Origin of the sequence: Streptomyces atratus, assembly GCF_900119365.1 — a bacterium.
Taxonomy (GTDB): domain Bacteria; phylum Actinomycetota; class Actinomycetes; order Streptomycetales; family Streptomycetaceae; genus Streptomyces; species Streptomyces atratus_B.
The window spans coordinates 1-104,974 of the sequence record NZ_FPJO01000024.1 but is presented as its reverse complement, the minus strand read 5'-3'; the positions used below and the strand labels follow the sequence as shown (position 1 = coordinate 104,974).

General features: G+C 70.5%; 84 protein-coding genes, 1 tRNA gene, 2 rRNA genes and 3 pseudogenes. 28 read left to right on the top strand and 62 right to left on the bottom strand.

Annotated features, from left to right (window positions below; genetic code table 11):
• The 4 genes from BT364_RS30385 to BT364_RS42340 all read left to right on the top strand — a co-directional run.
• Window positions 1-663, top strand: a 663-nt coding sequence (locus BT364_RS30385) for a phosphopantetheine-binding protein (protein WP_256260277.1), incomplete at its 5' end; no start/stop codon positions are given.
• A gap of 45 nt (window positions 664-708) precedes the next feature.
• Window positions 709-1,497, top strand: a complete 789-nt coding sequence (locus BT364_RS30380) for a thioesterase II family protein (RefSeq protein WP_177328289.1) — start codon at window positions 709-711, stop codon at window positions 1,495-1,497.
• 17 nt (window positions 1,498-1,514) lie between these two features.
• Window positions 1,515-1,898: a nuclear transport factor 2 family protein gene (locus tag BT364_RS30375; RefSeq protein WP_072488449.1), complete on the top strand. Its 384-nt coding sequence runs from the start codon at window positions 1,515-1,517 to the stop codon at window positions 1,896-1,898.
• A 16-nt stretch (window positions 1,899-1,914) separates the two neighbouring features.
• Entirely contained in the window at window positions 1,915-3,810 is a 1,896-nt protein-coding gene (locus BT364_RS42340) for a branched-chain amino acid aminotransferase (RefSeq protein ID WP_218172463.1), read from the top strand.
• Window positions 3,811-3,874: 64 nt separating this feature from the next.
• Here the strand turns inward: BT364_RS42340 and BT364_RS40435 are convergent.
• The 4 genes and pseudogenes from BT364_RS40435 to BT364_RS30350 all read right to left on the bottom strand — a co-directional run.
• A pseudogene (locus BT364_RS40435) lies at window positions 3,875-3,961 on the bottom strand (IS5/IS1182 family transposase); the annotation flags it as partial.
• 36 nt (window positions 3,962-3,997) lie between these two features.
• Window positions 3,998-5,139: pseudogene (locus BT364_RS30360) on the bottom strand (sensor histidine kinase); the annotation flags it as partial.
• Window positions 5,136-5,450 (bottom strand): hypothetical protein, encoded by a 315-nt coding sequence (locus BT364_RS30355; RefSeq protein WP_256260276.1) that lies wholly within the window; start codon window positions 5,448-5,450, stop codon window positions 5,136-5,138. The pseudogene BT364_RS30360 and the gene BT364_RS30355, both read right to left, overlap by 4 nt.
• 256 nt (window positions 5,451-5,706) lie before the next feature.
• Window positions 5,707-7,827, bottom strand: coding sequence for a DNA gyrase/topoisomerase IV subunit B (locus BT364_RS30350; RefSeq protein ID WP_072488437.1), 2,121 nt, complete (start codon window positions 7,825-7,827; stop codon window positions 5,707-5,709).
• 435 nt (window positions 7,828-8,262) lie between these two features.
• Between BT364_RS30350 and BT364_RS30345 the strand changes: the two genes are divergently transcribed.
• Entirely contained in the window at window positions 8,263-8,496 is a 234-nt protein-coding gene (locus BT364_RS30345) for a DUF7455 domain-containing protein (RefSeq protein WP_024489001.1), read from the top strand.
• 102 nt (window positions 8,497-8,598) lie between these two features.
• Here BT364_RS30345 and BT364_RS30340 read toward each other — a convergent pair whose 3' ends face one another.
• The 7 genes from BT364_RS30340 to BT364_RS30310 form a co-directional block, all read right to left on the bottom strand.
• On the bottom strand, window positions 8,599-9,429 hold the full coding sequence (locus BT364_RS30340) for a S1 family peptidase (protein WP_072488436.1): 831 nt from the start codon (window positions 9,427-9,429) through the stop codon (window positions 8,599-8,601).
• A 133-nt stretch (window positions 9,430-9,562) separates the two neighbouring features.
• Window positions 9,563-11,110, bottom strand: coding sequence for an RNA polymerase sigma factor (locus tag BT364_RS30335; RefSeq protein WP_072488447.1), 1,548 nt, complete (start codon window positions 11,108-11,110; stop codon window positions 9,563-9,565).
• A gap of 324 nt (window positions 11,111-11,434) precedes the next feature.
• Window positions 11,435-12,322: a FadR/GntR family transcriptional regulator gene (locus BT364_RS30330; protein ID WP_177328288.1), complete on the bottom strand. Its 888-nt coding sequence runs from the start codon at window positions 12,320-12,322 to the stop codon at window positions 11,435-11,437.
• A gap of 124 nt (window positions 12,323-12,446) precedes the next feature.
• A complete protein-coding gene (locus tag BT364_RS30325; protein WP_072488434.1) occupies window positions 12,447-14,297 on the bottom strand; it encodes an ABC transporter ATP-binding protein in 1,851 nt (616 codons plus the stop codon).
• 112 nt (window positions 14,298-14,409) lie between these two features.
• Window positions 14,410-15,174 carry an NUDIX hydrolase gene (locus BT364_RS30320; RefSeq protein ID WP_072488433.1) on the bottom strand — a complete coding sequence of 255 codons (765 nt, stop codon included), beginning with the start codon at window positions 15,172-15,174 and terminating at the stop codon, window positions 14,410-14,412.
• A 120-nt stretch (window positions 15,175-15,294) separates the two neighbouring features.
• A complete protein-coding gene (locus tag BT364_RS30315) occupies window positions 15,295-16,593 on the bottom strand; it encodes a DUF4192 domain-containing protein (RefSeq protein WP_072488432.1) in 1,299 nt (432 codons plus the stop codon).
• Window positions 16,594-16,807: 214 nt separating this feature from the next.
• A complete protein-coding gene (locus BT364_RS30310; protein WP_072488431.1) occupies window positions 16,808-18,967 on the bottom strand; it encodes a RecQ family ATP-dependent DNA helicase in 2,160 nt (719 codons plus the stop codon).
• A gap of 369 nt (window positions 18,968-19,336) precedes the next feature.
• Here BT364_RS30310 and BT364_RS30305 point away from each other — a divergent pair, with 369 nt between their 5' ends.
• On the top strand, window positions 19,337-19,966 hold the full coding sequence (locus BT364_RS30305) for a hypothetical protein (RefSeq protein WP_072488430.1): 630 nt from the start codon (window positions 19,337-19,339) through the stop codon (window positions 19,964-19,966).
• Between the two features lie 64 nt (window positions 19,967-20,030).
• On the opposite strand, the gene BT364_RS30300 is transcribed toward BT364_RS30305, so the two are convergent.
• The 8 genes from BT364_RS30300 to BT364_RS30270 all read right to left on the bottom strand — a co-directional run bounded on the left by BT364_RS30300 (window position 20,031) and on the right by BT364_RS30270 (window position 26,744).
• Window positions 20,031-20,645: a hypothetical protein gene (locus BT364_RS30300; RefSeq protein WP_072488429.1), complete on the bottom strand. Its 615-nt coding sequence runs from the start codon at window positions 20,643-20,645 to the stop codon at window positions 20,031-20,033.
• A 60-nt stretch (window positions 20,646-20,705) separates the two neighbouring features.
• The gene (locus BT364_RS30295; protein WP_072488428.1) at window positions 20,706-21,416 is read right to left on the bottom strand and encodes a ribonuclease HII; all 711 of its coding nucleotides are present in this window, start codon (window positions 21,414-21,416) and stop codon (window positions 20,706-20,708) included.
• Between the two features lie 110 nt (window positions 21,417-21,526).
• Window positions 21,527-23,263, bottom strand: coding sequence for a DUF4153 domain-containing protein (locus BT364_RS30290; RefSeq protein WP_177328287.1), 1,737 nt, complete (start codon window positions 23,261-23,263; stop codon window positions 21,527-21,529).
• A gap of 217 nt (window positions 23,264-23,480) precedes the next feature.
• The gene (locus tag BT364_RS30285) at window positions 23,481-24,383 is read right to left on the bottom strand and encodes an ADP-ribosylglycohydrolase family protein (protein WP_072488427.1); all 903 of its coding nucleotides are present in this window, start codon (window positions 24,381-24,383) and stop codon (window positions 23,481-23,483) included.
• A gap of 12 nt (window positions 24,384-24,395) precedes the next feature.
• Window positions 24,396-25,055, bottom strand: coding sequence for a histidine phosphatase family protein (locus BT364_RS30280; protein ID WP_072488426.1), 660 nt, complete (start codon window positions 25,053-25,055; stop codon window positions 24,396-24,398).
• Window positions 25,056-25,089: 34 nt separating this feature from the next.
• The gene (locus BT364_RS44390; protein WP_371268665.1) at window positions 25,090-25,533 is read right to left on the bottom strand and encodes an ATP-binding cassette domain-containing protein; all 444 of its coding nucleotides are present in this window, start codon (window positions 25,531-25,533) and stop codon (window positions 25,090-25,092) included.
• Between the two features lie 44 nt (window positions 25,534-25,577).
• The gene (locus tag BT364_RS44385) at window positions 25,578-26,057 is read right to left on the bottom strand and encodes an ATP-binding cassette domain-containing protein (protein WP_371268664.1); all 480 of its coding nucleotides are present in this window, start codon (window positions 26,055-26,057) and stop codon (window positions 25,578-25,580) included.
• An 81-nt stretch (window positions 26,058-26,138) separates the two neighbouring features.
• Window positions 26,139-26,744, bottom strand: a complete 606-nt coding sequence (locus BT364_RS30270; protein ID WP_072488425.1) for a YdbC family protein — start codon at window positions 26,742-26,744, stop codon at window positions 26,139-26,141.
• Between the two features lie 89 nt (window positions 26,745-26,833).
• Here BT364_RS30270 and BT364_RS30265 point away from each other — a divergent pair.
• Together BT364_RS30265 and BT364_RS30260 are read left to right on the top strand one after the other, a co-directional pair.
• Window positions 26,834-27,586, top strand: a pseudogene (locus BT364_RS30265) (DUF1152 domain-containing protein).
• A 146-nt stretch (window positions 27,587-27,732) separates the two neighbouring features.
• Window positions 27,733-28,269 carry a TerD family protein gene (locus BT364_RS30260; protein ID WP_072488424.1) on the top strand — a complete coding sequence of 179 codons (537 nt, stop codon included), beginning with the start codon at window positions 27,733-27,735 and terminating at the stop codon, window positions 28,267-28,269.
• Between the two features lie 94 nt (window positions 28,270-28,363).
• Here BT364_RS30260 and BT364_RS30255 read toward each other — a convergent pair whose 3' ends face one another.
• The 5 genes from BT364_RS30255 to nrdR form a co-directional block, all read right to left on the bottom strand.
• Window positions 28,364-30,760 carry an ATP-binding cassette domain-containing protein gene (locus tag BT364_RS30255; RefSeq protein ID WP_072488423.1) on the bottom strand — a complete coding sequence of 799 codons (2,397 nt, stop codon included), beginning with the start codon at window positions 30,758-30,760 and terminating at the stop codon, window positions 28,364-28,366.
• 132 nt (window positions 30,761-30,892) lie between these two features.
• Window positions 30,893-31,303: a VOC family protein gene (locus BT364_RS30250; RefSeq protein ID WP_072488445.1), complete on the bottom strand. Its 411-nt coding sequence runs from the start codon at window positions 31,301-31,303 to the stop codon at window positions 30,893-30,895.
• Between the two features lie 5 nt (window positions 31,304-31,308).
• Window positions 31,309-31,758: a helix-turn-helix transcriptional regulator gene (locus BT364_RS30245; RefSeq protein ID WP_072488444.1), complete on the bottom strand. Its 450-nt coding sequence runs from the start codon at window positions 31,756-31,758 to the stop codon at window positions 31,309-31,311.
• Window positions 31,759-31,925: 167 nt separating this feature from the next.
• Window positions 31,926-34,814 (bottom strand): vitamin B12-dependent ribonucleotide reductase, encoded by a 2,889-nt coding sequence (locus BT364_RS30240; protein ID WP_072488443.1) that lies wholly within the window; start codon window positions 34,812-34,814, stop codon window positions 31,926-31,928.
• Between the two features lie 160 nt (window positions 34,815-34,974).
• Complete coding sequence (nrdR, locus tag BT364_RS30235; RefSeq protein WP_072488422.1) at window positions 34,975-35,487, bottom strand: transcriptional regulator NrdR; 513 nt, start codon at window positions 35,485-35,487, stop codon at window positions 34,975-34,977.
• Window positions 35,488-36,009: 522 nt separating this feature from the next.
• Here nrdR and lexA point away from each other — a divergent pair.
• Window positions 36,010-36,804 (top strand): transcriptional repressor LexA, encoded by a 795-nt coding sequence (gene lexA / locus BT364_RS30230; RefSeq protein ID WP_072488421.1) that lies wholly within the window; start codon window positions 36,010-36,012, stop codon window positions 36,802-36,804.
• An 80-nt stretch (window positions 36,805-36,884) separates the two neighbouring features.
• Here lexA and BT364_RS30225 read toward each other — a convergent pair whose 3' ends face one another.
• From BT364_RS30225 to BT364_RS30205, 5 genes are read right to left on the bottom strand one after another with little or no spacing between them, the layout of a single operon-like run.
• On the bottom strand, window positions 36,885-38,855 hold the full coding sequence (locus BT364_RS30225) for an ATP-dependent DNA helicase (protein WP_072488420.1): 1,971 nt from the start codon (window positions 38,853-38,855) through the stop codon (window positions 36,885-36,887).
• A 38-nt stretch (window positions 38,856-38,893) separates the two neighbouring features.
• Window positions 38,894-40,792: an IucA/IucC family protein gene (locus tag BT364_RS30220; RefSeq protein WP_072488419.1), complete on the bottom strand. Its 1,899-nt coding sequence runs from the start codon at window positions 40,790-40,792 to the stop codon at window positions 38,894-38,896.
• A gap of 60 nt (window positions 40,793-40,852) precedes the next feature.
• Window positions 40,853-41,617 carry a GNAT family N-acetyltransferase gene (locus BT364_RS30215; protein WP_072488418.1) on the bottom strand — a complete coding sequence of 255 codons (765 nt, stop codon included), beginning with the start codon at window positions 41,615-41,617 and terminating at the stop codon, window positions 40,853-40,855.
• Window positions 41,618-41,661: 44 nt separating this feature from the next.
• Entirely contained in the window at window positions 41,662-43,536 is a 1,875-nt protein-coding gene (locus BT364_RS30210) for an IucA/IucC family protein (protein ID WP_072488417.1), read from the bottom strand.
• A gap of 29 nt (window positions 43,537-43,565) precedes the next feature.
• The gene (locus BT364_RS30205; RefSeq protein WP_072488416.1) at window positions 43,566-44,945 is read right to left on the bottom strand and encodes a diaminobutyrate--2-oxoglutarate transaminase family protein; all 1,380 of its coding nucleotides are present in this window, start codon (window positions 44,943-44,945) and stop codon (window positions 43,566-43,568) included.
• A 328-nt stretch (window positions 44,946-45,273) separates the two neighbouring features.
• Between BT364_RS30205 and BT364_RS30200 the strand changes: the two genes are divergently transcribed.
• Complete coding sequence (locus BT364_RS30200) at window positions 45,274-46,494, top strand: trypsin-like serine peptidase (protein WP_072488415.1); 1,221 nt, start codon at window positions 45,274-45,276, stop codon at window positions 46,492-46,494.
• Window positions 46,495-46,739: 245 nt separating this feature from the next.
• The gene (locus BT364_RS30195) at window positions 46,740-47,909 is read left to right on the top strand and encodes a trypsin-like serine peptidase (protein ID WP_072488414.1); all 1,170 of its coding nucleotides are present in this window, start codon (window positions 46,740-46,742) and stop codon (window positions 47,907-47,909) included.
• Between the two features lie 88 nt (window positions 47,910-47,997).
• On the opposite strand, the gene hflX is transcribed toward BT364_RS30195, so the two are convergent.
• The 6 genes from hflX to miaA form a co-directional block, all read right to left on the bottom strand.
• A complete protein-coding gene (hflX, locus tag BT364_RS30190) occupies window positions 47,998-49,518 on the bottom strand; it encodes a GTPase HflX (protein ID WP_072488413.1) in 1,521 nt (506 codons plus the stop codon).
• Window positions 49,519-49,661: 143 nt separating this feature from the next.
• Complete coding sequence (locus BT364_RS30185; RefSeq protein ID WP_072488412.1) at window positions 49,662-51,116, bottom strand: M1 family metallopeptidase; 1,455 nt, start codon at window positions 51,114-51,116, stop codon at window positions 49,662-49,664.
• A gap of 96 nt (window positions 51,117-51,212) precedes the next feature.
• On the bottom strand, window positions 51,213-53,381 hold the full coding sequence (locus BT364_RS30180) for a RelA/SpoT family protein (RefSeq protein WP_072488411.1): 2,169 nt from the start codon (window positions 53,379-53,381) through the stop codon (window positions 51,213-51,215).
• A 141-nt stretch (window positions 53,382-53,522) separates the two neighbouring features.
• Window positions 53,523-54,395, bottom strand: coding sequence for a diaminopimelate epimerase (gene dapF / locus BT364_RS30175; protein WP_072488410.1), 873 nt, complete (start codon window positions 54,393-54,395; stop codon window positions 53,523-53,525).
• A gap of 78 nt (window positions 54,396-54,473) precedes the next feature.
• Entirely contained in the window at window positions 54,474-54,911 is a 438-nt protein-coding gene (locus BT364_RS30170; RefSeq protein WP_072488409.1) for a hypothetical protein, read from the bottom strand.
• A gap of 107 nt (window positions 54,912-55,018) precedes the next feature.
• Window positions 55,019-55,957: a tRNA (adenosine(37)-N6)-dimethylallyltransferase MiaA gene (gene miaA, locus BT364_RS30165; RefSeq protein WP_072488442.1), complete on the bottom strand. Its 939-nt coding sequence runs from the start codon at window positions 55,955-55,957 to the stop codon at window positions 55,019-55,021.
• Between the two features lie 181 nt (window positions 55,958-56,138).
• Here miaA and BT364_RS30160 point away from each other — a divergent pair, with 181 nt between their 5' ends.
• Window positions 56,139-56,375, top strand: a complete 237-nt coding sequence (locus tag BT364_RS30160) for an antitoxin (RefSeq protein ID WP_072488408.1) — start codon at window positions 56,139-56,141, stop codon at window positions 56,373-56,375.
• An 84-nt stretch (window positions 56,376-56,459) separates the two neighbouring features.
• On the opposite strand, the gene BT364_RS30155 is transcribed toward BT364_RS30160, so the two are convergent.
• Both BT364_RS30155 and miaB read right to left on the bottom strand, forming a co-directional pair.
• Window positions 56,460-57,173, bottom strand: coding sequence for a class III extradiol dioxygenase subunit B-like domain-containing protein (locus tag BT364_RS30155; RefSeq protein ID WP_072488407.1), 714 nt, complete (start codon window positions 57,171-57,173; stop codon window positions 56,460-56,462).
• A gap of 59 nt (window positions 57,174-57,232) precedes the next feature.
• Window positions 57,233-58,762, bottom strand: coding sequence for a tRNA (N6-isopentenyl adenosine(37)-C2)-methylthiotransferase MiaB (gene miaB / locus BT364_RS30150; RefSeq protein ID WP_072488406.1), 1,530 nt, complete (start codon window positions 58,760-58,762; stop codon window positions 57,233-57,235).
• Between the two features lie 124 nt (window positions 58,763-58,886).
• Between miaB and BT364_RS30145 the strand changes: the two genes are divergently transcribed.
• The gene (locus BT364_RS30145; protein WP_072488405.1) at window positions 58,887-59,885 is read left to right on the top strand and encodes a TAXI family TRAP transporter solute-binding subunit; all 999 of its coding nucleotides are present in this window, start codon (window positions 58,887-58,889) and stop codon (window positions 59,883-59,885) included.
• A 24-nt stretch (window positions 59,886-59,909) separates the two neighbouring features.
• Here the strand turns inward: BT364_RS30145 and BT364_RS30140 are convergent, their stop codons facing one another.
• Window positions 59,910-61,304 carry a sensor histidine kinase gene (locus tag BT364_RS30140; protein ID WP_072488404.1) on the bottom strand — a complete coding sequence of 465 codons (1,395 nt, stop codon included), beginning with the start codon at window positions 61,302-61,304 and terminating at the stop codon, window positions 59,910-59,912.
• A gap of 15 nt (window positions 61,305-61,319) precedes the next feature.
• The gene (locus BT364_RS30135; RefSeq protein ID WP_072488403.1) at window positions 61,320-62,012 is read right to left on the bottom strand and encodes a response regulator transcription factor; all 693 of its coding nucleotides are present in this window, start codon (window positions 62,010-62,012) and stop codon (window positions 61,320-61,322) included.
• 357 nt (window positions 62,013-62,369) lie between these two features.
• Here BT364_RS30135 and BT364_RS30130 point away from each other — a divergent pair, with 357 nt between their 5' ends.
• The 8 genes from BT364_RS30130 to BT364_RS30100 all read left to right on the top strand — a co-directional run bounded on the left by BT364_RS30130 (window position 62,370) and on the right by BT364_RS30100 (window position 68,735).
• Window positions 62,370-63,155 (top strand): amino acid ABC transporter ATP-binding protein, encoded by a 786-nt coding sequence (locus BT364_RS30130; RefSeq protein ID WP_072488441.1) that lies wholly within the window; start codon window positions 62,370-62,372, stop codon window positions 63,153-63,155.
• A gap of 69 nt (window positions 63,156-63,224) precedes the next feature.
• Window positions 63,225-64,061, top strand: coding sequence for a glutamate ABC transporter substrate-binding protein (locus BT364_RS30125; RefSeq protein ID WP_072488402.1), 837 nt, complete (start codon window positions 63,225-63,227; stop codon window positions 64,059-64,061).
• A 75-nt stretch (window positions 64,062-64,136) separates the two neighbouring features.
• A complete protein-coding gene (locus tag BT364_RS30120) occupies window positions 64,137-64,802 on the top strand; it encodes an amino acid ABC transporter permease (RefSeq protein WP_072488401.1) in 666 nt (221 codons plus the stop codon).
• Complete coding sequence (locus tag BT364_RS30115; RefSeq protein WP_072488400.1) at window positions 64,799-65,698, top strand: amino acid ABC transporter permease; 900 nt, start codon at window positions 64,799-64,801, stop codon at window positions 65,696-65,698. Before BT364_RS30120 ends, BT364_RS30115 begins: the two co-directional genes overlap by 4 nt.
• Window positions 65,699-65,943: 245 nt before the next feature.
• Window positions 65,944-67,557 (top strand): FAD-dependent monooxygenase, encoded by a 1,614-nt coding sequence (locus BT364_RS30110; RefSeq protein WP_072488399.1) that lies wholly within the window; start codon window positions 65,944-65,946, stop codon window positions 67,555-67,557.
• Between the two features lie 32 nt (window positions 67,558-67,589).
• Window positions 67,590-67,676, top strand: coding sequence for a putative leader peptide (locus BT364_RS44380; protein ID WP_311605579.1), 87 nt, complete (start codon window positions 67,590-67,592; stop codon window positions 67,674-67,676).
• A gap of 73 nt (window positions 67,677-67,749) precedes the next feature.
• Window positions 67,750-68,331, top strand: a complete 582-nt coding sequence (locus tag BT364_RS30105; protein ID WP_072488398.1) for a cupin domain-containing protein — start codon at window positions 67,750-67,752, stop codon at window positions 68,329-68,331.
• Window positions 68,328-68,735, top strand: coding sequence for a rhodanese-like domain-containing protein (locus tag BT364_RS30100; RefSeq protein ID WP_072488397.1), 408 nt, complete (start codon window positions 68,328-68,330; stop codon window positions 68,733-68,735). The genes BT364_RS30105 and BT364_RS30100 overlap by 4 nt, the downstream gene beginning before the upstream one ends.
• A 95-nt stretch (window positions 68,736-68,830) precedes the next feature.
• Here BT364_RS30100 and BT364_RS30095 read toward each other — a convergent pair whose 3' ends face one another.
• Window positions 68,831-71,371, bottom strand: coding sequence for an FtsX-like permease family protein (locus BT364_RS30095; protein WP_072488396.1), 2,541 nt, complete (start codon window positions 71,369-71,371; stop codon window positions 68,831-68,833).
• 302 nt (window positions 71,372-71,673) lie between these two features.
• Here BT364_RS30095 and BT364_RS30090 point away from each other — a divergent pair, with 302 nt between their 5' ends.
• On the top strand, window positions 71,674-72,336 hold the full coding sequence (locus tag BT364_RS30090; RefSeq protein ID WP_072488395.1) for a DUF6197 family protein: 663 nt from the start codon (window positions 71,674-71,676) through the stop codon (window positions 72,334-72,336).
• A 173-nt stretch (window positions 72,337-72,509) separates the two neighbouring features.
• Here BT364_RS30090 and recX read toward each other — a convergent pair whose 3' ends face one another.
• From recX to BT364_RS30070, 4 genes are all read right to left on the bottom strand, one after another.
• Window positions 72,510-73,241, bottom strand: a complete 732-nt coding sequence (gene recX, locus BT364_RS30085; protein WP_072488394.1) for a recombination regulator RecX — start codon at window positions 73,239-73,241, stop codon at window positions 72,510-72,512.
• Between the two features lie 3 nt (window positions 73,242-73,244).
• Complete coding sequence (gene recA / locus BT364_RS30080) at window positions 73,245-74,372, bottom strand: recombinase RecA (RefSeq protein ID WP_072488393.1); 1,128 nt, start codon at window positions 74,370-74,372, stop codon at window positions 73,245-73,247.
• Between the two features lie 286 nt (window positions 74,373-74,658).
• Complete coding sequence (locus tag BT364_RS30075; RefSeq protein WP_072488392.1) at window positions 74,659-75,831, bottom strand: AI-2E family transporter; 1,173 nt, start codon at window positions 75,829-75,831, stop codon at window positions 74,659-74,661.
• Window positions 75,832-76,045: 214 nt separating this feature from the next.
• Window positions 76,046-76,240, bottom strand: a complete 195-nt coding sequence (locus BT364_RS30070; protein WP_072488391.1) for a DUF3046 domain-containing protein — start codon at window positions 76,238-76,240, stop codon at window positions 76,046-76,048.
• 79 nt (window positions 76,241-76,319) lie between these two features.
• On the opposite strand from BT364_RS30070, the gene BT364_RS30065 reads away from it, so the two are divergent.
• Window positions 76,320-77,234: a hypothetical protein gene (locus tag BT364_RS30065; RefSeq protein ID WP_072488390.1), complete on the top strand. Its 915-nt coding sequence runs from the start codon at window positions 76,320-76,322 to the stop codon at window positions 77,232-77,234.
• A gap of 27 nt (window positions 77,235-77,261) precedes the next feature.
• Here the strand turns inward: BT364_RS30065 and BT364_RS43435 are convergent, their stop codons facing one another.
• The gene (locus BT364_RS43435) at window positions 77,262-77,414 is read right to left on the bottom strand and encodes a helix-turn-helix domain-containing protein (protein ID WP_256260279.1); all 153 of its coding nucleotides are present in this window, start codon (window positions 77,412-77,414) and stop codon (window positions 77,262-77,264) included.
• Window positions 77,366-77,635 carry a hypothetical protein gene (locus tag BT364_RS39425; protein ID WP_256260280.1) on the bottom strand — a complete coding sequence of 90 codons (270 nt, stop codon included), beginning with the start codon at window positions 77,633-77,635 and terminating at the stop codon, window positions 77,366-77,368. Before BT364_RS39425 ends, BT364_RS43435 begins: the two co-directional genes overlap by 49 nt.
• Here BT364_RS39425 and BT364_RS30055 point away from each other — a divergent pair.
• A complete protein-coding gene (locus BT364_RS30055; RefSeq protein ID WP_072488389.1) occupies window positions 77,517-78,263 on the top strand; it encodes an MFS transporter in 747 nt (248 codons plus the stop codon). The genes BT364_RS39425 and BT364_RS30055 overlap by 119 nt on opposite strands.
• Before the next feature lie 13 nt (window positions 78,264-78,276).
• Here BT364_RS30055 and BT364_RS30050 read toward each other — a convergent pair whose 3' ends face one another.
• Genes BT364_RS30050 through BT364_RS30040 form a run of 3 tightly spaced genes read right to left on the bottom strand, consistent with a single transcriptional unit; the run spans window position 78,277 to window position 80,304 of the window.
• Complete coding sequence (locus BT364_RS30050) at window positions 78,277-78,582, bottom strand: AzlD domain-containing protein (protein ID WP_072488388.1); 306 nt, start codon at window positions 78,580-78,582, stop codon at window positions 78,277-78,279.
• Entirely contained in the window at window positions 78,579-79,424 is an 846-nt protein-coding gene (locus BT364_RS30045) for an AzlC family ABC transporter permease (RefSeq protein WP_371268663.1), read from the bottom strand. Before BT364_RS30045 ends, BT364_RS30050 begins: the two co-directional genes overlap by 4 nt.
• A gap of 10 nt (window positions 79,425-79,434) precedes the next feature.
• On the bottom strand, window positions 79,435-80,304 hold the full coding sequence (locus BT364_RS30040; protein ID WP_072488386.1) for an AraC family transcriptional regulator: 870 nt from the start codon (window positions 80,302-80,304) through the stop codon (window positions 79,435-79,437).
• Between the two features lie 81 nt (window positions 80,305-80,385).
• On the opposite strand from BT364_RS30040, the gene BT364_RS30035 reads away from it, so the two are divergent.
• The 3 genes from BT364_RS30035 to BT364_RS30025 all read left to right on the top strand — a co-directional run bounded on the left by BT364_RS30035 (window position 80,386) and on the right by BT364_RS30025 (window position 86,727).
• Entirely contained in the window at window positions 80,386-85,053 is a 4,668-nt protein-coding gene (locus BT364_RS30035; RefSeq protein ID WP_072488385.1) for a DEAD/DEAH box helicase, read from the top strand.
• 69 nt (window positions 85,054-85,122) lie between these two features.
• Window positions 85,123-85,926, top strand: coding sequence for a DNA-formamidopyrimidine glycosylase family protein (locus tag BT364_RS30030; protein ID WP_072488384.1), 804 nt, complete (start codon window positions 85,123-85,125; stop codon window positions 85,924-85,926).
• Between the two features lie 36 nt (window positions 85,927-85,962).
• Complete coding sequence (locus BT364_RS30025; RefSeq protein ID WP_072488440.1) at window positions 85,963-86,727, top strand: SDR family NAD(P)-dependent oxidoreductase; 765 nt, start codon at window positions 85,963-85,965, stop codon at window positions 86,725-86,727.
• On the opposite strand, the gene BT364_RS43430 is transcribed toward BT364_RS30025, so the two are convergent.
• The 10 genes from BT364_RS43430 to BT364_RS29975 all read right to left on the bottom strand — a co-directional run bounded on the left by BT364_RS43430 (window position 86,675) and on the right by BT364_RS29975 (window position 101,278).
• Complete coding sequence (locus tag BT364_RS43430; protein ID WP_072488383.1) at window positions 86,675-86,953, bottom strand: hypothetical protein; 279 nt, start codon at window positions 86,951-86,953, stop codon at window positions 86,675-86,677. The two genes, BT364_RS30025 and BT364_RS43430, sit on opposite strands and share 53 nt — an antisense overlap.
• A 220-nt stretch (window positions 86,954-87,173) precedes the next feature.
• The gene (locus tag BT364_RS30015) at window positions 87,174-87,365 is read right to left on the bottom strand and encodes a CsbD family protein (RefSeq protein ID WP_072488382.1); all 192 of its coding nucleotides are present in this window, start codon (window positions 87,363-87,365) and stop codon (window positions 87,174-87,176) included.
• 203 nt (window positions 87,366-87,568) lie between these two features.
• Entirely contained in the window at window positions 87,569-87,952 is a 384-nt protein-coding gene (locus BT364_RS30010; protein WP_018105285.1) for a helix-turn-helix domain-containing protein, read from the bottom strand.
• A gap of 109 nt (window positions 87,953-88,061) precedes the next feature.
• Window positions 88,062-88,571: a CinA family protein gene (locus BT364_RS30005; protein ID WP_072488381.1), complete on the bottom strand. Its 510-nt coding sequence runs from the start codon at window positions 88,569-88,571 to the stop codon at window positions 88,062-88,064.
• On the bottom strand, window positions 88,568-89,263 hold the full coding sequence (pgsA, locus tag BT364_RS30000; protein ID WP_072488380.1) for a CDP-diacylglycerol--glycerol-3-phosphate 3-phosphatidyltransferase: 696 nt from the start codon (window positions 89,261-89,263) through the stop codon (window positions 88,568-88,570). Before pgsA ends, BT364_RS30005 begins: the two co-directional genes overlap by 4 nt.
• Window positions 89,260-90,735: a 30S ribosomal protein S12 methylthiotransferase RimO gene (gene rimO / locus BT364_RS29995; protein WP_072488379.1), complete on the bottom strand. Its 1,476-nt coding sequence runs from the start codon at window positions 90,733-90,735 to the stop codon at window positions 89,260-89,262. Before rimO ends, pgsA begins: the two co-directional genes overlap by 4 nt.
• Before the next feature lie 147 nt (window positions 90,736-90,882).
• Window positions 90,883-91,683, bottom strand: a complete 801-nt coding sequence (locus BT364_RS29990) for a helix-turn-helix domain-containing protein (protein WP_072488378.1) — start codon at window positions 91,681-91,683, stop codon at window positions 90,883-90,885.
• Between the two features lie 213 nt (window positions 91,684-91,896).
• Window positions 91,897-94,671: a DNA translocase FtsK gene (locus tag BT364_RS29985; RefSeq protein ID WP_072488439.1), complete on the bottom strand. Its 2,775-nt coding sequence runs from the start codon at window positions 94,669-94,671 to the stop codon at window positions 91,897-91,899.
• A gap of 258 nt (window positions 94,672-94,929) precedes the next feature.
• A complete protein-coding gene (locus tag BT364_RS29980; RefSeq protein ID WP_072488377.1) occupies window positions 94,930-95,604 on the bottom strand; it encodes a response regulator in 675 nt (224 codons plus the stop codon).
• 244 nt (window positions 95,605-95,848) lie between these two features.
• Window positions 95,849-101,278: a HAMP domain-containing protein gene (locus tag BT364_RS29975; protein ID WP_072488376.1), complete on the bottom strand. Its 5,430-nt coding sequence runs from the start codon at window positions 101,276-101,278 to the stop codon at window positions 95,849-95,851.
• Window positions 101,279-101,690: 412 nt separating this feature from the next.
• Here BT364_RS29975 and BT364_RS29970 point away from each other — a divergent pair, with 412 nt between their 5' ends.
• Entirely contained in the window at window positions 101,691-104,324 is a 2,634-nt protein-coding gene (locus tag BT364_RS29970; RefSeq protein WP_072488375.1) for a SpoIIE family protein phosphatase, read from the top strand.
• 60 nt (window positions 104,325-104,384) lie between these two features.
• On the opposite strand, the gene BT364_RS29965 is transcribed toward BT364_RS29970, so the two are convergent.
• The 3 genes from BT364_RS29965 to BT364_RS29955 all read right to left on the bottom strand — a co-directional run.
• Window positions 104,385-104,457: transfer RNA gene (locus BT364_RS29965), tRNA-Thr, on the bottom strand.
• Between the two features lie 241 nt (window positions 104,458-104,698).
• A 5S ribosomal RNA gene (rrf, locus tag BT364_RS29960) occupies window positions 104,699-104,815 on the bottom strand.
• Window positions 104,816-104,891: 76 nt separating this feature from the next.
• A 23S ribosomal RNA gene (locus tag BT364_RS29955) occupies window positions 104,892-104,974 on the bottom strand; the annotation flags it as partial.

The following is a 104,974-nucleotide window of genomic DNA, read 5'->3' as shown; positions in this document are numbered from 1 at the left end:
GATCACCAGGTGAAGATCCGTGGTCAGCGTATCGAGCTGGGTGAGGTCGAGGCGGCGCTGCGCGGTGTCGACGGTGTGTCGGATGCGGTGGTGGTGGCCGTGCCGGATCATCTGGGTCAGACGCGTCTTGCCGGGTATGTCGCGGGCGGGGTGGACGCGATGGATGTTCGTACTGCCGTGGCTTCCGCTCTGCCGGATGCGATGGTCCCGTCGGCTGTCGTGGTCCTGGACGCGCTTCCGCTGACGCCGAACGGCAAGGTCGACCGGGCGGCGCTGCCGGCACCGGAGTTCGCGGACCATTCGGCATACATCGCGCCGGAGAGCGGGACGCAGCGGCAGGTCGCCGCGGTGTTCGCTGAGGTGTTGGGCGTTGAGCGGGTGGGTCTGGAGGACGATTTCTTCGCGCTTGGTGGGCATTCGCTGCTCGCCACCCAGCTCATGGCGCGTATCCGCGAGCACTTCCGCATCGACCTGCCGCTGCGCGCGCTGTTCGAGCACTCGGGGCTCCGTGATCTCGCCGCCGTGGTCGCCCGGGCCGAGGCCGAGCAGGCGACCGATTCCGACGTCTCGGAACTGGAGCAGCTGCTCTACGAGATCGAGGGGCTGTCGGATGTGGAGATCGAGGAGCGGCTGGCGCGCGGCGACGGCCCTCTCACGGCATGACGGACCACGCATGACGGATCACGTACGACATAGATGGGAGAGCACGTGGAACCCCAGTCTCAGTCCAAGCCACAGCTCGCGGCCGACCGCTGGTTCGCGACGGAGGCGACGGCACCGGACGCGGTGGCGCAGCTGTTCTGTCTGCCCCACGCTGGGGCGGGCGCCTCGACGTACCGGGACTGGCAGGCCCTGATCGGGGCGGACGTCGAGGTCGTTCCGGTGCAGCTGCCCGGCAGGGAGGCCAGGTTTGCCGAGCCGTTGGTCACCTCGGCCGCCGAGCTCGTCGGCGCGCTCGCCGGGCCGCTGCTGGAGCGGGCGGACAAGCCTTTCGCGCTGTTCGGCCACAGCATGGGGGCGCTGCTGGCCTACGAGCTGGCGCACGAACTGGTCCGCCTCGGACGACCGCCCGTGCACCTCGTAGTATCCGGGTACGTGGCGCCCCAGCTGCCGCGCCACCCCCTGGCCGGGCTGGTGCACAAGCTGCCGGACGACCGGGTCGTGCGGCACATCGAGGCCCTTCAGGGCACGGCTGGTGAGGTGCTGGAACACCCGGACCTGCTGCAGCTGCTGTTGCCAGTGATCAGGGCGGACTACGAACTGTGCGAGACACACCGATTCGTTGAGCGTCCGCCGCTGCCCGTACCCGTCACCGCGCTCGGCGGTACAGACGACCCGGGCGTGGGCGACGCGGCCCTGCAGGGGTGGCGGGAGCTGACGGCGGCCGACTTCGGTGCCGAGAGCTTCCCCGGGGGCCATTTCTTCCTGCACGAACAGCTCGACGAGGTCACTGGCATCGTCCGCGGTGTGACGTTGTCGGAGTCGTCACGTACATGACGAGGAGGACGAGGGACATGACGGTTTCTGACGGCGCGCCGAGCACCGGCGCGAGGGAACAGCGGATCCACCGCTACTACGAACTGGTGGACGCGGGTGACGTGTCCGGGCTCGTGGCGCTCTTCGACCCGGAGGCCGTCTACCGTCGCCCTGGTTACGACGCGCTGGTCGGTGCTGCTGAGTTGGAGCGCTTCTACCGGGAGCAGCGTGTTATCAGGGAGGGCCGGCACACGCTGTCCACGGCGCTGGTGCAGTGGGACGGCGCGGCCGTGCACGGCACGTTCGAAGGGGTGCTGCACGACGGGCGCGAGGTGTCGTTGCGCTTCGCGGACTTCTTCACCTTCTCCGACAGCGGGGCGTTCCGGAGCCGTGACACCTTCTTCTTCGCCCCATTGGTCTGAACGAGAAGAGTTGACCATGGCACAGAGCAGGAGCACCGCCGCCGGGCCGGCCAAGGTCGGTTTCGGTGAGCGGTTCACGGACCACATGGTCACACTCACGTGGAGTGCGGATGGTGGCTGGGCCGACCGGCCGGAGGTCCTGCCGTACGGTGATCTGTCGTTCAACCCGGCGATGGCCGGGCTGCACTACGGCCAGGTGGTGTTCGAGGGACTGAAGGCGCACCGGCAGCGGGACGGGGCGCTCGGTACGTTCCGGCCCGACGCCCATGCGCGCCGCTTCCAGCAGTCCGCACGGCGCCTGGCCATGCCCGAGCTGCCCGAGGGCCTGTTCCTGGAGGCCGTGGACGCGCTCGTGGCTGCGGACGGTGGGCTGCTGCCGGCCGACGACCCCCATCTGAGCCTGTACCTGCGGCCGGTGCTGTTCGCCACGGAGCCGTGCCTGGCGCTGCGTCCGGCGCGAGAGTACATGTTCCTGCTGATCGCCTTCGTGACGGGTGGTTTCTTCTCCGACCAGCCGGACCCGGTGTCGGTGCTGATCAGCCGGGACTTCTCGCGGGCCGCGCCGGGCGGTACGGGCCAGGCCAAGTGCGCCGGGAACTACGCGGGCGCGTTCCTCGCCCAGCAGGCGGCAGCCGAGGCGGGGTGTCAGCAGGTCGTGTGGCTCGACCCGGTGGAGCGGTGCTGGATCGAGGAGATGGGCGGGATGAACCTCTTCTTCGTGCGCGGTTCGGGTCCGTCGGCCGAAGTGGTGACTCCCCCGCTCACCGGGACGCTCCTCCCGGGTGTCACCCGGGATTCCTTGCTCACCCTCATGGCCGAAAACGGCCACGCCGTCCGCGAGGAGCGGGTTTCCGTGGAACAGTGGCGGGCGCAGAGCGATGCGGGTGTCATCACCGAGACATTCGCGTGCGGTACCGCGGCGCTGGTGACACCCGTCGGCGAGGTGCGCGATGGCCAGGAGGGCTGGGTGATCGGTGGCGGAAAGCCGGGCAGGGTGACCATGGCGGTACGTGAGGCGCTCACAGCCCTCCACCACGACCATACGCGTGACACGCACGGGTGGGTGCGCCGCCACGGAACCTCCCCGCGCCGTCCCACGTTTGTCGCTCACTATCCGATGTACCCGAACCGGCAGAAGGAAGGTAAAGCGCACATGGTGCTGCTCTCTCATGACATGGCGGGGACCGGTGACACGGTCGTCCTGCTGCACTCCTCGGCGTGCGACCGGCGCATGTGGGACCCGCAGTGGCAGACGCTGCTGGACGCGGGGTACCGCGTGGTGCGCTGTGACTTCCGGGGTTATGGGGAGACGCCCGTGCCGGACCGGCCGAACAACGACGCGGACGACGTACGCGAGCTGCTGGACGCGCTGGGCATCGAGCGGGCGGCCGTCGTCGGCTCCTCCTATGGCGGCCGGGTGGCCCTGGAGTTCGCGGCCCGCTGGCCGGGCCGGGTGAGCGCGCTGGCCCTGCTGTCTGCGGGCTCGCCTCACCATGAGCCCACCGAGGAGCTCGACGCGTTCGACGCGGAGGAAGAGGCTCTGGTCGACGCGGACGACCTGGACGGCGCGGTCGAACTCAACGTACGAACGTGGCTGGGACCGGAGGCCGACGACGAGGTGCGCGAGAAGGTACGGACCATGCAGCGCCGCGCCTATGAGGTACAGCTCGCCGCGGAGGAGGAGTTCGACCAGCTGGAGGCGGACTGCGAGCTGTCGGCGATCGAGGCGCGGACCCTGATCGTGGCGGGCAAGAACGACTTGGACTACTTCCAGCAGGTTGCCACCGACCTGGCCGATCGCCTCGCCGACGCCCGGCTCGTACAGCTGCCGTGGGGCGGGCACCTGCCGAGTCTGGAGCGGCCCGACGAGACCGCCGCGCTCCTCAAGGATTTCCTGGACGCGTCCTCCTGACCGCGCGCTGAGCCGTCGGTCCTGCCCGCCCTCTGAGGAGGGCGGGCAGGAGCTTCAGCGTTTGGCGTTCGATGGTCCAGCGGTGCCGGCCCAGGCGTTGGCTGGAGTCCCTGCCCTTGCGTGCGATCCGGGGCGTGATGCCACGGCCGCGTCGGGACCGGATCGGCGGTATGCCCTGCACCAGTGGGATGAGGCCCTCAAGGCTGCCGGGGCCGGCCTCCAGCGTCCCGCCCATCAGCTCGGCCCGTTCCCTCATCCCCAGCAGACCGTATCCGGAGCCGCTGCCGGACAGCTCGCCCTCGGGTCTGCGTCCCCCCGAGTCGCTGACCTCCAGGGCGACTTCGTCCGGCAGATACTCCAGCCGCACCAGAACCCTGGCCCCCGGTGCGTGCTTGCGCACATTGGTCAGGGCCTCCTGCGCCACCCTCCGACCGTCTGCGAAGCCTCTGCGGTCAGCGTCCGCCGCTCCCCCGCCACACTGACCTGCGTCGGCTCCGCGGCCATCAGCTGCCGCAGGAAGTCCTCCACCTGGGAGACCTCGCCCCGGAGCGCGGAAAGTGCCTGGCGGGTCTCCGCGAGCCCCTCACGCGCCATGGAACGCGCGGCCACGACCCGCTCCAGCACCTGGTCCCTGAACTCCCCCGCGGGCTCCCGCTCGATGAGGAGCCGCGCCGCCTCCAGATGCACCAGCTGGGCGGAGAGGCTGTGGGCGAGCACATCGTGTATCTCCCGCGCGATCCTGGCCCGCTCGTTCAGGGCGGCCGTCTCGGCCTCCGCCGCGCGGGCCGCCCGCTCCTGCGCGAGGAGCCGCTGGGCGTTGCCCCTCGCCTCGGCATCCAGCCGGAGCACATAGCCGGCCAACGAGAGACCCGCTGTGGACATGGCGGTGGAGAACCAGCCGTCGGTGTTGACGGCGGCGTACGCGCCGAGTGCGACGGCTGTGGCCGGGAGGCCCGCCGTGAGCGGCAACCGCTCCGGTGCGGCGACCGCGCTGCCGCACCACAGGATCAGCGCGGGCAGATCGGCACCGGCCTGTTGCGCCCCGAACGCCGCCAGCATCAGCAGGGCCAGCAGTCCGAGCGACGGCCACAGCCGGTGCTCCAGGCTGGTCCGGAAGAAGGCCCATGCGGCGAACGCACAGCCCAGTACGCCCACCAGCCCGAGCACGATCTCCCAGGGCCCGAACCGGCCGCCGCTGAATGTGCCCCAGAGCATGGCGGTGAGCAGCGCCGCCCGGACGGACCAGGTGATCACCCTTCGCGGACGGGTGCGGCTGGTCCCCGACAGGGCTTCCCGGGACGGCCAGCTGGTCCAGGTCGTACGCGTCACACGCGGTCCTTCCACGCCGGCCGCGGCATCATCCCGCCGACGGAGCCACCGTACGCCGGGTCCATCCGCCCGGCCCGCCACATCAGCACGCCGCCGCACGCCGCCAGCGTCACCGCAAGGACCGACAGAAGGGCAGCGCTGCCCTGGTCCATGCCCATCAGCGCGGCAGCCCCGTAGAGGGCGGCTCGCAGCACCAGTCCCCCTGCCCAGACGAAGACGGTGGCCTTGGTGCCCTTGCCCCGCAGCGAGCCGTCCGCCTCGCGCCACAGCCGGGTGGTCCAGCCCCAGCCTGCGCCCGTCACGAGTCCCACCGCCGGCTCCGCGCCCAGGACCGCCGTGGACAGCGTCTGTCGTCCGAGATCTGCCGTGCCGAGCACTGGCGGACGACAACGCCAGTGATCACTGCGCCGAGCACCAGGACGTTGACGAGTCCTGACATGGCTGCCTCCGATGTGCGGGAAGGTTGAACGCCTTCGACGCTACGGAAACGGCCTTGTCAGGACATCGGCTCACGGGTTGATCGCGGGTGGAGAAGCCGTCTCCACCCGCGGGTGGAGACGGCTTCGCTCAGACGTCGATGCGCGAGCGGTCCAGGGTGGCGGCAGAGCTGGTGATGAACTCCTTGCGCGGCGCCACCTCGTTGCCCATCAGCAGATCGAAGACCTGCTCGGACGCTTCCAGGTCGCCGATGTTGATCCTTCGCAGGGTGCGGTGGCGCGGATCCATCGTGGTTTCCGCCAGTTGGTCGGCGTCCATCTCGCCCAGGCCCTTGTAGCGCTGGATCGAGTCCTTGTACCGGATGTTCTTCCGCTGGAGCTCCAGCAGCCGCTGACGCAGCTCGTTGTCCGAGTACGTGTAGATGTACTTGTCCTGGCCCTTCTTCGGCTGGACCAGCTCGATCCGGTGGAGCGGGGGCACCGCGGCGAAGACCCGGCCCGCCTCGACCATGGGCCGCATGTACCGCTGGAAGAGCGTCAGCAGCAGAACGCGGATGTGCGCGCCGTCGACATCGGCGTCCACCAGCAGGACGATCTTCCCGTAGCGGGCGGCGTCGATGTCGAAGGTCCGCCCGGACCCGGCTCCTATGACCTGGATGATCGCGCCGCACTCGGCGTTCTTCAGCATGTCCGAGACGGATGCCTTCTGGACGTTGAGGATCTTGCCCCGGATCGGCAGCAGCGCCTGGAACTCGCTGTTCCGGGCGAGCTTCGCCGTACCGAGCGCGGAGTCGCCCTCGACGATGAAGAGTTCGCTGCGGTCCACGTCGTCGCTGCGGCAGTCGGCGAGCTTCGCCGGCAGCGAGGAGGACTCCAGCGCCGTCTTGCGGCGCTGCGCGTCCTTGTGCTGGCGGGCCGCGATGCGGGTCCGCGCGGCCGCGACGGCCTTGTCCAGGACCGCCCTGGCCTGGGCCTTCGCGTCACGCTTCGTCGAGGTCAGGAACGCCTTGAGTTCCTTGGCCACGACGTTGGCGACGATCCGGTTGGCCGCCGAGGTGCCGAGCACCTCCTTGGTCTGGCCCTCGAACTGCGGCTCAGCCAGTCGCACGGTGACCACCGCGGTGAGGCCCTCCAGCGCGTCGTCCTTGACGATGTCGTCCTCGGCGACGCGGAGCAGCTTGGCGGAACGCAGCGCCTCGTTGACCGTCTTGGTCACGGAGCGCTCGAATCCGGTCACGTGCGTGCCGCCCTTGGGGGTGGCGATGATGTTGACGAAGGACTTCAGATTGGTGTCGTATCCCGTGCCCCAGCGCAGGGCGATGTCGACCGCGAGCTCACGCGTGACCTCGGTCGCCGTCATGTGACCGCGCTCGTCCAGGACCGGCACGGTCTCCTTGAAGGTGCCCTGGCCGGTCAGGCGCAGGACGTCGCAGACCGCCTTGTCCTGAGCGAGGTACTCGCAGAATTCACTGATCCCGCCGTCGAAGTGGAAGGTCTCCTCGGTCTTGCCCTCTCCGTCGAGCCCGCGTTCGTCACGGACGACGATCGTGAGGCCGGGAACGAGGAAGGCGGTCTGGCGCGCCCGCTGATGGAGCGTCTCCAGGTTGAGCTTGGCGTCCTTGAGGAAGATCTGCCGGTCCGCCCAGTAACGCACCCTGGTGCCGGTGCGCGTCTTGGGTACCCGCTTGCCCTTGAGCAGGCCGTTGGCCGGGTCGAACGGGCTGTCCGGCCCCTGCTCGGTGAAGATCCCCGGGACTCCGCGCCGGAAGCTGATCGAGTGCGTCGCACTGCTGCGGTCGACCTCGACGTCGAGCCGGGCGGAGAGCGCGTTGACGACGGAGGCGCCCACGCCGTGCAGGCCGCCCGACGCGGCGTACGAGCCGCCGCCGAACTTTCCGCCGGCGTGCAGCTTGGTCATCACGACCTCGACGCCGGACAGGCCCGTCTTGGGCTCGACATCGACGGGGATGCCTCGCCCGTTGTCCCGGACCTCCACGGAGTTGTCGTCGTGGAGGATGACCTCGATGTGATCGCAGTAACCGCCCAGAGCCTCGTCGACGGAGTTGTCGATGATCTCCCAGAGGCAGTGCATGAGGCCACGGCTGTCGGTGGACCCGATGTACATCCCGGGGCGCTTGCGAACCGCTTCGAGCCCCTCGAGTACGAGCAGATGCCGCGCGGTGTAGTTGGAGCCGTCTCGGTCTGCTCCGGTCAGCAGCGCAGTGGACGGCACGGACGTATCGGCGGTCACGCGGTTCGCTCCTCGCTGAATTTCATTTGGGGCCCGGTGGGTAACGGGCTCGGCTTCGGTCGCCGCTGAGAGGGTACCGAGGCCTGGTAGAGCGGTTGTAACGCCACCCTTCAACAACCCTCACACTAGTCCAGCCTCGCATACACGTTCGATCCCTCGTAGGAGTGACGCGAACATCACGTTCCCTTCCAGGCATGAACCATTTAGGCTCCGGGCACGTCCTCATGAACAAACCGGCAAGCCAGCCGGGAGGATCCCACCAAGACAAGCAATGCGAAACCGTAGCGCTACGCAATACGGCACATTCGCCGCCAACCGGCAACAGACAGCCATCTCGAGAAGAAGTTTCGAAGAAAAGCCACGAGCGGGAACGTTTTCGGCCTGGTTGGATGTTGACCCTGGTACGACAGCTCGTCGAGCTAGAGAAGAGGCGACGTGACTACTGTTCTGACCCCCGCGAGCCCGCTGACCGCAGCAGACCGCTGCGACCGTTGCGGCGCCCAGGCATATCTGCGCGTCGTCCTGATCAGCGGCGGTGAACTGCTCTTCTGCGCCCACCACGGTCGCAAGTTCGAGCCGGAACTCAAGAAGATCGCCGCGGAAATACAGGATGAGACGGACCGGCTCACGGCTGTGCAGGCCCAAGCCGCCGAAGAGGAACAACACTGACACCTCGCGTCCACGACGAGCAGGGGCCAGGTCCCGGACCGGCCGACGGGCGGCTCCCCAGAGGGGGAGCCGCCCGTTCTCGTACCTGCGCGGTGATGCCGTTCAGCCGACTTCCGGCATCCAGCCGATCGCGGCGGAGATCCGCGTGTACACCCCGGGGCTGCCTGCCTTGGCGCAGCCATTCCCCCAGGAGACCAGCCCGATGAGGCGCCCACGGGCCACCAGCGGCCCGCCGCTGTCGCCTTGGCATGCGTCGTACCCGCCCAGCAGTTCGCCCGCGCAGAGCATCGCTGCGGCGTCGTACGTGCCGTTTCTGCCACCTGGGTAGGCCTGCGCGCACGCGGCGTCCGGCAGAACGCTCACTTTCGCGGACCGCAGCGACGACGCGTAGTCGTTGTTGCCCGTCGTGTCACCCCACCCATAGACGACTGCGTCGGTGCCCGGTGCGTACGCCGCGTCGCCGGATTCGGCCATCGGGATCGCGCTCTTCTCGGGGAGCGCTTCGGCGAGAGTGAGCACGGCCAGGTCCCCCGCGTTCGTGATGGGGTCGAACCCCGGATTGGTCCACGTCCCCCGTACCGCGATCTCCTTCCCCCCGGTCCCGAGCAGGGCGTCGCGGCCCGTGATGACGCGCAGATCGCGCACGCTGCCGACATCGACGCCGAGCGCCGCCCTGCTCAGGCAGTGCGCAGCGGTCAGCACCTTCTTCGGCTCCACCACGACTCCGCCACAGAACTGGCCGGCGCGGGATCCTCCGAACCGGTCACGGCTGGACAGTGCCACAACCCAGGGGCTGTCCTTGACGTGTGCGGGCTGACCGCCGATGACGACGCCGTCCTCGGCCGCCCGGGCGGGAGATCCGAGCGGTATCAGGGCTGTGGCGGCAACCAGGGCCAGCGCCCCGGTCACGGCGCGGAAGACGGTACGGGACATGCGCGCTCCTGACTCTGTGGTGAACCATTCCCACCCAGAGTCATCCCGCCGGTCGCCGACCGCACGCGTTGATAGGCCGAGGGCCCGGCTCCCCCATGGGGATCCGGGCCCTCGGTCCGCTTACTCCTGCGACCTAGTCGAGGTAGTCGCGCAGCACCTGCGAACGCGACGGGTGGCGCAGCTTCGACATGGTCTTCGACTCGATCTGACGAATGCGCTCACGCGTCACGCCGTAGACCTTGCCGATCTCGTCCAGGGTCTTCGGCTGGCCGTCGGTGAGGCCGAAGCGCATCGAGACCACGCCCGCCTCACGCTCGGAGAGCGTGTCGAGCACCGAGTGCAGCTGCTCCTGGAGGAGCGTGAAGCTGACCGCGTCGGCCGGGACGACCGCCTCGGAGTCCTCGATCAGGTCACCGAACTCGCTGTCCCCGTCCTCACCCAGCGGGGTGTGGAGGGAGATCGGCTCACGACCGTACTTCTGGACCTCGATGACCTTCTCGGGGGTCATGTCGAGTTCCTTGGCCAGCTCCTCCGGCGTGGGCTCACGGCCCAGGTCCTGGAGCATCTGGCGCTGCACGCGCGCGAGCTTGTTGATGACCTCGACCATGTGCACCGGGATACGGATGGTGCGGGCCTGGTCGGCCATGGCGCGGGTGATCGCCTGACGAATCCACCAGGTGGCGTACGTGGAGAACTTGTAGCCCTTGGTGTAGTCGAACTTCTCGACCGCACGGATCAGACCGAGGTTGCCCTCCTGGATGAGGTCCAGGAAGAGCATGCCGCGGCCGGTGTAGCGCTTGGCCAGCGACACCACCAGACGGAGGTTGGCCTCCAGCAGGTGGTTCTTGGCGCGGCGGCCGTCCTCGGCGATGATCTCCAGCTCGCGCTTGAGCTTCGGGGCGAGCTTGTCGGAGTTCGCCAGCTTGTCCTCGGCGAACAGACCGGCCTCGATCCGCTTGGCGAGCTCGACCTCCTGCTCGGCGTTGAGAAGGGGAACCTTGCCGATCTGCTTCAGGTAGTCCTTGACCGGGTCGGCGGTGGCGCCGGCGACGGCGACCTGCTGCGCAGGTGCGTCGTCCTCGTCGTCGTCGGAGAGGACGAAGCCCTTGTTCTCGCCCTCGCCCTCCTCTTCCTCGCCCTTGCCGGCCTTGACTTCCTCGACCGCCTCGTCGCCGTCGAGGAGCTCGTCGTCCTGCTTTCCGGACTTCTTCGTTGCTGTCTTCTTGGCCGCCGTCTTCTTCACGGCGGTCTTCTTGGCAGCCGTCTTCTTGGCTGCTGCCTTCTTCGCCGGGCCGGCCGTGGCAGCATCGTCAGCCACCACGCCCACGGTCTCTGCCGACGGGGCGGCAGTGGCCGCGACCGTCCTGGTCACGGTTGTCTTGGCCGCGACAGTCTTGGTGGCGGTGCGCTTGACCGGGCTCTTCGCTGCGACGCTCTTGCGGGCACGTTTGGACGGCTCCGCGGCACTGACCATCAGCGTCACACCCTCTTCCTCGAGGATCTGGTTGAGGCTGCGCAGAACATTCTTCCACTGGGTTGGCGGAATCTGGTCAGCCTCGAAGGCCCGACGCACGTCATCGCCGGCGATCTGCCCATCAGCCTTTCCCCGCTCGATGAGCGCCATCACAGACTCGGACTCGGCGATCTCCGGCGGGAGCGTACGGGATGTGCTGGCCGACACGAACAACCTCTCGGAACGATGGAAACGGCTTCCGGCCCGGCCCCGGAAAGGGGTTGAGCCGACGACCGCCGGTCTGGGAATGTACCGACGGCGCGGGTGTCGCCTCAGAACTGCACAGCGCACTCAATGGCTGCTGTATTCCTTCCGCGGCGGTCACCTCTTAAGTCATCGCACTGTTTCGAGGAGTGTTACGCCCAATCCGCGTGGCCCGAGTCACACCTCATTTGCGACGAACATGACCAAGGGTACAGAAGCCCCGCAACCGTGCCGCCGGACCGTGACGGCCCGGCGGCACACGGTTCGCACACCGTGGCCGTGCTGTGCTCAGTGCTCGCGGGGCGCGGGCACCACATGCTCCACCTCGGGGTGGACGACGAGCAGTTGACGCATGGCCGCCTCGGCACCCGCCGCGTCGCCGGACGCAAGGGCATCGACGATCCGGGCGTGATGGCCGAGGGATGCCTCACTGGGGCGGTCACAGCCCGTGACCGGGCCGCCCGAGACCTGAAGGGCCGCGGAAACGATGCCGGAGAGGTGCTCCAGCATGCGGTTGCCGGCCGCCTGGATGAGCAGGGAGTGGAACTCCGCATCGGCCCGGGAGCAGGTGATCGTGTCCCCCTGCCCGACCGCGTGCCCCATGATCTCCACCATGTCGCCGAGGCGCTGCTGAATGTCCTCACGACCGTGGCCTGCGGCGAGACGCGCAGCAAGGGGCTCGATCGTCCACCGGAGCTCTCCGAGCTCGCGACGCTGGTCCTCGCGCTGAGGACCGAAGGCGCGCCATTCGATGATGTCTGGATCCAGCAGGTTCCAGTCACTGACGGGGCGGACCCGGGTACCCACGTTGGGCCGGGCGCTGACCAGGCCTTTGGCCTCAAGAACACGCAGCGATTCGCGTACGACGGTGCGGGAGACCTCGAAACGCTGACCGATCTCTTCCGGCACGAGGGGACGGTCGGCGCCCAGGTCGCCCGAAACGATCATCTGACCCAGCTGCTGAACGAGTTGGCCGTGGAGGCCGCGGCCCCTACTGGCCGAGCCCCGCCGGCTCACCCGGCCGAGGTCGACGTCGGAGCCCTCCCAGGAGCGAAGAGCGGCACGCTCGCCGGCCGGCGCCTCCGCATACGGGTAGCGATCGAGTTCACCCGGGCCGGCGAGGCCGGAATCGGCGGAGCGGGCGGCGGTCATCATGGTGTGCGCAAGGGTACTCACGCATCCTTTGTCGGCGCGGCTCACTCGGCTCTTGAGGTCTTTGGTGAAAAGCACACGAAAGGGTGATCGGCGTCAGCCCCCCAATTGACGCTTTACTGGTATAAACCAGGCATTTTCAAAGAGATTACATGGCCTGTCCCGATCCGGCGGCCCTCCGAGGCCACCAACGGGGCCTGCCGAGAAGGCCGGTGAACAGATAGGCGATGACCAGGACCGAGAGCGACAACACCAACGCGGCCCCCACCGGATGCGCCACGACGCCCACGGCGAGCGCCACCCATCGGTCCGTCTCGTGCGGCCAGCGCGGCCACATCAGCTCGCGGAGCCTGGCCGGAAAGCCGGTGACCGGACGGGAGCCCGGTGCCGTCAGCACCAGCTGGACGAGCGGTACGACGAGTACGGGAACGGCAAGCACCGCGGCGACACCGGCCGTCGTCACCCTGAAGACTCCGGCGGCCAGGAGGCCCGCCCAGGCGCAGCCCACGGTCAGCGCCACCCAACTCACACCCAGGGAAACCAGGTTCGGCGGGACATGCATCCAGTCGTGGCCGTACACGAGGCGAAGGGTTCCGGCAGAGGCCAGCACGACGGCCGGAGCGAGCACCGCGGCGACACCCGCGGATACCACCAGCTTGGCCAGAAGCAGCCCCAGACGGCGGGGAACGGTGCCTCGGCCCGCGGCAAGGGCGGGATAGCGGAATTCGTCACCGAACGACAGGGCGCCGAGCAGCCCGGCCCCGACCGCCGCGGGCGGCAGCGGCAGCAGCGACGGCCAGGCCGCCAGTACCTTCGGCAACGAAGCATGACCGGTGCGGGCGAGGAGCACAGAGAGTCCGACGGAGACGACCAGAACAGCGGCCATGATCAAGGTTGTTGTTCTGACGCCGAGCAGGCGGCGCAGTTCGTACCGCAGCGGATGAAGCGGGCCGGGGGCCGGGTGGCGGCGGATGGGCGGTGCCGGTTCCGGGACCGACGCCCGCGCGACCGGTCGCGGATCGCACGATCCCGTGTGGCCGTCAGGCCCTGCGGGATCTGGAAGGCGCGGGGAATTTGCCGGGCCTCCGGGCTCCGTGGGGTCCGTGCTTTCTCCGGGTGCGGTGGAGCCGGTGTCGCCGACCTCGTCGGCCAGTTGGTGCACCGGGAGCCCGTGCCGGAACGCGATGTCACCGATCTCCGCGCAGGTGGAGCCGTACACGGCGAGGCGGCCACCGGTCTCGGCGACCACCTCGACCGAGCGCCGGGCCGCTCGGGCCTCGCGGCTGACTACTGCCGCGAGGCGAGCCGCGTGCGGGGTCCGGACCGCGACCCGGGGGCGGAGGCGGGTCCGCGAGAAGTCACCGGCGTCCTGGTCCGCGACCAGGCGACCGCCGTCGATGGTGACCACACGGTCGGCGGCGCGCGCGGCCTCCTTGGGGTCCGCAGTGGTGTACAGAACGGTCCCGCCCCGGGCCGCATGGGCCCGCAGCAGCCCGTGCAGCCAACCACCCTCGCGCGGCGCGAGGCCTTCTGCCGGATCGTCGAGGACGAGCGTGTGGGGATCACCGAGCAGCGCCGAGGCAAGGGCGAGCCGCCGGTCCATGCCGAGCGAGAGTGCGCCGATGCGCTGGTCCCCGAGCCCGGCGAGACCAACGAGCTCGAGCAGTTCATCAGCCCGCGCCGAGGGTACGCCCGCGGCGGCGCCGAGCATCCGGAGCTGACCGCGAGCGGTACGGGCGGGGTGCCCCGGTACGTCTCCGAGCAGCACACCCACCTCACGCGCGGGGTGCGGGATCCGGTGTATCGGTCTGCCCCGGAAGTAGGCGACCCCCCGCCCCGGGTCCAGTTCGAGCATGAGGCGGAGGGCTGCGGTCTTGCCCGAGCCGGAGTCACCCAGCAGTGCGGTGACCTGGCCGGGCCGGGCTTCGAAGGTGAGATCGTCCACGGCGGCCGGAAGACCGCGGCGGGGGGCGCTGGTGAGTCCGATGGCCTGGAGCATCGCTTCTCTCGCGGAAGGTATGACCGCTCGGCGGCAGGGTAGGTACCGCAGAAAGATAACGTGACATATCCGACTTTTTGCGCAGCATCGACCCCTTGGGCGTTCCGCGAGGTCAGACTTCCGGCCTCAGCATCGGAGGGTTGAGCACGGTGGCCGCACCGGCCCGGAAGAGCTGGGCCGGGCGTCCGCCCTGGCGGGTGGTCGTGCCGCCGGTGGGCACCAGGAAGCCGGGGGTGCCGGTGACCTTGCGATGGAAGTTCCGCGGGTCGAGAACCACTCCCCACACTGCCTCGTACACCCTCCGGAGCTCGCCGACCGTGAACGCCGGCGGACAGAAGGCAGTGGCCAGGGAGGAGTATTCGATTTTGGAACGGGCACGTTCGACACCGTCGGCGAGGATCTGCGCATGGTCGAAGGCCAGTGGGGCCTGGTCCTCACCATCGTGGCCGAAGCTCCCCTCCGCCCCGAGCAGATCGTCGACGGGCGCCCATCGCGCGCTGTTCGCATCGCCGCCCGCACGTGGGGCCGGCAGATCGGGCGCCAGGGCGAGATGGGCGACGCTGACGACCCGCATCCGCGGGTCACGACCGGGATCGCCGTAGGTGGCGAGCTGTTCGAGATGGGCGCCGTTCCCGATCGCCGGGGCCGCCGGGTCCTGGGCGCACAGGCCGGTCTCCTCGACCAGCTCGCGCGCTGCTGCGGCTCCGAGGTCCTCATCGGCTTTGACGAACCCGCCGGGCAGCGCCCATCGCCCCTGGAACGGTGGCTCACCACGGCGTACCACCAGCGCGCAGAGCGCATGGCGGCGCACCGTGAGCACGACCAGGTCGACGGTGACAGCGAAGGGCGGGAAGGTCGACGGGTCGTAGGGCGGCATGCGGTGATCATAGTCGTCTGCCTGACGATAAACACTCCCTTCGCCATGCTCTTCCAGGAGCCGTTCGCCGCCTTTTCGCTTGTCGTGTCTCCCGCCCTCCGTAGCGACGGGGCATGCGGGTCATCCCTCGCCACCTGATGCACGCCGGCCGGGGGCGGCCTGCCCGGACCGACGCCGGCTGGCCGACGATTCGGGACGAGCGCGGCCGGACGGGGCCTTCTTCCGGCGGGTGGCGGTCGGCCGCGCCGTGCGGGGTCGCGTGCTGCGGTCCGGCCGGTGGCCGCGCCGCCCCGTTCGTGCGCTGCGCTCCCCGCGCAGGCAGCGGCGCAGGGTCTCCGGGTCGAGGCCCTGGTTGCACGCCTCGTGAAGAAGCTGGGCAAAGGTGTAGTCGGGATCCGCCCGCAGAGCGAGGCCCAGGGCAACCCGTGCGCCCGGTTCATCGCCCGTCGACCACGAGACCCATCCGGCCAGGGTCAGTGGCGCCGCAGCATGCTCCTCGTACGGTGCCACGCAACGACGGGACAGTGCGCGCCAGAGTCGCAACGCCGAATCGGCTTCCGGGCCTTCCATCCATTCCGCGGCCCGGTCGCGGGTCTCCCGGTCCTGGAGGCCGAGGATCACAGCTGCTGCCTCGTCATGGCTGATCAGCCGGTCGTCATTGATGTCCGAGATGGAGGGCGCCCCCGTCGGCGCCTCCCTGAGGCGTTTCATGAGCCGCCGGGCGAGGTCCAAGGTCTCTCGGGCCACATCCTCTCGTCCCTCTTCGTCGAGGAGCCTGGGCAGCAACTCGGCACCCGCCGAGTCGAGTGCGCGTTGCTGGCCTGTCGTCGCCGAGGTCTTCAGCGGTGCGAGCCTCGCCTCCATCTCCCGCAGCGATCCGCGTACTTGGATGCCCGCGTACGCGGCGGCGGCCGCCATCACCGAAGTGCCGGGCATGGCCATCCGGTTCCCCTCCGCCGGGCAGCAGCGCCCGTCCGGGCAGCAGTAGGACCAGTACCGGCCGTCAGAGATGCAGAGCGCTTCGAGCACCGGTACGTCCAGGGCGCCGCAGGCCGTACGCAGACGCTGGGCGAACGGCCGCAGCCGCTCCATGATCTGACTGCCGGATTCGCCCTCGGCGGGATCCTGGCAGAGGAAGATGACGATCGCGTCAGGACGCTCCCCACGCCGCTCGCTCCCCTTGATCAGGCACTCGGCGAGCTGCTCGGCGACGGGCGCCCATTCCTGCGGCGCCTGCGGGATGCCGAGCCTGAGCCGGCCGCCGAAGCGCCCCCTGCCGCCGTGCAGGGCGACCATGATCACGCTGTCGTTCGGGTGGAACCCCATCAGATACGGGAGGGCATCGGCGAGTTCGGCAGGGCCTCGCAGGGTGATCTGCTGCTCGTCGGCCGGACCGGTGGATTCGTGGTGCTGGTTCATGGCATGACCGTCCCGCGGGCGGCCGGATTCCGCGACCCCTGTGGATAACTTTGTCCACAGGGGCGCGGGATCGTTGGCGCTCCGCCGTGACCATCGGGTTGCATGGAGGCATGTCCGTCGTCGACGGGCGCCGGGCCCGGATCGGCGACCGTGGTGCGGTCCGCTCACGGGTGCTCGGCGCGAGCCGGCCGTCGCGGCACGGGCACGAACGATCTCAGCCTGCTGCGGCGAGGACCAGCGGAAGAACCTGTTCGCTGCCTGCCTGCCGGAGCAGGCGGGCGGCGACGGCGAGGGTCCAGCCGGAATCGGTGCAGTCGTCCACGAGCAGAACGGGGCCAGGGGTGTCGGCCAGGGCGCCGGCCAGGTCCTCGGGGACGGCGAACGCTCCGGAGAGCGCCCTGAGGCGTTGGGCGGAGTTGCTGCGCCGGGCCGCGTGCGCACCGCTCGGCCCGGTGTACGTCAGGGTGCCGAGGAAGGGGAGGCGGCCGACGGTCGCGATTCCCTGGGCGAGGGAGCCGACCAGTTGCGGGCGGGTCAGGGACGGTACGGCGACGACTCCTACCGGCCGGGCGGAGGCGTCCGGGGCATTCGGTGCCCAGCCGCCCGGGGAGCGCGCCCAGTCGGCGAGGACCGCCACCGCGGCCCGCAGGACATCGTCCGGTACCGGACCGTCGGGTGCGTTGTCGGCCAGCAGCGGGCGCAGTCGGTTGCCCCAGCCGATGTCCGAGAGCCGCCCCAGGGCACGCCCGGTGGAGCACTGCTCCTTGGCCGGGATACGGCCCTTGAGGTCGATGCCCAGTGCGGGCATCCCCGTCGGCCACATGCGGCGCGGCTCGACCTCCACCCCGGGCCGGTCCAGTTCCTTCGTCGCGCCCGTCAGCGTCTCGGCGGAAACGGCCGTGTCGGCCCAGGCCCCCGCACAGTTGTCACAGCGGCCGCACGGGGCCGCCCCCTCGTCGTCCAGCTGCCGGCGCAGGAACTCCATCCGGCACTGGGCCGTGCTCGCGTAGTCCCGCATGGCCTGCTGCTCGGCTGCCCGCTGCCGCGCGACCCACGCGTAGCGTTCGGCGTCGTACGCCCACTCGGCGCCCGTGGCCGTCCAGCCGCCCTTGACCCGCTTGACCGCGCCGTCGACGTCCAGCACCTTCAGCATCGACTCCAGACGGGTGCGCCGAAGGTCCACCGCCGCCTCCAGAGCCGGCACGGACAGCGGCCGTCCCGCACTCGCGAGGGCGGAGAGGGTCTGCCGGACCTGTGCCTCGGGCGGGAAGGCAGTATCGGCGAAGTAGCGCCAGATGGCCTCGTCCTCCTTGCCCGGCAGCAGCAGCACATCGGCGTGCGCCACCCCGCGCCCCGCGCGCCCCACCTGCTGGTAGTAGGCGATCGGCGAGGACGGCGAGCCGAGGTGGACCACGAAGCCCAGGTCCGGCTTGTCGAAGCCCATGCCCAGAGCCGAGGTCGCGACCAGTGCCTTGACCCGGTTCTCCTGCAGGTCGACCTCGGCCTGCAGCCGGTCGGCGTTCTCCGTCCTTCCGGTGTACGAGGCGACGCGGAAGCCGCGCTGCCGCAGGAAGGCTGTGGCCTCCTCCGCCGCGGCGACGGTGAGGGTGTAGATGATCCCGGAGCCCGGCAGCTCGTCCAGGTGCTCGGCGAGCCAGGCCAGCCGGTGCGGGGCGTCCGGCAGCCGGACGACGCCCAGCCGCAGGCTCTCCCGCTCCAGCGGACCGCGCAGCACCAGGGCCTCGCCGGCACCGGTGCCCAGCTGATCGGCCACGTCCGCGGTGACCCGCGCGTTCGCCGTCGCGGTGGTGGCCAGCACCGGCACGCCGGGGGCGAGCTCGGCGAGCATCGCCCGCAACCGGCGGTAGTCGGGCCGGAAGTCATGCCCCCAGTCGGAGATGCAGTGCGCCTCGTCCACCACCAGCAGACCCGTGGTGGCCGCGAGCTTGGGCAGCACCTGATCGCGGAAGTCCACGGAGTTGAGACGCTCCGGACTCACGAGGAGGACATCGGTCTCGCCGCGCTCGACCTCCTCGTAGATGGTCTCCCACTCCTCCGGGTTGGCCGAGTTGATGGTGCGCGCCCGGATACCGGCCCGCGCCGCCGACTCGACCTGGTTACGCATCAGCGCCAGTAGCGGCGAAACGATCACCGTGGGCCCTGAGCCACGCCGACGCAGCAGAGCGGTGGCGACGAAGTACACCGCCGACTTGCCCCAGCCCGTGCGCTGCACCACCAGCGCCCGTCGACGCTCCTCCACCAGGGCCGCCACCGCCTGCCACTGGTCCTCCCGGAGCCGCGCCGAACCTCCCGGGCCGCCGACGAGCTCGGCGAGGATGGCATCGGCTTCGGCGCGGAGCTCCAGGTTGTCCATGCCTCCATGCAACCCGATGGCACTGACAATCGGCGAATCCACTTCACAGGACACACGCGCGTCGGCCGGGCGCCGGGCGGTGGCAGCGGGCCTGAAGCGGCCGACCGGGGCGGACGGGGTGTTTTCGCTGGTCCTCGTCGTTCGGGCGGGGCAGGAGGCGTCGTCCGGGCATGGCGTGGGCAGGGATATCAGAGTCATTCCGGCTGATTCCCGTCAGCCGCGCCAATTGCTCGTTGCCGCCCGCCGATACGCCAGGAAGAATTGGACTCGCTCCCCGCACAGTCCCTTTCGCGGCCCGGAAGGACTGTGCCCCGGTGCGCCCTCACTCGGCCCTGCCCGCACCATGGGCGCGTATGCGAAGGGAGGATCGTGACCTTCGGATTCGCTCCGTCCACAGCCACTTCGATATCTACGTCCGCCGACTCGGCCAACCGTCTCGCCAGGATGCTCGAACCGGCCGAGTGGGCCGAAGCGGGCATACCGTTGCTGCGCAGCCCCCGCGAGGTCGTCAGCGGCCTGCACGCACGGCACAGGCCGACCCCGTCGACCGCTGTGGTCGCCGTGCTCGACCATGAGGAGCGCCTCACGGCCAGCGCCTCGTTCGCCCGCCGCTCCACGGCCGCGGACGGCTGGGAGTTCCGCAACGCGCTGCTGGCGCACCTGCGCCGGGTCATCCCGCACGATCTCCGCCGCCGCACGCCGGTCCGTACCGCGGTGCTTCTCTACTGCCGTGAGGGCGACGAGCGTTGGACGGAGGAGGACGGAGCGTGGATGTGGGGCCTGCGGGACGCATGCACACTGCACGGCCTGCGGTGCGGCGCGTACATCACGCTGACCCGGGGCGGTTGGCAGGTGCTGGGCGAGGGCCGGGGCGGTCGGCGTCCCAGCTCCACGTCACGGCCGTCCGCCCTCGCCGACACCTCGCTCGGCCCGGATCCGGCTCCGTTGCGCTCCGGCGGCGGCGCGGCGCAGCCGCTGCGGCGCACCGCGGCCCGCTGACCGTGGCCACGGACCCGGCCGCCCTGTCGGGCAGCCGGGCCGTCACGGTGCTGTGTCCTGCGGGTCAGACGCCGGCACCGAGCACCGCGTTGATCCGCTGCGGGTCCCCGCACACGATCAGCAGTGCTCCGGCGCGTTCCCGCGCCCCGGTCAGCGCGTCGGCGACGGCCTCACCACCGTTGACGGCGACGATCACCACCGGACGGGCGTTCACCCGGTCCGCGGCCGCGGCACCGGCGAAGAAGACATCGTCGCCGGACTCGTGCTGCGCCCAGTAGGCGGCCTCTCCGAAGGAGAGTTCGTGCGCGGCCCACGGGTGCTGCTCGCCGGTGGTGAGCACCAGGATGTCGCCCGGTGCGCGGCCGGAGTCGAGCAGCAGGTCCACAGCTTCGTCGGCGGCGTCGAGTGCGCCGGCTGCCGAGGCGGGGATCAGCTGGATCTGCGGTGCGGAACGATTCTCCGGCCGGTCCGTCCGGGGACGGTCAGAGGCGGGGTGCGGGCGCTGCGCCGGGGGCGCGGGCCTCGCGGGGCCGGGCCCGGGGCGACCGGGACGCGGCGTGGCCGCTGAACGCGGACCGGGTACAGGACGGGGGGTCGGCGCGGTGCGGCCTGCGGCCGGAGTGACGCGGGGACCCTGGGCGCTCTCGTGAATCTGAGGCTCCTCGGGGATGAGAGGCATGGGTGGTTGTCTATCAAACGCCGGCGCTCGGGGCGTCGGCGGGTGGGTACTTGTGCGCGATCAGAAGTCGAAGCCGAGCTGGCCCCCGCTTTCCAGTGCAGCCGCCTCGGCGGAGATGCGGACCTTCTTGAGGTGCTGCCACTTGGGCAGCGCGTCGAGATAGGACCACGAAAGCCGGTGGTGGGGTGTCGGCCCCCACTCCTCCAGCGCGGCCCTGTGTACGGGCGACGGGTAACCGGCGTTGGCCCCGAAGGCGAAATCGGCGTACTTCCCGGAATCCGCGCCCAGTTCGGCCATCATCGTGTCCCGGTGGACCTTCGCGATCACCGAGGCGGCCGCGACCGGGATACAGGACTGATCGCCCTTGATCACCGTACGGACCTGCCAGGGACGGCCCAGGTAGTCGTGCTTGCCGTCGAGGATCACCGCGTCCGGCCGGACCGGCAGGGCTTCGAGGGCGCGGACGGCGGCGAGGCGCAGCGCGGCCGTCATCCCCAGCTCGTCGATCTCCTGCGCGGAGGCGTCGCCGAGACCGAACGCGGTGACCCAGCGCTCCAGCAACGGCGCGAGCTCCGCGCGGCGTTTGGGGCTGATCAGCTTGGAGTCGGTGAGTCCGGCGGGAGGTCTGCGGAGGCCGGTGACGGCCGCGCACACGGTGACCGGTCCCGCCCACGCTCCGCGTCCGACCTCATCGACACCGGCGACGGTCTTGGCACCGGTGGTAGCGCGCAGTGAGCGCTCGACGGTGTGCGTGGGTGGTTCGTACGGCATGGCGCCTGTCAGCGTACGCCGATGGGGGCGCCCGCGACACCCCGGGGCGCCCGTCGGCCGTCCCGGACCCGTTCATGCCCCACCGGCCGCACGCGCGCGGCCCGGACCGGTCAGTACGGGTCGTACGGATCGCTCTCGTCACCGTCACGAGAGCTGCCCCCGACACCCGTGCGCGACGACCGCGCACAGGACTGCGCCGCGTCCTCCGGACTCCGTTTCCGCAGAATGTCCCGGGCCCGCGCCTCGCCCCAGCTGGTGGCGTACCAGGGGGCGTCGTCGGAGCGCAGTGACCGTTCGATGTCCCTGAGGGTGCAGGAACGCAGCGGCTCGGGCAGCGTGTCCAGGGCCGGTACGGCGTCGGCGGAGAGGCCCCGGAGGTAGTCGATGTCGATCGACTGGTTGTCGCGGTACCGCTGCACGTTCTGCTCCGCGATCAGCCCGTCGGGCGAGGCCAGTCCGAACGCGAGGACGCCGACGGCCGCGCTCGCGGCCACGGCCCGCGGCAGCAGGCGGGCACCGAACACTCCGGCGGCCATGATCAGGACAAGCACCACGCCCAGCCAGAGTTCCACCGCGGCCACGGATATCCGCAGCCGCGTCAGACCGTACGCGTCGACGTAGAGGTCCATCCGCCTCAGCGCGGAGGCCACGACGATCAGGGTGAGCAGGCACAGCACGCCGAGCACGGTCCGAACGAGGGTGCGGTCGCTCCCTCGCCCGCGCGGGGCCCAGCGCAGGGCGAGCGCGATCACCAGCAGCGTGAGGAGTGTGGCCCAGAGAAGCTGCCAGAAACCCTGCCGGGCGTATGCGGAGTAGCTGAGATCGGTCTCGGCCATCACCTTGTCGTAGCCACCGAGCAGCACAGTGAGCTGGACGGCGATGAAGACGGCGAACAGCAGGTTCAGCACGACGAGCGGAAGGGCCCACTCCAGTCGCCCGCGGGGCTTTCCCCGGCGAACGGTGAGGCCGTCCCAGCGCACCGGAGCGGCCGCGGCGTACGCGGCGGCGAGCGCGCCGACCAGGCCGGTCAGGAAGAGGAGGAATCGCCACGGGCTGCCGCTGACCGACACATCGGGCATCAGGCTGCCGAGCACGTCGGCGAAAGCGGCATCGGCGCTCGCGAACAGCGCCCCGAACACGATCAGCAGGACGACCGCCACCGCGGCGCTGCGGAGAACACCACCCAGCCGGCCGCGGGACCCCGACATCCGCGCGCGCACGCCCCGTCCGCCCCAGGCAAGACCGTCGGCGATGGCGCTGAACAGACCCAGCGAACCCAGGAACACCCCGAGCCAGCTGCGGCTGCCGTGCAGGGCGAGCGAGCCCAGCGCGACCGCCGACACGACGGCCAGGAAGACGGGCCACCCTGCGTCCCGGAGGGCCGGGACGGCGAGGAGCGCCAGTCCGCCGACCGCCCAGAAGGCCGTCCACGGGCGGAGGCGGCGACCGGTGGTCCGCGCGGCGAAAAAGGCCCCGAGCGTCGCGGGTGCCGCGACGATCAGCGCGTTCAGGCCGAGACCGTCGCCCAGCAACAGGCCGCTCAGTATCGCCGTGACGATGACGCAGCAGAGCGTCGCACCAGGGATGGCGGCCGGCGCAGCTGCCGGGCGCAGCGTCGACAGTGCGGAGGCCTGGGGACTGCTCCGCCTCCAAGGATCGGCCGGCTGCCGGTGCCCACCCCGTTGTGCGTATCCCGGCACTTTCGGCGGCTCGGGAACGGTGCCCCCGGGCTCCGGCGGCGGAGCCTTCGACAGTGCGGGCTGCTCGGGCGTTCCAGCCTGCCCCGACGGCTCGGACGGCTCGGGAGCATCGGCCGGCCGGGGCGTTTCTGACGTGTGATCGGACATGGGACCCCTCCCCCACCGAGGGCCGCGCACACCGCCCGCAGGGCAGCGGCTGAAGAACCCCGGCGTCTCATTTTCGGCGCACGCCCGTCTGGATGATCATCGGCGGCGGCGTGGCCGAAAGATTAGCTTCCGCTCGCTGGTGCGGGCTGTGCGAGGAGGAGCTGTGGCAGTACCGTGACAGTCGGGCAGCCCCTGGCAGGCGTTCCGTGGCGCCGCCCTACCGCGGGAGCCAGTCCGGCAGCTCCTCCGTCCGTGCCGTCCAGTCGGCAGGCGGCGCGCCCGCACGGCTCGCCGCGACGACCCCGCCGGCGATCGCGCAGGTCGTGTCGACGTCCCCGCCGGCCTGGGCGGTCACCCAGAAGGCCTGCTCGAAATCGCCGAGGCTCCGCGCCGCCGACCAGAGGGCGAACGGAACGGTGTCGTGTGCGCTGGTACGCCGGCCGTTGCCGAGGACCGCCGCGACCGTTCCGGCGTCGCCGTAGTCGAGCATGTCGCGTGCCCGTCGCAGTCCGGCACCGACGGCGCTGCGCGGTACGAGCGCGATGACGCCGTCGAGCAGGTCCGCCGGGGTGGGCGGCCCAGCCGGCGCCGCCGCGAGTGCGGCAGCTGCCGCGACGGCCATCGCGCCCACGACCGCCTCCCGATGCTGGTGCGTGGTGTACGAGGAGATCTCGGCCTGGTGCGTGGCCTGCTCCGGGTCGTCCGCGTACCAGGCGCCGAGCGGGGCGATGCGCATCGCCGAGCCGTTGCCCCAGGAGCCCTGGCCGTCGAAGAGTGCGGACGCCAGCTCCCGCCAGTCACCGCCTTCCCGGACCAGCCTGAGCAGCCGGTTCACGGCGGGGCCGTACCCCCGGTCGAAGTCGTGGTGGCCGGCGAAGGAATGGGCGAGCGCGTCCTGGTCGATCCGCTCGTGCTCCACCAGCACGGCCAGCACCGAACACGCCATCTCGGTGTCGTCCGTCCACTGCCAGGAACCTGGTGGAAGTTCGCGTTGCTTCAGCAGCGGATAGTTGACGGGCACAAAGAACTGGGAGCCCAGTGCGTCTCCCACGGAGAGCCCGCGCAGGCTGGCAAGGGCACGTTCGAAACGTTGGCCGGAGGCAGAGTCAGCGGTTGTCATCGCCCCTCCACTCTATCCGGTGATGCCGTACGGCTCAGGGGTACGCCAGCGCTCGAACGGCCGGTCAAGGGTGTAGCGCCCGTCCTCTCCGAGTATCAGCGTCCGGGTCTCTCCGTTGCCCGGGTTGGACAGTGACTCGAACTCGGCGACCGACCAGTGGAACCAGCGCATGCAGAACAAACGCATGGTCAGTCCGTGTGTGACCAGCAGAACGTTCGGCGGATGGTCGGGGGCCTCGAAGCTCCGGTGCAGGCTCTCCAGAAAGGCCCCGACCCTGTCGTACACATCGGCTCCGGACTCCCCCTGCGCGAAGCGGTAGAAGAAGTGGCCGTACGCGTCCCGGTAGGCCTTCTGCAGCCGTACGTCGTCGCGGTCCTGCCAGTTCCCCCAGTCCTGCTCGCGCAGGCGCGGTTCCTCCCGTACCCGTACCCGCTCAAGGTCCAGGCCGAGGGACCTGAAGGTCTCGTGGGTGCGGCGGTAGGGCGAGATGTACACGCTGACCCGCTCGCCGTCGAACAGGTCGCGCAGCCGTGCTCCCGTCTCCCTGGCCTGCCTCAGCCCCGTCGCGGTGAGCCTCAGCGCATGGTCCGGCTCGCGCTCGTACACCGTGTCGTCGGCGTTTCCCTCGGACTCCCCGTGCCTGACTAGGACAATGCGTTGCGGTCGTGCCATGTACCGACCCTAGGGCCTCTCGAACGGCAGCGGCTCATTCGAGCAGTCGGCCGGACTCCATCCGTCGGATGTCGCCGGTGAGGCGGCGGCGCAGCAGCCGGTCGTACGAGACCACGACCAGTGCGCCCGGCCAGTGGGCCAGCGCTTCCTCCAGGTCCTGTACGAGCCCGAGTGCCAGGTGGTTCGCCGGTTCGTCGAGCAGCAGCAGATCCGCGGGCCGGGCCAGGAGACGGGCGAGGGCGAGCCGCCTGCGCTGCCCCGCCGAGAGTGATCCGACCGGCACCCGCAGGTCCCGGGGACGGAACAGCCCGTACGAGAGCAGCAGTTCCGCCTGCTCGTCATCGGTGAGCGGCAGTCCTCGGCCGAAAGTGGTGAGCACGGACTCCGCCGGACGGTGCACCGGTATCTCCTGCGCGAGGTAGCCGATCCCGCCCCGCCGGACCACACGGCCCTCGTCCGGTTCGAGCACGCCCGCCATCACTCTGAGCAGGGTGGACTTCCCCGCGCCGTTGCCTCCGTGGATCAGCAGTCTCCGGCCGCCTCCACGGAGAGCCGGTCGACCGCGATTCTGTCGCCGACCCGTATGTCCGTCAGGGAGACCAGCTCTCCCTCGGCCGCGCCGGCCGTGGGCAGGGCGGCGAAACGCAGCGGGTCCGGGGGTCTGGGGACGGGCTGTGACCTCAGCCGCTCCAGGCGCTTGTGCGCGTTGCGGACGCGGCCGGACACCGAGGCCTGGAGCCGGCCCGCTGCCCGGTCGTACGCCACTTTGTTGTTGTCCTTGATGGCGCGGCCGGCGGCGACGCCATGGGCGGTGGTCGTCGCGTACTCCTCCAGTTGCGCGGTTTCCTCGCGCCACTGGTCCCAGCGCTGCCGTGCGGCGCGCTGCTCGGCACGGAATCCCTCGTAGCCACCGCCGTAGCGCACGACCGTACGCCGGTCGGCGTCGACCTCCAGCACCGCGGTGGCGACCTGCTCCAGGAAGATCCGGTCGTGGGTCTTCAACTCCCCTGCCGAATCGGCCTGATGGGCCGCCCGGAGCGCCCCCGGTTCATCGTCCCGGCCGTTCCGCTCCGGCCGGGCCGGTCACACCGTCCACGACGGCTCCAGTTGCACGACGTCCCCCGCCAGCTCCGCCACGTCCTCCTCGGTCTGCGCCCGTTGCGAAAGCCGCTCGATGCTCCCCGCCCGGTACTTGCCGCGCTCGGCGCTCGACTGCCACATCGACAGCACGAGGAACTCCTGCCCCGGCGCCTCCCCGAACACCCCGCGCAGCATGCCGGGCGAGCCGGCCATCGCCGGATTCCACACCTTCTCCTGCATCAACGCGAAGTGTTCCACCCGGTCCTCGCGCACCTTGCTGTGCGCCACCCGGACCACATCCGCGTCGGTGAAGCGCGGCTCGAAGCCGGTCTTCACATCGAAGCGGTACTCGAAGAGCTTGACCTGGATGCCGCTGTACGTGCCGGACTGCACGGCGGCCAGGTCGTCGTGCGCGCGTGCCATGAACGAGTCGTAGAAGACGCGGTTCTCCCAGAAGGCGAAGATGTGCGCCACATCCGGACGCCCCCGGCTCCACCCGCCGCCCTGTCCCCTGAATCCGGGCTCGCCGAGCAGCCCCGCCCACTCCCGCTGCCCCCGTTCAAAACCTCGACGGTCCACCACGGTGCAACGAATCCACTTGACCAGCACCGCGCCATCGTACGGTGCCGGGCGTGGCACGGGTCACGCCCGGACGGAGCAGTCCCGAGGTGACCGCCGTGAAACGCAGAATGATCTCCATGGTCTCGTTGCACACCAACCCCCTGTTCGCCCGGCTCGAATCCGCGGAACGTGTCCTCGTCACAGGGGCCGGCGGCGGCTTCGACATCTACGCCGGACTGCCCATCGCGCTCTCCCTGTTCCACCAGGGCAAGCACGTACAGCTCGCCAATCTGTCGTTCAGCGCTCTCGAAGGGCTGCCCCTCGAATCCCGGCTTGCGCCGGACGTCGCCGCCATCACCCCCGAAACGGCCCTCCACCAGGCGTACTTCCCGGAGCGGACGCTCGCCCAGTGGCTCGGCCTGCACGGCTACCCGAGCACGGTCCACGCCTTCTCCCGGGTGGGCGTGCAACCGCTGCGTGCCGCCTACCGGGCGTTGATCGAGAAGTACGACATCGATGCGGTCGTCCTGGTCGACGGCGGTACGGACATCCTGATGCGCGGCGACGAGTCCGGCCTCGGCACACCCGAGGAGGACCTGACCAGCGTCGCCGCGCTCGCCGCGATCGACGTGCCGGAACGCCTCGTCGTCTCCATCGGCTTCGGCATCGACGCGTACCACGGGGTGAGCCACGGCCTCGTACTGGAGGCGAGCTGTTCATCAACCCGCTGATGACGCTCTGTTTCGCCTTCGAGCTCGACGGGAGTGGCCCGCAACTGCCTCTATCTCGACCGCATCGAGGACACCCAGCTCATCCGTCAGGTCAGCAGTGCCATCGAGATCTTCCGGGACGAGGTCCGGCAGCGACCGCCGCGCCGCATACCTCACTGACCCGGAGCGGCCGCGCGGGCATGAGCCATCGATGGCCCGATTCCATCGCCGCGAACCAAGCCGGTTGGATCCACGGCCGGTTACGGACATGATCGGGCGATGTGAACGGCCCGACAGCCCAGCGGAAAGCCAGGGAGGCAACTCCGATGAGCACGCCCAACAAGGACATCGACAAGATCGAGGTCAGACTCAAATGGGACCCCAGCCCTTCGGGTGCACCGGTCCACGACCTCGACATCATCGCGGCGACCTACCTCGCCGAAGCGCCGTACGGCAGCCCCGCGTACCTGGTGCACTTCGACAGCCGCTCGCCGGACGGCACCATCACCCTCAACCGCGACAGCAGGACCGGCCAGGGCCTCGGCTTCGACGAGGTGATGACGCTGGAACTGGAGCGGTTGTCGGCCGCGTACAGCCGGGTCGTCGTCGGGGTCGCCATCCAGCAGCGCGACGGCCGCAGGACGTTCGCCGAGATAGCGAACACCGGTGTCCAGGTCCGGGAGGGCTATACGAACCTGGCGGAGGACGACTTCTCCGCGGTCGGCGCGACCACCGCGGCGACCGTGGCCGAGTTCGTCCGGAGCGCCTCCGGGGCCTGGGAGTTCCACGGCACGGTCCGGGGCTTCGACGGAGACCCCGAATCGTTCGCCGCGACGATGGGAAGCCGTACGCCCGGCGCCTGACACGTCGCAGTGTGCGGACCCGTACAAGCATCGCGGGAGCGCGGCCTTCGGGGCCTCGCGCGGTCGTGTCGTACGCCCGCGCGAGGCCCTTCGGTCATGCCCCGACGTACTGCGCGAGGTGCTCACCGGTAAGGGTGGGGCGGGCGGCGACGAGGTCGGCGGGGGTGCCCTCGAAGACGATCCGGCCGCCGTCGTGACCCGCGCCGGGCCCCAGGTCGATGATCCAGTCGGCGTGCGCCATGACCGCCTGGTGATGCTCGACGACGATGACCGACTTGCCGGAGTCGACGAGCCGGTCGAGCAGGCCGAGCAGCTGCTCGACGTCCGCTAGGTGGAGGCCGGTGGTCGGCTCGTCGAGGACGTACACCCCACCCTTCTCGGCCATGTGGGTCGCCAGCTTCAGCCGCTGCCGCTCGCCGCCGGACAGCGTGGTGAGCGGCTGGCCGAGGCTGAGGTAGCCGAGCCCGACGTCGGCGAGCCGCTCCAGGATCCTGTGCGCGGCCGGGGTGCGCGCCTCGCCGGCGCCGAAGAACTTCTCCGCCCCGGTCACCGACATCGCGAGCACCTCGCTGATGTCGCGGCCGCCGAGGCGGTAGTCGAGCACCGATGCCTCGAACCGCTTGCCCTCGCACTCCTCGCAGGTGGTGGCGACGCCCGCCATCATCGCCAGGTCGGTGTAGACGACCCCGGCGCCGTTGCAGGTCGGGCAGGCGCCCTCGGAGTTGGAGCTGAACAGCGCCGGCTTCACACCGTTGGCCTTCGCGAACGCCTTGCGGATCGGGTCGAGCAGTCCGGTGTACGTCGCCGGGTTGCTCCGCCGCGAACCTCGGATGGCCCCCTGGTCGACCGAGACCACGTCCGCGCCCGCCGGGATCGACCCGTGCACGAGCGAGCTCTTGCCGGAGCCCGCGACGCCGGTGACGACGGTCAGCACGCCGAGCGGGATGTCGACGTCGACGCCCTGGAGGTTGTGTGCGGTCGCGCCACGGATCTCCAGCGCCCCGGTGGGCTCGCGCACCGTCTCCTTGACGACCGCCCGGTCGTCGAGATGACGGCCGGTGATGGTGTCGCCGGCCCGCAGCCCCTCGACGGTGCCCTCGAAACAGACGGTGCCGCCCGCCGTACCCGCGCCGGGGCCGAGGTCGACGACATGGTCGGCGACGGCGATCGTCTGCGGCTTGTGCTCCACGACGAGCACAGTGTTTCCCTTGTCCCGCAGCCGCAGCAGCAGGTCGTTCATCCGCTGGATGTCATGGGGGTGCAGACCGATGGTGGGCTCGTCGAAGACATAGGTGACATCGGTGAGCGAGGAGCCGAGGTGACGGATCATCTTCACGCGCTGCGCCTCGCCGCCCGACAGCGTGCCCGACGGCCGGTCGAGCGAGAGGTAGCCGAGGCCGATCTCCACGAACGAGTCGAGGGTCCGCTGGAGCGCGGCGAGCAGCGGGGCCACCGACGGGTCGTCGAGGCCGCGCACCCACTCCGCCAGGTCGTTGATCTGCATCGCGCAGGCATCGGCGATGCTCAGCTTCCTGATCTTCGACGAGCGGGCTTCCTCGCTGAGCCGGCTGCCGTCGCACTCGGGGCAGGTGGTGAAGGTGACCGCCCGCTCCACGAATTCCCGGATGTGCGGCTGCAACGCCTCCTTGTCCTTGGACAGGAAGGACTTCTGGATCTTGGGGATCAGCCCCTCGTAGGTGAGGTTGACGCCCTCGACCTTCACCTTGGTCGGCTCCCGGTAGAGGAAGTCCTGCATCTCCTTCTTGGTGAACCTGCGGATCGGCTTGTCCGGGTCGAGGAGGCCCGACTCGGCGTAGACCCGCACGGTCCAGAAGCTGTCCGACTTCCAGCCGGGGATGGTGAACGCGCCCTCGGCGATCGACTTGGAGTCGTCGTAGAGCTGGGTGAGGTCGATGTCGGAGACCGTGCCGCGGCCTTCGCAGCGGGTGCACATGCCGCCGGTGCGGGTGAAGGTCCGCTTGACGGTCTTGGTCCGGTCGGCGCCGCGGTCGACCTTGAACGCACCGCTCGCCTGGACCGAGGCGACGTTGAAGGAGAACGCCTGGGGCGAGCCGATGTGCGGCTTGCCGAGCCGGCTGAAGAGGATGCGCAGCATCGCGTTGGCGTCGGTGGCGGTGCCGACCGTGGAGCGGGGGTCGGCGCCGAGGCGCTGCTGGTCGACGGTGATCACGGTCGTCAGTCCGTCGAGCACGTCGACCTCGGGCCGCGCGAGGGTCGGCATGAAGCCCTGTACGAAGGCGCTGTACGTCTCGTTGATCAGCCGCTGCGACTCGGCGGCGATGGTGCCGAACACCAGTGAGCTCTTGCCCGAACCGGAGACGCCGGTGAACACCGTCAGCCGGCGCTTCGGGATCTCGATGCTGACGTCCTTGAGGTTGTTCACGCGCGCGCCGTGCACGCGGATCAGATCGTGGCTGTCGGCGGCGTGCGGCGCAGGCGACTGCGTGTCCGTCCTCTTGGCCATGCTCATCGTTTCTCCATCTGTCGGGCGGAGCCGCCTCGCGGTCTCCGTCTGCGTCGCCTGGCTCGGCGTCCTGGGCGTCGAGCGGTACGTCCGGTTCTGCTTCGTCCGTGCGGCTCGTGGCCGCGATCGCCGGACGGTTCAGCGCACCTCGTTGATGCGGATGAGGTTTCCGGCGGGATCGCGGAAGGCGCAGTCGCGGATCCCGTACGGCTGCTCGGTCGGCTCCTGGACGACCTCGGCTCCGCCGGCCTGGAGCCGGTCGAAGGTGGCGTCGAGATCGGTGGTGGCCAGGGTGATGATCGCGTAGGTGCCCTTGGCCATCATCTCGGCGATGGTGCGCCGCTCCTCCTCCGTGACACCCGGATCCGCGGCCGGTGGATGCAGGACGACGGACGTGCCGGGCTGACCGGCGGGGCCGACCGTGATCCAGCGCATCCCGCCGAACCCGACGTCCTTACGGATCTCGAAGCCCAGGATGTCGCGGTAGAAGGCGACGGAGGCGTCCGGGTCCTCGTGCGGAAGGAAGCTGGAGTGAATCGTGGTGTCCATGGACGTCACGCTAGATCGCGGCCCGGAGGCCGCGCTTCTCGATTCCTGATCGGTCTGGTGACCTGCTTCGCCACACAGGACGGCATCCCCACCGTCGAACGCGCCGCCTCGCGCCGGTAGACGCTGGGCGGCATGCCCACCAGCTCCGTGAAGCGCGTGCTGAAGGTGCCCAGCGACGAGCAGCCGACCATGAAACAGACCTCGGTGACGCTGAGATCGCCGCGCCGCAGCAGTGCCATCGCCCGCTCGATGCGCCGCGTCATCAGATATCCGTACGGCGATTCGCCGTACGCCTGCCGGAACGCGCGGCTCAGGTGCCCCGCCGACATGTGCACGCCACGGGCGAGCGCCTCGATGTCCAGCGGTTGCGCGAACTCCCGGTCGATCCGGTCACGGACACGGCGCAACCGCGCAAGGTCGCGCAGGCGCTGCGCCTCATCGGGTCTGCTGGTCACCTGCGAGATCGTGCCACACCGCGGGGACCGCCGCGCGCCGGCCCGGGAACGCGCCACCGCGAAGGGCGCCGACCGGAGGTCGGCGCCCTTCTTGAGCTGCGGTTCAGCTACCCGGACAGATCACGCGGAATGTCGCGTCCCGCGCCGTCGGGCGGCTGGTCGGCCGGTCAGCTGCAACCGCTGGTCGAACCGCAGCCCTCGCAGATGTAGCAGGACCCGGCGCGCTGCATCTTCGTACCGCAGGAGAAGCAGAGCGGCGCGTCCGCGCTGATGCCCAGCTGCATCTCGACGAGCTCCGCCGAGGTGTGCGCGGTCTTCGGGGCGGGCTTCTCCGCCTCCTGCACCGCGGCCACCGCCTTCAGCGGCTCCGTCCGCACCGGGGCGGACTGGGCGAGGCTCTCGATGTCCAGTTCCTCGTCCTCGATGGAGGGCTCGTACGAACCCGTGTCGAGGTGACGCTGACGCTCCTCGGCCGAGTGGATGCCGAGCGCCGAGCGGGTCTCGAAGGGCAGGAAGTCCAGCGCGAGGCGGCGGAAGATGTAGTCGACGATCGACTGCGCCATCCGCACGTCCGGGTCGTCCGTCATACCGGCCGGCTCGAAGCGCATGTTGGTGAACTTCGAGACGTACGTCTCCAGCGGGACGCCGTACTGCAGACCGACCGAGACGGCGATGGAGAAGGCGTCCATCATGCCCGCGAGCGTGGAGCCCTGCTTGGACATCTTCAGGAAGACCTCGCCGAGACCGTCGTCCGGGTAGGAGTTGGCGGTCATGTAGCCCTCGGCGCCGCCCACCGTGAAGGAGGTGGTGATGCCGGGACGGCCCTTGGGCAGACGCTTGCGGACCGGGCGGTACTCGACGACCTTCTCGACCGCGGTACGGATGGTCTCCTCGGCCTTGGCGGTGACCTTCTCCTTCTCCTTGGTCTTCGCGGAGAGGGGCTGGCCGACCTTGCAGTTGTCGCGGTAGATCGCGAGCGCCTTGACGCCCATCTTCCACGCCTCGAAGTAGACCTCTTCGACGTCCTCGACGGTGGCCGTCTCCGGCAGGTTCACCGTCTTGGAGAGCGCGCCGGAGATCCACGGCTGGATCGCGGCCATCATGCGCACGTGACCCATCGCGGAGATGGAACGCTCGCCCATCGCGCAGTCGAAGACCTCGTAGTGCTCGGTCTTCAGGCCGGGGGCGTCGATCACATTGCCGTGCTCGGCGATGTGGGCGACGATCGCCTCGATCTGCTCCTCCTGGTAGCCCAGGCGGCGCAGGGCCTGCGGGACGGTGCCGTTGACGATCTGCATCGAGCCGCCGCCGACCAGCTTCTTGAACTTGACCAGGGCGAGGTCGGGCTCGAGACCGGTGGTGTCGCAGGACATCGCGAGACCGATGGTGCCGGTGGGCGCGATGACCGAGGCCTGCGCGTTGCGGAAACCGTTCTTCGCGCCAAGGCGGATGACGTCCTGCCAGGCCTCCGTCGCGGCGGCCCAGATCGGGTTGTCCAGGTCGTCCATGTGGACGGCCGCGGCGTTGGCGTCGGCGTGCTGCTTCATGACGCGCTGGTGCGGCTCGGCATTGCGGGCATAGCCGTCGTACGGGCCGACGACCGCGGCGAGCTCGGCGGAGCGCTTGTACGAGGTGCCGGTCATCAGCGAGGTGATGGCACCGGCGAGGGCGCGGCCGCCGTCGCTGTCGTAGGCGTGGCCGGTCGCCATCAGCAGGGCGCCGAGGTTGGCGTAACCGATGCCGAGCTGGCGGAAGGCGCGGGTGTTCTCGCCGATCTTCTGGGTCGGGAAGTCGGCGAAGCAGATGGAGATGTCCATCGCGGTGATGACCAGCTCGACGACCTTGGCGAAGCGCTCGGACTCGAACGACTGGTTGCCCCTGCCGTCGTCCTTGAGGAACTTCATCAGGTTCAGGGAGGCGAGGTTGCACGAGGTGTTGTCCAGGTGCATGTACTCGGAGCACGGGTTCGAGCCGTTGATCCGGCCGGACTCCGGGCAGGTGTGCCAGGCGTTGATGGTGTCGTCGTACTGGATGCCCGGGTCGGCGCACGCCCAGGCCGCCTCGGCCATCTTGCGGAAGAGGGCCTTGGCCTCGACCTCTTCGATGACGTCGCCGGTCATGCGGGCGCGCAGCCCGAACTTGCCGCCGGACTCGACGGCCTTCATGAACTCGTCGTTCACCCGGACCGAGTTGTTGGCGTTCTGGTACTGGACGGACGTGATGTCGTCGCCGCCCAGGTCCATGTCGAAGCCCGCGTCGCGCAGGGCGCGGATCTTCTCCTCCTCCTTCACCTTGGTCTCGATGAAGTTCTCGATGTCGGGGTGGTCGACGTCGAGGATGACCATCTTGGCCGCGCGCCGGGTGGCACCACCGGACTTGATCGTTCCGGCGGAGGCGTCGGCACCGCGCATGAAGGAGACCGGGCCGGAGGCGTTGCCGCCGGAGGACAACAGCTCCTTGGAGGAGCGGATACGGGAGAGGTTCAGGCCGGCGCCGGAGCCGCCCTTGAAGATCATGCCCTCTTCCTTGTACCAGTCGAGGATCGACTCCATGGAGTCGTCGACGGCCAGGATGAAGCAGGCGGAGACCTGCTGCGGCTGGGGCGTTCCGACGTTGAACCAGACCGGCGAGTTGAAGCTGAAGATCTGGTGCAGGAGGGCGTAGGCCAGCTCGTGCTCGAAGATCTCGGCGTCCGCGGGAGAGGCGAAGTAGCCGTTGTCCTCGCCGGCCTTGCGGTACGTCTTCACGATCCGGTCGATGAGCTGGCGCAGACCGGTCTCGCGCTGCGGGGTGCCGACGGCCCCGCGGAAGTACTTGCTGGTGACGATGTTGACCGCGTTCACCGACCAGAAGTCGGGGAACTCGACGCCACGCTGCTCGAAGTTGATCGAGCCGTCGCGCCAGTTGGTCATGACGACGTCACGACGCTCCCACGCCACCTCGTCGTACGGATGTACGCCGGGGGTGGTGTGGATGCGCTCGATACGCAGACCCTTGCTCGACTTGGCTCCCTTGGCTCGGGAACCTCGTGCCGGGCCGCTCGCCGTCTCTGTCATGCCGCCTCCCATATGTGGGCAAAAACACCCTGAAGTGCCCAGAGCTTCCCGGGGCACAGTCTGTCTCTTATGCCTCGGACGCCACGCAGAGCGCCCGGAGCAGGTCTATGAAGCCGCCCTGCCGTCGATCCACGGAACCGTGTCGACCGGCCGGCGCCGCTCAGTCGGCGGCGACGGCGGGAACGGGGACCTCGACGATCTCGCCCTTCCCGCGTTCCTCCACCGAAGGCCACCGCTCGCGGAGTTCCGCGATGGCGGCCTCGAAGTCTTCGAGTGTGTCGAACGCCCGGTACACGGACGCGAAGCGCAGGTACGCGACGAGGTCGAGTTCCTGCAGGGGGCCGAGGATGGCCAGGCCCACATCGTGAGTGGTCAGCTCGGCACTGCCGGTGGCACGCACCGCCTCCTCGACCCGCTGGCCGAGCTTGGCGAGGGCGTCCTCGGTGACCGGCCGGCCCTGGCACGCTTTGCGCACGCCGGAGATGACCTTGGTACGGCTGAAGGGTTCGGTCACACCGCTGCGCTTCACCACCATCAGCGAACAGGTCTCCACCGTCGTGAAACGGCGGGAGCAGTCGGGGCACTGGCGGCGGCGTCGGATCGACGTGCCGTCGTCGGTGGTGCGACTGTCGACGACCCGGCTGTCGGGGTGCCTGCAGAAGGGGCAGTGCATGGCTCCCAACCCTCCTTCACAGCACGACTGAATAGCCTCTCCAGGGCCCGTCGGGGCCCTGTGAAGCTGTCACAAGCATAGGCGATGGCCACACCCTCGGCGGACCGGGGACCACAACTTCTGGGCGGCTGGAACAATCCAACCACTAGATCTTGGGTTTGGCCGCGCATTCGGCCCTACCGCGTGTCGCACAGTACGAGCGACCGGCAGGCAGCGTACGGCCGCCCACGAGGTTACGGGAACCGCGCGGCCGCCAGGATCGCGGGGCTCTCCTTGTCGGACCCCGACAACGGCCCGGCGGGCACCCCGCATGGCGGCGCCGCCCCGCCGGCCGCTACCGTGAAAGCCCGAATTTCAGGTCGGTCCGCAGCCGGATTCCCGGCCGCTCGGTCATCGCACATACACCCGACAGAGAACACACGGCAGACTTTTATTCGTTTTTCACTCGAACGTGTGTTTGGCGCAACCTTTCGAAACCTACTACCGTTGTCCAGCTAGGGAGACCATTCGAGAGGGGCCGACGTGACCACCACCGCAGACAGTGCCACCATCACTGCCCAGGACCGCTCCCAGAGCCGATTCGAGCCGGTGCATGCCATGAATGACTCAGTCACGAACATGGAGGGGCCAGAGCCCGCGCGCCCAGCGCGCTCGTTGCCCGGCCGGCCTCCTGGGATCCGGGCAGACAGCTCGGGGCTCACGGACCGGCAGCGGCGGGTGATCGAGGTGATCCGGGATTCCGTGCAGCGGCGTGGATACCCGCCCTCGATGCGGGAGATCGGTCAGGCGGTGGGCCTGTCCAGCACGTCCTCCGTCGCCCATCAGCTGATGGCCCTGGAGCGGAAGGGTTTCCTGCGCCGCGACCCCCACCGCCCGCGGGCGTACGAGGTCCGCGGTTCGGACCAGCCCAGCTCGCAGCCCACCGATACGACCGGCAAGCCCGCGGCATCGTACGTGCCGCTGGTCGGCCGGATCGCCGCCGGTGGCCCGATCCTCGCCGAGGAGTCCGTCGAGGACGTCTTCCCTCTCCCTCGCCAGCTCGTCGGTGACGGGGAGCTCTTCGTGCTCAAGGTCGTCGGTGACTCGATGATCGAGGCGGCCATCTGCGACGGCGACTGGGTCACCGTACGCCGCCAGCCCGTCGCGGAGAACGGCGACATCGTGGCGGCCATGCTGGACGGCGAGGCCACCGTCAAGCGCTTCAAGCGGGAGGACGGCCATGTCTGGCTGCTCCCGCACAACTCCGCGTACCAGCCGATCCCTGGCGACGAGGCGACGATCCTCGGCAAGGTGGTGGCGGTACTGCGGCGGGTGTGAAGCCCGCCGCTTCCGACCGGGCCCCGGGATCCACTGCGCCGATCCCGGGGTCCTGCCGTGCCGTAGCCGCCCGGGGCCGGCTACTTGCCGTCCGCCTTGGCCGCCGCGTCGATCGCCGTGAGTGAGCGGCGCGCCTGATTGCGGTCGGTGGTGTACCAGAAGTCGGGCAGCGAGGCGCGCAGATAGCTGCCGTACCGGGCGTTGGCCAGGCGCGGATCGAGCACGGCGACCACTCCCTTGTCGCCCGTGGCCCGGACGAGTCGGCCGGCGCCCTGGGCCATCAGCAGGGCGGCATGCGTAGCCGCGACGGCCATGAAGCCATTGCCGCCCGCCTCCTCGACCGCCTTCTGGCGCGCGCTCATCAGCGGATCGTCGGGGCGTGGGAACGGGATCCGGTCCATGACCACCAGCTGGCAGCTGGCCCCCGGCACATCGACGCCCTGCCAGAGCGACAGCGTGCCGAAGAGACAGGTCTCGGGATCGGCGGCGAAATTCTTGATCAGCTCGCCCAGCGTCTCCTCTCCCTGCAGCAGGATCGGCTTGTCCAGCCGGCCCCGCAGCTCCTCCGCGGCGGCCTGGGCCGCGCGCATGGAGGAGAACAGCCCGAGCGTGCGCCCGCCCGCCGCCTCCACCAGCTCGGCGAGCTCGTCCAGCATGTCGGTGCGGGAGCTGTCCCGCCCCGGCGTGGCCAGATGCCTGGCGACGTACAGGATGCCCTGCTTCGGGTAGTCGAACGGCGAGCCGACGTCGAGCCCCTTCCACTGCGGCATGTCGTCGCCCGCGGTGCCTTCGGGAGCCAGGCCGAGCGAAGCCCCCACCCCGTTGAAATCCCCGCCGAGCTTGAGCGTGGCCGAGGTCAGGACGACGGACCGCTCGGTGAACAGCTTCTCGCGCAGCAGCCCCGAGACGGAGAGCGGTGCGACCCGCAGGGAGGCGCCGAAGCGGTCATGGCGCTCGTACCAGACGACGTCGTACTCCGAGCCCTGGGTGATCCGCTCGGCGACGCCGTGGATCGTCTCCACCGATGCCAGGGCCTGCTTGCGGACGGCGTCCTCGTCCTGGACGGACTTGTCGCGCGTGGTGCCCAGGGCCGAGATCACGGTGCGCGCGGCGTCGCGCAGCGCCAGCAGTGCGTAGCCGAGGTCCTCGGGGACCTCTTCCAGGCGGCCGGGAAGCGCCAGCTCCATCACCCGCTCGAACCCTTCCGACGCGGTCTGCAGCGCGTCGGCGGCCTTCTCGTTGACCAGCTTCGCCGCGCGGCGCACCGCGCGGTTGACCTGGCCGGGGGTGAGCTCGCCGGTGGCCACCCCGGTGACCCGGGAGACCAGCTCATGGGCCTCGTCGACGATCAGCACCTCGTGCTGCGGGAGCACCGGGGCGCCCTCGATGGCATCGATGGCGAGGAGGGCGTGGTTGGTGACGACGACATCGGCGAGCTTGGCCCGCTCACGGGCCAGCTCGGCGAAGCACTCCGCGCCGTACGCGCACTTGCCGGCACCCAGGCATTCGCGGGAGGAGACGGAGACCTGGGCCCAGGCGCGGTCGGAGACCCCGGGAGTGAGGTCGTCGCGATCGCCGGACTCGGTCTCGTCGGACCAGTCCCGGAGCCGGAGCAGATCCTGGCCGAGCTTGCTAGACGGGGCTGCGGCCTCGAACTGGTCGAAGAGCCCCTCCTCCTCTTCCTGCGGCACTCCTTCGTGGAGCCGGTGCAGACAGAGGTAGTTCGACCGGCCCTTGAGCATGGCGAACTGGGGGCGTCGGCGCAGCAGCGGATGCAGGGCGTCGACCGTGCGCGGTAGGTCGCGCTCCACGAGCTGGCGCTGGAGCGCCAGCGTCGCCGTGGCCACCACCACCCGCTCCCCGTGGGCCAGCGCGGGCACCAGGTAACCGAGCGACTTGCCGGTGCCGGTGCCGGCCTGGACGAGCAGATGGGAATTGTCGTCGACGGCCGCTGCGACGGCCTCGGCCATGGCGGCCTGACCTGGTCGTTCCGTACCGCCGACGGCGGTCACGGCGGCGTGCAGGAGCTCGGGGAGGGATGGCTTCGTCATAGCCCGACCAGCGTACGGGGCCGCACTGACAACAGAGGTCACTCCCGGACTCCGGCGGAGGGGTGGAGCGGATTGGGCACGGTCCCGTGGATGGCGGCGTGCGGGCGCTGGGGGCGGTCCCGGTATCCGTCGACGTGCAGGCGGTTGCGGTTCAGACAGAGGCGTTCGATGCGGGGGGTCAGCAGGTCGAACATCTCGAACCGCTCCTTGAGCTCCGGGAAGCGGGCGTGGTGGCGCAGGATCTCGGCGCGGACGAGTGACCAGAAATCGCCCTCCGGAACCCCCAGCTGTTCCTCGCAGAGCGGGGAGAGGAAGCGGAACACCCCGATGAACAGTCCGGCGTGGATGAACTGGATGAGGAAGGAGGGTTCCTCGGTGAGCAGGACGCGGCGTACGTCCTCGGGCATCGACTCGTGTTCCGGCAGCGGCCGGGCGCTGACGTTCACGTCGTCGACGAAGTCCTTGATCGCCAGGCGCACCGGCACGTCCTGGTCGTCGAAGACCACGATCGCGTTCTCGCCGTGCGGGGAGAACACCGTGCCGTACCGGTAGAGGAAGTGCAGCAACGGCGGCAGCAGGGCGGTGAAGAGGCGGGTCAGCCAGGCGGTGGGCGTCAGCCCGGAGCGGGCGACGAGCTCGGCCGTGAAGGCGCGGCCCTGCGGATCGATGTGGAGCAGCGAGGCGAGGGTCCGGGCCCGCTCGCCGGGCGCGAGCCGGGGCTGGAGGGGTTCGCGCCAGATCGCGCCGAGGATCTCCTTGAACTGGTACGGGGCCTCGGGAAGGTGGTCGTAGAGGGGGTGCTCGACCGCCACCGAGGCCACCTCGCCGAGCAGGATGACCCCGCAGGTGTCACGCAGAAAGGCGTCCTGGTCCCGCAGGCCGTGGACCCAGGCGGTGACGGCGGGGGCCGCGAGGGTGCGTTCGGTCGGCAGTCCCCGCCAGACCAGTGTGTTGAGGATCGACAGGGGCAGCTTGACGGTGTGCCGGTCGGGGCGCGCCACGTTGCTGAAGGTGCGGATGGACTGCTGCGGCAGCCTGAGGTCCGCGTCGGCGTGCAGCGGCACGATGTCACCGGCGGCGATGGCGGGGGCGAAGACCGGAACGATCCATTCGTCCCACTGCCAGGGGTGTACGGGAAGACAGAGGTAGCCGGCGGGGTCGAGGCCGCGGGCGCGGAGCAGGGCGTCGAAGGAGTCGCGGACCGACGGGTCGAGCTCCTGTGCGTACAGCTGCTCCGGTCCGGCCAGGCGGGCCACTCCGCGGTAGGCGGCGATCCTCGTGGAGACCGCGATCCACGGCAGCGTGAGGGGCGTGCGGGCCTCGGGGGTGTGGCGCGAGGCGTCGGCTGCTGAGAATCCCAGGCGGCCCTTGTTGGCGACGAGCCAGGGGTGGCCGGTCTGGTGCCCTTCCAGCTCGGCGTAGTCGAGTTCGGCCAGCCGGGCGGCGGGGAGCGCGGTGTGGTCGAGCCGGGCGTCGGCGGTGAGGGTGGTGGTGATCTCACGGATGAGGTGCCCGAGGGTGGCGCCGTCGATGTCCAGGAGCCGGCGGGCGCGTACGAGGAACTGGAGGGGATCGCGGAAGGGGACGGCCCCGGTGTTCCTTCCGCCCGGCTCCTCGTCGTCGGGCCCCGACCCGACCGCTGTTCCGGGGGTGCTCCCGGGCGTCTCCAGAATCGAGTCCGAAGCGATGTGCCAGCTCCCGTACACGCCCCGCCGGGCGCTGAAGCCGAGGGTTCCGCCGTCGTCGAGGCCGAGGGTGTACCTGTCGCCCCCGCCGGCCTGCCGGGCCGGCTCGACGACTTCCTCGTAGGCGAACTGGGCGAGCATCTTCGCGAGCAGTCGGGCGGCGGCCCGGTCCCAGACCGCCCGGTTCAGTTCCGGTGTGCTGAGCAGCTCGGCGGACTTCGCTGAATCATGACTCTCGGGATATTTCGGCACGGGGACTCCTCGGGATGGAACCGATGGGGTTCGAGCGGTATGAGGTGAGCGGCAGTTCGTTCACAGCTGGGCACGATGGGTTCGGTCGCGGACCATCAGGGCGGCTCGTTTGTCGGGGAGTTCGAGTTCCGCGGAGAAGCGGAAGCCGGCACTCAGGAAGGCGGAGACGGACGGGGTGTTACGGAGGTCGGGTTCCGCGACAACACGCGCACACCGGGGGCGGTTGTCGAGCACGAGGTCGGCGACGGCCCGCAGCAGGGTGGTGCCGAGGCCGCGTCCGCGGTTGTTCACGCCGCCGATGAGCAGGTGGATTCCGGTGTCGTGCGGACGGGCCGGGTAGTGGCGTGCCAGCGGGTCGAGATCCGCGCGGTAGATCTCCCAGTAGCTCATGGGGACGCCCGCCAGCACGCCGAGGCAGGGGACGCTGCGTCCGTCGCCGTCGAGTTGAGGGCGCAGATGGGCGGCGGTGACGGCTTCGGGTCCGGCGAGTTCCCAGAAGGCCGCGACCGCGGGGTCGTTCATCCAGCGGCTCAGTACGGCGAGGTCGCGTTCCAGTCGCACGGGCACGAGCTGGAGGACTCCGGCCGGGGTGGTGACCGGCCGCCAGTCGGCCGGGCGGTCGAGCAGATCGGAGGAGGCGGCCCTGCTCACGGCCGGCCGCGCACCCGCCGCCTGACCCGCGTCGCCCTCGGTGGCCGGGGGGTCCTCCCCGAACAGCGCGAGGAGCTCCTCGGGGAGCTCCAGGTCCAGGGTGTCCTCGGCACCCGTGTCGGCCGGTGGGGCAGGGCCGGTACCGGCGTCGGTCTGCGCATCGGCGCTAGCCACGGTGTCGCTCTCCTCTCGGCGGTTCAGGAAGTGGTCATGTTCCCTCAGGCACACAGGGGGTTGGCAATGGTGACGTAGACGGACTGGGTGTCGACGGGGCCGACGAGTTCGTCCAGGCCGTACATCCGGGTCAGCAGGTTGGCCTTGCACCGCAGATGGGGCTTCTCCAGCAGGTGGGCGGAGAGCGGGGAGCCCAGGGTGGCGGCCGAGCCGAGGAATCGGCGGAAGGCCGCGACGAGTACGCGTTCGTCGGCGAGGCGCTCGGCGCCGAACGCGCCGATCAGGCCGAACACATTGTTGATGCCGAGGTAGTAGGCGAAGCGTTCGTCGGTGACCGCGTCGGAGACGAAGGTGTCGCTGACCGATCCGATGCCGGGGAGCCGGTGCTCCAGCGCCGCGCGGTGGGACTCGCGGAAGTAGTAGCCCTGGTTGTCGCGGTATCGGCCGCCGACCGGCCAGCCCTCGGGGCCGAGCAGCACCAGGGTGTTCTGCTGGTGCGCTTCGAGCGCCACGCCCGCGTGGCCGTCGAGCCAGAGCACGGGGCGCACGACGCGGTCCAGGTAGCGCAGGAACCACTCGGCGGCAACCGCGCCCACGGCCCTTCCGGTGACGGCGGCCAGCGAGTGGACGATCTCGGCGAGGCGCGACTGCATTCCCACCCTCCCCGGCCACGGACGCGGGGCGGTCAGGGCCGCGATACAGACCGCGTCGTCGTGCGGCCCGAAGGGGTTGTGACGGAGCATCACGTCCAGGCCCCGCACGGGTTCGCCGTCCGGGCCGTCGACGGCGAGCCAGGCGGGGTCGCGGACGATGTCGAAGCCCGGGTGGGCGGCGTGCCACCGCGTGGCGAGCCCGGTGCGGAGCAGCCGGTGGACCTCCACGCCGCGGTGGAGCTCCTTGCGGAGGTTCTCCCGGCGGGAGTTGGTGATGCGTACGCCGAGGGAGAGCTTGAGCATGACCTCGGCGGCGGGCCGGTGCACAGTGCGGACCGAGGAGGTGGGGTGCCAGCGGCCGCCGTGCGGTCCCAGGTCGTGGAGGAGTCCGGCGTCGAGGAGGGCTGCCACCTCGGGGCGGTGCGCGAGTTCGCGGGCCTGCCAGGGATGGAGCGGAATCGGTGCGGTGTTGTCGGGGAGGCGCAGGCCCCCGGTGTGGGAGGTGAGCAGCTCGGTGGCCGGTACGGGACGGCCTCCGTCGGTCCAGGCGGAGTCGGTGGCCAGCACGGACCGGTCGACGGCCATCCAGTGCAGCGGGAAGGAGCCGTGCGACTCGGGTGAGTAGAGGCGGGACTCGGCGTCGGAGAGCCCTTCGCGGCTCTTGGGGGTGGGGTGAAGCGGGTGTCCGAGCAGCAGCGACTGCTCCGCGGTGAGGAAGAGGTCCGCCCCGGCCGGGGCGTGGGGGTCGCGGCGCCGTTCGGCGATGAAGCCGGCGGTGCGCCGTACCGAGTCGGCCACCCGGGCCACCATGTCGGCGCCCTCGTCGCGGTCGGCCTCGCGGCCCAGGAGAGCGGCGATCGTGACGGCGTCGGCGGGCGGCGCTCCTTCGGGTGCGCCCTCCAGGGCGGGCGGGCCGAAGCGGTGGCAGCCCGTGGCCGACCAGTAGAGGACGGGGACGAGCAGGGCCGTTCCGCTGGCGGGGAGCGGGATCCGCAGCGTGCGGCCGTCCGGGCCGGGTTGACCGGTCTCCCGGACCCAGCAGCGGAGCAGATTCTCCGCGCCCGCGGTGTCGGCGGCCCGCAGCGGGTCCGGGTGGTCGAGCGGGTCGGCCGCCGCCCTGCCGGTGGCCGCGGAGTCCGGGGTGTACCGCTCGCCGGGCGGTGCCGTCATCTGGCGCGGCACGGTGGACTGTTCGACGACGAGGGGGCCGGCGAGCTGCTGGGTGGGGGGAGAGCCGTCGGCCTGGGGCGCGGGGGTGGGGTTCACGGCGGTCCTTCTTGTGAGGGTGTCCGGGGTCAGCGGATCGACCCGGTCGTGGTCCGGCGGTGCGGCAGCCGCTCGGCGGCTGCCAGGGCGTCGGCGAGGCGGTCCACGACCGCTGTTGCCTGTTCGTCGGTGAGCGTGAGGGGAGGCAGGAGGCGTACGACGGTGGAGTGGCGTCCGCCGAGTTCGACGATGAGCCCGCGGCGCAGGCACTCCTGCTGGACGGCGGCGGCGAGGGCGGGCGCGGGCGGGGGCTCGGGGCCGTCACCGGGAGCGGTGGCCTCCGGGTCGACCAGCTCGATCCCGATCATCAGACCGCGTCCGCGTACGTCGCCGATGGCGGGATGGTCGGTGGCCAGCGCCTGGAGGCGGGCGAGCATGCGGGCACCGAGGATCGCGGCGCGTTCGGCGAGGCCGTTCTCCCGTACGAAGGCCAGGGTGGCCGTGCCCGCCGCCATCGCGAGCTGGTTGCCCCGGAACGTGCCGGCGTGGGCGCCCGGCTGCCAGGTGTCGAGTTCGGAGCGGTAGACGATCACGGCGAGCGGGAGGGAACCGCCGATCGCTTTGGAGAGCACCATCACATCGGGCACGATCCCGCTGTGCTCCACCGCCCAGAAGGCGCCGGTGCGGCCGACGCCCGTCTGGACCTCGTCGGCGATCAGTGGGACGGAGCGGGCCTCGGTGATCTCGCGCATCCGGCGCATCCAGCCGTCGGGGGCGGGGTTCACACCGCCCTCCCCCTGCACCGGTTCGAGGATCATCCCGGCCGGTGCCGGTGTGCCCGCCTTGGGGTCGTCCAGGAGGTTCTCGGTCCACCGGGCGGCGAGCTCCGCGCCGCGCTCGCCGCCGACGCCGAAGGGGCAGCGGTAGTCGCGCGGGAAGGGCAGCCTGGTCACCCGTACGTCCTCGGCGCCGCCCGATGCGGCGAGGGCTCCCGCGGTCATCCCGTGGTAGGCGCCGGTGAAGGCGAGCAGGCCGCTGCGGCCGGTCGCGCCGCGGACCAGCTTGAACGCCGCCTCGACCGCGTCCGTGCCCGCCGGTCCGCAGAACTGGATCCGGGCGTTGTCGGCGAACCGCGGTGGCAGGGTGGCGAACAGCTCCGTGATGAAGGCGTCCTTGACCGGGGTGGCGAGGTCGAGCACATGCAGCGGCGCACCCGAGTCGATGACCTTCTTGATGGCCTCCAGGACGACCGGGTGGTTGTGGCCGAGCGCCAGGGTGCCGGCTCCGGAGAGGCAGTCGAGATACCGCCGGCCGTCCGCGCCCTCGATGGTCAGTCCGCGGGCCCGCACCGGCACGATCGGCAGCGACCGCGCATAGGTACGGGCGGCGGATTCGCGCAGGGACTGGCGGCGCAGGATCCCCTCGTGCACCGTCGGTGCTGCCACCGGGGCTGGTTCGGTCACGGCCACGGCTGTCGGTCCTCCCGGTGTAACGGTTGCGTTGCACATCAGTACGTCGGTGCGCGGACGGAGTTCGGGGATGAACGCTTTCCCCGGGTCCCTCGCACGTACCAACGACGCCGGGCGCGGCGGATCACGGGTAAATCCGAAGATCCTTGCGGAGGCGGAACCGCGGCCCTGCCGCTCACCGTCCCCATCGGCACCGGCATAGTGGGGGCCGCACAGGACCCCGGACAGTTGTCCGGGAGTCCGCAGGGTGTTCGGAGCGGATGGCTCGGAGCAGTACCGCAGTGCAGTACAGAAGTGTTGAGTTACGAAGTCCCAGGGGGATCACCACATGCGACTCATTCGACCGGTTCTCGCCGCACGCCGGGGGAGGACGGGCCGCCGGCCTTCGTCGGTGCTCGCCGTGGCCGCGGTCACCGCGGTCCTCGCGCTCACCGCCACGGCCTGCGGGCCCGAGGAGGACAACGCGAGTGACAAGCCGAGCGTCTCCGCCGGCCAGTCGTCGGACGGCAAGATCACGATTCCTGACGATCTGAAGGACCGGCTCAAGGAACACGGGATCGACCTCGACCAGTGGAAGAACGGCGACTGGAAGAACTGGGACAGGGACAAGTGGCTGCGTGAGGCCAAGGACTTCGTCAACCCGATCATCGAGGACCTCTGGGACCCGGACCGGATGCGCGATGCGGACAAGTCGCCCGAGAAGCCGGTCGACAACGACATCTCGGGTGACGAGGGCGTGACGGACCCGACGCCCGCGCCGGTCCAGGCCGCGGGCGTCCGGACGCCGTACCACGCCAATGCCGCCGAGTCCGGGAAGCTGCTCTTCGACGGCCCCGAAGGCTCCATGATCTGTTCCGCGACCGTGGTGAAGGACCCGGCGCACCCCGGGAAGTCCAACCTGGTGTGGACCGCCGGGCACTGTGTGCACGCGGGCAAGAAGGGCGGCTGGTACCGCAACATCGCCTTCGTGCCCTCGTACAACAACCAGGGCCTTTCCCTGGCCGGGCTGAAGAAGGCGACCAAGCAGGAGATCGCCCCCTACGGCGTGTGGTGGGGCACCTGGGCGCAGACGTCCGACCAGTGGATCTCGCAGGGTTCCTCGATGGGCGGACTGGGCGCGCCGTACGACTTCGCGGTGCTGCACGTGACGCCGGAGAAGGGATCGGCGGGCAAGTCCCTGGAGGAGACGGTCGGTTCCGCGCTGCCCGTCGATTTCAACGCCCCGGCCGTGCCGAAGATCGACAGCATGACGGCGACCGGCTTCCCGGCCGCTCCGCCGTACGACGGTCAGAAGGCCTTCCAGTGCGTGGACAAGCCGGGCCGGCTCTCGCTGACGGCGCAGGACCCGACCATGTACCGCATCGGCTGCACCATGACCGGCGGTTCCTCGGGCGGTGGCTGGGTCGCGAAGGGACAGGACGGCAAGCCCGCGCTGGTCTCGAACACCTCCATCGGACCGGTGACCGCCGGCTGGCTGGCCGGACCGCGGCTCGGCAAAGATGCCAAGGGCGTCTACGAGTCGGTCAGCAAGAAGTACGCGGGAGAGTGACGACGGACCGTCACCCGGCCCGTTTCCGGTGACGGTCGACGTTTCCGGTGACGGAGCATCAGGGGCCCCCGGCGCGGCAGTTGAGCACCGGGGGCCCCTCTCCGTGGTGCCGCGCCGCCGTGGCGGGGAGCACGCTCCGGACCGTCATGGGGTGGGGCACTGCATCTTCGGCGGCCCCTGGTCCGGCCACCGAGTCGCATGACACGTTCATGGCAATTTCGGAACTTTCAGGGGGAACGCTTTCCATGCGATCCATACGTCCACTGCTCGCCGCGACCGGACTCGTCGCCTCGCTCGCGCTGACGGCCACGGCCTGCGGCCCGAGCGAGGACGACGCGACCGGCAAGCCCGCCGCCGACTCCGCGGGTGGCCAGGACGCCGGCGGCTCCCTGCCCGACGGTCTGGCCGAGACGCTGAAGAAGCACGGCGTCGACCCGGAGAAGTGGAAGAACGGCGAGTGGAAGAACTGGGACAAGGGCAAGTGGCTGCGTGAGGCCAAGGACTTCGTCAACCCGGTCATCGAGGGGCTGTGGAAGCCCGACCGGATGAAGTCGGCCAAGGACCCGGCGAAGACCATGGCGGCCGGCGACGTCTCCGGCGACCAGGGCGTCACCGACCCGGAGCCCGCTCCGGTGCGGGCCGAGCCCGAGAAGACCCCGTACCACAACTACGCGGCCCCGGTCGGCAAGGTGTTCTTCGACTCCCCCGAGGGCTCGATGGTCTGCTCGGGCACGGTCGTCAAGGACCCGGGGAACCCGGGCCGGTCCAACCTGGTGTGGACCGCCGGACACTGTGTGCACGCCGGTTCGAAAGGCGGCTGGTACCGCAACATCGTCTTCGTGCCCGCGTACAACGACAAGGGCAAGTCCGCCTCCGCCCTGAAGAACGCGCAGCCCCAGGAGATCGCCCCGTACGGCGCGTACTGGGCGGACTGGGCGACGACGTCCGGGGAATGGCTGGCCGACGGCGGCCCCACCGGGGGCGAGGGCGCTCCCTACGACTACGCGGTGCTGCATGTGAAGCCGGAGAAGGGCACCAAGTCGCTGGAGGAGGCCGTGGGCAATGCCCTGGCGGTCGGCTTCGACGCCCCTGAGGTCTCGCAGATCGGCGCCATGGGCGCCTGGGGATACCCCGCCGCTCCCCCGTACGACGGCCTGATCATGCACAAGTGCGTCGACCGCCCCGGGCGGCTCTCCATCAGCCCGAGCACTCCGGCGATGTACCGCATCGGCTGCACCATGACGGGTGGGTCGTCGGGCGGTGGTTGGTTCAGGAAGGGCAGTGACGGCAAGTCCGTGCTGGTCTCCAACACCTCCATCGGGCCGGTGACCTCGGGCTGGCTCGCCGGTCCCCACCTGGGTCCGGGCGCGCAGGACGTCTTCACCACGATGAGCGAGAAGTTCGCCGGCCACTGACGGCCACCGGCACCCCGATGAAAGGCCGAAGGCCCGCCCCCGGTCGGGGGCGGGCCTTCGGCCTTTGCTGAGCCGTGTCGCGCCGCGGTCAGTGCGCCACGGGGACGAACGAGGAGAGCTCGGCAGCCAGCTCCTCGTGCACCCGCGCCTTGAGCAGTGTGCCCTCCGACGTGTGCTCCTCGGAGATCACCTCGCCCTCGGCATGCACCCGGGAGACGAGTCCGCCCTGGATGTACGGCACGAGCGCGTCGATCTCGACCGACGGCCGCGGCAGCTCGGTGTCGATGAGCGCGAGCAGCTCGTCGATACCGGCACCGGTGCGCGCCGAGACGGCGATCGCGTGCTTCTCGATGCGCAGCAGTCGCTGGAGCACCAGCGGATCGGCCGCGTCCGCCTTGTTGATCACCACGATCTCGGGCACGTCCACCGCGCCCACTTCGCGGATCACTTCGCGCACCGCGGCCAGCTGCTCCTCCGGCACCGGGTGGGAGCCGTCCACCACGTGCAGGATCAGGTCGGACTCGCCGACCTCCTCCATGGTGGAGCGGAACGCCTCGACGAGGTGGTGCGGCAGATGCCGTACGAACCCGACGGTGTCGGCCAGGGTGTAGAGCCGGCCGCCCGGCGTCTCGGCCCGGCGCACGGTCGGGTCCAGGGTGGCGAACAGTGCGTTCTCCACCAGGACGCCCGCACCGGTGAGCCGGTTGAGCAGCGAGGACTTGCCCGCGTTGGTGTAGCCGGCGATGGCGACCGACGGCACCTTGTTGCGCTTGCGTTCCTGGCGCTTGATCTCGCGGCCCGTCTTCATCTCCGCGATCTCCCGGCGCATCTTCGCCATCTTCTCGCGGATCCGGCGCCGGTCCGTCTCGATCTTGGTCTCACCGGGGCCACGGGTGGCCATGCCGCCACCGCCGCTGGAACCGCCGCCGCCCATCTGACGGGAGAGCGACTGACCCCAGCCGCGCAGCCGCGGCAGCATGTACTGCATCTGTGCCAGCGAGACCTGCGCCTTGCCCTCTCGGGACTTGGCGTGCTGGGCGAAGATGTCGAGGATCAGGGCGGTCCGGTCGACCACCTTGACCTTGACGACGTCTTCCAGGTGAATCAGCTGGCCGGGGCTGAGCTCACCGTCGCAGACGACGGTGTCCGCCCCGGATTCGAGGACGATGTCGCGCAGCTCCAGCGCCTTGCCCGAACCGATGTAGGTTGCCGGGTCCGGCTTGTCGCGGCGCTGGAAGACGGCGTCGAGCACCTGGGCGCCCGCCGTCTCCGCCAGTGCGGCCAGCTCCGCGAGGGAGTTCTCCGCGTCACGCACGGTCCCCGACGTCCAGACACCCACCAGCACCACGCGCTCCAGGCGCAGCTGTCGGTACTCGACCTCGGTGACATCTTCGAGCTCGGTGGAGAGTCCGGCCACACGCCGCAGCGCGGCGCGCTCCGAGCGGTCGAACTGCTCGCCGTCCCGCTCTCCGTCGATCTCGTGGCTCCAGGCGACGTCCTCTTCCATCAGGGCGTCGGCCCGAAGGCTCTCGGTGAGGCTTTCGGTGACATTCTCCGTAGCACTCTGCGCATCCTGCGCGTCCTGGGGAAGGGAAGAAGAGGAGGTCATTGGATCCTTACGTCGATGGAATTCCGTTACATCAGTCACAACGCGTGACCCCTTCCGATGATTCCCGCTGTCGGGAATCTCCGGTCCGGCCGCCGCGGCGACCCGTCGATAGTGGCACGGCCGTACCTCACCAGTCACCGGGTTTATCGCTGTGCGGCGGGCGTGGCGCTGTGCCAGTCCGGGTGCCCCGGCATCGGCGGGGTCTTCTCCCCGTACAGCCAGCCGTCGAGGAACGAGGTCAGGTCGCGGCCCGCGGTCCGGGAGGCCAGCCGGACGAAGTCCTCGGTGGTGGCGTTGGAGTCCCGGTGCTTGCGCACCCAGCTCCGCTCCAGCCGGTCGAACGCGCTCGCGCCGATCTCCTGGCGCAGCGCGTAGAGGATCAGTGCGCTGCCGTCGTACACCACCGGCCGGAACAGGCTGATCTTCTGTCCGGGTTCCGGGGCGTCGGGACGGGCCGGCGGGCCGCCGGCCGCTCGCCAGCCGTCGGATCTGGTGTAGGCCTCACGCATCCGGCGCTCCAGCGGCTTGTCGGCGTGCTCCTCGGCGTAGCGGGCCTCGTACCAGGTGGCATGTCCTTCGTTGAGCCACAGATCGGACCAGCTCTGCGGAGAGACGCTGTCGCCGAACCACTGGTGGGCGAGCTCGTGCACCATGATCGAGTCGAGGTACCACTCGGGATGGCCGGCCCCGGTGAACAGGGACCGCTCGAAGAGCGAGAGCGTCTGGGTCTCCAGTTCGAAGCCGGTGTCGTTGGCGGCGACGAGCAGTCCGTACGTCTCGAAGGGGTAGCGGCCGACCTGCTTTTCCATCCACTCCAGCTGGGCGGGGGTCTTGCTGAGCCTGGGTTCGAGGCGCTTGCGGTCGGCGGTGGGCACCACGTCGCGTACCGGCAGTCCGTGCGGGCCGGTACGGTGCAGGACGGTGGAACGCCCGATGGAGACCTGGGCCAGTTCGGTGGCCATGGGGTGTTCGGTCCGGTAGGTCCAGGTGGTGTCGGCGCCGTGCCGGGCCGTGCCGGCGGGCAGTCCGTTGGCCACCACGGTGAGGTCCTTGGGCGCGGTGACCCGGAAGGTGAAGTACGCCTTGTCGGCGGGGTGGTCGTTGCTGGGGAAGACCCGGTGCGCGGCGTCGGCCTGATTGGCCATGGCCAGGCCGTCGGCGGTACGCAGCCAGCCGCCGCTGTCCTGGTCGCCGCCGGGGTCGCTGGTGTGCCGGACGGTGATGCGCAGCGGCACCCCGGCGGGGAGCCGGCCCAGTGGCTCGATGACCAGGTCCTCGTCCGTGACGGCGAAGTCGGCGCGCAGACCGTTGACTTCGACGCTGCGGACGGTGCCCCGGGTGAAGTCGAGGTTGATCCGGTCCAGCGGCTCGGTGGTCCGCGCGTCGATCCTGGTGACGGCGTCCAGCGGCTTGCTGTTGTCGCCGTGGTAGGTCAGTCCGATGTCGTAGGTCCGGACGTCGTACCCGGGGTTGCCGAGATGGGGAAAGAGCGGATCCCCGATGCCGAGCGGCACGGGTGAGGGGAGGGTGGCTGCGACGAGGGTGGCTGATGCGGTGACCAGCAGAGCGGCCCGCAGACGGCGGGAGATGAACGGCATGAACTACCGCTACCAGCGACTTCCCGCTGGGCAGGCGCGGCGCGCGCCGCGCCACCCGAATGAGAGCGGATGGCGGACGGCACCTGCCCGCCGGCGTCAGAGGGCGGCTGCGGGGTGCCGGGCGCGGCTCACGTCGTACACCCCGGGCACGTCACGCATGGCGCGCATCAGGCCGGGCAGTCCGGCCGCGTCGGGGAGCTGCAGGGTGTAGGTGTGCCGGACACGCTGTTCGCTGGGCGGTTCGACGGTGGCGGCGATGATCGCCGCGTCCGCCGTCGCGATCGCCTCGGTGAGATCGGCGAGCAGCCGGGGACGCCCGAAGGACTCTGCGACCAGCGTGACCCGGTACTCGGTGGAGTCTTCCCAGCTCACCCCGACCGGCGACCGGCCGACCGACCGCATCCGGGCGACGGCGGGACACTCCAGCCGGTGGACGGTGACGGCACCGCCGCGCACCACGAATCCGGTGACGGCGTCGGGTGGTACGGGGGTGCAGCAGCCCGCGAGCCGTACGGTGGCGTCCGGCCGGTCCACCACGGCCGTCGCGGTCCCGCCCGGGGCCGTGGCAAGCCCGGCGCCGACCGGCCCCTGCGGCTGCGGTCCGGGCCTGGAGTGGCCCTGCGACGGCTGTCCGGGCCGGCCGCCGTGCGGGCTCGGGGTGTCCTCGGGGTGGGTGTCCAGCCAGCCGGTGATGGCGATGCGTGCGGCGGGCGTCCTGGCGTGGTCGAGCCAGTCGGGCGAGGGGCCCGAGGCGGCGTCCTCGGCGAGCAGCAGCTGCACGGTGTCGCCGTCGCTGAGCACGGTGCCGAGGGTGGCCAGCCGGCCGTTGACCCGGGCGCCGATGCAGTTGTGCGCCCGGTCCCCGTACTGCGCGTAGGCGGCGTCGACGCAGCTGGCTCCGGCGGGCAGCCCGAGCGTGCCGCCGTCGGTCCGGAAGACCGTGATCTCCCGGTCCTGGGCCAGGTCGGCGCGGAGCGTGGTCCAGAAGGTGTCGGGGTCCGGGGCGGACTGCTGCCATTCGAGGAGCCGGGAGAGCCAGCCGGGCCGGGTGGGGTCGGCGCGCTCGCCGTCCGCGGGTTCGGCCGCCTGGGGGCCGGTGCCGCCGTCCGCGGCGTACGGATTGCCGAGGGCGATGACCCCGGCCTCGGCGACCTTGTGCATCCGGTGGGTACGGATGAGGACTTCGGCGACCGCCCCGTCCTCACCCACGACGGCGGTGTGCAACGACTGGTACAGGTTGAACTTGGGGGCGGCGATGAAGTCCTTGAACTCGGAGATCACCGGGGTGAAGCAGGTGTGCAGCTCACCGAGCACGGCATAACAGTCGGCGTCCTCGCCGACGAGCACCAGCAGCCGGCCGAAGTCGGTGCCGCGCAGCTCGCCGCGTTTGATGCCGACCCGGTGCACGGAGACGAAGTGACGTGGCCTGATGAGGACTTCGGCGGGGATGCCGGCCTCCCGCAGCACCGTCGTGACGTTCTCCGCGATGGCCGCGAGCGGGTCCTGACGGGCGGCGCCGGAGCCGTCCGGCCGCGCCGACGCGGCGGCGATCAGCGCGCGGGTGCGTTCGTACTCCTCGGGGTGGAGGATCGCGAAGACCAGGTCCTCCAGCTCGGTCTTGAGGGCCTGTACGCCGAGCCGTTCGGCCAGTGGGATCAGTACGTCACGGGTGACCTTGGCGATCCTGGCCTGTTTCTCGGGCCGCATCACGCCGAGGGTGCGCATGTTGTGCAGCCGGTCGGCGAGCTTGATCGACATGACCCGGACATCGTCCCCGGTCGCGACCAGCATCTTGCGGAAGGTCTCCGGCTCGGCGGCCGCTCCGTAGTCGACCTTTTCGAGCTTGGTGACGCCGTCGACGAGATAGCAGACCTCGTCGCCGAACTCGTCGCGCACCTGATCGAGGGTCACATCGGTGTCCTCGACGGTGTCGTGGAGCAGCGACGCGGTGAGTGTCGTCGTCTCGGCGCCGAGTTGGGCGAGGATCAGCGTGACCGCGAGCGGGTGCGTGATGTACGGCTCGCCGCTCTTGCGCATCTGTCCGCGGTGCGAGGACTCCGCGAGTACGTAGGCCCGGTGCAGGATCGAGAGGTCGGCGTCCGGGTGGTGGGCCCGGTGGGCCTCGGCGACATGGCCGATGGCGTCGGGCAGCCGGTCGCGGGAGACGGGGCCGAGCAGCGCGACGCGGCCGAGCCTGCGCAGATCGATCCGGGGGCGGCCCCGTCTGCGGATGGGGGCACCTGGGCTGGTGGCCTCTGCACTCATGGGGGCACCTCCGGCGGCATCGACCGGCGGTGGGAAGGTGCGGTCGCGCCTCCGGGCCGGTGCTTGATGCTACCGAGCCCACCACGTGGCGGAGTCCGGCTCTCGCCCAGCGTGAAACGGATCACCCATTCGAGCGAAGCTCTAGGCGCTTTCCGTTTCGAGCCAGGCGGAGTCGATCAGGCCCTCGGCGACGATCACGGCCGGTCCGGTCATCTCGATCTCGCCGTCCGGCCGCTCGGTGATCACGAGGGTGCCGCCGGGCAGATCGACCGTGTACGTGACGGGGGTGCCGGTCTCCGAAGGGTCCGCGCCGTCCCTGCGGGCCGCGGCGACGGCCACGGCACAGGCACCCGTGCCGCAGGAGCGGGTCTCGCCGGAGCCGCGCTCGTGGACCCGCATGGCGACATGGCGCGGTCCGCGGTCCACGACGAATTCGATGTTGACGCCCTCGGGGTAGACGGCCGCGGGGCTGTAGGGCGGCACGGAAAGCAGATCCCCGGCGTGCGCCAGGTCCTCGACGAAGGCCACCGCGTGGGGGTTGCCCATGTTCACGTTGCGGGCGTCCCAGCTGCGGCCGCCGAGGCTGACCGTGACACCGTCCCCGGGGAGGAGCGCGCGCCCCATGGAGACCGTGATCTCGCCGTCCTTGGCGATGTGCACCTTCTTCACGCCGCCCCGGGTCGCGACGGCGAGGTCACCCTCCTCGGCGTGTCCGGCGCGCTGGAGATACCCGGCGAAGACCCGCACGCCGTTGCCGCACATCTCGGCGATCGAACCGTCCGCGTTGCGGTAGTCCATGAACCACTCGGCCTCGCCCGCCATGGCCTGCGCCTCGGGGTGCGCGGCGGACCGTACGGCGTGCAGCAGGCCGTCACCGCCGATACCGGCGCGGCGGTCGCAGAGCCGGGCGACGACGGACACGGGCAGGTCGATGGTGTTGTCCGGGTCGGGAACGATCACGAAGTCGTTCTCGGTGCCGTGACCCTTGAGAAAGGCGATCTGCGAGGTGCTCACAGGGCAACTGTACGAAACGGCGCCGGCGGCTGACGGCCCCGGGCGGCCCCGCGCGCCCCGGCGGTGAAGGCCGGGGGGTCAGCGGAGCCGTGCCACGCGCCAGATGGCCAGCGCCACCAGCACGCCCACGACGACGACGTACAGAGCGATCACCCGCCAGTCGGACCGCTCGCCCGAGCCCCGCTGCGGCAGCCCGGGCCAGGTGTATCCCACGCGGCGGGCGGCCATCATGCCCCAGCCCGCCGCGCAGCAGCTGATCAGCAGGCCCAGCATGGCCACGACCGCGCCGCCGTCGCCGAACTCGAAGGCCAGCGGGAAGGCGAACATCAGCGATCCCACAGCGGCGAGCATGACGATCGGTGCCAGCTGCCAGATCCGCAGCCGGCGCGCGGGCCGCAGCTCGACCTCGACCTCGGGGGTCGCTTCGAGCTCGTCCGGCCCGTCGGGGCTCAGACTTCCTGTCCCGTGCAGCGCGTCCGGTGCGTCTTGTTCAGTGTCGCGAGGGCCGGCCTCCATCGCCACGCGCCCTCCCAACTCGGACTCCACTGGTCGATCGATGCTCGATGATGGCACGCTCCAGGTCACCGAAATGACGGGCAGGGCTTCCCGATGCCATCACGTGATCAGGCTGTAACCGCTCGTTCGATCAACGCCAGCGCCCGGCGCGGGAGTTCCCCGCGGTCCGCCGCGGCGCCGCTCAGCCAGTGGACCCGCGGATCGCGGCGGAACCACGAGTCCTGCCGGCGCGCGAAGCGCTTGGTGGCGCGCACGGTCTCGGCACGCGCCTCCTCCTCGGTGCATTCCCGGGCCAGCGCGGCCAGCACCTGCTGGTAGCCGAGCGCCCGGGACGCGGTCCGCCCTTCGCGCAGCCCTTCTGTCTCCAGGGCGCGGACCTCGTCCACGAGTCCGGCCGCCCACATCCGGTCGACCCTCAGGGCGATGCGTTCGTCGAGTTCGGGGCGGGCCACGTCGACGCCGATCTGGACGGTGTCGTACACCGCATCGTTACCGGGGAGATTGGCGGTGAAGGGCTTGCCGGTGATCTCGATGACTTCGAGGGCCCGGACGATCCGGCGGCCGTTGCTCGGCAGGATGGCCCGGCCCGCCTCGGGGTCGGCGGCGGCGAGCCGGGCGTGCAGCGCTCCGGAGCCGCGCTCGACCAGCTCCTCCTCCAGCCTGGCCCGTACGTCCGGGTCCGTGCCGGGAAACTCCAGGGCGTCGATGGCGCCCTTCACATAGAGCCCGGAGCCGCCGACCAGGACGGGGGTGCGGCCGGCGGCGAGCAGCCGGTCGATCTCGGCGCGGGCCAGCCGCTGGTACTCGGCGACGCTGGCGGTCTCGGTGACGTCCCAGATGTCCAGCAGGTGGTGCGGGACGGATCCGCGCTCGGCGAGCGTCAGCTTCGCGGTGCCGATGTCCATCCCGCGGTAGAGCTGCATGGAGTCGGCGTTGACCACTTCGCCGTCGAGCTGCTGAGCAAGGAACACCCCCAGATCGGACTTTCCGGCTGCAGTGGGACCGACGACGGTGATGACCCGCGATGCGGGAGCTGAACTTCTCACCGCCACAGTCTCGCAAACCTCCGCACCTCTTCCCGAACGAGTGAGTTTGCCCGGTCGCGCCGCAGGTACGCCGGACGGCGCGGATCTTCTCTCACGACAGTAGAATCCAAAGTGAATATGGGCGTTTTTTCACGGTCCGAGGAAGCGCCCGACCGTAGTCCCCCAGCAGGGAAGGTGCCCGATGGGCTTCCTGGACAATTTGAAGGCCAAGCTGAGCCCCGCCAAGGAAAAGGTCGGCGAACTCGCGCATCAGCACGGGGACAAGATCGACCAGGGACTCGACAAGGCCGCACGGACGGTCGACCAAAAGACCAAGGGCAAGTACAGCGACAAGATCGAGTCCGGTACGAGGAAGGCCAAGGACGCGGTCGAGCGCCTGACCCACAAGGACGAGGGTGGTACGCCGCCCGCTTCCTGACCATGAACTGATCAAGTCCGACGGACGGCCGTGGAGCGACGACGCTGCACGGCCGTCGGCCGTGCGTCCCCGGGCGGCAGGGGCTCAGGACCAGGCGGCGACCAGGTAGCCCACGCCGTACGGAGCGTCCTCGTACAGGAGCCGCCCGGTCAGCCCCGCCCCCTGCGCCGCGCCCGCGAGCACCTGCCAGGGCGCCCGGCCCGCCGCCTTCAGCTCGTACGCCAGTGACGCGTCCAGCGCGGTCAGCGCGTCGGTGTCCGCCGCGCCCAGTGCGCGGGCGGCCGCCGCGTCGAAGGCTTCGGCCCGCTCGTCCAGATAGCCCGGGGCCTTGAGCGTGCGGCAGGCGCTGCCGTCGCCCATCACGAGCAGCGCGACCCGGTCCGCCCTGGCGGCCAGGTCCCGTCCGGCGCTCGTACAGCGGTCGGTCTCCAACGGCTCCCCCACGCCCAGTGCCTCGACCGGCGCACCGTCCCATCCCGCGCGGGCCAGCAACCAGGCGCCGACGGAGAGGGACGGCGGGAGCGTGTCGTCCGCCACCGGTCCGCGGTCGCGCCCGAGCCGGACGCCCAGGTCGACGCCGAAGCCCTTGAAGCTGCCCGTGGCCCCCTCGGGGTGCGGGCCGCGCCCCGGCAGGTCCGCGGGCCCGACCACGACCAGCAGATCGGGGCGCGCGGCGGCGAGCACACCGAGGGCCTGGGCGCAGGCGTCCCGGGCGGCGTCGAGCTCGGGCGCGGCACCGGCGGCGACCTCGGGTACCAGCAGGGGCGGGCAGGGGCACACAGCGGCGGCGGCAAGCATGGTGGGCAGCGTACTGCGTGGCCCCGGCACGCAGCTCGGCCGCCGTCGGGCTCCCGGTGTCAGTCGCGGCCGCAGCCGGGGGCCGCCGCGACCGGCAGCGGCGCCGGGGCTCCGATGCCCGGCAGTCCCAGCATCACTCCGGCCGGCTCGGCGGCCTCGGCGGCGGTGCGCTTCTCCCAGGCGTCCCCGGCCCGGGTCCGCCGCACGGCCACCGGTGCGCCCTCGGCGAGGAGGTGGTGCGGGGCCGCGTAGGTGATCTCGACGGTCACCACATCGCCCGGTCGCACGTCCTGGTCCGGCTTGGTGAAGTGGACCAGGCGGTTGTCGGCGGCGCGGCCGGAGAGGCGGTGGGTGGCGCCGTCCTTGCGGCCCTCGCCCTCCGCGACCATGATCTTCAGCGTCCGGCCGACCTGCTTCTTGTTCTCCTCCCAGGAGATCTCCTCCTGGAGGGCGGACAGGCGCATGTACCGCTCCTGGACGACCTCCTTGGGGATCTGCCCCTCCATCTCGGCGGCGGGGGTCCCGGGACGCTTGGAGTACTGGAAGGTGAAGGCGTTGGCGAAGCGCGCCTCGCGGACCGCGTGCATGGTCTGCTCGAAGTCCTCCTCGGTCTCGCCGGGGAAGCCCACGATGATGTCGGTGGAGATGGCGGCGTCCGGCATCGCGGCGCGCACCTTCTCGATGATGCCGAGGAAGCGCTCCTGCCGGTACGAGCGCCGCATCGCCCTGAGGATCGTGTCGGAGCCCGACTGCATCGGCATGTGGAGCTGCGGCATCACATTGGGTGTCTCGGCCATCGCCGCGATCACGTCGTCCGTGAAATCGCGGGGGTGCGGCGAGGTGAAGCGGACCCGCTCCAGCCCTTCGATCTTCCCGCAGGCGCGCAGCAGCTTGGAGAAGGCCTCGCGGTCGCCGATGTCGGAGCCGTACGCGTTCACGTTCTGGCCGAGCAGGGTGATCTCCGAGACGCCCTCGGCGACCAGGGCCTCGATCTCGGCGAGGATGTCACCGGTGCGGCGGTCCTTCTCCTTGCCGCGCAGCGCCGGGACGATACAGAAGGTGCAGGTGTTGTTGCAGCCGACGGAGATCGAGACCCACGCGGCGTAGGCGGACTCGCGCCGGGTGGGGAGCGTGGAGGGGAAGGCCTCCAGGGATTCGGCGATCTCGATCTGCGCCTCCTCCTGGATACGGGCGCGCTCCAGCAGCACGGGCAGCTTGCCGATGTTGTGCGTACCGAAGACGACGTCGACCCAGGGGGCCCGCTCGACGATGGTGTCGCGGTCCTTCTGCGCCAGGCAGCCGCCGACGGCGATCTGCATGCCGGGCCGCTTGGTCTTCATCGGAGCGAGCCGGCCGAGGTTGCCGTAGAGCTTGTTGTCGGCGTTCTCCCGCACCGCGCAGGTGTTGAAGACGACAACGTCCGCGTCGCCGTCGGAACCCTCGTCCGCACGGACGTAGCCCGCGCCCTCCAGCAGCCCCGACAGCCGCTCGGAGTCGTGGACGTTCATCTGGCACCCGTAGGTGCGGACTTCGTAGGTCTTGGGTCCCTCGACGCTCACTGCGGGGCTCCGGTCGCTGCTGCTGGTCATGCCCTCCAGGGTAGGTGGTCCCGGGAGGGTCCCCGGCGGGCGGCCGCAGTGATCATCAGCCGGTCCGTCGTGAGCAGGCATCCTGCCCTGGTCATCGCCGGAGCGGGCTGGCAGGATCACCGCCATGCTCCAGGCACTCTCCCGTATCGGCAGGCGACGCGTTCTTCAGGCGTGCGCCGCCGTCGCCGTCGTGCTCGGGCTGCTGCTCTGGTGGCTGCTGCCACTCGGGGATCCGGCGCCGACCGGAACGCTGACCTTCAGCACCGGCGTGCGCAGCGGGGTCTACCAGCGCTACGGCGAGCGCCTCAAGGGGGACCTGGCCAGGGATCTGCCCGAGGTGTCGATACGGCTCCGGACCAGTGAGGGCTCGCAGCAGAACATCGCACGGGTGGCGACCGGGAAGGCCGACTTCACCATCGCCACCGCCGATGCCCTCGCCACCTATCTGCGCGGCGGCAAGCCCGGCGCCGACCGGCTGCGGGGCTGTGTGCGGCTGTACGACGACTACATCCAGCTGGTCGTGCCCCGCGACTCGGAGATACGGAAGGTCTCGGATCTGCGCGGAAAGCGCGTCGGGGTAGGACAGCGCGGTTCGGGCGTACGGCTGGTCGCCGACCGGCTGATGAAGGCCGCGGGTCTCGATCCCACCGACGACGTGAAGCCGGTCTCCGCCGGTATCGACACCATGCCGAAGCAGCTGGAGGACGACCGGCTCGACGCCTTCTTCTGGTCCGGCGGGCTGCCCACGTCCGCGGTGCAGGAGTTGTCGGACCGGTTCGCGATCCGGCTGGTGCCGTTGGAGGCTTCGCTGGTCAAGGAGCTCCAGGCGGCGGGCGGGTCCGCCCGCTACTACCGTTCGGCGATGATGCCCGCCGACGCCTACCGCAACGCGCAGCAGGACCAGGCGGTGCCGACGGTCGCGGTCGCCAATGTGCTGGTGACCACGGACCGTTCGGATCCGTCGCTGACGGAGGCGTTCACCCGGACCGTGATCGACAGCCGGGACCGGATCGGGCGCGAGGTGCATGCGGCCCAGCTGGTGGATCTGCGTACGGCGATCTACACCGATCCGCTACTGCTGCACGAGGGGGCCAGCCGCTACTACCGCTCGGTCAAGCCCTGACCCCTTCCTCCCCCCCCGTTCCGCTCAGCCCTGCGGGCCGTTGCGCGGCACCGAGACCGTCACCCGCAGCCCGTGCGGCGCATGGGCCGCGTAGCTCAGGGAACCGCCGCCGGCCGCCAGGAGCGCCTGCGAGATGGAGAGCCCGAGGCCTGAGCCCCGGATGTTCTGATGCTGGGTGCTGCGCCAGAAGCGGTCGCCGATGCGTTCCATCTCCGCCGTCGTGAGGCCCGGTCCGCGGTCGGCGACGACGACCGTGACGTCGTCGGGGCCGGAGGCGACCTTGACGACGACCTCTTCCTCGGCCGGGGTGAACTTCAGGGCGTTGTCGATGATCGCGTCCAGGGCGCTCGACAGTGCGATGGGGTCCGCCCAGGCGGTCACAGCGGACGGGCCGTCCGTCCTGAGCCGTACCCCCTTCTCCTCGGCGAGCGGCCGCCAGGACGCGACGCGCTCCGCGGTGAGCGCACCGATGTCCGTGAGCTGGAGATCGGCCGCGGCGTGTTCGGCCAGCGCCAGGTCGAGCAGGTCGTCGAGGACCTGCGCGAGACGCTTGCCCTCCGTGCGCACGGAGGCGATCTCCTCGTTGCCCTCGGGGAGTTCCAGCGCGAGGAGCTCGATCCGCAGCAGCAGCGCGGCGAGGGGGTTGCGCAGCTGGTGCGAGGCGTCGGCGACGAAGGCGCGCTGCTGCTCCAGCACGTCCTCGACGTTGTCGGCCATCTCGTTGAACGACCGGGCCAGGCGCCGCAGTTCCGGTGGCCCGCCGGAAGCCGCGACGCGGGACCTCATCCGCCCGCTGGCGATGTCGTGGGTGGCCGCGTCCAGGGTCCGTACGGGCAGCAGCACCCAGCCGGTGAGGCGGATCGCGGCGCCGACCGCGACCAGCATCGCGACCGCTTCGCCGGCCGCGATCAGCAGCCAGCCGCGCAGCGTGCGCGCGCGCATCTCCTCGGTGGGCGAGTCGAGGACGACGACGGCGACCACGTCGCCGTCCCGTACGACGGGTGAGGCGACGACGACCCTGCCGTCCTGCCACGGCCAGACCTGCGGCGGATCATGGCTGCGCCGACCGAGCAGGGCCTCCTTGAACGCCTCGCGCCCCTCCCCCTCGATCGGGAGCTGCCAGGCGGCGGGCGCCTTCGCCATGGCGCTGTCGTCGCGGTAGAAGACACCGGCGCGGATGCCGTACACCGACGCGTAGGTGTCGAGTTCGCTGCGCAGGGTGCGCCGGCGCTCGTCGTAACCGGCCGCCCGCTCGGTGATGAACTGCGCGAGTGCGGCGAAGCGTGCCGTGTCGTCGATGCGGTCGATGACGACGCGTTGCTGCTGGGCCGCCGCCACGCTGACGGCCAGCGGGAAGCCGAGGGCGAGCAGCACGCCCGCCATGAGAATGATGAGCAGGGGAAGCAGCCGGGTGCGCACCTGGGACGTATGCCTCTACGCGGACGGGGCGACGAGCCGGTAGCCGACCCCGCGCACCGTCTCGATCAGTGCGGGCAGCCGCAGCTTGGAGCGCAGGGACGCGACGTGCACTTCGAGTGTGCGCCCCGTGCCCTCCCAGCTGGTACGCCACACCTCGCTGATGATCTGCTCCCGGCGGAACACCACTCCGGGGCGCTGGGCGAGCAGCGCGAGCAGGTCGAACTCCTTGCGGGTGAGCTGGACTTCCGCCCCGTCGACGCTGACCCGGCGGGTCGGCAGCTCGATGTGGACGTGCCCGAGGCGCAGTGCGGCGACGGGCGTGGGCACGGTGTCCTCGCCGGTCGTCTTGCGTCGGCTGACGGCGTGGATACGGGCGAGGAGTTCGCCGGTGTCGTACGGCTTGACCACGTAGTCGTCGGCGCCGAGGTTGAGGCCGTGGATCCGCGACCGGACGTCGGCGCGCGCGGTCACCATGATCACCGGGGTGGAGGTGCGCTTGCGGATCTTCCCGCACACCTCGTAGCCGTCCTGGTCGGGCAGGCCGAGGTCGAGGAGCACGACACCGAACGGCTCCGTGTGCGCGGGCAGCAGCGCCTGCAGCGCCTCCTCGCCGCTGCGCGCGTGCACGACCCGGAAGCCGTGCCGGGCCAGGATGGCGGAGAGGGCGGCCGCGACGTGGTTGTCGTCCTCGACGAGCAGCAGTCTCATGGCCTCCCTCTCCGGTTCTCCGATGGTTTCGACGGGACACCTGCCGGCAGGCGTCGGCAGATGTCGGTGCGGTCTCCCGTACGCTCCCCGTCACTTCCCCGTACCGAGGCGTTTCACGTTTATGGCGTACCAGGGCATCCACTCCGATGAGAGGCGGGTCAGTCAAGGCCCGCCCGCCGCATCCAGCCATCTGTTATCCACCCGGTACGCCGCAGGCGTCACACCCCTCACCCCGTTCACACGGAGTGTCCGGTTGCCGCCGGATCGTTATCCTCAATTTCCGCTCAGATGTAATGACGCTGGTAGCGCCGCGTCACTAGGGTCCTTCCCAACCGAGGAGGACGGAGCATGAAGCCGATGAGCGGAGTTTCAGTGACCAAGGGTGCCGGGGACGCCGCGCCTGCGGCGGACGACCTTGTCGTACTGAGCAACGTCAACAAGCACTTCGGCGCACTGCATGTGCTCCAGGACATCGACCTGACCATCGCCCGTGGCGAGGTCGTGGTCGTCATCGGGCCCTCCGGGTCCGGGAAGTCCACGCTGTGCCGCACGATCAACCGCTTGGAGACGATCGACTCGGGCGCCATCTCGATCGACGGCAAGCCGCTGCCCGCGGAGGGCAGGGAGCTGGCCAGGCTGCGCGCCGACGTCGGCATGGTCTTCCAGTCGTTCAATCTCTTCGCGCACAAGACGGTGCTCGAGAACGTGATGCTGGGCCAGATCAAGGTCCGCAGGACGGACAAGAAGGCCGCCGAGGACAAGGCCCATTCGCTGCTGGACCGGGTGGGTGTGGCGACGCAGGCCGACAAGTACCCCGCCCAGCTCTCCGGCGGTCAGCAGCAACGCGTCGCCATCGCAAGGGCGTTGGCGATGGACCCGAAGGTGATCCTCTTCGACGAGCCGACATCCGCGCTCGACCCGGAGATGATCAACGAGGTGCTGGAGGTCATGCAGCAGCTCGCCCGGGACGGCATGACGATGGTCGTCGTCACCCATGAGATGGGTTTCGCGCGCTCGGCCGCGAACCGGGTCGTCTTCATGGCCGACGGAAAGATCGTCGAAGAGGCCACGCCCGACCAGTTCTTCAGCAACCCGCGCAGTGACCGGGCCAAGGACTTCCTGTCGAAGATCCTTCACCACTGATCGATCCTGCACCGCCGGGCCCCGGACCGGCTGATCACTCACATCGCGTCAACTCTAGGGAAAACCACCATGCAGCTTCGCAAGGCCACCGCCGCCTCGGCCGCCGTGCTCGCTCTCGCCCTCACCGCCACCGCCTGTGGTTCCGACAAGGAGGACGGCGGCTCGGGCGACGGCAAGAAGATCACGATCGGCATCAAGATCGACCAGCCGGGCATCGGCCTGAAGACCCCCGACGGCAAGTACACCGGCTTCGACGTCGATGTCGCCACGTACGTGGCCAAGGAGCTCGGCTACAAGGCCGAGGACATCGTCTTCAAGGAGACCAAGAGCGCCGACCGCGAGACGGCGATCGAGCGCGGTGACGTCAAGTTCATCGCCGCCTCCTACTCGATCAACGACGAGCGCCTGCAGAAGGTCGACTTCGCGGGTCCCTACCTGCTGGCCCACCAGGACATCCTGGTCCGCGCCGACGACGACTCGATCAAGTCCCCGGCCGACCTGAACAACAAGAAGCTGTGTTCGGTCGCCGGCTCGACCTCGGCGAAGAACGTCAAGGACAAGCTGGCACCGAAGGCGCAGCTCCAGACGTACGGCGGCTACTCGGAGTGCCTGACCGGCCTGGAGAACAAGGCCATCGACGCGCTGACCACCGATGACAGCATCCTGGCGGGCTACGCCTCGCAGCAGAACTTCCAGGGCAAGTTCAAGCTGGCCGGCTTCAAGATGACCAACGAGAACTACGGCATCGGCCTGAAGAAGGGCGACGCCGACCTCAAGAAGAAGGTCGACGCCGCGCTCACCAAGATGGTCTCGGACGGTTCCTGGGACAAGGCCGTGAAGGACAACTTCGGTCCGGCGAACTACAAGAACGAGCCCGCCCCGAAGATCGGCAACATCGTCAAGTGAAGCAGGGCTGACCGGGCGCGCCGTCCGTGAACGGTGGCGCGCCGTGCCCTCCTACACGCGGAAGCGCGGGAGATCGTGTTCGACTTTCTTGAAGGTTACGACCTGCTGGGGGCCTTCTGGGTGACGGTGCAACTCGCCGTCTACTCCGCCCTCGGCTCCCTCATATGGGGAACGCTGCTGGCCGGCATGAAGGTCAGCCCGGTCCCCCTGATGCGCGGCTTCGCCACCGCGTACGTGAACGTGGTCCGGAACATTCCACTGACCGTGATCATCGTCTTCTCGTCGCTGGGCCTGAACCAGACGCTGACCATCTCGCTCGGCGCCGATGTCATCGAGGACATCAACTTCCGGCTGGCCGTGCTCGCCCTGGTCGCCTACACGGCCGCCTTCGTCTGCGAGGCGCTGCGCTCCGGCATCAACACGGTGCCGGTCGGCCAGGCCGAGGCGGCGCGCGCACTCGGGCTGAGCTTCACGCAGGTACTGCGGCTGATCATCCTTCCTCAGGCGTTCCGCGCGGTGGTCAACCCGTTGTCCAACGTGCTGATCGCACTGACGAAGAACACCACGATCGCCTCCGCGATCGGCGTCGTCGAGGCCTCCTACCTGATGAAGGACATGATCGAGGCCGAGGCCCAGCTGATCCTGATCGCGCTGGTCTTCGCGTTCGGCTTCGTCGTCCTGACCCTCCCGACCGGCCTGATCCTCGGCTGGGTGAGCAAGAAGGTGGCGGTGAAGCGATGAGTTCCGTCCTCTACGACGCCCAGGGGCCCCGCGCCAAGCAGCGCAACATCCTCTACACGGTGCTGTTCGTCCTGGGCGCCGCGGCCGTGGTGTGGTGGGTCTACGACGGCCTGGCCGAGAAGCACCAGCTCGACTGGATCAAGTGGAAGCCCTTCTTCACCAGCTCCCAGCCATGGGAGACGTACATCTGGCCGGGCCTCCAGAACACGCTCAAGGCGGCGTTCTTCGCTCTGCTCATCGCGCTGCCGCTGGGCGCCCTGTTCGGCATCGGCAGGCTCTCGGACCACCGCTGGGTACGGATGCCGGCCGGTTTCGTCGTGGAGCTCTTCCGCGCCGTCCCGGTACTGATCCTGATGATCACCGCGAACGCGGTGTACGCGGAGTACACCGCCATCGACACCGAGATGCGTCCGCTGTACGCCGTGGTGACCGGACTGGTGCTGTACAACTTCTCGGTCCTCGCCGAGATCGTTCGGGCCGGAATCGAGACCCTGCCGAAGGGCCAGGCGGAGGCGGCCAAGGCGCTCGGCATGCGCAAGAGCCAGATCATGCTGTCCGTGCTGCTGCCGCAGGCGGTGACGGCCATGCTGCCGGCGATCGTCAGCCAGCTCGTCGTCATCGTGAAGGACACCGCGCTCGGCGGCGCCATGATGACCTTCCCCGAGCTGCTGGCGTCTGTCCGCCCGATGAGCGCAAACTACGGTGCCAACACCATCGCGTGCTTCACCATCGTGGCCGTGATCTTCGTCGCGCTGAACTTCGCGCTCACCTCCTTCGCGAGCCGGCTGGAGCGGTGGCTCCGGCGCAACAAGAAGGGGAAGGGCACCACGCCCGGGGGCGCACCGGAGACCATCGGTACGCCGTCGCTCGTCATCGACGACGGGCGCGCCGTCTGACAGCTCGTCGCATGGAGTTCCCGAGGGGCGGTGGCAGATGAGCCACCGCCCCTCACCGCTCTTTGGCGTCGCTTGACGCAAGCACCGGCAGTAGGTTGCATACGTTCTGTGATCGCGCCCCCTGCCCCCGCCGCCACACTTCCTCCGCCGCCTACCCCCGTTTCGAGCCGCGCGCTCGTTCCGTCCGCGTCCTCGGCGTCGTTCGCGCCCTCGGCCTCGTTCGCACGGATTCGAGGAGCCGCCCCGTGGACCCGGTGATCGTCGTCGGCGCCGGGCCCGTCGGTCTGGCGCTGTCGCTCGTCCTGGCGGCGCAAGGCGTTCCCTCCGTCCTGCTCGACGAGGACCCGGGCAAGGACGAGACACGCCCCGCCCGCACCGTGGTGCTGCGCGAGGACACCGCGGCCATGGTGGAGCGGCTGGGGTGCAAGGCGCTCCGGCACGAGGGGATGCGGTGGTCCGGGTGGCGGTCGATGCGGCGCAGGCAGCTGGTGCGTGAGCTGCCGCTCGGCGAGGACTCCCCCGAGGGCGATCCGTCGTCGGCCCCCGTCCATCTGCCACAGCACGTCCTGACGCGCGGGCTGCGGGACGCGGTGGCCGCGCAGGAGCTGGTGCGGGTGGCCCCGTACAGCCGGATCGACACGCTGGAGCAGGACCCCACCGGCGTCACCGTGCACACCAGGGAGCCGAACGCGACCTGGTGGCGGGGGAGTTATCTGGTGGGCTGCGACGGCGCCAGGTCCACCGTGCGCAAGCTGCTCGACATCCGGTTCCCCGGTCGTACGGCGGTGGAGCGGCATGCCGTCGCGGCGCTGCGCACCGAGCTTCCCTGGCCCGGGCAGGCCGTGCTGCACCGGCTGCCGCCGTGGCGCACCGGCGGCGCCGAGGTGACGGCGCGTCCGCTGCCGGACGGTGTCTGGCGGTTGGACTGGCTGCTGCCGCCGCGCGGCGAGCTGGTCACCCCGGACGCCCTGATCACCCGAGTCCGGGACACCCTGGCGGGCTGGTGCGGCGAGACACCGCCGTACGAGCTGCTGGACACGGGCGTGTACACGCTGCACCACCGGCTCGCCCTGCGCTGGCGGGTCGACCGGGCCTTCCTGGCCGGGGACGCCGCGCATCTGCTGGGCGCGCTGGGCACCCAGGGCCTCGACGAGGGGCTGCGGGACGCCGAGAACCTGGCCTGGAAGCTGGCCCAGGACTGGCACCACGGCGCCTCCGACGTGCTGCTCGACAGTTACCAGGCCGAGCGCCGGGCCGCGGTCGCCTCGCGGCTGCGCGCCGCGGACCAGTCGCTGCCGGTACTGCGTGGCGGCAAGGGGCTGCGGACCCTGGTCCCGGGGAGCGCACGGGGGCACGATTCGCTGCTCACCGACGGACATCTGGGCTGCGGCCCCCTCGGTGCGCCCCCCTCGTACTCGCATTCGCCCCTTGCGCCCCCACGCGCCGAGGCGCACACATCTGTGAGTACGCCCCCCGGTGCGCCGGTGGCCGATGTACGGGTGACGGCGCCCGACGGCACGACCGCGCGGCTCCGGGAGCGGCTGGGGCAGGGGAATCTGCTGGTGGTCCTGGTGGCGCCCGGCACGGGGGTGTGGGACCGGCGTCACTGGATGACCGCCGGCGTCATGCCCCGCCTCGCCGCGGCCGTCGACGCGCTGCCGGTGAAGGGTGAGCTGCTCGTGACCGAGAGCTACCCGGGGGCGTCGGCCCACACCGTGCTGCTGGTCAGGCCGGACGGGCACCTCGTCGCGTCGTTCGGCGGGGTGCGGCCCCGGGAGCTCTTCGCGGCGGCGGACGCGGTACGGGGCGGGGCGGTGCGCGCCGCGGTACGTTCCGACCAGGCTGCGGGCATCAATTGACCGCTGCGGGCGTCCATGGTGTACTCCGAACCGTGACCGACACCGATGTGCGCCTGTGGCGGAGGGTCCATATGGACCTCGTCCGCTATGCGGGCTGCGTGTGTCGGCCGTCCTGCTGAATCGCCTTCCCCCGCCCCGCCGTGCGCGCTGCCGCACGGACGGGCACCCGCGCGAACCCTCAGGACGGTCTCCGTGTCCACCCCTGCCTCGCTTCCCGTACCCACGCCTGCGCCCGAGTCCGGGCCCGCGTCCGCGAACACGTCCCCCTCCGTCGAGGGTTCCGGTCCGACGGCTGCGGAACTGCTCCATTTCGTCCGCCGCGTCGCCACCGACGCCGGGATCGTCGCCTCGCTCCCCCTCGATCCCGAGGGCCGCACCTGGATCCAGCTCGAAGGCCCCGGCGGCAGCGAGGCCTGGCTGATCGGCTGGCCTCCGGGGACCGGCACCGGCTGGCACGACCACGCCGACTCGATCGGAGCCTTCACCACCGCGGCCGGCACCCTCAAGGAGCTGTCGCTGGCCGCCCGGCTGCCCACCGACGGCTGGAAGACCCTCGAACTCACCGAAGGCATCGACCGGTCCCGGGAGTTGGACACCGGCCAGGGCCGGGCGTTCGGCCGCCACCACGTCCACGAGGTGCTGAACGAGTGCGCCACGGAGCACGCCGTCTCCGTCCACGCGTACTACCCGCCGCTGCCGCGGATCCGGCGCTACAGCCGCACCGGGAACCTGCTCCGCCTCGAACAGGTCGAGCGGCCGGAGGACTGGAGTTGAGTGCCGTTGGCCGGGGCGGTACGGAGCCGGTCGGGATCGACGAGCTGCTGGAGCGGGTCCGGGCGGGGTTCGTCAGGGTCGGTCCGCGGGAGGCGGCCGCCGCCGCTGCGGACGATGCGCTGCTCGTGGACATCCGTTACGCGGAGCTGCGGGAGCGGGACGGGCTGATTCCTGGGGCGCTGGTCGTCGAGCGCAACGAACTGGAGTGGCGGCTCGACCCGCGGGGAAGCCACCGGGTCCCGCAGGCCGTGAGCCACGATCTGCGGATCGTGGTGGTCTGCAACGAGGGTTACGCGTCGAGCCTCGCGGTCGCGTCCCTGCGGCAGTTGGGGCTGGACCGGGCGACGGACCTGATCGGCGGGTTCCAGGCATGGCGTGCCGCGGGGCTGCCGGTCGAGGTCTGAACGGACGGGCTCGGGGTGCCGGGCATGGCCCGGAGTGACAGGCCGGTTCCGGGGTCCTGTCGAAGGGCCCCGGAACCTGATTCCGCCGGAGGGGGTCACTGCCTGGACGTGGCCGCCTCCACCGGCCTGATCCTGAGTGCGAGCCTGCCGGGCAGCGCGGTGGCGGCCAGTGCCAGCAGCGCGGCGGCGCCCACCACCGTCGCGTACAGCAGTGGCAGAACGGTGGGCGCCGCGCTGCCGGTCATTCCGATGCTGAAGGCGGTCAGCACGGCCAGCGCGATTCCGCTGCCCAGGGCCGCGGCGATCAGCAGCACCGACAGGGCCTCGACCCGGAGCATCCTCAGGACCTGCCGCCGGGTCGCGCCGGCCAGCCTGAGCATGGCGAACTCCCGGAAGCGCTCGGAGACGGACATGGCGAGGGTGTTGACGACCGCGATGGCGGTGAAGGCCAGGATCAGGCCCATGGCGAGGTAATTGACCGCCGCGTTCTCCTGCTGCCGGTCCGCCTGGAGCCGGTCGGCGGTCTCCGGCGACACGACGGAGACTCCGGGGAACTGCCTGATCGCGGCGGTGAGTTCGTCACGGCTGCCGGACCCGGCGATCAGGACGGTGGCGGCGAGCGGGTTGTCCATGTGGCGGGCGAGCAGGTCGTGGGGCAGTGTCAGGTCGCCGAAGCCCAGCCCGCGACGGTAGACGGCGGCGACGGTGAGAGTCGCGGGGGTGCCGTCGCCGAGGTGGAGCCTCAGCACACTGCCGGGGCGCAGGCCGAGCCGGTCGGCGGCGAGTTCGCTGATCGCGGCGGTGCCGCGGCCGCCGGTGAAGGCGGTGAGCGATCCGCTCGTGACGTCCGGGTCCCAGGTGCGGGTGAGACCGGCCCGGGTGACGCCCTGGGCCTGGTACTTGTCGAGGCCGACGCGCACGGTGGTCCGCACGACCTCCGTGGCGGCCGTGACGCCCGGAGTCCTGCGGACCGCCCCGGCGGCCTCGGACGGGACACCCGGTCCCTGCGCGGCCAGCACCCAGGTGGCACGGACGCCGTCGCGGGCCTGGGCGCGGGCGGCGTCCCCGAGGGTCGGCTGGACGAAGAGGACCGTGCAGGTCATCCCGATGAGCAGGGTGAGCGGCGTGACGACGGAAGCCATCCGGGCGGTGTTCCCGCGGATGTTCGCGGTCGCCAGAGGTCCCCCCGGACCCGCCAGCCGCATTACCCCCGCGAGCAGCACGGACGCGAACCTCACCAGGTACGGCCCCAGCAGTGACACGGCCGTGGCCGATACGACGACGGTGAGGAACGTGACCGGCGTCGCGGCGGCCTCGGTACGCAGCACGCTCAGTACCCCGACGAGAGCGGCTCCGCCCGCGAGCAGTACCAGACCCGCCACGGTCCGGCCCCGGGCCGGGCCGCGCTCGACGGTGGACTCGGCCATGGCCTCGGCGGGCCGGATGCGGGCGATACGGCGGCCGGAGATCCTTGCCGCCGCCCAGGCGCCGACAAGGGTGACGGCGAGCGCCGCGCAGGCCGGGAAGATGCCCGCGGTGCGTTCCAGAGTGACCGGAACCGCACCCATGTCGATGAATCGACCGTGCAGCCAGCCGGCGAGGGGCAGTCCGGCGAGCGCGCCGAGAACACCGGCCACGGCTCCGACTGCCAGGGCCTCACGGCCGAGGAGACGGCGGATCTGGCGCGGGGTGGCGGCGATGGCGCGGAGAAGGGCCAGTTCGCGGTGGCGCTGCTGGATGGAGAGGGCGAAGGTGCCGACCACGACGAGGATCGCGACCAGGAGGGACGTGCCGCCCATGGCGCCTCCCATGGAGACCAGCTTGATCCGGGCTCCCGCGGCGTCCAGGAATTCGACGGGGCCCCGGGCCTCGCCGGTGGCGACCTGGGCGGAGGTGCCCTTGAGCGCCTGCTCGACCCGGTGCTTCAGCTGCGCGAGGTCGGTGCCGGGCGCGGGTGTCACGCCGAGAGCGGAGATCCGGCCGGGGCGGGCGGCGAGGCGCTCCGCCTCGGTGGAGGAGAAGAAGAGCGAGGTCTGCTGCCGGAGGTCGCTCCGCCCGGCCGGGGCCGCGATGCCGCTGATGCGGTACGGGCGGGGAGCGCTGGTGGACTGGACGACGAGCCGGTCCCCGGGCTTCAGGCCGTTCTCTTCGGCGAGGGCCCGGTCGATCACCACGTCGTCACCGGCGGAAGGGGCACGGCCCGAGACGAGGCGGAAGGGAGTGAGCGGGGCGGAGGCCCAGGAATGGCCGTACGAGGGACGGGAGACGGGCCGGTCCACGGGCCTGGCCAGGAAGGTCAGTTCGGGTACGACCTGGCCCACGCCTTCCAGGTCACCGACCCGGTCGGCGACGGTGGCGGGGAGCCAGGCACGCTCGGCGACCGGCTTCGCCTTGTGCTTGACCTTGGTCTTTCCCTTGCCCTTGTGCTTGACCGTGGTGCGGTGGACGTTCTGGTCGGCGGAGACCACGAGCGGCGCGGCGGCGTAACGCTCGGTGGCGATCCTTCCGCGCAGGCCGGTCTCCAGGAGCGTGCCGCAGGCGGTGCTCAGGGCGGCGGCGCACAGGAGAGCCAGGAAGGCGCCGAGGAACCCTCCCTTGCGGTCCCGGATCGTCTGTAACGCATAGCGCAGCATCATCGTGCGTCCGTCTCTCTTCTGTGGTCGCGCTTGGGGATCACGGTCGGTGGCGGCGCCGGAGTCCCGGGCGGGGCCGGGTGTGCGGCTGCTCCGTCATGCGTCACACAGTGCTCTGTGCATGGGTGCCCGCACACTGCAGCGTGCCTGTGTGTTCGGGCGGGGGGCTGCCCCCCGTATGCAGCCGGCCGTTCCCCCGAATCCGCCCCGACACACCCGAACGCCACGCTCCGGTGGAGCGATCCCCGTAGCCGACGGACATTCACCTCAACACCAAGGACCGATGTGACGGAGGCCTCGCACCCATGCCGACCCCCACCCTCACCCCCGACCAGCTGGACGCCCAGGCCGCTCGTCTCCATGACACCGAGGCGTGGCAGCAGATCATCACCGGTTGGGAGGCAACGGCCCCCGACCCCGTGCGGCCGTCCTCCCTCGCCCCGGTACTACCGTCCTCCCCCGGCGTCGCGGAGCAACTCCCCGACCGCCGGCCCGCCGACTGGCGCGACCTGCTGTCCGTGCCGGTCGACCGGCTCATCGCCGACTCCGTCCGCGCCCTGCCCGCGACCGCGCCGCGCGAGCGGCCGCTTCCCGGGCGCCTGGGCGCGGTCCTCCCGGACCGGCTCCACTCCTGGCGCCGCATCGGCCAGCCCGAGGTGCGGCCCTCCACGCATCTCGCCTACGCGAGGCAGATCCTGACCGAATGGGGCTGGCAGAACACCCCGTACCAGCTCCGCAACGCCCGTGGTGCACGGTGCATCTGCGGCGCCCTCCTCACCGCGCACCGGCTGGGCTACGGCTCCCTCGCCACCGTGGACCGGGCCGGCGCCTGGCTCGTCGCCGAGCTCCGCTCCCGGGGCTGGACCGGGCTGATCGGGCCCTGGAACCGCTGCCCCGGCCGCACCGCCGCGGATGCGCTCGCCCTGATCGACGCCACCATCATCCGCGCCGCCCACGCCGGGCAGTGATCAACGCGCCTCCCCCGTAACTCGTCTGCCCCTTGGCGGCCGTACCCGAGGAACTGCCCGCCACACGGCTCTCTCCCCCCGGCACTCAACGCCTCGCCGCCCCGTGCTGTCCGCCCCTGCGTCCGGCGCTTCCCCGGGAGCCCCCGCATGTCCGCCGCCCGCTACGATCCCGGTCAGAAGGGCTCGTCCAGCCCTTCCGTGTCCTCGCCCTCTTCCTCCAGTGCCTGCCGCACGACGCGCAGGGCCATGCCCTCCCCGTACCCCTTGCGCGCGAGCATGCCCGCGAGGCGGCGCAGCCGCTTGTCGCGGTCCAGGCCGCGAGTGGAGCGCAGCTTGCGCGCGACCAGCTCGCGGGCGGTCGCCCCCTCCTGCTCGGAGTCCAGCTGCCCGACGGCCTCGTCGATCAGCGTGGAGTCCACCCCCTTGGTGCGCAGCTCACGGACGAGAGCGCGGCGGGCCAGTCCGCGTCCGTGATGACGGGACTCCACCCAGGCGCCCGCGAACGCCGCATCGTCGATCAATCCGACGTCCTCGAAGCGCGAGAGCACTTCCTCGGCCGCCTCGTCCGGGATCTCCCGTTTACGCAGGGCGTCCGCGAGCTGCTTCCTGGTGCGCGGGGTCCCGGTGAGCAGCCGCAGGCAGATGTTGCGCGCCTGCTCGACCGGGTCTCGCGGCTCCCCCTTCTCGGCCCTCGACGAGGAGGGGGAACCGCTGCTCCTGGTGCGGGAGCGGGCACGGCGACCCGCCCCCTCGCCGAATCCGGCGCCCGAGCCCTGGCCGCGACCGGGACCGGTCTCCGGCTCGTACGCATCCTCGGACTCGGCCATGTGCCCGGCGGCCAATTCCTGGCCGGGACCGGTGTGATGGTCAGTGGCGCTGACCGGCCACTCCGTACGACGCGTCACGGCCTAGCTCTTGGCCGCCGCGGTCTTGGCCGGCTTGGCCTTGCCGGCCGGAGCGGCCGCCGGCTTCGCGCTGTCGGCCGGAGCCGCGCCACCCGCTGCCGCGTCCGCCCCGGACTCGGCGGCGCTGTCCTCGGGCCGGACGCCGATGCCCAGCTTCTCCAGGATCTTCTTCTCGATCTCGTTGGCGAGATCGGGGTTGTCCTTGAGGAAGTTGCGGGCGTTCTCCTTGCCCTGGCCGAGCTGGTCGCCCTCGTAGGTGTACCAGGCGCCCGCCTTGCGGACGAAGCCGTGCTCCACGCCCATGTCGATCAGACCGCCCTCGCGGCTGATGCCCTGGCCGTAGAGGATGTCGAACTCGGCCTGCTTGAAGGGCGGCGAGACCTTGTTCTTGACGACCTTGACCCGCGTGCGGTTGCCGACGGCTTCGGTGCCGTCCTTCAGCGTCTCGATCCGGCGGATGTCGAGGCGCACCGAGGCGTAGAACTTGAGCGCCCGGCCACCGGTCGTGGTCTCCGGCGAGCCGAACATCACACCGATCTTCTCGCGGAGCTGGTTGATGAAGATCGCAGTGGTCTTGGACTGGTTGAGCGCGCTGGTGATCTTGCGGAGCGCCTGGCTCATCAGACGGGCCTGCAGACCCACGTGCGAGTCGCCCATCTCGCCCTCGATCTCCGCACGCGGCACGAGCGCCGCGACGGAGTCGATGACGATCAGGTCGAGGGCGCCGGAGCGGACCAGCATGTCCACGATCTCAAGGGCCTGCTCGCCATTGTCCGGCTGGGACAGGATGAGGCTGTCGATGTCGACGCCGAGCTTCTTCGCATACTCGGGGTCGAGGGCGTGCTCCGCGTCGATGAAGGCGACCGAGCCGCCGAGCTTCTGCGCGTTCGCCACGGCGTGCAGCGTCAGCGTCGTCTTGCCGGAGGACTCCGGTCCGTACACCTCCACCACACGGCCGCGCGGCAGGCCGCCGACCCCGAGGGCCACGTCGAGGGCGGTCGACCCGGTGGGGATCACTTCGATGGGCTCGTTCGGCCGCTCGCCGAGGCGCATCACCGCGCCCTTGCCGAATTGCCGTTCAATCTGTGCGAGTGCGGCGTCCAGCGCCTTCTCGCGGTCGGTTCCTGCCATGGGTTCCACCCGATTTGCTTGAGTCGATCGCTTCACGTCAAAGACGCTAACCCCTGCCACTGACAATGGGCCTCGACGTCCTCCCGGCCTGTGGACAACTCCACGGTCGGGCCCGGGAAAACCCGGCCGGAATCCCATGAGAATGGATGTTCGATTTTGGTGTCAAGCGCACCACTCCGAGCCCGTCCGCACCCGGACCACACCCGGAGATGGCGGCTCCGGCCGCCGGCGCGACCCGGGGCGCAGGGCCCCCGAGCAGCCCCGGGCAGCCCTGCCGACGGGTCGGTCAGGCGCGCCCCGGCTCCTCCCGCTCCCCGACGCCGCCCGCTCCGTCCTCGCCCCCGTCGGTGCCGGAGGCCCGCCAGGCACTGCGCAGACGTGTGAGCACCGGCTCGCCACGCCGGCGGCTCCGGCCGTGCATCCGCGGGTCGTCCGTCACGTCGTACCGCTTCACGTACGCACCGAGGAAAGCCTGGAGCGTGGCGACGGCCGGGATCGCGATCAGCGCGCCCACGGCGCCCATCAGGGCCGTGCCCGCGATGACCGACCCGAAGGCGACCGCCGGATGGATGTCGACGGTCCTGGAGGTGAGCTTGGGCTGCAGGGCGTAGTTCTCGAACTGCTGGTAGATCACGACGAAGCCGAGCACCCACACCGCGTACCAGGGGTCGACGGTGAACGCGATCAGCATCGGCAGGGCGCCTGCCAGGTACGTGCCGATCGTGGGGATGAACTGGGAGACCAGCCCGACCCAGACGGCCAGCGCGGGCGCGTACGGAACGCCGAGGATCATCAGCAGGATGTAGTGCGCGATCCCGGAGATCAGGGCCATCAGACCGCGCGAGTAGAGGTAGCCGCCGGTCTTGTCGACCGCGATCTCCCAGGCCCGCAGGACCTCTGCCTGCCTGGCGGGCGGCAGCACGGAGCACAGGGCGCGCCGCAGCCTGGGACCGTCGGCCGCGAAGTAGAAGGAGAACAGGAAGATCGTCAGCAGCCGGAACAGCCCGCCGAGCACGGTGGTGGAGATGTCGAGCACTCCGGTCGCGCTGTTCTGGACGTACTTCTGCAGCCAGTCGGAGTGGAGCACGCTGTCCTGGACCTCGACCCTGGAGAGGTCGGTGTGGAAGGTCTGGTTGACCCAGTTGATCACCGAGTCCAGATACTTCGGGAACTCCTCGACCATGTCGACGATCTGGCCCGCAAGCATCGAGCCGAGCAGCACGACGAAGCCCACCCCGGCGATCAGCACCCCGAGGAAGACCAGGAAGGTGGCGAGGCCGCGGCGCATGCCGCGCGCCGACATCCGGCTCACCGCCGGCTCGATGGCGAGCGCCAGGAAGAACGCGATCAGAACATTGATCAGCAACCCGATGAGCTGGTCGAACGCCCAGCTGCCGAGCCGGTAGCAGGCGTAGAGCGCCAGGGCGAGCACCATGGCACGCGGCAGCCACGCGGGCATGCGTACCGGCCCGGCGCCGGCGGGCGCGGCGAGTGGCGCGGCCGGCGGGACGGATGTGGAAGGCGGCTGGGTCTGTGCTGTCTCGTCTGTCGGTGCCACGGTTCCAGTCTCGCCTACGGCGGTGAAAGCCAACCGCCCACCCCGGACAACGGCACAGGTCCGTCAGCTGACGGGGCCGGGAATCGGTGCAGGTCCGGCCGCGGGCGGGCCTGATTCAGCGCTTGTCCTCGGGGATCCCGACCGCCGTGCAGACTCCGCGCCAGACGTCCCTGGTCTCCCAGCCCGCGGCCAGTGCCTGGTGCACGGTCTGCCCGCCGAGCTCGGCCATCACATGATCGCGCGCGAAGGAGTCGGCGTACCCCGCGCCGAAGTGGTCCGCCATCCGTTCCCAGAAAATCGTCAACCGCATGACCTCAGTATCGCGCTCCTGAGAGTGCAGCCGGACCGCTACGTCTTGCCGAGAGCGCTTACCGCCCTACGGTCGGTCCATGGCTGGAACCGGAACAAGTCCCCTCAATCGTGCCGAGCAGTTCATCTGGCTCACGGCCCGTGTCCTGGAACAGCGGCGGTTCGCTCATCACTTCCTGGAAGGAAGTGCGGACGCCGTGGAAACCGCACTCGCCGCCTACCTGAACGAGGACGGCGGCTACGGGCACGCGCTCGAACCCGATCTGCGCGGCCCCGTCAGTCAGCCACTGCACACCGCGCACGCGCTCAGTGTGCTGGACTCCATCGGGCGCTGCGACGGACTGCGGGTGGAGCGGATCTGCCGCTTTCTCACCGAGGTGTCGACCAAGGAGGGCGCGCTGCCCGCTCTCCTGCCGACGCAGCGCGGCTATCCCGCCGCGCCGTTCATCCCGATCGTCGACGATCCTCCCGCCGAGCTGCTGACCACCGGCCCCGTTGTCGGGCTCCTGCACCGCAACGCGGTGTGGCACGCCTGGCTCTTCCGGGCCACCGATTTCTGCTGGGCGGCGGTGGACGCCCTGGAGCAGTCACATCCCTACGAGATCGAGGCGGCGATCGCCTTTCTGGACGGCGCTCCGGACCGGGCGCGGGCTCAAACGGTGGCCGACCGGCTCGGGCGGCTGGTGCGGGACCAGCGGCTCGCGGTACTGGATCCGGAGCGGCGCGCCGAGTACCCCGTAGCGGCCGGATACGCGCCGGGTGAGCAGCATTTCCCGTACGACTACGCCCGTACGCCCGAGTCGCTCGCCCGTCACTGGTTCACCGACGAGGAGCTGTCCCGCTCGCTCGACCATCTCGCGGCCGAGCAGCAGGCGGACGGCGGCTGGCCGGTGAACTGGCGGCAGTGGGCGCCGGGGACGGCGCTGGAGGGGCGGCCCATCGTGACGCTCAAGGCCCTCCTGACTCTGCGCGCCCACGGACGCGGCCTCGGCTGAGCCCCCCGTGGCCGGTGCGGGTGCCGGTCAGCCGGCTGCGGGCGCTCCGTCGGGCCGGGCGGCGGTGTCGCGCAGCAGCAGGGCCGCGATGGCGAGCGCGGCGCCGCGTGGTGACGACGGGTCGAGGCCGGTCAGCTCGGTGAGCCTGGCGAGGCGGTTGTCGACGGTGTTGGGGTGCAGCCCCAGCAGAGCCGCGGTGAGGCGTCCTGGTGCTGTGCCAGGTGGGTGCGGACGGTCCGCAGCAGTTCGGGGCGGCCCGCCACGGGGTCCAGCAGGGCGGCGATGCGGTGGCTGCTGGGGCCTGGGCGGGACAGGTGGAATTCGAGGAGTACGTCGTCCAGGACGTGCGGTCCGGGCGGCAGCCCGCAGGTGCGGGCGACGCGGCTGCTGTTCTCCGGCACCTGGCTGACGGCGGCCTTCGGCGCGTTCGCCGCCTACTGGCTGCTCTCGGCGGGGCTGACCTGGGCGCCCGACTATCTGCACGAGGTTTCGGGGCTGACCACGAAACAGTCGGGAGCGGTGGTGACGGCCACCGCCGTCGGGAACGCCGTGGTGCTGCTGGCGCACGGCCTGCTGGCTCGGCGGGCCTCCCGCAGGGGAACCGCGCCCCGGCTTCCGGCGGGGCTCGGCGGTGGTCTCCTGATGTGCGTGGCCGCCCTGTCGATCGCGGTGTTCGCTGAGGTGGACTCCGTAGGTTTGAAGATCGCGCTGATGGTCGGTCCGATGGCGCTGACGAATGTGATCCTCACCGTCTCGCAGACGGCCGTCGCCAGGATCACGCCCGCCGGGCAGCGCGGAGTGGTGCTGGGTGCGCTGGCCTTCGTCTACGCACTCGCCGGAATCCTCTCGCCGCTGGTCACGGGCCGGATGGTGGATGCGGACGCCTCCGTGCCCGCCGGCTACCGCTCGGCGTATCTGCTGATGGCCGGGCTGGTCGCGGCGGCCGGTGTGCTCGCCGTGTGCTTCCTGTGTCCGGAGCGGGACGCGGCACGGCTGGGCATGGCGGAGACCCCGCCGGCGGTGCACTGAGACGGGACAGGCCCTAGCCGAGGGCACGTACTCCTGCGGTGACGGCCACGGCGGAGCCCACGACCACGAGGAAGGGCGCGCGCAGGACCAGCGCGAGCGCCGCCGCGGCGAGCCCTGCGCCCCTGGCGTCCAGCGCCAGGTGCTGCCCGTCGCCGAAGGTCTGCTGCGCGGTGAGTGCGGCCAGGAGCGCCACGGGCAGGAGCGCGGCGAGGCGCTGGGCGAGCGGGCGTTCCAGCACCCCGGCGGGCACCAGCAGTCCGAGCAGTTTGGCGAGGTAGCAGCCGACGGCGGTCAGCGCGATGGCGATCCAGACGTTCATCGGTTCTCCTCCGTGGTGGCCGTTGCCCCGCCCGTGCCCTTGCGGCGTCCGCTCAGGAAGAGGACGGCGGGCGCGGCGAGCGCGGACAGCAGGACGGGGACGCCCGCGGGCAGCACGGGCAGCAGGCCGAGCGCGAGCAGTACGGCGATCGCGGCGGTGACGCGTTCGGTGGTGCTCTTCAGCATCGGGGCGAGCAGGGCGAGGAAGACCGCGGGCGATGCCGCGTCCAGCCCCCAGGTGTCGGTGTCGCCGAGCGCCTCGGCGCCGAGGGCGCCCAGCAGCGTGGTCAGGTTCCACAGCACGTAGAGGGTCAGCCCGGTGACGGTGAAGCCGATGCGTGCCGCCCGCCGGGTCGGCTGCGGCAGGGTCACCGCGGTCGTCTCGTCGATGACCCACTGGGCGGCGAAGGGGCGGAGCGCCCGCGGCAGCGCGAGCAGCTGCGAGAGCCGCAGGCCGTAGAACGAGTTGCGTACGCCGAGGAAGAAGGCCCCGGCAGCCGCGGTGTACGGGTTGCCGCCCGCGGCGAGGGCCCCGACGAGGGCGAACTGCGAGGCGCCGGTGAAGACGGCGAGGCTGAGCGCGCAGGTCTGCAGCAGGCTCAGTCCGGAACCGGCCGAGGTCACGCCGAAGGCGAAGCCGGAGAGCCCGACGGCTATGCCGACCCCGAGCGCATCGCGTACGACGGCCGCATCCGGCTTCGTCACGGCCGCGTCCGGCTTCGTCACCGTCGCGTCCGGCTTCGTCACCGTCGCGTCCGACCGTGCTCCGGGGCCGGTCGCGGTGCCGTGGGGTGCGTCGGCCGATCCGCCGACGCCCTCTGGGAGTGTTGTCTGTTCTGCCACAACCGGAACGCTACGTGGGCAGTTCGGGACCGGTCTTGTACGTTCTTGCACGTTCGCGCTGGTACGCGCCGGGTGGTACTCCCACGATCCGGGTGAAGTGACGGTTGAGGTGCGGCTGGTCGGTGAAACCGACCTCGGCGGCCGCCTGCGCGGGCGCCGTCCCCGCGTCGAGCATCCGGCGCGCCGCGCGTACCCGGGCATCGGTGAGCCAGGCGTGCGGCGGCATCCCGTAGTGCTTCTTGAAGGCCCTCAGCAACGCGAACGGGCTGGTGCCGAGCTCCGCCGCCAGCGCCTCCAGGGTGGGCGGCGCCGCCATCCTGCCCTCCAGCACCGCGCGTGCCCGCGCCGCGTCGCGCGCACCGGCCGAGCGGGGCGCGGGGGCGGGCAGCGCGCTGCCGTACCGGCTGAGCAGCCGCGTGACCATGACCCGCAGCACCGTGTCGGCGGCGAGTGCGTTGCCCTCCTCGGCCGCCCGGTGGACCTCGCCGATCAGCCGGGCCGCGTACGGGTCCACGACGCTGGTCTCGCTGAATCCGACCGTGCCGCGCAGGCTCGTCGTATCGGCCGCGATGTCGTTGATGACCTGCGCGGACGGGTACAGCGTCGCGTACACCCAGCCCTCGGGCACACCCGCGCGGGCGGTGTGCGGAACCTCCGGGTTGATCATGACCACGGTGCCGGGGCCTGCGTGGACGGTGCCGCCCGGCAGCCCGACGTCCTCCACCCCGCGGCTGATGGTGCCGAAGACATAGCCCTCGTGGCTGTGGCGCGGGAAGGTGTGGCGCACGTACCGGGCACGCAGCAGATCGAGGTCGGGCAGCTCCGCGTACTGCCAGTGCCTCGCCCACTCCCCCGCTCCCGACCCCGGTTTCGCCGCCATGAACGAATTCTCGCAGCTCCGGGGCGGGGCCGCCGAGGGCGGTCGGGGCCGTTGTCAGTGGCGGGGTGCACGATGGGGGACATGGCCGGCTCTGCGCTCGATTCGTTCTCACCCGCCACCCGCGGCTGGTTCGGGGGTGCCTTCAGCGCGCCCACCGCCGCGCAGGAGGGCGCCTGGCGCGCGATCGGCGAGGGTTCGGACGTGCTGGTGGTCGCGCCGACCGGCTCCGGCAAGACCCTCGCCGCGTTTCTCGCCGCGCTGGACACCCTGGCATCCGTTCCGCCGCCCGCCGAGCCGAAGAAGCGCTGCCGGGTGCTGTACGTGTCGCCCCTCAAGGCGCTCGCGGTCGATGTCGAGCGCAACCTCCGCTCCCCGCTGACCGGCATCCGCCAGGAGTCGGTGCGCCTCGGGCTGCCGGAGCCCGAGGTCCGGGTGGGAATCCGCTCCGGCGACACCCCGCCCGCCGAGCGCCGCTCGATGGCGACCCGGCCGCCGGACATCCTGATCACCACACCCGAATCGCTGTTTCTGATGCTGACCTCGTCCGCCCGGGAGGCGCTGTCCGGCGTCGAGACGGTGATCCTCGACGAGGTGCACGCCGTGGCCGGTACGAAGCGGGGCGCCCATCTCGCCGTGACGCTGGAGCGTCTCGACGAGCTGCTGCCGCGTCCCGCCCGGCGGATCGGCCTGTCGGCGACGGTCCGTCCGGTCGACGAGGTGGCGCGCTTCCTCTCGCCCCGGCGCAAGGTGGAGATCGTCCAGCCACCGTCCACCAAGCGGTTCGACCTGTCGGTGGTCGTGCCGGTCGAGGATCTGGGTGAGCTCGGCGGCTCCCCCGCCACCGACCCCGACCAGGCAGGCCGGGCGGACAAGCCGTCGATCTGGCCCCATGTCGAGGAGCGGATCGTCGATCTCGTCCAGCAGCATCGCTCCACCATCGTCTTCGCCAACTCCCGGCGCCTCGCCGAGCGGCTGTGCAACCGCCTCAACGAGATCGCGTACGAGCGGCTCACCGGCGAGACGATCGCCGAGTCCCACTCCCCCGCCGAGATCATGGCCGAGTCCGGCGCGGCGAAGGGCGCCCCCGCGCTGCTCGCCCGCGCCCACCACGGCTCGGTCTCCAAGGAACAGCGCGCCCAGGTCGAGGAGGACCTCAAGGCGGGCCGGCTGCCGGCCGTCGTCGCCACCTCCAGCCTGGAGCTGGGCATCGACATGGGGGCGGTCGACCTCGTGATCCAGGTCGAGTCGCCACCCTCGGTCGCCTCCGGCCTGCAACGGGTCGGCCGGGCCGGACACCAGGTCGGCGCGGTCTCCACCGGAGTGGTCTTCCCGAAGTACCGGGGCGATCTGGTGCAGGCGGCCGTGGTCACCGAGCGGATGCGCGAGGGCTCCATCGAGGCGCTCCGGGTCCCGTCCAACCCACTGGACGTGCTGGCCCAGCAACTGGTCGCCATGGTCGCCCTGGACAGCTGGCAGGTGGACGACCTGCTGGCGGCGGTCCGCCGCGCCGCGCCCTTCGCCTCACTGCCCGAGTCCGCGTTCACCGCCGTGCTGGACATGCTCGCCGGCCGCTACCCCTCCGACGCCTTCGCCGAGCTGCGCCCGCGCGTGGTCTGGGACCGGGTGGCCGGCACGGTCACCGGCCGTCCGGGCGCGCAGCGGCTCGCCGTCACCTCCGGGGGGACGATCCCCGACCGGGGGCTCTTCGGGGTCTTCCTCGCGGGCGCCGACCCCAAGAAGGGCGGCGGCCGGGTCGGTGAGCTCGATGAGGAGATGGTGTACGAGTCCCGGGTCGGCGACGTCTTCACGCTCGGCACCACGTCCTGGCGGATCGAGGACATCACCCGCGACCGGGTCCTGGTCTCGCCCGCCCCCGGCGTTCCCGGCCGGCTGCCGTTCTGGAAGGGCGACCAGCTGGGCCGCCCGCTGGAGCTGGGGCGCGCGCTCGGAGCGTTCCTCCGCGAGATCGGCGGGCTGTCGCAGGAGGACGCCCGCGCGCGGCTGCTCGCCGCCGGTCTCGACACCTGGGCCGCCGACAACACCCTGTCGTACATTGACGAACAACGCCGCGCCTGCGGCCACGTGCCGGACGACCGGACCATCCTCGTCGAGCGTTTCCGGGACGAGCTGGGTGACTGGCGGGTCGTGGTCCACTCCCCGTTCGGCGCGCAGGTGCACGCACCGTGGGCGCTGGCGCTGAGCGCCCGCCTCGCCGAGCGGTACGGCATGGACGCCCAGGTGATGCATGCCGACGACGGCATCGTGCTGCGGCTGCCCGACGCGGATCTGATGGGCCTGGACCTCCTGGACTTCGATCCCGCCCAGGACCTCTCCGAGGGGCCGGCCCAGGACCCGGCGCCGCTGCCGGGCCTCTCGTACGACAGCGCACAACCGCCCGTCGGTGCGGCGGACGTGACGTTCGACCAGGGTGAGATCGGTCAGATCGTCACCGACCAGGTCGGTGGTTCGGCGCTGTTCGCCTCCCGGTTCCGCGAGTGCGCCGCCCGCGCCCTGCTGCTGCCGCGCCGCAGCCCCGGCAAACGCACCCCGCTGTGGCAGCAGCGCCAGCGCGCCGCGCAACTGCTCCAGGTCGCTTCGGAGTTCGGCTCCTTCCCGATCGTTCTGGAGGCGGTCCGCGAATGCCTCCAGGACGTCTTCGACGTCCCCGGGCTCACAGAACTCATGGGCGACCTCGAAGCACGCCGCGTCCGGCTGGTCGAAGTGACCACCCCGGAGCCCTCGCCCTTCGCGCGCTCGCTCCTGTTCGGCTACGTCGCCCAGTTCCTGTACGAGGGCGACTCGCCCCTGGCCGAACGCCGGGCCGCCGCCCTCTCTCTCGACTCCCATCTGCTGGCGGAGCTCCTCGGCCAGGCGGAGCTGCGCGAGCTGCTCGACGCGGACGTCCTGACCGAGCTGGAGCAGGAGCTCCAATGGCTGACCGAGGACCGCCGGATCAAGGACGTCGAGGGCGTCGCCGACCTGCTCCGGGTCCTCGGCCCGCTCACCGACGAGGAGTTGGCGGAGCGCGGCGCCGACCCGTCATGGGCTCCCGAGCTGTCCGCGGCCCGCCGGGCCATCCGCGTCCGGATCAGCGGGGCCGGCCAATGGGCCGCGATCGAGGACGCGGGCCGCCTGCGGGACGCGCTGGGCACCGCTCTCCCGGTCGGCGTCCCCGAGGCGTTCACCGAACCGGTGAAGGACCCCCTCGGCGACCTCCTCGGCCGATACGCCCGTACGCACGGCCCGTTCACCTCCACCGGGGCCGCCACCCGCTTCGGCCTCGGCACCGCCGTCACGGACGGGGCGTTGCAACGGCTCGCCGTGTCCGGCCGGATCGTCCAGGGCGAGTTCCATCCCGCCGGTATCGGCCAGGAGTGGTGCGACGCCACCGTGTTGCGCCGCTTGCGCCGCCGTTCGCTCGCCGCGCTCCGCCACGAGCTGGAGCCGGTCCCGCCCGCCGCACTCGCCGGTTTCCTACCGCAGTGGCAGCACCTGGGCAGCAACAGCCTGCGCGGAATCGACGGACTGGCCCGCGCCATCGAGCAGTTGCAGGGTGCGCCCGTCCCGGCGTCGGCGCTGGAGAAGCTGATCCTGCCGGGCCGGGTCACGGACTACACCTCCGCGCTGCTCGACGAGCTGACCACCACCGGCGAGGTCGTCTGGGCCGGCGCGGGCGCCCTCCCGGGCAAGGACGGCTGGCTGTCCCTCTACCTCGCCGACAGTGCGCCCCTGCTCCTCCCGCCTCCGCACCCGCTGGAACTCAGCGCGTTGCACGAATCCGTCCTGACCGCCCTGAGCGGCGGATACGGCCTGTTCTTCCGGCAGATCGTCGATCAGGTCCGGGCCACCACCCATCCGGACTGCACCGATCCGCAACTGGCCGATGCCATCTGGGAGCTGGCCTGGTCGGGCCGGCTCACCAACGACACCCTCGCCCCGCTGCGTTCGCTCCTCGGCTCCGGTCGCACGGCGGGGTCGACCGCCCACCGCGCCAGACGCAGTGTCCCGCGCGGGCGTTACGGCTCGCTCACCGCCGCCGCCCGGCCCGTGTCCCGCACCGGCCCGCCCACCGTCTCGGGCCGCTGGTCCCTGCTGCCCGCCACCGAACCCGACCCCACACATCGTGCGCATGCCCTGGCCCGCACGCTCCTGGACCGCCACGGGGTGGTGACCCGCGGCGCGGTCCAGGCCGAGGGCGTCGAGGGCGGCTTCTCCGCGACGTACCGCATCCTGTCCGCCTTCGAGGACAACGGGCAGGCCCGGCGCGGCTATGTCGTCGAGGGGCTGGGGGCGGCACAGTTCGCGATGGACGGCGCGGTGGACCGGCTGCGCGCCACGTCCACCGCCCGCGACCGCGCGGAGATCGGCGCCGCGCCCCGTGCCCTGGTGCTCGCCGCGGCCGACCCGGCCAATGCCTACGGAGCGGCCCTGCCCTGGCCCGAGCCGCCGGACGGCGCCGGGCACAAGCCCGGCCGCAAGGCGGGCGCCCTGGTCGTGCTGGTCGACGGCGAGCTGGCGATGTACATGGAGCGCGGCGGCAAGACGCTGCTGGCCTGGCCCACCGACCCGGACGACCCGGCGCTCCTCGCGGCAGCGGGTGCGCTGGCGGCGGCCGCCCGCGCGGGAGCGCTCGGCACGGTCACGGTCGAGCGCACCAACGGCGCCCCCTCGCTGACCTCCCCCCTCGGCCGCACGCTGGAGGCGGCCGGCTTCCTCGCCACCCCGAGGGGGCTCCGCCTGCGCGCCTGACCCACCGGCGCACCCCACTCCTCGTATCACCGCACCCCGCACACGCCGCCCCGCCCGCATCATGGAGACATGCCCGAAGGAGACACCGTCCTGCAGACGGCCGGACGTCTGGGCACCGCACTCGCCGGCCGGGTCCTCACCCGCTCCGACCTGCGCGTGCCCCGGTTCGCCACCGCCGACCTGACCGGCCGGACGGTTCTGGACGTCGTCTCGCGCGGCAAGCACCTCCTCACCCGCGTCGAGGGCGGTCTCACCCTCCACAGCCATCTCCGGATGGACGGCGCCTGGCGCGTCTACGCCGCGGGCGAGCGCTGGCGCGGCGGCCCCGCCCACCAGATCCGCGCCGTCCTCGGCAACGCGGAGCACACCGCCGTCGGCTACCGGCTGCCCGTCCTCGAACTCCTCCGCACCCGGGACGAGGCGAAGGCGGTCGGCCATCTCGGCCCCGATCTGCTGGGCCCGGACTGGGACCCCGGGACCGCTCTGCGCAATCTGCTCGCCGACCCCGGCCGTCCCCTCGGCGATGCCCTGCTGGACCAGCGCAACCTGGCCGGAATCGGCAACATCTACAAGGCCGAGCTCTGCTTCCTGGCCCGCGCCACCCCCTGGCTCGCCGTCGGCGACCTCCCCGCCCCCACCGCCGCCCGCCTGGTCACCACGGCCAAACAGCTCCTCGAAGCCAATCGCGACCGCCCGACGCGCACGACCACGACCCCGCGCACCGCGCGTGGACACGGCCCGAAGGAGCGGCTCTGGGTCTACGGCAGGACCGACCGCCCCTGTCTGCGCTGCGGCACCCCCATCCGCACCGCGGACCAGGACGCCCGCCCCACCTACTGGTGCCCGCGCTGCCAGTCGGGCCCCACACAATAGTTGACGATCCGTCAGATCCAGTCGTACCGTCCGGTCATGTCCCTCACCGCGTACGACCTCACGGGCCGCTCCGCGTTCGTCACCGGCGCCGCGGGCGGTATCGGCCGAGCCTGCGCCGTCCTGCTCGCCGCCGCGGGCGCCACCGTGCACTGCGCGGACCTGGACGAGACGGGCCTGCTGGAGACCCGGGAACTGATCACGGGGGCGGGCGGCGCGGCCCGCATCCACGTCCTCGATGTCACCGACCGGGGCCGGGTCGGGGCCGCGGTGGCCGCCGCGGGCGACCTCGACATCCTGGCCGCCGTCGCCGGGATCATGCACACGAGCACCGTTCTGGAGACCTCGGACGAAGATCTCGACCGCGTCCTCGCGGTCAACTTCAAGGGCGTGCTGTACGCCTGCCAGGAGGTGGCCCGCAGCCTGATCGCGCGCGGCGCTCCCGGTTCACTGATCACCATGGCCTCGGGAGCGGTCGACTCCGCGGGCCCGGGGCTGCTCTGCTACAGCGCGGCCAAGGCGGCAGTCGTCCAGCTGACGAAGACGCTGGCGACCGAGCTGGGGCCGCATGCGATCCGCGTCAACGCCGTGGCCCCGGGCTGGATCCGTACCCCCATGACCGCCCGCCACGATGCGGACCGGCAGCACCGGGTGGAGGCGACGATGGCGCGGATCTCCCCGCTGGGGCGGGTGGGCGAACCCGAGGACGTGGCCCACACCGTCCTGCATCTCGCTTCCGACGCGTCGGCCTTCATGACCGGCCAGATCCTCCGCCCCAACGGCGGCGCAGCCATGCCCTGGTAGCCCGTCCACCCCGCTCCGCCCACCGCATCCCGACACCGAACCAGCGCCCCACTCCCGCCGGCCCGGCGGTCGCGGCCGCGTGCACGGGCAGCAGGCTCAGCCCCCATCCGCCCGCCGCCACCGCACCCTCGACAAGCCCCGCACGGGCCGGTTCCAGCGCGAGCCGCAGCACGGCCCACCACCACACCCCGCCGAGAACGAGCGCCGGCACCCATCGCCGTACCATGGCTGCCTCCTCCGGCCTGATCCAAACGAAGGACCCTAGTGCGGCGCGCTCGCCCGGCGGGAGGGCGCATCGGCGCACCACCGGCGCGCTGTGCACAGCCAAGGACCGTTACGCGCTCCTCGCAGTCTCACCCGGCAACACCCGGGCCGCATCCAGAACGAGCGGCGCCAGGGCACCACCGAGCCCCCACCGCTTCGTGTGGGGGCTCGGCCGGAAGCTGTCAGTGCTCGTCGCGGCGCAGCGAGTCCTTCATGCCCTTCGCGCGCTTCTCGGCATCGCTCATGGCGTCCTTGGCCCGGCCCTTGGCCTGGTCCGTCTTGCCCTCGGCCTCCTTGCGCCGGTCGCCGGTCATCTTGCCCATGGCCTCCTTGGCCTTGCCCTTGATCTTGTCCTTGGCGCCTTCGTCAACCACTACGACTCCTTCGGGTAGGGGGAGAGCTGGGGAATGACTCCCCTGCTCAGCACCACCCACGATGACACAAACGAAACAAAACGGTCATTCGAGGACGGCTCAATGCTCCACCCGAACCCGCCCCTCCCCGGAGCACGCGAAAGCCCCGGCCGCCCCCTCAAGGGGCCGACCGGGGCTCCGTGCTTCACACCGGACCACGCGGGTCAGGCGGCGACGACATCCACCGCTTCCGCGGGCGCCTTGATGGTCACCCGTCCCGTCGGCACACCCGCCACCGACGTCACGGAGACGGAATTGAGCATTGGCCGCACCGGTACAGGCACCGGATCGCTGGCTGCTGCCGACTCGGCCAGTTCGGCCAGCGACAGCTCATCGCTCACTTCACGCATGAGCTCGGACATCCGTACGTCAAGCGCGTCGCAAATGGCGGAGAGCAGCTCGGAGGATGCCTCCTTCTGCCCCCGCTCCACCTCGGAGAGATAGCCGAGCGAGACTCGGGCGGACGAGGAGACTTCGCGCAGAGTACGGCCTTGGCGCTGGCGCTGCCGACGCAGCACGTCACCAAGCAGGCGACGGAGCAGAATCATCGGTGGCTCCCTCCTCGGACCGCGTAGCCGCATCCTTCACGCCCCACCGTACCGCCTTGCGCCGCGGCCGTGCGGGGAGCGATGTCGTGTTCACTCAGGGCTGCAAACATCAATTCCCCCCGTTCTGTTCCGTATCCTGTGCCCTTGCATTCTTGCCGAGTTCGGCGGAGAGCAGCTCGAGCACGCTCCGTACGCTCTCCCTACGGATGTCCGCCCGCCCGCCGTTCAATCTCAGCTCGGTCATATTCTCCACCCCGTCCGGCCCGGCCACCGCGACATAGACCGTGCCCACGGCCTTGCCGTCCTGCGGCTCGGGGCCCGCGACCCCGGTGGTGGCCATGCCCCAGTCCGCACCGAGGACGCGGCGCACACCGGCTGCCATCTGCCGCGCCACCTCCGGGTCGACCGCACCGCGCTCCGCCAGCAGAACGCCGTCCACCCCCAGGAAGTCCCGCTTCAGGGGCGTCGCGTACGCCGTCACGGAGCCCCGGAAGGACTTCGAGGCACCCGGCACGGAAGTCAGCTCCGCCGCGACCAGACCGCCGGTCAGCGACTCGGCGACGGCAAGGGTCTCCCCCCGCTCCACGAGCAGCTCCAGCACCCCGGCCGCGGCAGTCACCGCTCGGCCCCCGCCGAGTCACGGCTTCCTGCGGCTTCCGCGGCGGCCCGCTCGGCCGCGAGCCCCTTGCGGCGCAGCACGACGGCCTGGCGCACATAGTCGAGCCCGGTGACGACCGTCAGCACGACGGCCACCGCCATCACCCAGAAGCGCAGGGTGGCCAGTGGACCGGTCAGCGCCAGGACGTACATCCCGACGGCCGTCCCCTGCGCCAGGGTCTTCATCTTCCCGCCACGACTGGCCGGAATCACCGCATGCCGTATCACCCAGAAGCGCATCAGCGTGATACCGAGCTCGCGGAAGAGGATCACGCCCGTGACCCACCAGGGCAGATCGCCGAGATACGAGAGGCAGATCAGCGCCGCGCCCATGATCGCCTTGTCCGCGATCGGGTCGGCGATCTTCCCGAAGTCGGTGACCAGGTTGTAGGTGCGGGCCAGATGACCGTCGAACAGGTCGGTGATCATGGCGATGGCGAAGGCCGCCCAGGCGAACGACCGCCAGGCCGGGTCGTACCCGCCGTTGTGCAGCAGCAGCAGTACGAAGCCGGGCACCAGCACCAGCCGCAGCATGGTGAGCAGATTGGCGATGTTCCACAGGCTGGCCTGATTGACGGCCGCAGTGCCCAGCTTGCCGCCGCGGACCGGCTTCGCGCCGGAGCCACCTGCCGCGGATGCCGGGACTCCCGTCATCTGGCCGCCTCCATGAGTCCGGAACACTCGGCCACCAGGTCCACTCCTTCGGTGCCCACGACCTTTGCCTCGACCATAAGGCCGGGCACGAGGCCCTCGCGTGTGGTGAAGAGCACCTGGCCGTCCGTTTCGGGAGCCTGGTGCGCCGCACGCCCCACCGCGCCGTCCTCGTCGTCCACGGACTCGACGAGGACCTGGAGCGACTCGCCCAGGCGCTCCTCGGCACGCTGCGAGGTCAGCTCCTCGGCCAGCTGCGAGATGTGCGCGAGCCGCTCGGCGATGACGTCGGCGTCCAGCTTGTTCTCGTAGCCGACGGCCTCGGTGCCCTCCTCGTCGGAGTAGCCGAAGACGCCGATGGCGTCGAGCCGGGCACCGGTGAGGAAGCGTTCCAGCTCCGCCAGGTCGGCCTCGGTCTCGCCGGGGAAGCCCACGATGAAGTTGGAGCGGGCACCGGCCTGCGGAGCCTTGCTGCGGATGGTGTCCAGCAGTTCCAGGAACCGGTCGGTGTCGCCGAAGCGGCGCATCGCCCGCAGCACACCGGGGGCCGAGTGCTGGAAGGACAGGTCGAAGTAGGGCGCGACCTTCGGCGTCGAGGTCAGCACGTCGATCAGGCCGGGGCGCATCTCGGCCGGCTGGAGGTAGCTGACCCGGATCCGCTCGATGCCCTCGACGTCGGCGAGTTCCGGCAGCAGCGTCTCCAGCAGCCGGATGTCGCCGAGGTCCTTGCCGTACGAGGTGTTGTTCTCGGAGACCAGCATGACCTCCTTGACGCCCTGCTCGGCCAGCCAGCGGGTCTCCTGGAGCACGTCCGAGGGGCGCCGCGAGATGAAGGATCCGCGGAAGGACGGGATGGCGCAGAAGGAGCAGCGGCGGTCGCAGCCGGAGGCGAGCTTCACCGAGGCGACGGGGCTGGTGCCCAGCCGACGGCGCAGGGGCGCCCGCGGCCCGGAGACCGGCGCGACACCCTCGGGGAGGTCCTCGGGCGCGGGGGCCGGTTCGGCCTCCTGGGCATGCCCCGGCAGGGCCACGGCCGCGTCCTGCCGCTCGGCCGGGCTGATCGGCAGCAGCTTGCGGCGGTCACGCGGGGTGTGCGAGGCGTGGACGCCGCCGCTGAGGATGGTCTGGAGGCGGTCGGAGATGTCGGCGTAGTCGTCGAAGCCGAGGACGCCGTCCGCCTCGGGCAGGGCCTCGGCGAGGTCCTTGCCGTAGCGCTCGGCCATGCAGCCGACGGCGACCACGGCCTGGGTCCTGCCATGGTCCTTCAGATCATTTGCTTCGAGCAGGGCGTCGACGGAGTCCTTCTTGGCGGCCTCGACGAATCCACAGGTGTTGACGACGGCCACATCCGCATCGGAGGCGTCCTGGACGAGCTCCCAGCCGTCCGCTGCCAAGCGGCCTGCGAGCTCCTCCGAGTCCACCTCGTTACGGGCGCAGCCAAGAGTGACAAGGGCGACGGTACGGCGTTCGGGCATGGGCTCAAGACTACTTTGTCCCGGCACTCGCCCTGCCGCGCAGGGTTCCACCGTTACACCGAGTAACAAATGCGGCGAGCGCCCGGCAGGATTGCCGGGCGCTCGCCGTGTCGTCGATGCCGCCGGAGGAAACGGTGCGTGTACGGGTCAGCCGACCGCCGGGTCGCCCTTCGTGTACGAGAGCCGCTCGACCTGGCCGGGCTGGAACTTGTCCTCGACCTTCTTGCCGTTCACGAAGAGCTCGATCGAGCCGGCGTCACCGAGGACGAGGTCGACCCGCTCCTGGTCCTGGAAGGTCTTGGTCTGGCCCTGGAGCAGCAGTCCGTCGAAGAGCAGCCGCCCGTTGTGGTCCTTGGCGGAGATCCAGCTCTTGCCCTGGTTGGCGTTGAGCCGCACCGTCACCTTGTCCCTGGGGGCCGCGGCGATGGCGCTGTCGGAGGGCGCCGGCTTGGGGTCGACGGTCTTGTCGGTCTTCGGCTTGGGGGTCTTCGTGTTGGGTGCCGCCCCCTCCGCGAGCTGGGTGGCCGCGGGGGTGTCGTCACCGCCCTTGAAGAACGTGAAGCCGACGAAACCGACGACGACGACGATCGCCGCGACCATGGCCGCCGTCCAGTTGGGCCGACGGGGTTCGGAACGGATTCTCTCGGCCTCGAACAGCGGCGCCGCGGGCGTGGGTGCGGGACGGCCGCCGTGCTCCGCGTCGTACTGCGAGACCAGCGGTTCCGGATCGAGCCCGACGGCACGCGCCAGCGTACGGATATGGCCGCGCGCGTACACGTCGCCGCCGCAGCGGGAGAAGTCGTCCTCTTCGATCGCGTGCACGATGGGGATGCGCACCCGGGTGGACGAACTGATCTCTTCGACCGTGAGACCTGCGCCGATGCGAGCCTGCTGGAGCACTCGACCGATCGAAGGCCGGTCGTCTTCGGGGGAGTTGCCGATGGACACGGGGGCGCCTTTCGAGCGTGAGCCACCTGCTGGGTGTTCAGTCTAGGGGGGTTACGAAAGGGTGGGGCAACCGGGACGGAGGACTTTGTCCTCCATCGGACTCGAACACCGTCCGATTCACCGGACCGTCCCGGGAAGGACAATTCTGCCGCCCCTCCCTTCAAGTTGACGTACGACCCGGCGAAACGGTTGCCCGTACTTCACCTACTTCTCCTACGGAGCGGATTCCCCGCGGATCAGCGCCAACACCCCGTCCAGCTCGTCGGGTTTCACCATGACGTCGCGGGCCTTGGATCCCTCGCTGGGCCCGACGATGTTCCTGGACTCCATCAGGTCCATCAGCCGGCCGGCCTTCGCGAAGCCGACCCGGAGCTTGCGCTGGAGCATCGAGGTGGACCCGAACTGGGTGGAGACGACCAGTTCGGCGGCCTGGCAGAGCAGATCCAGGTCGTCGCCGATGTCCTCGTCGATCTCCTTCTTCTTGGCGGTGCCGACCACCACGTCCTCGCGGAAGACCGGCGCCATCTGGTCCTTGCAGTGCTGGACGACGGCCGCGACCTCGTCCTCGGTGACGAAGGCGCCCTGCATACGGGTGGGCTTGTTCGCCCCCATCGGCAGGAACAGACCGTCACCCTTTCCGATGAGCTTCTCGGCGCCGGGCTGGTCGAGGATGACCCGGCTGTCGGCCAGCGACGAGGTCGCGAAGGCGAGCCGGGAGGGCACGTTCGCCTTGATCAGACCGGTGACGACATCGACCGAGGGCCGCTGGGTCGCGAGCACCAGGTGGATACCCGCGGCACGGGCCAGTTGGGTGATCCGGACGATGGCGTCCTCCACGTCACGCGGAGCGACCATCATCAGGTCGGCGAGCTCGTCGACGATCACCAGCAGGTACGGATAGGGCGAGAGCTCGCGCTCACTGCCCTCCGGCGGCTTGACCTTGCCGTTGCGGACGGCCTGGTTGAAGTCGTCGATGTGCCGGTACCCGAACGCTGCGAGGTCGTCGTACCGCAGGTCCATCTCCCGCACGACCCACTGGAGCGCCTCGGCGGCGCGCTTCGGATTGGTGATGATCGGCGTGATCAGGTGCGGGATGCCCTCGTACGCGGTCAGCTCGACGCGCTTGGGGTCGACCAGGACCATCCGGACATCGTCCGGGGTCGCCCGCACCATGACCGAGGTGATCAAGCAGTTGATGCATGACGACTTTCCGGAACCGGTCGCACCGGCCACCAGCACGTGCGGCATCTTCGCCAGGTTGGCCATCACATAGCCGCCCTCGACGTCCTTGCCGAGCGCGACCAGCATCGGGTGGTCGTCCTCCGCGGCGTCCGCGAGGCGCAGCACATCACCGAGGTTGACCATCTCCCGGTCGGTATTGGGGATCTCGATGCCGACCGCGGACTTGCCCGGGATCGGTGAGATGATCCGGACATCGGGACTGGCGACGGCGTAGGCGATGTTCTTGGCGAGCGCGGTGATCCGCTCGACCTTCACCGCGGGGCCGAGTTCCACCTCGTACCGCGTGACCGTCGGTCCGCGGGTGAAGCCGGTGACGGCGGCGTCGACCTTGAATTCGGTGAAGACGTTCGTCAGGGCGGCGACGATGGCGTCGTTGGCGGCACTGCGGGTCTTGCCGGGGCCGCCGCGCTCCAGCAGGTCGAGCGAGGGCAGCGAGTAGGTGATGTCGCCGGAGAGCTGGAGCTGTTCGGCGCGGGCCGGCAGCGGCTGGGACTGCGAGTCGGGGACGGGCTTGGTGAGATCGGGTACGCCGCCCGCGGGCGCCGGCTGCTTCCCTCTTCCGGAGGAGGGTTCGCCCTCCCTGGCACCGGGGACCGGTGTGCCCGGGCGTCCGCGCTCGACGGAGACGCCCTGGGTGAGGTCGGCGACGATCGGCGAGGGCGGCATGCCGTTGAGCACGGCCCCGTCGAGGGCTGCGGCCGCGGCGGCCGCCACATCCACCGCGTCCATGGTGCGGTTCATCGCGGGCTGCACGGACGGCCGGCGCGTCCGGCGGCGCTTGGAGAGCGCTTCGGCCTCGGCCTGCTCGGGCTCGGGCTCGTACTCGTCGGGCGCTTCGGAACGGCGGGCCGGGGAGCGGCGGGACCGGGCGGGAAGCTGCTCGCGCCACTGCTCCTCGTAGCGCTCGTCGTCGTTCTCCTCGTCCGCCTCGGGGTCGTACTCCGGGTGGAGGAGGCCCAGCTTGGTGCCGAGCAGCCGGAGGCGTTGCGGGATGGCGTTCACCGGGGTGGCGGTGACGACCAGCAGCCCGAAGACGGTGAGCAGCAGCAGCAGCGGTACGGCGAGGACCTCGCCCATCGTGTAGATCAGCGGCTTGGAGGCCGCCCAGCCGATGAGCCCGCCCGCGTTCTGCATCGCCGTGGTGCCGTCCTCCCGGCCGGGCGATCCGCACGCGATGTGGACCTGCCCGAGCACCCCGATGACGAGGGCGGAGAGCCCGATGACGATACGGCCGTTGGCCTCGGGCTTCTCCGGGTAGCGGATCAGCCGTACGGCGATGGCGCCGAGCAGTATCGGTACGAGCAGATCGAGCCGGCCGAAGGCCCCGGTGACCAGCATCTCCACCAGGTCGCCGACGGGGCCGCGCAGATTCGACCAGGTGCCCGCGGCGACGACCAGCGCGAGCCCGAGCAGCAGCAGCGCGACGCCGTCCTTGCGGTGTGCGGGGTCGAGCCCCTTCGCGCCGCGCCCTATGCCGCGGAACATCGCTCCGACGGCGTGGGCCGTACCGAGCCAGACGGCGCGCGCCATGCGGTAGACGCCGTTGGTGGGCGACGGGGCGGGTTTGGGCGGGGCCGCTTTCTTCGCCGCCGCCTTCTTGGCGGGGGCCTTCTTCGCGGGCGCGGTCTTCTTGGCGGCGGTCTTCTTCGCGGGCGCGGCTTTCTTGGCCGGTCCCGCGGTACGGCCGACGCGCTTCGCGGTGCCCGCCGTGCCCTGGGAACCCTTGCCGGACGTACGTGAGGCCATGGTGCCGAGGTTACCGGTGTCCACGGCTGTTAACACGAGCGCGTGCCGCTTCACCCGTCCGTGTCGCTGTACAGGGGCGGCGAACTGACGCGACCTCACCGCCGGAGGTCCCGCTCACGGACCGCCGAACGGCGCCGCGCAAGGGGCGGTTGGCCGGGGCTCCGGACAACCGCCCGCCCCCGGCCGGAAGTCGCACCACCGGACCACCGCCGACACGGCCCGGCCCCGGCACCCGGTCGCTACGGAACGGCCGCGGCGTTACGAGGGAAGGGCGGCCGTGCCGCTTCCGGTGCCGGGCTCCAGGGCGTCCAATGCCCGGCGCAGCCCGGTCAGCTTGCGCTCCAGATGGGCTGCGGTGGCCACCGCAGCGGCGTCCGCCGACTCGTCGTCGAGTTGCTTGGAGAGCGCTTCGGCCTGCTCCTCGACGGCCGCGAGCCGCGCCGAGAGCTCGGCCAGCAGCCCGGCGGGCTCCTTCTCGTGGTCCGAGCCTCCCCCGTCGCCCTCGAGCTGGAGCCGCAGCAGCGCCGCCTGCTCGCGCAGCTTGCAGTTCTTCATGTACAGCTCGACGAAGACCGAGACCTTGGCCCGCAGCACCCACGGGTCGAACGGCTTCGAGATGTAGTCCACCGCGCCCGCCGCATAACCCCGGAAGGTGTGATGCGGACCGTGATTGATCGCGGTGAGAAAGATGATCGGGATGTCCCGGGTCCGTTCCCGCCGCTTGATGTGCGCGGCGGTTTCGAAACCGTCCATGCCCGGCATCTGGACGTCCAGCAGAATGACCGCGAAGTCGTCCGTGAGCAGCGCTTTGAGCGCTTCCTCCCCTGACGATGCCCGCACCAGTGTCTGATCGAGCGCAGAGAGGATGGCCTCCAGCGCCAGCAGATTCTCCGGCCGGTCATCGACCAGGAGGATCTTGGCCTTCTGCACCATGGCCCGTCCTCCTCGCCCCGGAATTGCACCGGGCGCCGCCCCAGGGGACGACTCCCTTACGCCGTCCGTCCTTGTGCCGGTCATGGTAGCCGCACCCCGCCCGTCGCCACACCCTGTCACCGCGATGTCACTGTGCACACAGCAGAAACGCGGTGAGGGACCAGAAGGTTCCCCGTACAGCGCCTTCTCACACCCCTGCGAGCACAGTCGATCATCAACTCATCGCAATTCACTCAACTAATGATCACTCTCCGCGCATCCACTGCTCCATTACGGAAAGGAGATGATCAGGATCGACGGGCTTGGTGACGTAGTCGGAAGCGCCGGATTCGAGCGCCTTCTCCCGGTCACCCTTCATCGCCTTCGCCGTCAACGCGACGATCGGCAGCCCGGCGAACTGCGGCATCCGGCGGATCGCCGCCGTCGTGGCATAGCCGTCCATCTCCGGCATCATGATGTCCATCAGCACGACCGTCACATCGTCGTGCTGCTCCAGGACTTCGATGCCCACGCGCCCGTTCTCCGCGTACAGCACCGAAAGACCGTGCTGCTCCAGCACGCTGGTGAGCGCGAAGACGTTGCGGATGTCGTCGTCGACGATGAGCACCTTCTCGCCGCGGAACCGGAACGCCCTGCGGACCTCGGGTTCTTCCTGCCCGGCGAGCGTCCACGGCTCCTGCGCAGCCGCCGGGGCGGTGCTCCGGGGCGGCAGCACGGGCCGGCGCTCCGCACTCTCCAGGCTCTTGCGACGGCGCCGCATCAGACCGGCCGCACCGGCCGGACCCGGCGCCGCGGCCGCCGCGTCGGCACCCGCACCGGCCTCCGGCAGCAGTCCCTCCTCGACCGCCGCGCGATGCGCCTCGATGGGCCCGGGGCCGATCTGCGGGTATCCCTGCGGCGGCAACTCGCTCGGTTGCAGCGGCAGATACAGCGTGAAGGTCGAACCGCGGCCGGGCTCGCTGGCCGCATGGATCTCGCCGCCCAGCAGGCGGGCGATCTCCCGGCTGATGGACAGTCCGAGCCCCGTGCCGCCGTACTTGCGGCTGGTCGTACCGTCCGCCTGCTTGAACGCCTCGAAGATCACCCGCATCTTGCTGGCAGCGATCCCGATACCGGTGTCGGTGACCGAGAACGCGATCAGGTCGGCGTCCGCGTCACGCAGTGAGCCGGCCTCCAGGAGCTGCTCACGGATGGCGTTCGGCACATCCTCGCTGGCGTGCCGGATGACCAGCTCGACCGCCCCGCTGTCGGTGAACTTCACCGCGTTGGAGAGCAGATTGCGCAGCACCTGCAACAGCCGCTGCTCGTCCGTGTGCAGTGTCGCCGGCAGTTCCGGCGACACCCTCACGGAGAAGTCGAGCCCCTTCTCCGCGGTGAGCGGGCGGAAGGTCGCCTCCACGTAGTCCACCAGCTGAACCAGTGCGATCCGGGTCGGGCTGACATCCATCTTGCCCGCCTCGACCTTCGTCAGATCGAGAATGTCGTTGATCAGCTGGAGCAGATCGGAACCGGCCCCGTGGATCGTCTCGGCGAACTCCACCTGCTTCGGCGAGAGATTGCCCTCGGCATTGTCCGCGAGCAGCTTGGCGAGAATGAGCAGCGAGTTGAGTGGCGTACGCAACTCGTGCGACATGTTCGCCAGGAACTCGGACTTGTAGCGCATCGAGACCGCGAGCTGCTCGGCGCGCTCCTCCAGGACCTGACGGGCCTCCTCGATCTCGGTGTTCTTGACCTCGATGTCGCGGTTCTGCTGGGCGAGCAGTTCGGCCTTCTCCTCCAGTTCGGCGTTGGAGGCCTGGAGGGCCTTCTGCCGGTTCTCCAACTCCTGTGAACGGTCCCGCAATTGCTCGGCCAGCTCCTGCGACTGTTCGAGGAGCTTCTCGGTCTTCGTATTGACGCTGATGGTGTTGACGCTCGTCGCGATCATTTCCGCGAGCTGGTTGAGGAAGTCCCGCTGGATGTGGGTGAACGGCTGGAAGGACGCCAGCTCGATCACGCCGAGCACCTTTCCCTCGAAAAGCACCGGCAGCACGATCACATGTGCGGGCGGCGCCTCTCCGAGACCGGAGGAGATCTTCAGATATCCCGGCGGAACGTTGTCCACCTGAATGGTCCGCTTCTCCTCGGCAGCCGTGCCGATGAGCGTCTCGCCCGGCCGGAAGGACGTCGGCATCGAGCCCGCCGAGTATCCGTAGCTGCCCCTCATGCAGAGTTCGTACGAGCCCTCCGCATCGCTGTCCGTGCCCACCGCGCCGGTGTCCCCCGTCGGCATGGCCAGGAAGAACGCGCCGTGCTGCGCGGACACGACCGGCGTCAGCTCGCTCATGATCAGCGAGGCCACGTCGTCCAGGTCGCGGCGGCCCTGCATCAGGCCGGAGATCCGGGCGAGGTTGCCCTTGAGCCAGTCCTGTTCCTTGTTGGTCGCCGTGGTGTCGCGCAGGTTGGCGATCATGGTGTTGATGTTGTCCTGGAGGGCCTGGATCTCGCCGGCCGCGTCCACATCGATCTTCAGGTTGAGATCGCCACGGGTCACCGCGGTGGCGACGGCCGCGATGGCCCGCACCTGGCGAGTGAGGTTTCCGGCCATCTCGTTCACCGACTCGGTGAGGTCGCGCCAGGTGCCGTCGACGTCCCGGACCCGGGCCTGGCCGCCCAGCTGCCCTTCCGTGCCCACCTCGCGGGCCACCCTGGTCACCTGCTCGGCGAAGGAGGACAGCTGGTCCACCATCGTGTTGATGGTGTTCTTCAGCTGCTGGATCTCACCGCGCGCGTCGATGTCGATCTTCTTGGTGAGGTCGCCCTTGGCGATGGCGGTGGTGACCGCGGCGATCTGACGCACCTGACCGGTCAGGTTGGACGCCATCGAGTTCACCGACTCGGTGAGGTCCTTCCACGTACCGGAAACCCCGGGCACCCTGGCCTGGCCGCCCAGCTCGCCCTCCGTGCCCACCTCGCGGGCGACTCGCGTCACCTCGTCGGCGAACGAGGACAGCGTCGTCACCATCGTGTTGACGGTGTCCGCCAGCTCGGCGACCTCGCCGCGCGCCTCGACGGTGACCTTCTTGCGCAGATCGCCGTTGGCGACCGCCGACGAGACCCGGGAGATGTTCCGCACCTGACTGGTCAGGTTGTTGGCCATCAGGTTGACGTTGTCGCTGAGGTCCTTCCAGATGCCCGTCGCACCCGGCACCCGGGCCTGACCGCCGAGGATGCCCTCGGTGCCCACCTCACGGGCGACCCTGGTCACCTCGTCGGCGAAGTTGAGCAGCTGGTCGACCATGGTGTTGACGGTCGTGACCAGTTCGAGGATCTCGCCCCGGGCGTCGACGGTGATCTTCTTGGAGAGATCACCGTTGGCGACCGCGGTGGTGACCTCGGCGATGTTGCGGACCTGCATGGTCAGGTTGTTCGCCATGCCGTTGACGGACTGGGTGAGGTCCTTCCACGTACCGGACACCCCCTGCACCTCGGCCTGGCCGCCGAGGATGCCCTCCGTACCGACCTCGCGGGCGACCCTGGTCACCTGCTCGGCGAAGTTCGAGAGCTGGTCGACCATCGTGTTGATGGTGTTCTTCAGCTCCAGGATCTCGCCGCGCGCGTCCACGTCGATCTTCTGCGACAGGTCACCCCGCGCCACCGCCGTGGCGACCTGCGCGATGTTACGGACCTGAGCGGTGAGGTTGCCCGCCATGCCGTTCACCGAATCGGTCAGATCACGCCACACCCCGGCCACGCCGGGCACCTGCGCCTGCCCGCCGAGCCGCCCGTCGGTACCGACCTCGCGGGCGACCCTGGTCACCTGCTCGGCGAAGGCGGAGAGCTGGTCGACCATCGTGTTGATGGTGTTCTTCAGCTCCAGGATCTCGCCACGGGCGTCCACGTCGATCTTCTGCGACAGGTCACCCCGCGCCACCGCCGTGGTCACCTGAGCGATCTGGCGCACCTGTGAAGTCAGGTTCCCGGCCATGAAGTTGACGGAGTCGGTGAGCTCCTTCCAGGTGCCGGAGACGCCGTCCACCCGGGCCTGGCCCCCGAGGCGGCCCTCCGTCCCCACGTCACGCGCCATCCCCGTCACCTGGTCGGCGAAGCTGGAGAGCTGCGACACCATCGTGTTGACGGTGTTCTTCAACTCCAGCATCTCGCCCGCGACATCGACGGTGACCTTCTGCGTCAGGTCACCGTTGGCCACCGCGGTCGTCACCTGCGCGATGTCGCGCACCTGCCCGGTGAGGTTGCGGAACGCCGCGTTCACCGAGTCGGTGAGGTCCTTCCAGGTCCCCGCCGCGCCCGGCACCTCGGCCTGACCGCCGAGCCGGCCCTCGACGCCGACCTCCCGGGCCACCCGGGTCACTTCCGAACCGAAGGCCTGGAGCTGGTCCACCATCGTGTTGACGGTGTTCTTCAGCTCCAGCATCTCGCCGGCCACGTCCACCGTGACCTTCTGCGACAGGTCACCGTTGGCCACCGCCGTGGTCACCTGCGCGATGTCCCGCACCTGGGTCGTCAGGTTCCGGAAGACCGTGTTCACCGAGTCGGTGAGGTCCTTCCAGGTCCCCGCCGCACCCGGCACCTTCGCCTGACCGCCGAGCAGACCCTCACCACCGACCTCGCTGGCCACCCGGGTCACTTCGTCCGCGAAGAGCCGCAACGTGTCGGTCATCTGGTTGATGGTCTCGGCCAGTTGCGCGACCTCGCCGCGGGCGCTCACCGTGACCTTCTGGGACAGGTCGCCGTTGGCGACGGCCGTGGTCACCTCGGCGATCCCGCGCACCTGGGAGGTGAGGTTCCCGGCCATCGTGTTGACGGAGTCGGTGAGGTCCTTCCACACCCCCGCCACACCCGGCACGGTCGCCTGCCCGCCGAGCTCACCCTCCGTGCCCACTTCACGGGCGACCCGGGTCACCTCGGAGGAGAACGACGACAGCTGGTCGACCATCGTGTTGACGGTGTTCTTCAGCTGGAGCATCTCTCCGGCCACATGGACGGTGACCTTCCGCGACAGATCGCCCTTGGCGACCGCCGTCGTCACCAGGGCGATGTCGCGCACCTGCGCGGTCAGCCGGTACGCCATGGTGTTCACGGAGTCCGTGAGGTCCTTCCACGACCCGGACATCCCGCGCACCTGGGCCTGCCCGCCCAGCTTGCCCTCGGTACCCACCTCGACCGCGACCCGCGTCACCTGCTCGGTGAACGCCGACAGCTGGTCGACGAGGCTGTTGACCGTACGGGCGACCTTCAGGAACTCGCCGCGCAGCGGCCGTACCGTCTCGTCGGACGTGTGCGAGCGCAGTTCCATCCGCTGTTCGAGGTCACCGTCGGCCACCGCCGACAGCACCCGTCCGACCTCCGAGACCGGACGTGCCAGATCGTCGACGAGCTCGTTGGAGGCGTCGATCGCGGCGGCCCAGGAGCCCTCGCAGGCGCCCGTCTCCAGCCGCTCGGTGAGCTTCCCCTCACGTCCGACCACCCGCCGCACCCGGGCCAGCTCACCGGTGAGATGCAGATTGCGGTCGGCGACCTCGTTGAAGACCGCCGCGATCTCCGCCATCACACCGTCGCCCGAGACGGTCAGACGCCTGCGGAAATTCCCGTCGCGCATCGCCACGAGGCCCGCCAGCAGTTTGTTGAGCGCTGCCGCGTCCACGTCGATGGTTCCATTGCGCTGTTTCTTCACGGACTGTCCGCCTTTTGTGCGCGTGCTTTTGCCCCGCGCCGCCACGCCAGACTCCACCGTGTCCCTCCCGCAGGGGTTGACCGTATCGCTCGGGCCTTATCTGGGAGCTTGCCCAGTTCTTCTTTGGCTCACCGCCACAGCCCACCGTCGACGGGTGACCATGGGGACGTCAAATCGTTGAAACGTACCAGGCCCGACGCAGCCGGGGTACAAGCTCCAAGGGTTGTCCCACATCCCTCGGTTGAGAAGCCCACACTTGTCCGTTCACAGGTCCATTCCTGCTCGCTCCTGCCCGAAGTCGGCCCTCGTGTATCCGGCACCGAGACCGAGCGTCTAGCCTGGCAGGCGAATCGAAGCGGCGAGAAACGGGCACAGGACTCGGGGAAGCGACGAGACACCAATGGGGAGTGCTGTGATCACCGCGCGCGCGGCCGCCACCTTCGACCCGGTCGGGCGCTCCGTCGCGACCGCCCGCGCCTTTGTCCGCGACACCCTCCAGGGGTGGGGCTACACCGATGTCGTCGACGACGCGGTCGTCCTCACCAGCGAGCTGGTGACCAACGCCGTGGTCCACGCGGGCACCGCCGCGGACGTGCTGTGTCTGCGCACGGAGGACGGCGTCCGGATCGAGGTCTCCGACCACTACCCGGAACGCGAGGTCCCGCTCCAGAGCGCGGGCCCGGACTTCGGCAGCCCGGACCGCGAGAACGGCCGCGGGCTGCTGCTCTGCGCGGCACTCGCCACCCGATGGGGCGTCGAGTACTCGCCCACCCGCAAACATGTCTGGTTCCAGCTCGACCTGCCCGAACGCCCGGTGGGCATCCGCTCGGCGGGTCCGCTGCTCCCCGTGAGGCTGCTCCCCGTCGCCGACGAACGCGTCCGGGTGGCGGTCGTCCAGATCGACAGCGCCGGCTCCATCGCGGCCTGGAACGAGGACGCCGCATTCCTTTTCGGCCATACCGCGGATCAGGTCACCGGGAAACAGCTCACCGACTTCACCGCCTGGCCCCAGACCCCGGGCACCAACACGGGCATCGTCGACGCCCTCCAGCTCTCGCGCTGGGAGGGCAGTTACGGGATCCGGGGCGCCGACGGCCGGATCATCCCGGTCTACGCCTCGCACCTGCGGGTCCGCGACACCCACGGCGAGCCCTCGACCGTCTGTCTGCTCGTTCGCGACTACGAACGCGCCGTGCTCCAGTCACCGGCCCGCACCCCGGTGTCCGACACGAACGCCGAGAGCGGCAAGACGGACCCGTTCGAGATCTTCATCGGCTCCCCCGCCCCCGACGACCTCGACGGCCTGCTCCAGCGCACGGTCGAACGGGCCCGCGACATGCTCGACGCCGATGCGGCCTTCCTGCTGCTGGCGACGGACGACGAGACGGAACTGGAGGTACGGGCCACCACGGGCCTGCCCTCCGCCCGCCAGCGTTTCGCCCGCGTCCCGGTGGAGGCCGGAACCGGACGGTACGGCTCCGCCCGGATGCCCGCCGTCCACGAAGACCTCGAGAACGTGCCGGGCGCCGTCCCGCTGCTCGGGGGGACCGGGATGCGTTCCGTCGTCACCGTCCCGCTGAAGGTCGAAGGGCGGCTGACGGGCTCCCTGGGCGTCGCCGCCGAATCGGCCGGCCGCTACTCGAACGAGGAGGCCCTGCGTCTGCAGTTCGCCGCGGACCGGATCGCGCTGGCGGTCGAGTCGGCCCGCCTGGGCGAGCTGGAGCGCCTCCGCCGCGGTTCCCTCTCCTTCCTCGTCGAGGCCTCCGACCTGCTGGCCGGAACCCTCGACCGGGACCAGACCCTGGCTCTGATGGCCCAGATGACGGTCCCCACCCTGGCCACCTGGTGCGCCGTGTACACGATCGCCGACCAGTCGTCCGAGCCGTACCTCTCCTACGTCCTGCACGAGGACGAGGAGCGCATCGACGGGCTCAAGGCCCTGCTCTCCAAGATCGCACCGCCCGACCCCGTACCGACCCCCGGCGCGCGCGTCTGGACCGCCCCGTCCGAGGCCGCCCACCAGGCGGCCCTGCGGAGTTCGATGCGCACGCTCGGCCTCGGTGAGACCGGCCGGCTCGTCGAACCGGGCAGGCTGGGCTCCGGCATCCGTACGACGCTCGCCACCGCGGCCGCGGTGGGCGGCGAGACGGTGGTCCTGCCGCTCGTGGCCCGTAACCGTGTCATCGGCATGCTGACGCTCGGCAAGCCCTCCGACGACCATTTCCGCCAGGAGATCCTGGAACTGGCCGAGGACCTCTCCCGCCGCGCCGCCCTGGCCCTCGACAACGCCCGCCTCTACTCGGAGCGCATGGCGATCAGCCAGTCCCTGCAGCGCAGTCTGCTGCCGCCGGGGCTGCCCGCGGTCCCCAATGTCGAGATCGAGGTCATCTACCGTGCGGCCGGCGAGGGCAACGAGGTCGGCGGTGACTTCTACGACGTCTTCCCGATCCGCGACGGCGCCTACGGCTTCGCCATCGGCGACGTATGCGGTACGGGTCCGGAGGCCGCGGCCGTCACAGGCCTCGCCCGCCACGCCCTGCGCCTCCTCGCCCGCGAGGGCTTCGGCGGCCCCGCCGTCCTGGAGCGCCTCAACGCCGCCATCCTGGACGAGGGCGCCCGCAGCCGCTTCCTGACCCTCCTGTACGGCGAGCTGTGGCCCCAGGAGGACGGCAGCGCCCTTCTGAAGGTGGTCTGCGCAGGACACCCGCTGCCGCTGCGCCTGCGTCAGGACGGGTCGGTCGAAGCAGCGGCCGAGCCCCAGCCGCTGCTGGGCGTCATCGAGGAACTCGAACTGTACGAGCAGACGGTGACCCTCGCCCCGGGCGATGTCCTGCTGTGCGTCACCGACGGCGTCACGGAACGCCGGGAGGGCACCCGCATGCTGGGCGACGACGGTCTGGCGGACGTTCTGGCGACCTGCACCGGCCTCACGGCGGGTGCGGTGGCGGCTCGCATCCTGCGCGCGGTGGAGCGCTTCGCCGCCGAGCCGGCCTCGGACGACATGGCCATCCTCGCCATGCGCGTGCCCGAGCCTCCCACCGCCTAGTACGGCCGCATCAACAAGAAAGGCCCCCGCCGACTGGCGGGGGCCTTTCCTTTTCTTCTGAGCCCCAATGCGGAATCGAACCGCAGACCTTCTCCTTACCATGGAGACGCTCTACCGACTGAGCTATTGGGGCCTGCTGCGCTGTGGCAACGAGGTAAAGCATACCCTGAACTCAAGGATGCTCAAAACCACTGGCCGCAGAAGACTCTGACGGGCTCTCACAGGGCCTGCCAGGCCCCTCCCGTTACGATGCAGGACCTGCCCGCGCGAGGCCGGCCCCGACGGAACGACTCGATCGGACGACCGGCCGGTAAATGTCCGTAAACGCAGAAAAGCCCCGTGCCACAAGGGCACGGGGCTTTCCCGTAAAAGGAGTTCGGCGGCGTCCTACTCTCCCACAGGGTCCCCCCTGCAGTACCATCGGCGCTGAAAGGCTTAGCTTCCGGGTTCGGAATGTAACCGGGCGTTTCCCTAACGCAATGACCACCGAAACACTATGAAATAAACAACACCGGAACAACACGGCCGTTCGTTATTTCAGAACTAACACAGTGGACGCGAGCAACTGAGGACAAGCCCTCGGCCTATTAGTACCAGTCAGCTCCACCCGTTACCGGGCTTCCACATCTGGCCTATCAACCCAGTCGTCT

Bases quoted from the DNA above. Each gene is read 5' to 3' on its own strand.
- BT364_RS30325 (WP_072488434.1), bottom strand. From the start codon at position 14,297: ATGCTCCAGGCCATCGGACTCACCAGCGCCCCCCGCCGCGGTCTTCCG.
- BT364_RS30145 (WP_072488405.1), top strand. From the start codon at position 58,887: ATGCTCCAGGCACTCTCCCGTATCGGCAGGCGACGCGTTCTTCAGGCG.
- rimO (WP_072488379.1), bottom strand. From the start codon at position 90,735: ATGCCCGAACGCCGTACCGTCGCCCTTGTCACTCTTGGCTGCGCCCGT.
- BT364_RS44390 (WP_371268665.1), bottom strand. From the start codon at position 25,533: ATGGCGGGCGTGCTCGAACCGGACGAGGGCCGTGTGGTCCGGCGGGGC.
- BT364_RS30160 (WP_072488408.1), top strand. From the start codon at position 56,139: ATGGGCTTCCTGGACAATTTGAAGGCCAAGCTGAGCCCCGCCAAGGAA.
- BT364_RS30320 (WP_072488433.1), bottom strand. From the start codon at position 15,174: ATGCCGCCCTACGACCCGTCGACCTTCCCGCCCTTCGCTGTCACCGTC.
- BT364_RS30095 (WP_072488396.1), bottom strand. From the start codon at position 71,371: ATGATGCTGCGCTATGCGTTACAGACGATCCGGGACCGCAAGGGAGGG.
- BT364_RS30180 (WP_072488411.1), bottom strand. From the start codon at position 53,381: ATGAGTGCAGAGGCCACCAGCCCAGGTGCCCCCATCCGCAGACGGGGC.
- BT364_RS30200 (WP_072488415.1), top strand. From the start codon at position 45,274: ATGCGACTCATTCGACCGGTTCTCGCCGCACGCCGGGGGAGGACGGGC.
- BT364_RS30065 (WP_072488390.1), top strand. From the start codon at position 76,320: ATGGCTGGAACCGGAACAAGTCCCCTCAATCGTGCCGAGCAGTTCATC.
- nrdR (WP_072488422.1), bottom strand. From the start codon at position 35,487: ATGCACTGCCCCTTCTGCAGGCACCCCGACAGCCGGGTCGTCGACAGT.
- BT364_RS43430 (WP_072488383.1), bottom strand. From the start codon at position 86,953: ATGGTACGGCGATGGGTGCCGGCGCTCGTTCTCGGCGGGGTGTGGTGG.
- BT364_RS30240 (WP_072488443.1), bottom strand. From the start codon at position 34,814: ATGACAGAGACGGCGAGCGGCCCGGCACGAGGTTCCCGAGCCAAGGGA.
- recA (WP_072488393.1), bottom strand. From the start codon at position 74,372: ATGGCAGGAACCGACCGCGAGAAGGCGCTGGACGCCGCACTCGCACAG.
- BT364_RS30310 (WP_072488431.1), bottom strand. From the start codon at position 18,967: ATGGACAACCTGGAGCTCCGCGCCGAAGCCGATGCCATCCTCGCCGAG.
- BT364_RS30295 (WP_072488428.1), bottom strand. From the start codon at position 21,416: ATGCCGTACGAACCACCCACGCACACCGTCGAGCGCTCACTGCGCGCT.
- BT364_RS30280 (WP_072488426.1), bottom strand. From the start codon at position 25,055: ATGGCACGACCGCAACGCATTGTCCTAGTCAGGCACGGGGAGTCCGAG.
- BT364_RS30125 (WP_072488402.1), top strand. From the start codon at position 63,225: ATGCAGCTTCGCAAGGCCACCGCCGCCTCGGCCGCCGTGCTCGCTCTC.
- BT364_RS30250 (WP_072488445.1), bottom strand. From the start codon at position 31,303: ATGGACACCACGATTCACTCCAGCTTCCTTCCGCACGAGGACCCGGAC.
- BT364_RS29980 (WP_072488377.1), bottom strand. From the start codon at position 95,604: ATGGTGCAGAAGGCCAAGATCCTCCTGGTCGATGACCGGCCGGAGAAT.
- BT364_RS30185 (WP_072488412.1), bottom strand. From the start codon at position 51,116: ATGCCGTTCATCTCCCGCCGTCTGCGGGCCGCTCTGCTGGTCACCGCA.
- BT364_RS30135 (WP_072488403.1), bottom strand. From the start codon at position 62,012: ATGAGACTGCTGCTCGTCGAGGACGACAACCACGTCGCGGCCGCCCTC.
- BT364_RS30285 (WP_072488427.1), bottom strand. From the start codon at position 24,383: ATGACAACCGCTGACTCTGCCTCCGGCCAACGTTTCGAACGTGCCCTT.
- BT364_RS30025 (WP_072488440.1), top strand. From the start codon at position 85,963: ATGTCCCTCACCGCGTACGACCTCACGGGCCGCTCCGCGTTCGTCACC.
- BT364_RS30070 (WP_072488391.1), bottom strand. From the start codon at position 76,240: ATGCGGTTGACGATTTTCTGGGAACGGATGGCGGACCACTTCGGCGCG.
- BT364_RS30030 (WP_072488384.1), top strand. From the start codon at position 85,123: ATGCCCGAAGGAGACACCGTCCTGCAGACGGCCGGACGTCTGGGCACC.
- BT364_RS30115 (WP_072488400.1), top strand. From the start codon at position 64,799: ATGAGTTCCGTCCTCTACGACGCCCAGGGGCCCCGCGCCAAGCAGCGC.
- BT364_RS30290 (WP_177328287.1), bottom strand. From the start codon at position 23,263: ATGTCCGATCACACGTCAGAAACGCCCCGGCCGGCCGATGCTCCCGAG.
- BT364_RS30255 (WP_072488423.1), bottom strand. From the start codon at position 30,760: ATGAGCATGGCCAAGAGGACGGACACGCAGTCGCCTGCGCCGCACGCC.
- BT364_RS30050 (WP_072488388.1), bottom strand. From the start codon at position 78,582: ATGAACGTCTGGATCGCCATCGCGCTGACCGCCGTCGGCTGCTACCTC.
- BT364_RS42340 (WP_218172463.1), top strand. From the start codon at position 1,915: ATGGCACAGAGCAGGAGCACCGCCGCCGGGCCGGCCAAGGTCGGTTTC.
- BT364_RS30375 (WP_072488449.1), top strand. From the start codon at position 1,515: ATGACGGTTTCTGACGGCGCGCCGAGCACCGGCGCGAGGGAACAGCGG.
- BT364_RS30035 (WP_072488385.1), top strand. From the start codon at position 80,386: ATGGCCGGCTCTGCGCTCGATTCGTTCTCACCCGCCACCCGCGGCTGG.
- BT364_RS30170 (WP_072488409.1), bottom strand. From the start codon at position 54,911: ATGGAGGCCGGCCCTCGCGACACTGAACAAGACGCACCGGACGCGCTG.
- pgsA (WP_072488380.1), bottom strand. From the start codon at position 89,263: ATGACGGGAGTCCCGGCATCCGCGGCAGGTGGCTCCGGCGCGAAGCCG.
- BT364_RS30195 (WP_072488414.1), top strand. From the start codon at position 46,740: ATGCGATCCATACGTCCACTGCTCGCCGCGACCGGACTCGTCGCCTCG.
- BT364_RS30260 (WP_072488424.1), top strand. From the start codon at position 27,733: ATGAGCACGCCCAACAAGGACATCGACAAGATCGAGGTCAGACTCAAA.
- hflX (WP_072488413.1), bottom strand. From the start codon at position 49,518: ATGACCTCCTCTTCTTCCCTTCCCCAGGACGCGCAGGATGCGCAGAGT.
- BT364_RS30055 (WP_072488389.1), top strand. From the start codon at position 77,517: ATGCGGTGGCTGCTGGGGCCTGGGCGGGACAGGTGGAATTCGAGGAGT.
- BT364_RS30315 (WP_072488432.1), bottom strand. From the start codon at position 16,593: ATGAACCAGCACCACGAATCCACCGGTCCGGCCGACGAGCAGCAGATC.
- miaB (WP_072488406.1), bottom strand. From the start codon at position 58,762: ATGACCAGCAGCAGCGACCGGAGCCCCGCAGTGAGCGTCGAGGGACCC.
- BT364_RS30010 (WP_018105285.1), bottom strand. From the start codon at position 87,952: ATGATTCTGCTCCGTCGCCTGCTTGGTGACGTGCTGCGTCGGCAGCGC.
- BT364_RS30225 (WP_072488420.1), bottom strand. From the start codon at position 38,855: ATGACGAAGCCATCCCTCCCCGAGCTCCTGCACGCCGCCGTGACCGCC.
- BT364_RS30040 (WP_072488386.1), bottom strand. From the start codon at position 80,304: ATGGCGGCGAAACCGGGGTCGGGAGCGGGGGAGTGGGCGAGGCACTGG.
- BT364_RS30300 (WP_072488429.1), bottom strand. From the start codon at position 20,645: ATGCCTCTCATCCCCGAGGAGCCTCAGATTCACGAGAGCGCCCAGGGT.
- BT364_RS30340 (WP_072488436.1), bottom strand. From the start codon at position 9,429: ATGTCCCGTACCGTCTTCCGCGCCGTGACCGGGGCGCTGGCCCTGGTT.
- BT364_RS30090 (WP_072488395.1), top strand. From the start codon at position 71,674: ATGCCGACCCCCACCCTCACCCCCGACCAGCTGGACGCCCAGGCCGCT.
- BT364_RS29985 (WP_072488439.1), bottom strand. From the start codon at position 94,671: ATGGCCTCACGTACGTCCGGCAAGGGTTCCCAGGGCACGGCGGGCACC.
- BT364_RS30130 (WP_072488441.1), top strand. From the start codon at position 62,370: ATGAGCGGAGTTTCAGTGACCAAGGGTGCCGGGGACGCCGCGCCTGCG.
- BT364_RS30155 (WP_072488407.1), bottom strand. From the start codon at position 57,173: ATGCTTGCCGCCGCCGCTGTGTGCCCCTGCCCGCCCCTGCTGGTACCC.
- BT364_RS30075 (WP_072488392.1), bottom strand. From the start codon at position 75,831: ATGCCCGCGTGGCTGCCGCGTGCCATGGTGCTCGCCCTGGCGCTCTAC.